Consider the following 110,307-nt stretch of genomic DNA (forward strand, 5'->3'; position numbering starts at 1 on the left):
ACAGATTGTCTGATAAATTGTTAAAGAGCAGTGCAACGCGGCTTTCGCTCACCGTTGCGAGGTGGCGTATATTACGCTTTCCTCTTTCAGAGTCAACCCGTTATTTCAGGATTTTTTCTCTTCAACCGACCGGGTTGTTTGTGAAGTGATTCACATCCGCCGTGTCGATGGAGGCGCATTATAGGGAGTTCCCGAGCGACCGCAACAGAAAAGTTGCAAAAAAATGACTGACTGCTGTATTCCCCAGCAAAACCCCGCCTTATACCCTTTTACGCACAGAGTTATCCACAATTCATCGACGATCCCTGTGCGATCCAACGAATTGAAAGCGAAGATCCACTATACTAGCGGCAAATAATTCCCTCGCAGGTCAACCTTATGACGACACAACGTCTTCATCGTGACTGGCGCATCCCTGCAGCCGGACTCACCGTGCTGGTGTTACTCATTGCAGGTTTTGCCCTTCACGCGCACTGGAATGCTTTTCTCCAGTGGTGCCTGGCTGCCCAGATCGCCCTGCACCGTTATCTGGTGATGTATCTGTTGCAGCTTAATAACCACCAGTACAGCGGTGGGCTATGGCTGGTAACCGGCGCTTTCTTTTATGGCGTACTCCATGCCATTGGGCCAGGGCACGGCAAATTTATCGTCGCTACGTATCTCACCACCAATAAAGAGAGCCAGCTCGCGGCGCGCGTCGTACCGTTTATCGGTAGCCTGATGCAGGGCGTCAGCGCGATCTTCTTTGTCTTTATCCTGGCGGTGGGCTTAAACCTCGCATCCGGGGATATCAGCACCAGCCGGTGGTACGTCGAGAAAATCAGCGCCGTACTGATTGCCGCCTTCGGGGCGTTTATCATTTATCAGGCCTTCAAAAGCCTGCGCCCGCGCAAATTGACGATTAACACGCTCACGCCGCTTCACCAGCACGATGAGCATTGCGGCTGCGGCCATCACGGCGTGGGGGTAGATCTCGCAAAAAGCGACTGGAAAACCCGTCTGGGAGTAGTGCTGGCAATTGGCGCGCGCCCGTGCAGTGGCGCAATCATGATTCTGATGTTTTCGAATGCGCTTGGCATCATCAGCTGGGGCATTGCTGCGGTAATGACGATGTCGCTGGGCACGGCGCTGTCGATTATGGGCCTGTCGCTGGCGGTACGTTACGCCCGTGAACGCACAGTGGCCTGGTTTGGCGGCGGATCTTCCCTGAGCGGGATGGTTCCGCTGGTCAAAATTGCCGGCGGGATTGTTCTTATCCTCTTCGCGACCGTCCTGTTCCTGACGGTAATCCCCGTCAGCGCCGGCGGCGACTACATTGCCGCAGGATGCTAATAAAAGAAAACCCGCCAGCGGCGGGTTTTTTTATTACTCGTTGATTCGCGGATGCTGGTCAACAAGGCGAGAGCGTTTTTTCTGAAGCTCTTCAATCTCTGCGTCAATATCTTCAATCTTCTGCTCTACATTATCGTAGTGCTCACGCAGGATCTCTTTCGCTTCCTGAATATCGGACGCCGCGGGCGTTGCCCCTTTCAGCGGACGGTTCGCCGTCTCCTTCATGGTAATACCGGTAATCAGGCCGACCACCGCAATGACCATCAGGTAATAGGCAGGCATCATCAAATTCTGCGTGCTCTCCACCAGTGAAGCGGCAAGCGTCGGCGTCAGGCCCGCAATCAGAACGGAGATGTTAAAGGCTGCCGCCAGCGCACTGTAGCGAATATGCGTCGGGAACATTGCCGGCAACGTAGAAGCCATCACCCCGATAAAGCAGTTCAGGATCACCGCCAGCATCAGCAGACCGGCGAAAATCAGCCCCAGCACATTACTGTTAATCAGGATAAACGCCGGAATAGCCAGCGCGAACAGCGCGACGCTGCCGAGAATGATGAATGGTTTACGGCCAAAGCGGTCGCTCAGCAGACCCATAATCGGCTGCACAAACAGCATACCCACCATGATGGCGATAATAATCAGCACACCGTGGTCTTCCGAGTAGTGCAGGTTATGCGACAGGTAGCTCGGCATGTAGGTCAGCAGCATGTAATAGGTGACGTTGGTGGAGATCACCAGGCCAATACAGGTCAGCAGGCTGCGCCAGTGTTTGGTTGCAATCTCCTTGAACGACACTTTCGGGCCATCCTGCAACCCTTCGCGGTCGCCCTGCTCCAGTTTTTCTACGTGCTGCTGGAATGCAGGCGTCTCTTCCAGCGCGTGGCGCAGGTAAAGACCGATGATGCCCAGCGGCAGCGCCAGGAAGAACGGGATACGCCAGCCCCAGCTGAGGAAATTCTCTTCCCCGACCACGGTTGAGATCAGCACCACGACCCCCGCGCCCATGACGAACCCGGCAATCGAGCCAAAGTCCAGCCAGCTGCCCATAAAGCCGCGTTTACGGTCCGGAGAATACTCGGCGACAAAAATCGACGCGCCGGTATATTCGCCGCCAACGGAGAAGCCCTGTGCCATCTTACAGATCAACAGCAGAATCGGCGCCCATATGCCAATCGTGGCGTAGGAGGGAATAAGGCCGATACAGAATGTACTTATCGACATAATGACGATGGTAATAGCCAGGATCTTCTGGCGACCATATTTATCACCCAGCATGCCGAAGAAAAGGCCACCGAGAGGGCGAATAAGGAAGGGAACAGAGAACGTACCCAGCGCGGCAATCATCTGCAGGCTGGGATCGGCACCAGGGAAGAACACTTTACCAAGCGCGTAGGCAACAAAGCCGTAGACGCCAAAATCGAACCACTCCATCGCATTACCGAGCGAGGCCGCCGTAATCGCTTTGCGCAGCTTAGCGTCATCAATAATGGTGACATCGCGCAGCGTGATGGGTTTAACCTTTTTCCTTCTAAGCATAGCTTTCCTCGTAGACTCAGCCCCGTCCGTTTCACAGCGTATTTAGCACTCTGTGAACCAGGGATCCGCTCCATGCGAATCTCCTTATTCAAGCGTAGCAGGTTTACTTACATTGACGTTTTACGTCGATACAACCGAACCTGTTGACGCCTGTCTGGGCAGTTAATGACCTTTTTACCCTACCAGCGTTTATATATGTGATCAACTTCACATATATTTTTCGCGTTCGTAAACTGGCTTCAGCTTTTGTCAATTCCCGAGAATTAAGGTCATTCGCAATCTCCTTCCCGAAGAGATCTTCACGGGCGTTATTATTCCTTTCAAAACCAAAAGCAATCACATTTCTTCACATCGAATTTACACAAAATTTAATAATTAACAGCGGGAAACGCGGTTTACATTGAATATGTGACGAAGATAACTAAAACACTGTTTTATTTTCATTGAATCGCAATTCCAAAGATCGCATCATAAATCCGAACACGATTTCTCAACGGCTTTCAAGCGAAGTCTGCATAAAAGCCAGTATTTCGCTTTACAGCATAAGTGACCAATTAACTGGCCTGTCCATAAGCCAATTAGTTGAATTTATTGAGCTATTTTTTTAAAGCTTTCCGCCAGCCAAGCGGGCGAGATGTGAGGGTTAATGATGAAGATTAAAGCAACAATAGAACGCATCCCTGGTGGGATGATGCTGGTCCCGCTGGTACTTGGTGCGATATTAAATACGCTGGCTCCGAACACCGGCGCTTATTTTGGTGGTTTTACAAAAGGAATGATTACCGGAACGGTACCGATTCTGGCCGTCTGGTTCTTTTGCATCGGCGCGTCTATTAACTTACGTGCAACAGGTACGGTATTACGTAAATCGGGGACGCTGGTTATTACTAAAATAGCGGTCGCCTGGGTTGTTGCCATGGTCTGCGCGATGTTCATTCCGGAGAATGGGATCCAGACCGGATTCTTCGCCGGGTTATCCGTTCTGGCGATTGTCTCAGCGATGGATATGACCAACGGCGGTCTGTATGCCAGCCTGATGAATCAATACGGCACCAAAGAAGAGTCCGGCGCGTTCGTGCTGATGTCCCTGGAGTCGGGTCCGTTGATGACCATGCTGATCCTGGGCTCTGCGGGCCTCGCCTCCTTTGAACCTCACCACTTTGTCGGCGCAATTCTGCCATTCCTGATCGGCTTCGCGCTGGGTAACCTCGATCACGATCTGCGCGATTTCTTCAGCAAAGCTACGCCGGTGCTGATCCCATTCTTCGGTTTCGCGCTGGGCAATACCATCAACCTGAACGTGATCCTGGAAACCGGCCTGCTGGGCATTGTGCTGGGCGTGGCAGTTATCATCATCACGGGTATTCCGCTGATTATTGCAGACCGCGTAATCGGGGGAGGCAACGGAACGGCAGGCGTGGCCGCCTCGTCAGCAGCGGGCGCAGCGGTAGCCAACCCGGTGATTATTGCCCAGATTAACCCGGCCTTCGAACCGGTTGCGGCCTCCGCCACAGCTCTGGTTGCCGCCAGCGTGATTGTGACCGCAATTCTGGTGCCTATCATCACGGCGCTGTACGCCAGACGCTTTGGACAGGTTCCGGAGACTCAGGCTGAGCCAAAAGCGGTAGAAATGCACCACTGATCCTGTCGCCCCCTCTTCCCAACGAGGGGGCATCTCACGCGCCAAAAATCTCCTCCACCATGCCATCTACCAGCCGTTTTGCCGAACAGAGCCTCGGCATACCCAACGCAACCGTCTGCCAGCTCTGCGTCACCGACCAGCACAGCGGGTGGTTATCCGCCTGACACCAGTCCCCCAGCCAGCCCAGCATGTCTTTATAATCCGTCAGATCGGGAGAAGCGGGCGTCGTCAGCCATTGATGATAAAAATGGCGGGTCGTGGGAGAGGCATTAATCCCCTGCGCCAGATAGTTAGCCGCCATGCTGCGCAGGTTATCCTTAAGCATTGCCGCCACATCGTGATTTGCCAGGCGGCAGGCATCGCCAAAGGCGCCCCAGCGCAGCTCCTCCAGGACAATATAGCAGCGGCCAGCCAGCGACCAGCCGTCATACTGCCCGGCCCGCCAGCGGGTAAAGATTTGCTCGCTGTGCTCCCCTGCCTGAACCATCAGGCCGCGCTGGGCAAGCGCTTTCTCTTTATAGGCGGCACGCTGGCTGAAATGAGCGGAGAGCGCCTCGTACTGCTGTAACACTCCGGGAGACTGAGGAAGGCGTGGATTAGCCTGCTGGCGCAGGGCTACCAGCCTGTCGGTCATACGGGTCAGCGCCAGGTGCCCGGGATCGAGCATACCGGCCAGCTTCTCCGCCAGCCCCATCCGTAATGCTGCATTTTCGTTGAGCATTCCCGCCATGGCCCACGCCCGCAGCCGGGCGTGCATAATGATTTCCTGCGTCAAACGCTCACGAAACTGCAGCTGCTGTGGCCCGGAGAGGGAATGACGCGCAGCATCCACCCCCTGCACCAGATCGACCATAAATTTGGGATGAATACACTCCAGCGTCCGCCCGGGACCGTCCAGTAGCCGTGTTGTCATGGTTGCTCTGCCGCGAATAAGGTTTGAATATCATCGCGTAACAGTCGGGTATCTTCCTGAATCCACGCCGCTGTGGTCATACTTTGCTTCAGCTGCTGGCTAAGCGCCCGGGTTGAACGCTCATTTTGCTGCCGCACGGCAAGGCTATCACGCAAGCTTTCCTGTAAACCGGTCAGGCATAACGAAAATTCCGCAAAGAACGTTGCCATACCCGCCGTAACAGAAACATCGACCTGCGCAGCCAAAGCTTTACGGATTTGATCGCAAAAGCGATCGGTATGCTGCGTAAAGTTGTCACGAAGCTGAGCGATGTTGATGACGTATCGTGTGCGGGTCACCACATATTCCTCCCAGCCCCAGGACGGATTATTGAGCCAGCGCGAGACGGTCTCCCGCATGCTGCCCGTCCCTGAAGGCCGATCGGCTGGAGGGGTGTCCCGCACAATGGCATCATTAAACAGCCCGCGCGTATTGAAATTAAGCTGGTTCGCCTGAAACGCCGGAAAGCTGATCCGCGCCCGAAAACCGGCATGGCTGAGCTGTTCTTTAATTCGCGTCTCGATGGGGCGTATGGCCTCGTTCAGCGAGCGGGCCAGCGTGGACTCCAGCTGATCGAAGCGTAGCGCCAGCTCCCGGCTAATCCTGCTCTGCGCATCCAGCACGATCGGTTCGCATGACGATCTGATCTTATTCAGCAAAATCTGCGCCTGTCCTTCATCTTCAAGCACCAGCTGCTGGATCCCGTCCGCGTCGTCTGCATGCGTGCAGGCTGACTCTCGTCCTGCTAAATCAAGAAGATAAGGACGGCTAAAAATGTCGCCTAGCGCCTGCCGAAGCTCTTCTTTCTGGCGAAGCAGGAACGCATCCGCTGCGTTGAGGGCTTCTTCGACTTCATGCTGCACCTCATCGCTTACCGCGCTCTGCCGCTGCCTGAGCATCGCCATATCCTCTTCCAGACGGGCAATATTCAGCTCCAGTTCGTCAAAGGCAACGGTCAGCCCCTGATGGCGAAAGTCCAGGTACTCTCGGGCGTTTTGCGCGTAATTGAGCAGCTTATGCGAAGCCGAACGCAGCGCGAACAGCGAGGCGTTGGCGTAAGCCGCGTAAATCAGCCTGCGGATCGGTTGCTCAAACAGCGAATCTTCCCACAGCAGATCTGCCGCGTGGCGAATATGATCGATATCGTCCAGATCCGCCGTTCGCCAGCGTCGGCCCAGCGCGGCCTCGGCAAAATCCTGTACCCAGCGCTGATCCTGATGATCGGGAAGCCGCCCGTGGGCGTTTATCTCATAGCGGGCGCGGTTCGCCAGATAGGCCCACATGGATGAAACGGGGTAAATCTGCCCAGGCGAAATATTCCCCTTCATCAGCGTGCCGGAGATCATCGCCCGCACCTGCTCAGCATCATCGCTGTTACGATCTTTCTGATCGAACTTATTAACCAGGGCATAAAGCGGCACGGATTTTCCCGCCGCCGAAACCGCCTGACGAACCTCTGCATCCGAAATGGATTTGAGCTGGGTATAGTCCATTACCGCCAGCACGGCGGAGGCGCGCGCCAGCTGCTCACTGAGCATTTTTTGCAGATGCGGCTGACCGGCCTCGTTCGGCCCCGGCGTGTCGAGCAGCGTCAGCTGGCCAAGGTGCGCATCCAGTCCGGCGAGGTGCACAAACTCCACCTCAATCACCGGAATATTTTCAATCGCCGCATACTCGGAAAACGGAAACTCCACGCCCAGCGCCTGGGAAAGGCGCACCAGATCGTTCAGGCTTTTCAGGCAGTGAAAGATAGGCTCTGCGCCCAGATGATGTTTTTCAAACGCCTCGCCTTTTTCGATGCGCGCCAGCAGCGTGTTCATGTCCTTGTCTATTTCCAGACGCCGCGCCAGCTTGCCGCGATCTTTATCGGACAATTTTTTCTGCAGCTGAGAAATCAGGATATCAATGGGCGAAACGTGCAAAAAATGGAGAACCGGCTCCTTCTGGCCCGGCGTATGGCGGATTAGCGTGGGAAGCGCCGTCATCGGACGATTGCGATTGGGCAGCACCTCGGTGCCCACAATGGCATTGATGGTGGTCGATTTCCCCGCTTTCATGGTGCCAACAATCGCCAGCACCATTTCGAGGCGGGTTATTTTGCGTAATTCATTATTCAGCATCGCCTGCTGTGCATCGACGCCACGCGCGCTGAAATGTAATGGCAAAACGTTGTTATTAATGCCGCTCATCGCAGCGGCTGTACTATCCAGCTTAGCTATCGGTATTGATTTTAATGAAGCAAGATTGTTCAGCGCGAGCTGCAACAAACGTTCGGCTTCCTGGCTTAATTCAAATATGGTCTGTGTGTGCATGATAAAAGCCTTTCCTTAACGCAAATTTATTACTTTTATTAAGCCACTTTTTTTAATTATGCTTTTCAGGCTTATATGACCACGTATGGAAAACATGTTCATTTAATACAACGTACTGAAGGCAATGGAAATTTAATTCCCATTGTTGTAACGCGTGTAAAGCATCCCCTGGCCAGAAAGCCAAAAGCGAATAGACAGAGCTCATTTTCAGAAAACTTCAGGATATATCACCGTTATTTACCCACCAAAAAAGAGAGGTATTCCCCGTCACCAAAAGGTGTATAGGTTAAGAGAAGATGGATAAATAACGGCTTGTGGCTTCACCTTATCCGAAATGACACAGCGTAGCAATTTGCTGTAATAAAATATTCGATATCGTTAGCATCATTACCATCGCTGCCGTTAGGGGCTTAAGCTTCCCTTAAATGACTGACGATACCTCTCACCCGGCAGCATTGATACGCTATTTTTATAAGATAATATCACCGACAAAAGTGGGGATTTGCGCTATACTCGCTGCCTTTTTCGGCATCCTGCCGTCATTTGCTGGCATTTTCCAGCGTGTTAACACTTTTGAGGATACCAACATGCAACTTCCACACTGCCCGAAATGCAATTCTGAATACACCTATGAAGACAATGGCATGTTCATTTGCCCGGAATGCGCCCATGAATGGAATGATGCGGAGCCTGCACCGGACAGCGATACGCTGATTGCGAAAGACGCAAACGGCAACCTGCTGGCAGACGGCGACAGCGTTACCGTAGTAAAAGATCTGAAGGTTAAAGGCAGTTCTTCCATGCTGAAGATTGGTACCAAGGTGAAAAACATCCGTCTGGTGGAAGGCGATCATAATATCGACTGCAAAATTGACGGCTTTGGTCCTATGAAGCTGAAATCTGAATTTGTGAAAAAGAACTGATTTACCCGCCCGGTCGCGCTTCGCTCACCGGGCTGACGGGTACTACACTTAACGGGCTTCTCTTACCTGAGGTAATGATTATGCCCTTAAGTCCCTACGTCTCCTTCGCCGGCAACTGTGCAGAAGCCACCGCCTTCTATCAGCAGGCCGTCGGCGCAGAACTTCTCTATAAAATCACCTTCGGTGAAATGCCAAAAGACGAAAACAGCGATGAAGGCTGTCCGTCGGGCATGAACTTCCCGGACTCCGCCATCGCCCACTCTAACGTTCGCATTGCCGGCAGCGATATCATGATGAGCGACGGGCTGCCGCCGGGCAGCAGCGCGCAGTATGCCGGATTCACGCTGGTGCTCGACACCCAGGACGTGTCGGAAGGCAAACGCTGGTTCGACAACCTCGCCGATGGCGGCACTATCGAAATGGCCTGGCAGGAAACCTTCTGGGCGCACGGATTCGGCACAGTGACCGACAAATACGGCGTACCGTGGATGATTAACGTCGTTAAGCAACAGCAACCGTCCCAGGCCGGATAAGCGCTGCGCATCCGGCAACCGCGCCCGGTGACGCCTGGCTCACCGGGCCTGGCGTGGCTGTCATCAAACTCCGCACAACTCTTCAAATTCCCGCAACCAACACTTAACCCAAATGTCACATTGATGCGCCAGCATGAGGCCACATTTATCGTGAGGCCCAGCACATGCAAACTGTCATCCGCGTCGAGAAACTGAGCAAGACCTTCAATCACAACAGGGCGCTGCATGCCGTTGATCTGACCGTCCAGCAGGGCGAAATGGTAGCGCTGCTGGGGCCGTCTGGTTCAGGTAAATCCACCCTTCTGCGCCACTTAAGCGGCCTCATCACCGGTGATAAAACGCCGGAAAGCCACGTTGAGCTGCTGGGTAACACCGTACAGCGCGCGGGCCGCCTGGCGAGCGATATCCGTAAAAGCCGCGCCCGCACGGGCTGCATCTTCCAGCAGTTCAACCTGGTATACCGCCTGACGGTGCTGGAGAACGTGCTGATTGGCGCGCTCGGCAGCACCCCGTTCTGGCGCACCTGCCTGCGCTGGTTCTCCCCGTCCCAGAAGCAAGACGCCTTACGGGCGCTGACCCGCGTCGGCATGGCCCATTTCGCCCACCAGCGTGTTTCTACCCTGTCCGGTGGGCAACAGCAGCGCGTGGCCATTGCCCGCGCCCTGATGCAGAAAGCGAAAATCATTCTGGCCGATGAGCCTATCGCCTCGCTGGATCCGGAATCGGCCCGCATCGTGATGGAAACCCTGAGCGACATCAACAAGCACGACGGCATCACCGTGGTGGTAACGCTGCATCAGGTGGATTACGCCCTGCGCTACTGCGAGCGGATCGTTGCCCTGCGTCAGGGGCATGTCTTCTTCGATGGCGCCAGCCACCAGTTTGATAACGAACGTTTTGATCGTCTCTACCGCAGCGTAAACCGCGTCGAAGAGCGCGCGCAGGCTGCTTAACGTCCGCATAACGAGGAATGGAAATGAACTACAAAGCCGTTGCCGCGCTGGCCTTTACCAGCATGTTCAGCATCAGCACCCTGCTAAGCCCGGCGTACGCCGAGGAACAGGAAAAAGCGCTGAACTTCGGCATCATTTCGACGGAATCACAGCAAAACCTGAAGCCGCAGTGGGAACCGTTCCTGAAGGACATGGAAACCAAACTGGGGATCAAAGTGAATGCCTTCTTCGCCCCGGACTACGCGGGCATTATCCAGGGGATGCGCTTCAATAAAGTGGATATCGCCTGGTACGGCAACCTCTCCGCCATGGAAGCGGTGGACCGCGCCAACGGTCAGGTTTTTGCCCAGACCGTTGCGGCAGATGGCTCCCCGGGCTACTGGAGCGTGCTGATCGTTAACAAAGACAGCCCGATCAACAACCTCAGCGACATGATCGCCAAACGCAAAGCGCTGACGTTTGGTAACGGCGACCCGAACTCGACGTCTGGCTTCCTCGTGCCTGGCTACTATGTCTTCGCGAAAAACAACATCTCCGCCAGCGATTTCAAACGCACGGTGAACGCCGGGCACGAAACCAACGCGCTGGCCGTGGCGAACGGGCAGGTGGACGTCGCCACCAACAACACCGAAAACCTCGACAAGCTGAAGACCTCCGCGCCGGACAAGCTGAAGGCGCTGAAGGTCATCTGGAAATCACCGCTGATCCCCGGCGACCCGATCGTGTGGCGCAAAAATCTCTCCGAAGGCACCAAGGACAAGGTCTACGACTTCTTCATGAACTACGGCAAAACGCCGGAAGAGAAAGGGGTTCTGGAGCGTCTGGGCTGGGCACCGTTCCGTGCCTCAAGCGATCTGCAGCTGGTCCCGATTCGCCAGCTGGCGCTGTTTAAACAGATGCAGGGCGTGAAGGATAACGCGGGTCTGAAGGAAGAGGAGAAGACCAGCAAAGTGTCGGAAATTAAGGCGCAGCTGGAAGATCTCGACCGTCTGACCGCCGCGCTGAGCGCCATGACCAGCGTGAATAAAGCGGTGCAGTAACGTTTTTCTACCCCTCACCCTAACCCTCTCCCCATAGGGGAGAGGGGACTGCCCGGTGCGGTCTTTTCCCCCTCGCCCCTTTGGGGAGAGGGTCGGGGTGAGGGGACATAAACCAACGGAGTTATCATGCAAACCATCACTCTCCCACCGCCAAAACGCAGCTGGTTCTCGCTCATAAGCTGGGCCATTCTGCTGGCGGTGCTCGTTATCTCCTGGAAGGGGGCGGAGATGGATCCGCTGCTGCTCTTCAAGGATTCCGGCAACATGGCCACCTTCGCCGCCGACTTCTTCCCGCCGGACTTCAGCCAGTGGCAGGACTACCTCGGTGAAATGGCGATCACGCTGCAAATCGCCGTCTGGGGCACCGCCCTCGCCGTGATCCTCTCCATTCCGTTTGGCCTGATGAGCGCCGAAAACATCGTGCCGTGGTGGGTATACCAGCCCATGCGCCGCCTGATGGACGCCTGCCGCGCCATCAACGAAATGGTCTTTGCGATGCTGTTCGTGGTGGCCGTCGGCCTCGGTCCGTTCGCGGGCGTGATGGCGCTGTTCATCCACACCACCGGCGTGCTTTCCAAGCTGCTCTCGGAAGCGGTCGAAGCCATCGAGCCTGGCCCGGTGGAAGGCATCCGCGCGACCGGAGCGAACAAAATCGAAGAGATCCTCTACGGCGTGCTGCCGCAGGTCATGCCGCTGCTCATCTCATACTCTCTGTACCGCTTTGAGTCCAACGTCCGCTCCGCCACCGTTGTCGGCATGGTCGGCGCAGGCGGGATTGGCGTCACCCTGTGGGAAGCGATTCGCGGTTTCCAGTTCCAGCAAACCTGTGCGCTGATGGTGCTTATCATCGTCACCGTCAGCCTGCTGGATTTCCTTTCTCAACGTTTGCGTAAGCACTTCATCTGAGAAGCGAGGCTTTGTTTTATATGCACTTATCCAGACATCCGACCAGTTACCCCACCCGCTGGCAAGAGATTGCGGCAAAGCTCGAAGTGGAGCTGCGCACGCACTACCGCTGCGGTGACTACCTGCCCGCCGAGCAGCAGCTTGCCGACCGCTACGAGGTCAATCGTCATACCCTGCGCCGCGCCATCGACCAGCTGGTGGAGCGCGGCTGGGTGCAGCGTCGCCAGGGCGTGGGCGTGCTGGTGCTGATGCGCCCGTTCGACTATCCGCTCAATGCGCAGGCGCGCTTTAGCCAGAACCTGCTGGACCAGGGCAGCCATCCCACCAGCGAAAAGCTGCTCTCGGTACTGCGCCCGGCCTCCAGCCACGTAGCCGACGCGCTGGGGATCCAGGAGGGCGACAACGTCGTTCATCTGCGCACGTTGCGCCGGGTAAACGGCGTGGCGGTGTGCCAGATCGACCACTACTTCGCCGATCTCACCCTCTGGCCGGTGCTGCAACATTTTGCCAGCGGTTCCCTGCACGACTTCCTTCAGGACGCCACCGGCATTGCCCTCAAACGCACCCAGACGCGCATCAGCGCCCGCCGCGCGCAGGCGAAAGAGAGCAAGGTGCTGGAAATTCCCAACATGGCCCCGCTGCTCTGCGTGCGCACCCTCAACCACCGTGACGGCGACATCAACGCAACGGAATACTCCGTCAGCCTGACCCGCGCCGACATGATCGAATTTACCATGGAGCACTGAATGCACTTCGACACCGCCACCCGTCAGCGCTGGATGCGCGTGCTGGCCCACAGCCAGCCTGCCGCGCTGCACAGCCGCATGAAAGCGCTCGGCCTGACGCCGGACTACGACACCATTCGCGCGCCGGAAATTGGCCTGGTACAAATTCAGGCGCGCATGGGCGGCACCGGCGAGCGCTTCTTCGCCGGTGACGCCACCCTTACCCGCGCGGCAATCCGCCTGCACAGCGGCACGCTGGGTTACAGCTATGTGCTCGGCCGCGATAAACCGCACGCCGAGCGCTGCGCGGTAATCGACGCGCTTTTACAGGAACAGCCGCATTTTCAGACGTTAATGGAAACCCTTATTGCCCCGCTGGAAGCCGACCGCGCCGCACGCATTGCCGCGCGTCAGGCCGAGGTGAACACCAGCCGGGTCGACTTCTTTACGCTCGTTCGCGGAGATAACGCATGACGCTTCAACCTGCTTTTACCCTTGCCGTTCAGGATGCCCAACAGAGTTTCCGTCGTCTGCTGAAGGCCATGAGCGAGCCCGGGGTGATCGTTTCGCTGCACCAGCTTTCGCAGGGCTGGCTGCCGCTGAACCTCGCCTCCACCAGCGTGCTGCTGACCCTGGCCGACAACGACACCCCGGTGTGGCTGTCGGGCGCGTTACTGAACGATATCGCCAGCCAGAACCTGCGTTTTCACACCAGCGCACCGCTGGTCGATCGGCCCCAGCAGGCGGTCTTTGCCGTGGCCGACGAGCAAATCAGCCATGAGCAGCTGAATGCCCTGAGCGAAGGCAGTGCCGTCGCCCCTGAAACCAGCGCCACGCTGATTTTGCAGGTCTCCAGCCTGAGCGGCGGGCGCATGCTGCGCCTGACCGGTGCAGGTATTGCCGACGAACGCATGGTCGCGCCACGTCTGCCGGAGTGCATTATTCACGAGCTGACCGAGCGCCCGCATCCGTTCCCGCTGGGCATTGACCTGATCCTGACCTGCGGCGAGCGCCTGCTGGCGATCCCGCGGACCACTCACGTGGAGGTGTGCTGATGTACGTAGCCGTCAAAGGAGGCGAGAAGGCGATCGCCGCCGCCCATGCGTTGCAGGAGCACAGACGACGGGGTGATGAACAGCTTCCCGAGCTCAGCGTCGCCCAGATTGAGCAGCAGCTAAACCTGGCCGTCGACCGGGTGATGACCGAAGGCGGCGTGGCCGACCGCGAGCTTGCAGCGCTGGCGCTGAAGCAGGCCAGCGGCGATAACGTCGAAGCCATCTTTCTGCTGCGCGCCTGGCGCACCACCGTTCCCCGCCTTGCGGTCAGCGAGCCGGTGAACACGGCGGAGATGCGCCTGGAGCGCCGCATTTCTGCCGTTTATAAAGATATTCCCGGCGGCCAGCTGCTTGGCCCGACTTATGACTATACCCATCGCCTGCTGGACTTCACCCTGCTGGCGAACGGCGAAGCCCCAACGCTCAGCACGTCAGACGCCGGGCAGGAACCATCTCCGCACGTCTTCAGCCTGCTGGCAAACCAGGGGCTGGCGAAGGCGGAAGAAGATACGGGCGCACAGCCCGACGACATCACCCGCACGCCGCCGGTTTACCCCTGCTCGCGCTCGTCCCGCCTGCAGCAGCTGATGCGCGGCGACGAAGGCTACCTGCTGGCGCTCGCCTACTCTACCCAGCGCGGCTACGGGCGCAACCACCCGTTCGCGGCGGAGATCCGCAGCGGCTATATCGACGTTGAAATCGTGCCGGAAGAGCTGGGTTTTGCGGTGAACGTCGGCGAACTGCTGATGACCGAGTGCGAAATGGTCAACGGCTTTGTCGCGCCAGAAAATGAAGATCCGCATTTTACCCGCGGCTACGGCCTGGTGTTTGGCTTCGGCGAACGCAAGGCGATGGCAATGGCGCTGGTTGACCGCGCCCTGCAGGCGCCGGACTACGGCGAACCTGTCTCCGGCCCGGCGCAGGACGAGGAGTTCGTGCTGGCCCACGCGGATAACGTCGAGGCCGCGGGCTTTGTCTCGCACCTCAAGCTGCCGCACTACGTCGATTTCCAGGCCGAACTGGAACTGCTGAAACGCCTGCAACGGGAGCGCGCCAATGGCTAACTTAAGCGGCTACAACTTTGCCTATCTGGATGAGCAAACCAAACGCATGATCCGCCGCGCCATCTTAAAAGCGGTCGCGATCCCCGGCTACCAGGTGCCGTTCGGCGGCCGTGAAATGCCGATGCCCTACGGCTGGGGGACGGGCGGCATCCAGCTTACCGCCAGCGTCATTGGCGAGGCGGACGTGCTGAAGGTCATCGACCAGGGCGCGGACGACACCACCAACGCCGTATCGATTCGCAACTTCTTTAAGCGCGTAACGGGGGTGAACACCACCGAAAAAACCGAAGACGCGACGCTGATCCAGACCCGGCACCGCATCCCGGAGACCCCGCTGACGGAAGATCAGATTTTGATTTACCAGGTGCCGATCCCGGAGCCGCTGCGCTTTATCGAGCCGCGCGAAACCGAAACCCGCACCATGCACGCGCTGGAGGAGTACGGGATCATGCAGGTCAAGCTCTATGAAGATATCGCCCGCTTCGGCCACATCGCCACCACCTACGCCTATCCGGTGAAGGTGAACGGTCGCTACGTGATGGACCCGTCGCCGATCCCGAAATTCGATAACCCGAAGATGGACATGATGCCCGCCCTGCAGCTCTTTGGCGCCGGGCGCGAAAAACGCATCTACGCCGTCCCGCCCTGGACGCGCGTCGAAAGCCTGGATTTTGACGATCACCCGTTTACGGTGCAGGAGTGGGACGAGCCGTGCGCCATCTGCGGCTCGACGCACAGCTATCTGGATGAAGTGGTGCTGGACGACACGGGCAAACGGATGTTTGTCTGCTCCGACACCGATTACTGCCGCCAACAGAGCGAGGCGAACGCCCAATGAAACCGCTGCTTTCGGTTAATAACCTGACCCATCTTTATGCGCCGGGAAAAGGCTTCAGCGACGTGTCGTTTGAGCTGTGGCCGGGCGAAGTGCTGGGCATTGTCGGCGAGTCCGGCTCCGGCAAAACCACCCTGCTGAAGTCTGTCTCCGCGCGCCTGACGCCGCAGAACGGCGACATTTTGTATGAAGGCAGGTCGCTGTACGGCATGAGCGAAGCCGAGCGCCGCCGCCTGCTGCGCACCGAGTGGGGCGTGGTGCACCAGCACCCGATGGACGGCCTGCGCCGCCAGGTATCGGCGGGAGGCAACATCGGCGAACGGCTGATGGCCACCGGCGCGCGCCACTACGGCAGCATCCGCGCTACGGCGCAGCGCTGGCTTGAAGAGGTTGAGATCCCCGCCTCGCGCATCGACGACCTGCCCACCACCTTCTCCGGCGGCATGCAGCAGCGTTTACAGATCGCCCGCAACCTGGTCACTCATCCGAAGCTGGTGTTTATGGATGAGCCCACCGGTGGGCTGGACGTCTCGGTGCAGGCGCGCCTGCTCGACCTGCTGCGCGGTCTGGTGGTGGAGCTGAACCTTGCCGTGGTGATTGTCACCCACGATCTGGGCGTTGCGCGCCTGCTGGCGGACCGCCTGCTGGTGATGAAGCAGGGCCAGGTGGTGGAAAGTGGTCTAACCGACCGCGTGCTCGACGATCCACATCATCCGTATACCCAACTGCTGGTGTCATCTGTTTTGCAGAACTGATGCTCATTCGCCGGGTGGCGCTGCGCTTACCCGGCAAGTCGATTCGCGAGGCCAAAATGATTCACGTTGAAAATGTCAGTAAGACCTTTGTGCTCCATCAGCAAAACGGCGTGCGCCTGCCGGTGCTGCAAAACGCCTCCCTGGACGTCAGCAAGGGCGAATGCGTGGTGCTGCACGGCCACTCCGGCAGCGGCAAATCCACCCTGCTGCGCTCCCTGTACGCCAACTATCTGCCGGACGAAGGCCATATCCGCATACGCCATAACGAAGAGTGGGTCGATCTGGTGCAGGCCCCGGCGCGCAAGGTGCTGGAAGTGCGCCGCTCGACGATCGGCTGGGTCAGCCAGTTTCTGCGGGTGATCCCGCGGATCTCCGCCCTGGACGTAGTGATGCAGCCCCTGCTTGACCTCGGCGTGCCGCGGGAAACCTGCGTCGCCAAAGCGTCCAGCCTGCTCGCGCGCCTCAACGTGCCGGAGCGCCTGTGGCACCTCGCCCCGTCAACCTTTTCCGGCGGCGAGCAGCAGCGCGTGAACATCGCGCGCGGCTTTGTCGTCGACTACCCAATTTTACTGCTGGATGAACCTACCGCCTCACTCGACGGTAAAAACAGCGCAGCGGTGATGGAGCTGATCGAACAGGCCAAAGCGCGCGGGGCGGCGATCGTCGGGATCTTCCACGACGACGCCGTACGCAACCGCGTGGCGGACAGGCTGCATCCGATGGGGGCAAACGCATGATTATCAATAACGTCAGGCTGGTGCTGGAAAACGAGGTTGTGGAGGGTTCGGTCGACGTCCGGGACGGCGTCATCCGCTCGTTTGCCGAAACCCAGAGCCGCTCCCCCGAGGCGATGAACGGCGAAGGCGGCTGGCTGCTGCCGGGGCTGATCGAACTGCATACCGATAATCTCGATAAATTCTTCACACCACGCCCGAAGGTGGACTGGCCCGCCCATTCGGCGATGAGCAGCCACGACGCGCTGATGGTCGCCAGCGGCATCACTACCGTACTGGATGCGGTAGCGATTGGCGACGTGCGCGACGGCGGCGATCGCCTGGAAAATCTGGAGAAGATGATTAACGCCGTGGAAGAGACGCAAAAACGCGGCCTCAACCGCGCCGAGCACCGTCTGCACCTGCGCTGCGAATTGCCGCACCACACCACCCTGCCGCTGTTTGAAAAACTGGTTGGCCGCGATCCGGTCTCGCTGGTCTCCCTGATGGATCACTCGCCGGGGCAGCGCCAGTTCGCCAACATAGAGAAATATCGGGAATACTATCAGGGCAAATACGCCCTCAGCGATGCGGAGATGGCGCGCTACGAAGAGGAGCAGCTTCAGCTTGCGGCGCGGTGGTCGCAGCCGAACCGACTTTCGATTGCCGCAATGTGCCGTGACCGCAATATCGCGCTGGCCAGCCATGACGACGCCACGCACGACCACGTGCGTGAATCCCACCAGCTTGGCAGCGTCATAGCCGAATTTCCCACCACCTTCGAGGCGGCAGAAGCCTCGCGTAAGCACGGTATGAACGTGCTGATGGGCGCGCCGAACGTCGTGCGCGGCGGTTCGCACTCCGGCAACGTGGCGGCAAGTTCGCTCGCCTCCCTCGGCCTGCTGGATATCCTCTCTTCCGATTACTACCCCGCCAGCCTGCTGGATGCGGCCTTCCGCGTGGCGGACGACGAGGAGAACAGCTTCACCCTGCCGCAGGCGATTCGCCTGGTGACGAAAAACCCGGCCACCGCGCTTCACCTTCACGATCGCGGGGAAATCGCCGAAGGCAAGCGGGCCGATCTGGTGCTGGCCCACCGTAAGGGCGAACACGTACATATCGACCACGTCTGGCGTCAGGGAAAAAGGGTGTTTTGATGGGGAGATTAATCTGGCTAATGGGCCCGTCCGGCTCCGGTAAAGACAGCCTGCTGTCGGCGTTACGGCAGCGGGAACATTCACAGCTGCTGGTGGCGCACCGCTACATTACGCGCGCCGCCAACGCCGGAAGCGAGAACCATATCGCCCTGAGCGAGCAGGAGTTTTTTACCCGCGCCGGGCAAAACCTGCTGGCGCTCAGCTGGCACGCCAACGGCTTTTACTATGGCGTGGGCATTGAGATCGATCTCTGGCTGCACGCGGGGTTCGACGTGCTGGTTAACGGCTCGCGGGCGCATCTCCCGCAGGCTCGCGCCCGTTACGAAACGGCGCTGCTGCCGATCTGTTTACAGGTTTCTCCGGGCGTTCTGCGCAGCAGGCTGCAAAACCGGGGACGCGAGAACGCGCGCGAGATAGATGAGCGGCTGGCGCGCGCGGCGCGCTACGCCCCGTCCGGGTGTCACGTCCTCAATAACGACGGAAGTTTGCTACAGTCAGTCGAGACCTTTCTATCCCTTATCCGCCAGAAGGAGAGACAGCATGCCTGACTGCCAGCTTCGCCCCGCCTCGGCCGAGGATGCACAGAGCGTTTACGCCCTTATCTGCGAGCTTAAGCAGTGTGAATTCGATCGCCAGGCGTTTCACGCCGGATTTCTTGCCAACCTTCAGGATCACAATATGCGCTACCAGCTTGCCGAGCTGGACGGGCAGGTCATCGGCATGATCGGCCTGCACATGCAGTTTCACCTGCACCACGCCCGCTGGATCGGCGAGATCCAGGAGCTGGTCGTGATGCCGCAGGCGCGCGGGCTGAAGGTGGGCAGTCAGCTGCTCGCCTGGGCAGAAGATTTCGCGCGACAGGCCGGCGCCGAGCTGACCGAGCTCTCCACCAGCGTGAAGCGCGTGGACGCACATCGTTTTTACGTTCGTGAAGGATACACGCAAAGCCATTTCCGATTCACCAAACCGCTGTAGAGGTGCGCCATGAGTCTGACGATCGCGTTAACGGGTACCGGAGGCGCGCAGCTGGTGCCGGTTTTTGGCTGCGACTGCGCGGCGTGCCGCCGGGCGCGTTTGCAGGAGAATTATCGTCGTCGCCCCTGCAGCGCGGCCGTTAAGTTCAACGATGCGGTCACCTTGCTTGACGCGGGGATCCCGCACCTGATGGACGACTGGCCTGCGGGCAGCTTCCAGCAGTTTTTGCTTACCCATTATCATATGGATCACGTTCAGGGGCTGTTCCCCCTGCGCTGGGGCGTGGGCGCGACGATTCCGGTCTACGGGCCGCCTGACGACGCAGGCTGCGACGACCTGTTTAAACATCCTGGCCTACTGGATTTCAGCCACACGGTCGAGCCGTTTGTGACGTTTGAGCTACAGGGTCTGCGGGTCACGCCGCTGCCGCTCAACCATTCAAAGCTTACCTTTGGTTATCTGCTGGAGTCTGCCCACAGCCGGGTGGCGTGGCTTTCGGATACCGCCGGCCTGCCGGATAAAACGGTGAAGTTCCTGCTCAACAACCAGCCGCAGGCGATGATTATCGACTGTAGCCATGAACCGCGCCCACAGACGCCGCCCAACCATTGCGATTTAAACACCGTGATTGCGCTGAACGAGGTGATTGGCTGTCCGCAGGTGATCCTGACGCATATCAGCCATCAGTTTGACGTGTGGATGATGGATAACCCGCTGCCGGACGGCATCGAAGCGGGATATGACGGGATGGTACTGGTGCTGGATTAGGTTATCTCCCTCTCCCGCGGGAGAGGGCAACAGGCTGTCCTTACCACCGTTCGTAATCCTCTTCCAGCCTGCGTTCATCCTCTTCTAGCCGACGTCGGTCATCATCCAGCTGGCGCTGGCGTTCGTCCAGGCGGCGGCGCCTGTCTTCGAGCTGTCGGCGGCGATCGTCGTACTGCCGGCTGTCGGTTTGACGGCTGCGATCGTAACGATCGTCATCATCGTCATTACGGCTGCTGCCGGGGTTATAGGCGTCGTTGATCGCCTGCTGAATATTGCCAATGGCATCATCAATCACATCGGCATGCGCCAGCTGGCTGGTTAAAGTCAGCAGACCCCATAGCAGGGCGGTAGAGTAACGTTTCATAAGGCCAGACTCGCAGGTGAACTGGCCTTAAGGTAATGACTGGCTACTGGCCGGTGTAGCGGAGGAATCTCAAATTCTGTTGTTAACAGTACTCATCAGGCCTCAGGCATCTCCATTGAGCGGATCACAAAAAAGTCCTGCGAAATACCTGCGCCTTTGTCTACCGTTTGCAGGTCGTGTACAAACCATGCGTACATTTCCGGCGGTGCCGTATCTATGGGAAACGGCTGGGGTTTACCGAGGTTCGCCGCATGGAAATAGTCCAGAAATCGCTTCGCACGCCACAGCGCGGGTCCATACACGTTCGGAACGATATCCCGGCGTCTGTCCATAGGGTTCTGTTCCATACTGTTTCGCATTCTTATAGCCGCATTCTTTACGTCATCAAGCCATCCCCAGTTTTGCTGTAGTACAGCAAGTTCATTCGCGTACTGCCCGGCGGTGTCTTTCGCTTCCTGCGTAATGCCTGCAAACCCTGCCGATGCGCCAGCTGAGGCCAGCGTATCGCCGCGCTGCTTTTCGTATTTCAGGCATTCCGTGCGGTACTGATAGTACTGACGACCCAGCCAGTCGATATAGCTGTCCAGATGTCGGTTCTGGCAAGCGGTATTTAATGAGGTAAAGGGCAGCGCGCTCTGGTACGCCTTCGCCCATTGCAGGACGGACTGGTTTTTAACGTTGTCCTGGACGATGAAATAAGCAGCCACATCAGTATCTGTTTTATCAAGCGACTGAAAATCAGGGAAAGGCACACCCGCCATGGTCGCCTCGCGGTACATCCTGTGCAGCGCCACGCGGCAGAGTTCCGCACTGGGTTTCTGTTCGTCCGGTTTCAGACCTCCGCCAACATCCTCCGCGCAGCCGGGACTGAGCTCTTCCTTGTGCGCCGGGTTATTGCCGGTACGGTACAGGCAGCGCCAGACGCGGGTTTCATGGGCGGCAACGAGATGCAGGCTTTTCTTTACCGCCTTAGGCAGTGGGGTGTCCTGGTCGATGGACTTATCCCCCAGCAATACGCTGATGCCTTTTATCGGCCCGCCAAACGCAGAGATAAAGTAATCCACACCGTTGTTGTTGCTGGCCGATGTGCGTCGCGAGCAGTCAAACAGGCCTGTGAAGACGATATCAACGGGTATGCCCTGATAGATGTATTTATCCCCCTCTTTCTTACAGATGTCTTTTAGCAGACTGTCGAGAAATTTACGTGCCAGGGTAGCACCGAGATCGAAGCCGAACAGTGAAACAGAGATAAGCTTGATGGGAACCGGGCTTTTTTTAACGGCTTCTTTGTATCCTTCTTCAAACGATATTTTTGTCGATGCAATACGGGTATCAGCCCCCGTTACCAGCATATCGGCTATCACAGGGTTATCACGGAGCCAGGGAGTTGCTTCGATGACACTTTTTTTGGCAGCCTTTTTTGCCGTATCGGAGGCCAGTTTTTTCCATTCCGTAGGGTTAAGAAGTTTCTTTCCCTGGTTTTTTAAAACCTCGTACCAGTTGTTGCCTTTTATAAAATCCATGCCCGCGTCTTTGGCCATTTCACCGGGCTGTCCTTTTAACTCATCCTTTATGCTGCCCAGGCCACTGTCCATGATGGTGTGAAGCTTTTCAACGACAGTTTCATTAAAAGGAGTGCCCAGGCCAGAAATGTAAAAAGAATTATAAGTCACATTTGGCATGCTTTCTTTTTCATCCGGAAAGGCTCTGAACATTCTGGCAATATTGCTGAGACGATGCTCCGGTGCATCCTGTTCAATATTTCGATGAATTCCATCAAAAAAGAACCCCACATGCCATACCCGTGAACAGTTCCCTAAACCAGCATCTTCCGCCTGCTGGGCCCGGTTTGCTGCCGCAATAAGACTTTCAATATCCATATATTATTTTCCTTATTTTAATTCTGCGGTTTGGTCTTTGATATCGTGAGAATCAGGATGATTAAATCCGGTACTCCACCATAACCGGACATTGTCTTCAGGCAGGAAATAGACATGGAGATAGTTTTCACCCCACTGGCGGACAGGCATAGGCATTACCGTGCGGCGTGTTTCTAATCTCATACCTTTAAGGTATTGCTCGTGAGTTATATCTAGTGTCCAGATCACCTCGGCCTTATCCCCGCTGATGCTGCCGCAGCAGGTGGCCTTTCCCCCGCCATGAGCAAATGCATTCGCTCCTGCCACCCCGTTTACGCTAAATCCCAGAACAGGCCTGTCAATTTCGCTGTGAATAATCAGCGTCACCGGCCCCGATGGCGGTCCCCAGACCGCTGCCCATACCAACCAGCCAGAATAAATCACTACCGGCAGTAACAATGCCCCCCAGAGCCATTTTCCCCAGCGGGCATAACCCCGGTTAACCGCACCGTCTATTTTCTCGAACGCGTTAAAAAATCCCATTTTAATCCCTTAAAATCAGTGCATATTCTGGCGCTGCTTTTCTGCCGCCTGTGCGGCAATATTTTCAGCGGACGGGCTGTTAAAACCAGTGCTCCACCATAAATAGACGTTGTCATCGGGCAGGAAATAGGCATGAAGATAGTTTTCACCCCACTCACGTTTTGGCAAAGGAAGTGTTAACCTGCGGGTCTCTTTACGTAGCCCTGCATCGTATTGGGCTCTTGTGGTACTGAGTGTCCAGATCACCTCAGCCTTATCCCCGCTGATGCTGCCGCAGCAGGTGGCCTTTCCCCCGCCATGAGCAAATGCATTCGCTCCTGCCACCCCGTTTACGCTAAACCCCAGAACAGGTCTGTCGAGCTCACTGTGAATAATCAGCGTAACCGGCCCCGATGGAGGTCCCCAGACAGCCGCCCATACCGACCAGCCAAGATAAATCACCACCGGCAGTAACAATGCCCCCCAGAGCCATTTTCCCCAGCGGGCATAACCCCGGTTAACCGCACCGTCTATTTTCTCGAACGCGTTAAAAAATCCCATTTTAATCCCTTAAAATCAGTGCATATTCTGGCGCTGCTTTTCTGCCGCCTGTGCGGCAATATTTTCAGCGGACGGGCTGTTAAAACCTGTGCTCCACCATAACCGGACATTGTCTTCAGGCAGAAAATAGACATGAAGATAGTTTTCACCCCACTGGCGATCAGGCATAGGCATTACCGTGCGGCGTGTTTCTAATCTCATACCTTTAAGATATTGCTCGTGAGTTATATCTAGTGTCCAGATCACTTCAGCCCAATCCCCGCTAATAGTTCCGCAGCAGGTTGCACCGCCCCCGCCATGAGCAAATGCATTCGAACCTGCCACCCCGTTTACGCTAAACCCCAGAACAGGTCTGTCGAGCTCACTGTGAATAATCAGCGTAACCGGCCCCGATGGCGGTCCCCAGACCGCTGCCCATACCAACCAGCCAGAATAAATCACCACCGGCAGTAACAGTGCTCCCCAGAGCCATTTTCCCCAGCGGGCATAACCTCGGTTAACCGCACCGTCTATTTTTTTATACGCACGGAAAAGTCCCATAGATTATTTTCATCCCTGATGTTGAATACCATTTTCCAGGACTTGCTCCAGCGAGACTTTATCCTGAACTACATTGTCTAATGCAGATTGTATAGTTACTGATTCCAGTATTTTTTTGCCGCCATTGAGATAAAAAAGGGCATACAATTTTTGCTCTGTGCCTGATTTCATTTTCGCTTCGCATGCTTTATTCAGTGCTTTTTTGACCATGTCGCGTTGTACACAAGGGGGAATATGCTGGCTGGAGGGCAATTTTTGCCATGCAGTTAAAATACTGGTGACAACCGGTTCATCCGCGATGTATTGCCATTCTTCTTTATTCAGCCTTATGGCGCTATCTTTGGCATTTATTACCAGTGAAGAGGGAATATCTATCGGATGCCATCCTTTTTCTTCAGGTGACCACCACTGTGTAACACCTCTAAATAACATACTATGCCATTCCCGGTCGTTACGACTCGCCAGCAGCCTCATAACATCCCGGACATAAAAGCGCACTAATGCTGCCCCATCGGGCGAAATAAGGGTGCATGCAGCAGAAAGCTGAACGGCCAGAGCCCCTCCTGAACATGAAGAGGCAATAACAGCTGTTATACCCGGTATGGATTCAATATAACGTTGTAACGCCTCCCTATTTTTTAATGCGAATAACCAAGGGCCATAGTTTTTGAATTCAGCAAGCCGTGGATGAAGATACAACGAATACAGAGCCGATGCGTTTTCGTTATAAAAAGCCTGAAAAGCATCCGGTGTTTGCGCCCCACCTTCCAGTAACAGAAATAAATGTGCATTTTCCGATTCCGGTAACGCCTGGAGCATATTTGTGGCATTCATTTTCTACGCTCCCTGAACAATAGCGTCATTGGCTTTGATGGCATTAAGGAGGCACTCAATGCAGAACGTTCCGTTAAGCGGTGGATACTGACCGGGAAGCAATGGAATGGGTAATGGCATTGTTGCTGGGGCCGCCGCCATCGTCCGCTTCGTCCGCCGCAGGTACGTCCCCAGGGTGCCGTATTCGATTTTCCCCGCCTCCAGCCGCAAGTAGCTCCCGCCCCCGATGAGCGTGATGCGCTTTTTCCCGGTAAACGAGATGTCACTCGCCGAGCTCATCGTCAGCTTTTTCTCTGCAAACAGCGCCATTTTCCCGTTCTGCGCCTGTACCTCCACCTCGCCTTCGCTGGCCTTCAGGCTCAGCTGTCCCGTTCTGGCAAACAGTCCGATTTTTTCCCCCGCCAGCGCCGTCATGTTGCCCGTGACGCCAGCGCTGATATCGCCTCCGGCGTTAATGGCGACGTTCTTCACGGCCGTTATCTGCATATGCTCCCCGCTGGTGAATGCCATTCCTTCCGGCGCGGAGAGCAGCAGGGTTTCGTTCAGCGGCTTCAGGCGCTTTTCAAACATCCGTATCTGGCTGTCAATGTCGGCCTTCAGCGCCTGCGCCTGCTCCGCCGCCTTCTCCAGTTGCCGGAGCTGCTGCAGGCAGACGTCAATTTCTTTCAGGGCGGTCTCCATATCCACTACCTCACCCGCAGCCTTCTGCTGCCCGTCCGCGGTGATAAACAGCCCTTTTGCGACGCGAATTACGCCGTACTCATCGGTTCTGAGTTCAAACCCCTTGCCACGGGGTTTCGCCTGCGCGTCCACCAGATGCCCGGTGTTCAGCTGGGTTTTGCCGTACTCCGTGGCGAGTTTGATATGCTCCTCTCCGCGCCGGTCTTCCATCCTCAGCTTATTGTTCGCGGGGGTGCGCAGCACGTTGCGGGTGTGGTTGTCGCGGGTGACGTGGTCCGGGCGTTCAGAATCGTGCAGGGCGTGGGAGATATACGGCAGGTCGATGTCGCCATTGCTGTACGCGATGGCCACTTCGGTGCCGTCGGTCAGTGGCATATGCCAGCCGTACGTCCCACCGCTGTACGGCTTCGCCATCCGCAGCCACAGATACGCGAATCCCTGCTCCGCCTCGTCCCGGTCGAAATCGAGCCTGACGCGGTAGCGCCCCTGCTCATCCAGATGCGCGCAGATGTCGTGCTTCTCCCGGCTCTCGATGCGGGCTGGCAGGGTGCCGTGTACTTCCGGGCGTTCGGTTTCTGCCGGGCGGAAGCAGTAACGTTCGGTATAGGGCATCCCGTCAACGGAGACGTGCAGGCGGGTGTCGCGGGCGGCGTGATACTCCACGGAGGTGATGACCACCCCCTCCTTAAGCGCACGAATCACCTCGCCCTGCGGCTCCAGTACCTGACCCGGCAGCAGGCAGGCGGCGTTACTCTCCAGATGAACACGCGCCGAGGCGTTCAGCTCCCGCTCATGGTGAATGCGGGCATAAAAGGCGCCGGATTCGGTCTCCGGCTCCGGGTCAGCATCGTCGCCCGCCTCCCGGTAAGGCTCTGCGTAGCGGTAGTGCTCTCCGGTGGTCACCGCCCCGCTGCGCACGCTCACCGTGGCGTCCATCGGTGTTCCGGCAATACGGTAGTTGTAATCCCGTACGCTGACCATGCCCGGCACCACCTTATACCGGGTGCGCACGTCCCACACCGACTCCTGTGCCCCGTCATACAGCCCGGACGGCTCGCGGTACGGCAGGCATACGTCAAACCGGTAGTTCAGCTGGCTGTCGGCAAAAATATAACTGTCCAGCCCGCGCGCCTCGTCCATTTCCGTGCGCCAGAAAATCCCGACCTCTGACAGTATGCGCTGGATAAATTCGAGGTCCGTCTCCCGCCACTGGGTAATCAGCTCCCGCGCCGGGTACACCCGCTCCAGACGGAAATCGAAATCCGCGCCTTCCAGACCATGCTGGCGCAAGACCTGCTCCACCACCTCCGGCACGGACTGGTTCTGGAAAATGCGGCACTGGCGGGTGCGGCTGAGCAGCGCCAGACGGGAGCCCAGCTCCGCCTGATAATGCGACTGGTCGGCGGTGGTGGAAATCCACTCCAGGCGGGTGATGATGCCGTGCACCGCCTTGCCGCTGCGCATGCGCAGGGTGGCGTGTTTCATCAGCGCGTCTCCCGGGGCGAGGCTGTTTTGCGGAGTGGTGAAGTCGATGGTCCAGCGGAAGGGCTCGCTGAGGGCTTCCCGCCCCCGAAAGCGCAGCACGTCGGGCGTGACGGGAGAGCCGTTTATTTCCAGCGTGTAGCGGGTCTGTCCGTCGAAGAGTACCAGCCAGTCGTCCATAACAAAAACCTGATCAAGATTGTGGTTAAATCAGGATAGTTGCATGTCGAAACAGTACTGTAAATAGCTGAAACAGGAGTTAAATTCTGAAAATAGAAGGATGTTTGCAGTAATGCGATATTCGATAGCTGCGGATAATAGCTACGTACATGATTAATCACCTCTGCACCGCTCAGGCTTCACTGCAACACCGGGCCGCTGATAAACATGCCAGTGTCTGGCGACTCCTGACGCCTGCCCGCCGTTTTCCGATCGAGCAGAATGGGTTTTACGTGACGGAAATAAAATCCATGTCGCCCCTGCCCTTTCGACACGTCAATTTTGACGATTGCCTGTTTTTCGTCAGGGTTTTGCCCGACAAAGGGTCGTAAAGTCAGGAAATACCCACAATAAAAACATGGCATAGAAGCTGCATAATGGGCAGGTAAGAACTGTTTAACTGGAGCAAAGTGATGAAAAAAGTCGTCACGGTTTGCCCTTATTGTGCCTCAGGTTGCAAGATCCACCTGGTGGTAGATAACGGCAAAATCGTCCGGGCGGAAGCGGCGCAGGGTAAAACCAATCAGGGCACGCTGTGCCTGAAAGGATACTACGGCTGGGATTTTATTAACGATACCCAAATCCTCACGCCACGCCTGAAAACCCCTATGATCCGCCGCGAGCGCGGCGGCAAGCTGGAAGCCGTCTCCTGGGATGAGGCGCTGGATTACGTCGCCTCGCGCCTCAGCGCTATTAAGGCCAAGTATGGTCCGGATGCGATTCAGACTACCGGCTCCTCCCGCGGAACCGGGAATGAAACCAACTATGTAATGCAAAAATTCGCGCGCGCCGTTATTGGTACCAATAACGTTGACTGCTGCGCTCGCGTCTGACACGGCCCATCGGTTGCAGGTCTGCACCAGTCGGTCGGTAACGGCGCAATGAGTAATGCCATTAATGAGATTGATAACACCGATCTGGTGTTTATCTTCGGCTATAACCCGGCGGATTCTCACCCTATCGTTGCGAACCACGTGATTCGCGCCAAACAGAACGGGGCGAAAATTATCGTCTGCGATCCGCGCAAAATCGAAACCGCGCGCATTGCCGATATGCACATCGCACTGAAAAACGGCTCGAATATCGCGCTGCTGAATGCGATGGGGCACGTCATTATTGAGGAGAGCCTGTACGACCAGGCGTTTGTTGCAAGCCGTACGGAAGGGTTTGAGGAGTACCGGAAAATCGTCGAAGGCTATACGCCGGAGTCGGTGGAAGCGATAACCGGCGTGAGCGCGCAGGAGATCCGCCAGGCGGCACGTATGTATGCCGGGGCCAAAACCGCCGCCATCCTCTGGGGTATGGGCGTGACCCAGTTCTATCAGGGCGTGGAAACCGTGCGCTCGCTGACCAGCCTCGCCATGCTGACCGGCAATCTGGGTAAAGCGCATACGGGCGTGAACCCGGTGCGTGGCCAGAATAACGTGCAGGGTGCGTGCGATATGGGTGCGCTGCCGGATACTTATCCAGGCTATCAGTACGTAAAATTCCCGGAAAACCGCGAGAAGTTTGCGAAGGCCTGGGGCGTGGAGAGCCTGCCGGAACATACCGGATATCGCATCAGCGAGCTGCCGCACCGCGCGGCGCATGGTGAAGTGCGTGCGGCGTACATTATGGGTGAAGATCCGCTCCAGACCGACGCCGAGCTGTCCGCGGTGCGCAAAGGCTTTGAGGACCTGGAGCTGGTCATCGTCCAGGATATCTTTATGACCAAAACCGCGGCGGCGGCGGATGTGATTTTACCGTCGACCTCCTGGGGCGAGCATGAAGGTGTCTATACGGCGGCAGACCGCGGCTTCCAGCGCTTCTTTAAGGCGGTTGAGCCGAAATGGGATCTGAAAACCGACTGGCAAATCATCAGCGAAATCGCCACCCGCATGGGCTACCCGATGCACTACAACAATACCCAGGAGATCTGGGACGAGCTGCGTCATCTGTGCCCGGACTTCTACGGTGCTACCTATGAAAAAATGGGTGAGCTGGGCTACATCCAGTGGCCGTGCCGGGACGAGTCGGAGGACGATCGGGGAACGTCTTATCTCTTTGAGGAGAAATTCGATACCCCGAACGGGCTGGCGCAGTTCTTCACATGCGACTGGGTCGCGCCGATCGATAAACTCACCGATGAGTATCCGATGGTGCTCTCCACCGTGCGCGAAGTGGGCCACTACTCCTGTCGTTCGATGACCGGTAACTGTGCCGCGCTGGCGGCGCTGGCGGACGAACCGGGCTACGCGCAAATCAACACCGCCGACGCCGAGCGGCTCGGTATTGAGGATGAAGCGCTGGTGTGGGTGAACTCCCGTAAGGGCCGCATCATTACCCGCGCGCAGGTTAGCGACCGTCCGAACAAAGGCGCGGTGTATATGACCTACCAGTGGTGGATTGGCGCCTGTAACGAACTGGTGACGGAGAACTTAAGCCCGATAACCAAAACGCCGGAGTATAAGTACTGCGCCGTAAACGTGGAACCCATAGCGGATCAGCGCGCTGCGGAACAGTATGTGATCGACGAATATAACAAGCTGAAAGCCCGCCTGCGTGAAAGCGCAATGGGATGACGCTGTTAATTATTCAATAAATAAATGGGGTGAAATATTCACCCCATTATTATTTCTGGCATTGCTATTAATAATATCTATAAATATCTCTGAAGGCGTCTCGCAGAAAAATGTAATTCACAAGAAAATGAATTACATCTTTGCATTTTAATTCAGGCAGATAAGATATGCGGCGGGTGCTTAAGGCTTTCTGTCTTGAGCATGGTTGAGGGACAGAAGGTGGAAAGCCCCGGGAAATCGTCATTTACCCGAGGCTACCCCTCAACTACCAACAGGTTGAGAGTAGCCTCTTATTCTATTTTTCACAAGGAGTAAAAGGCATGACGCCATTAAAAACTGCGTTAGGCATCGTCTTTATTATTTGCCTGACGATAGTGGTATTTACCTTTATTACTCGCGGCAAACTATGCGAGTTTTCAATTAAGGGTGAACATCGGGAGGTGGCGGCGAAATTAGCCTGCAACGCAGGCTAACCTCTTCGGGCGGAGCGACGGTTCCGCCCGGCTTGTAGGATGCTGAGGTCTTAACGCACCCGTTTTTTTCTTCTGTCACCGCGACTATACTGCGCGGCATGTACCCAGATGATAAGAATCCATGAAATCCATTTTTTTGTTGTTGTTATTTTTTACCGCTTTTGCCCACGCCGACGAGATTGGCAGCCAGTATAAAAAGCAGGCTGAAGCCGGCGATGCGCGCGCGCAGTATTATCTCGCTGACACCTGGTTCAGCTCCGGCGATAGCGCGCAGGCGGCACGGTGGGCAGAAAAAGCGGCAAAGGGCGGCGACGTCGACGCCATGGCGCTGCTGTCGCAAATCCTCTTTACGCAGGGCGACTATGCGCAGGCTAAAGCCCTGGCCCAGCAGGCGAACATTGCCGGCAGCAAACGCGGCGCAATCATGCTGGCGCGGTTGCTGGTGAACACGCAGGCGGGCAGTACCGATTACCCACAGGCCATCAGGCTGCTGCAAACGGCTACCGAAGACATCGATAGCGACTCGGCGGTAGACGCGCAGCTGCTGCTGGGGCTGATTTATGCCAACGGTGTAGAAGTGGCGCAGGATGACGTGCAGGCCGCGTCGTGGTTCAAGCGGAGTTCAGCCCTGTCACGCACGGGCTATGCGGAGTACTGGGCAGGAATGCTGTTCAGGCAGGGCGAGAAAGGCTTTATCACGCCGAATAAACAGAAAGCGCTCTACTGGTTGAACCTGAGCTGTACCGAGGGGTTTGATACGGGGTGCGAGGAGTTTGATGCGCTGAGCGGGGAGTAGAACCCCCTCACCCTGACCCTCTCCCCACAGGGGAGAGGGAAGGATACGTTATATTACTGGTCAGCCGTCTTATCAAAACGGCCCAGCACGTCGCGTTCATACGCGAGCGCTTTTTTACGGTCGAACTTGTGTTCCCACTTGGAGATAACCAACACCGCGAGCGCATTGCCCACCACGTTCAGCGCGGTACGCGCCATATCGAGGATACGGTCCACACCGGCGATAAACGCCAGGCCTTCCAGCGGAATACCGACGCTGCCCAGCGTTGCCAGCAGCACCACGAACGAGACGCCCGGCACGCCTGCGATACCCTTTGAGGTCACCATCAGGGTCAACACCAGCACGATTTCCTGCCACAGCGAGAGGTCAATGCCGTACAGCTGAGCGATAAAGATTGCCGCAATACTCTGATACAGCGTTGAACCATCCAGGTTGAAGGAGTAACCGGTCGGTACAACGAAGCTGGTAATGGAGGCCGGCGCACCGTAGGCCTCCATCTTCTCAATGATACGCGGCAGCACGCTCTCGGAGCTTGCCGTGGAGTACGCCAGAATCAGCTCATCTTTCAGAATGCGGATCAGGATCCAGATACTGAGCCCGCACAGACGCGCCACAATCCCCAGCACCACCAGCGCGAAGAACAGGATCGCGAAGTGCACCAGAATCACCAGCTTCGCCAGCGGCCACAGGGAAGCAAAGCCGAAGTTCGCCACGGTCACGGCGATCAGCGCAAAGACCCCGACCGGAGCATAGCGCATCACCATGTGGGTCACTTTGAACATGGTTTCAGAGATAGAGCGGAACACGGTTACCAGCGGTTCACGGTGCGTCGCCGGGAGTGAAGAGAGTCCCAGACCGAAGAGAACCGAGAAGAAGATGATCGGCAGCATCTCGCCCTTCGCCATCGATGCCACGATGTTGGTCGGAACCAGCGACAGGATCGTGCCCATCAGACCGTGCGCATGGCTCTGCACGTCGGCGGTGGTGCTTTGATATTTCGAAATATCCACCGTCGCCAGCTGCGACATATCGATCCCGGAACCTGGCTGGAACACGTTCGCCAGGGTAATGCCGAGAATGATGGCAACCGTAGTGATCACTTCGAAATAGATAATTGTTTTTGCACCGATGCGGCCCAGCTGTTTCGCATCACCCACTCCGGCGATACCGACCACCAGCGTCGAGATCACAATCGGTACAACGATCATCTTGATCAGATGAATAAAGATATCGCCCGCCGGCGAGAGAAGGTTCGCAATCAGCCACTCGCGGCTGTCGCTATGATAATGGAGATAACTGCCCAGCAAGATGCCCAGCACAAGGGCCAGCAGGATCTGCCAGGCCAGGCTGACTTTCAAATTTTTCATAGAAACTGACTTCCTCAATGAAATCTCCGCACCATCAAAACTGCATGAATATGGAGACATACTGAAAGGGTATGAATTGTGTTGCGTTGGTTTATGGGATTTTTTAACGCGGCGTATGAGTATCATTTGCACGGCATGCTGCGCAAGCCTTAAAGAACAAGGCATTTCACTGCAAAAAGGGTCAATGATGGTAATTTATAACAATACGCATAAATAACCGTTTGTTATGCAAACTATTTTTACTTCAAAAAAGTGAATAATTCTTCAGTTGAATTATTTCCCTTCAAAGTTTCATTCGCTCAATTTTCATACTATTCAAACATTGCGTGATCTGTCGCCCAAATACTAAACAAAGCTTGTAAAGCCCCTACTATTAACGTTTTTGCGACATATTATTAACATCTTACAAGGAGAAAAAAAGCCATGAGCCAAATACACAAACACGACATTCCCGCAAACATTGCGGACCGTTGCCTGATCAACCCGGAGCAGTACCACGAGAAATATCAGCAATCCGTATCCAGCCCTGACGCATTCTGGGGTGAGCAGGGCCATATCCTCGACTGGATCAAACCTTATCAGAAGGTAAAGAACACCTCCTTCGCGCCGGGCAACGTCTCCATTAAATGGTATGAAGACGGCACGCTGAACCTGGCGGCGAACTGCCTGGACCGCCACCTGGCGGAACGCGGCAACGAAACGGCTATTATCTGGGAAGGCGACGATGCCTCTCAGAGCAAACATATCTCGTATAAAGAACTGCACCGCGACGTGTGCCGCTTCGCCAACGTCCTGCTGGCCCAGGGCATTAAAAAGGGCGACGTGGTGGCTATCTATATGCCAATGGTGCCGGAAGCCGCAGTGGCGATGCTGGCCTGCGCGCGCATTGGCGCCATCCACTCCGTTATCTTCGGCGGCTTTTCACCGGAAGCGGTTGCCGGACGCATCGTTGACTCGAACTCGAAGCTGGTGATCACCGCTGACGAGGGCGTGCGCGCCGGACGCGGTATTCCGCTGAAGAAAAACGTCGACGACGCGCTAAAAAACCCGAGCGTAAAATCCGTCACGAACGTCATTGTGCTTAAGCGCACCGGCGGCAAAATCGACTGGAACGAGGGGCGCGACCTGTGGTGGAGCGACCTGATTGAAAACGCCAGCGACCAGCACCAGCCGGAAGAGATGAACGCGGAAGATCCGCTGTTTATCCTTTATACCTCCGGCTCCACCGGCAAGCCAAAAGGCGTCCTCCATACCACCGGCGGCTATCTGGTTTACGCGGCCACGACCTTTAAATACGTTTTCGACTACCATCCGGGCGACATCTACTGGTGCACCGCCGACGTGGGCTGGGTCACCGGTCACAGCTACCTGCTGTACGGTCCGCTGGCCTGCGGCGCAACGACGCTGATGTTTGAAGGCGTACCGAACTGGCCGACCCCGGCGCGTATGTGCCAGGTGGTGGATAAGCACCAGGTCAACATTCTCTACACCGCGCCGACGGCCATCCGCGCGCTGATGGCGGAAGGCGACAAGGCCATCGAAGGCACCGATCGCTCATCCCTGCGTATTCTCGGATCCGTAGGCGAGCCTATCAACCCGGAGGCCTGGGAGTGGTACTGGAAGAAAATCGGCAACGAGAAGTGCCCGGTGATGGACACCTGGTGGCAGACCGAAACCGGCGGCTTTATGATCGCCCCAATGCCCGGCGCTACGCGGCTGAAAGCCGGCTCCGCAACTCAGCCGTTTTTTGGCGTGCAGCCTGCGCTGGTGGATAACGAAGGCAACCCGCAGGAAGGCGCTACCGAAGGCAACCTGGTGATCGTCGACTCCTGGCCGGGACAGGCGCGTACCCTGTTCGGCGATCATGAGCGCTTCGAACAGACCTACTTCTCCACCTTTAAAAACATGTACTTCAGCGGCGACGGCGCGCGCCGTGATGAAGACGGATATTACTGGATTACCGGACGCGTGGACGACGTGCTTAACGTCTCCGGCCACCGTCTCGGCACGGCAGAGATTGAATCGGCGCTGGTGTCGCATCCAAAAATCGCCGAAGCGGCGGTTGTTGGCATTCCGCACAACATTAAGGGCCAGGCGATTTACGCCTACGTTACCCTGAACCACGGCGAAGAGCCGTCGCCAGAGCTGTATACCGAGGTGCGTAACTGGGTGCGTAAGGAGATCGGCCCGCTTGCCACGCCGGACGTACTGCACTGGACGGACTCCTTACCAAAAACCCGTTCCGGCAAAATTATGCGCCGAATCCTGCGCAAAATCGCGGCAGGTGACACCAGTAACCTCGGCGACACCTCGACGCTTGCCGACCCTGGCGTGGTGGACAAACTGCTCGAAGAGAAGCAGGCCATCGCAATGCCATCATAATCTTTTCTCCCTCTCCCTGTGGGAGAGGGCCGGGGTGAGGGCATCAGACCGCACCTTCCTCCCCTCACCCTAACCCTCTCCCCAAAGGGGAGAGGGGACTAAAAACAAACCAACCTTACTTCTGGAGATTTCTGTGATGAATAACGATATTTGTCAGCAGATAGAGAATAGTGCGCACTACAGGGAGCTGGTCGAAAAACGGCAACGGTTTGCCTTCTTGCTTTCCATCATCATGCTGATCATCTACGTCGGCTTTATTCTGCTGATCGCCTTTGCCCCCCAGTGGCTCGGCACGCCGCTGCACTCCGGAACCAGCGTCACGCGCGGTATCCCGATTGGCATTGGCGTTATTGTGATTTCATTCCTGCTGACCGGCGTCTACGTCTGGCGCGCGAACGGCGAATTCGATCGCCTTAATAAAGCGGTACTGCAAGAGGTAAAAGCATCATGAAGCGAGTCCTGACGGCGCTTGCCGCCACACTTCCCTTTGCCGCCCACGCGGCAGATGCCCTTACCGGCGAGGTCCAGCGCCAGCCTACCAACTGGCAGGCGATTGTTATGTTCCTGATTTTCGTCGTGCTGACGCTGTACATCACCTACTGGGCGTCAAAGCGCGTGCGCTCCCGTAACGATTACTATACCGCGGGCGGCAATATTACCGGCTTCCAGAACGGGCTGGCGATTGCGGGCGATTTTATGTCTGCCGCCTCCTTCCTCGGGATTTCCGCGCTGGTCTATACCTCCGGCTATGACGGCCTGATCTACTCCCTCGGATTCCTCGTCGGCTGGCCGATCATTCTGTTCCTGATTGCCGAGCGCCTGCGTAACCTTGGCCGCTATACCTTTGCGGACGTGGCCTCCTATCGTCTGAAGCAAGGCCCTATCCGCATGCTCTCCGCCTGCGGTTCGCTGGTGGTGGTGGCCCTGTATCTGATCGCTCAGATGGTGGGTGCAGGCAAGCTGATCGAGCTGCTGTTTGGCCTGAACTACCACGTCGCGGTGGTGCTGGTTGGCGTGCTGATGGTGATGTACGTCCTGTTCGGCGGCATGCTCGCCACCACCTGGGTGCAGATCATCAAAGCCGTGCTGCTGCTATTCGGCGCGAGCTTCATGGCCTTTATGGTGATGAAGCACGTGGGCTTCAGCTTCAATAATCTGTTTACCGAAGCGATGGCGGTGCACCCGAAAGGGGAAGCGATCATGAGCCCGGGCGGGCTGGTGAAAGATCCGATATCCGCGCTCTCTCTCGGTCTCGGCCTGATGTTCGGTACCGCAGGCCTGCCGCATATCCTGATGCGCTTCTTCACGGTATCAGACGCGCGTGAGGCGCGTAAGAGCGTGTTCTACGCCACCGGCTTTATGGGTTATTTCTACATCCTGACCTTTATCATCGGCTTCGGCGCGATCATGCTGGTGGGTGCAAACCCGGCGTTTAAGGACGCGGCGGGTGCGCTGATCGGCGGTAACAACATGGCGGCGGTGCATCTGGCCGACGCGGTGGGCGGTAACCTGTTCCTCGGCTTTATCTCTGCCGTGGCCTTCGCCACCATCCTCGCGGTGGTTGCAGGGCTGACGCTGGCTGGCGCGTCTGCGGTATCCCACGACCTTTACGCCAACGTCTTCCGTAAAGGCGCAAGCGAGCGCGATGAGCTGAAGGTCTCCAAAATCACCGTGCTGGTGCTGGGCGTGGTGGCGATCCTGCTGGGCATTCTGTTTGAGAAGCAGAACATCGCCTTTATGGTGGGGCTGGCCTTCTCGATTGCCGCAAGCTGTAACTTCCCGATCATTCTGCTCTCCATGTACTGGTCAAAACTGACCACCCGAGGGGCAATGATTGGCGGCTGGCTGGGGCTGCTGACGGCGGTGATTTTGATGATCCTCGGCCCGACCATCTGGGTGCAGATCCTCGGTCACGAAAGCGCGATCTTCCCGTATGAATACCCGGCGCTGTTCTCCATTGCCGTGGCGTTTATCGGGATCTGGTTCTTCTCGGCTACCGATAATTCACCGGAGGGTAACCTGGAGCGTGAGAAATTCCGCGCCCAGTTTATCCGCTCGCAAACCGGCCTGGGCGTTGAGCAGGGCCGCGCGCACTAAGCCTTACTCCCCGGCCGCTCCGGCCGGGGTTTTAAAACATCACCCACGCCACCAGCGGTGCAATCAGCACCATCAGTACGCCCGAAAGCATCATCACCAGGCTTGCCACGACCCCTTCCTGCTGGCCGAGCTCGTACGAACGCGCCGTCCCCGCACCGTGCGACGCCGCGCCAAACCCCGCCCCTTTCGCCATCCCTTCGCGGATAGAAAGCCGCAGGAACAGCACATCCCCCACCGCCATACCAAAGACGCCCGTGACCACCACAAACAGCGCCACCAGATCCGGCTGTCCGCCGAGCGGCTTCGCGGCCGCCAGCGCAAACGGCGTGGTCACCGAACGCACGGCCAGGCTGCGCTGAATTTCATCGGACAGGGTAAACAGCCGCGCCAGCCAGACGGAACTGCACACCGCCACCACCGTCGCGGTGATAACGCCCGCGCAGAGGGACATCCAGTGACGTTTGATAACGCGCAGATTGTCATACACCGGCACCGCAAAGGCGACGGTAGCCGGGCCGAGCAGCCACAGTAGCCAGTGGGATTCGCCGATGTAGTTCTGCCAGGAGATATGGCCGAAGACCAGCATCAGCACCAGCAGGATCGGCGTAAAAACCAGCGGCATCAGCGGCAGCGCGCGAAAGCGGCGATACAGGCGCTTGTTGGCATAGTAGATCGCCACCGTCGCAATCAGGCACAGTACGCTTATCTGAAAGTTAGTCATGCTTGTGCCTGCTGATTTCAAACCGATACACCTTATCCACCACCCAGGCGGTAGTGCCCAGCACCATCAGCGTGCTCAGGGCGATAACCGCGAAGATGCGCCAGCCGTCGACCATCAGCAGCTGCGCATAGTTCACTACCGCCACCACGGCCGGCACGAAGAACAGCAGCATCTCCGCCAGCAGCCAGCGCGCGCCGGCCCGCACCCAGCTAAGGGGCAAGACGCGCGAGAGGATCAGCGTCAGCATCAGCACCATCCCCACCAGGTTGGCGGGTAAAGGCAGATGCAGCCAGTCGACAAGATATTCCGCAAAAACAAACAGTCCCGCGTAGAGCAGTACCTGAACCGGTACCTGGAGTCGTTGCACAACGGCAGGCGTAACACGGCTTAACGCCACGGCCATGGGGGTTTTCCTCAGAAATGAGACGAGGCGCCAGTATAGTGAGCGTACGTAATCGACTGAAATGAATTAAAATCATCGAAGGTATAGTTTCGAGGAATAATCATGGACATAAGAACGCTGCGCTATTTTGTCGAGGTGGTTCGCCAGCAAAGTTTTACCCGCGCAGCGGAGAAGTTGTTCGTTACCCAGCCCACCATCAGCAAGATGCTGAAAAACCTTGAGGATGAGCTGAACTGTACCCTGCTGATCCGCGACGGACGCAAGCTGCTGCTGACCGATACCGGACGCGTGGTGTTCGAACGCGGGCTGGCGATCCTCGCAGAGTTCCGCCAGCTGGAGGCCGAGCTTGGCGATATCAACCACCTGACGAAGGGGCTGCTGCGGCTCGGCATTCCGCCGATGGTCGGCATGATGATGGCCGGACCGATAAGCCTGTTCCGCCAGCGCTACCCCGGCGTTGAGCTAAAAATTTCCGAGTTTGGCGGCCTGACCGTGCAGCAGGCGGTGATGAACGGCGAGCTCGACGTTGCCATGACGGCCCTTCCCGTGGAGGAAGAGAGCGGCCTGGCGACGCTGCCGCTGTTCAGCCATCCGCTGTGCGTTCTGGTGCCGCGTTCCGGCGACTGGCTGAAAACTGACTCGGTGAAGCCCGAGCTGCTCGGCGAACACCCTTTGCTGATCTATAACGAAGATTTCGCCTTAAGCCGCCAGCTGATGGCGCTGTTTAATCACCACAGCGTGAAGCCGCGCATTGCGGTGCGCAGCGGCCAGTGGGATTTTCTGGCTGCCATGGTGCAGGCGGGCGTGGGGATTGCCATTCTGCCGCAGCCCATCTGCGAGCGTCTGGATAAAAGCACGCTGCGCTGGATCCCACTCGAAAGCGATCTGCACTGGCAGCTGGGGATGATCTGGCGGGAAGGGGTGTATCTGTCGCACAGCGCGCAGGCGTGGCTGGAGTGTTGCGAGGGGTTTTGGGTTTCCCCCTCACCCCAACCCCTCTCCCCATAGGGGCGAGGGGCTCGATCGGTTCCCTCTCCCCTATGGGGAGAGGGTCAGGGTGAGGGGCAACAGCGCTACTGATTCTCTATCAGCAGCGCTTCCAGCAGATCCAGATCGTGCAGCAGCTTTTGCAGCGTCTCGTTGCTGATCTGACGCGTCGCGCGCAGGTGATACAGCTCGGCACGCTCGGAGCGCAGCGCCGCAAGGCGGAAACGCCGCTCCAGGTTCTCTTCCTGCAACGAGCTTTCCACGTCGTTACGTCCGTCAGCACGGCGACGCAAATTACCTATCACGCGTGAGCTGACTTCCTTCAGCAGCTGGTTATCAATATTCTCTTCGGCATCGGCTGCCAGACGCTCCTCCATCTTCTCGATGGCCACAATCGCCACCTCTGCCGTCGCCGCACGGGCAATCCGCTCCTCTTTGTGCTGCTGCGAAGAGTCACCCGCGTCAATATGTTGCAGCAGAATCGGCAGCATAATCACGCCGACAAACAGCGAGAAGAGGATCACGCCCGCCGCCAGGAACACCAGTTCGTAACGCGCCGGGAAGACGTCGCCCGTCGGCAGCAGCAGCGGAATAGAGAGCACACCGGCAAGGGTAATCGCCCCGCGAACGCCAGCGAAAGAGGCAATCAGCAGCTCGCGCGTGGTCCAGGAGCCGAACTCCATCGGCTTTTTCGTCAGGAAGCGAACGCTGAACTTTTTCATCGTCCACAGCCAGCCGAAACGCACCAGCATCAGCGCGATGTAGATCAGCACGATATCGGTAAACAGCATCCAGACTTCAACGTTGGGATCCGCTTCTGCCGCGATAAGCGAGGATTCCATGATGCCCGGCAGCTGCAGGCCCAACAGCAGGAAGACCATGCCGTTAAAGACAAACTCCAGCATCGCCCAGGTGCTGTTTGCGCGCAGGCGCATCGCCAGCGGCGCGCGGCGCATCACGCCGGAACGGGTGATGGTCATCCCCGCCGCTACCGCCGCCAGAATGCCCGATACGCCGATATGTTCGGCAATCAGGTAGGAGGCAAACGGCAGCAGGAACAGCAGAACGATCTGCGTCGCCGGCTCATCGCCGCCCCAGCGGCTGAGGAAGCGCAGCGAGCGGCCGTACAGCCAGCTCACCACAAAGCCTGCGAGGATGCCGCCAATCGCCACCTTGAAGAACTCCAGGGTCGCGCCGCCCACGGTAAAGACCATGGTTCCCATGGCAACCGCCACGGCAAACTTCAGGGCCACCAGGCCGGAGGCGTCGTTCATCAGCGCCTCGCCCTGCAATATGCCCATGATTTTCTTTGGAATACGGCCTTCGCCCACGATGCCGGACAGCGCCACGGCGTCGGTAGGCGACAGCACGGCGGCCAGCGCAAAGGCGGGAATTAACGGGATACCCGGTACGGCCCAGTAGATCAGGAAGCCAATCCCAACCACGGTAACGACCACCAGCGCCAGCGCCAGCCCGAAGATCTCTCGCCCGTGCTCAAGAAATTCGCGCGTCGGCGTTTTCCAGCCATCGGCAAACAGCAGCGGCGGGATAAACAGCACGAGGAACAGTTCCGGATCGAACTCCACGTGCAGACCGAACGTCGGCCACGCCAGCAGCGCGCCGATAGCTATTTGCATTAAAGGCAGGGGGACCTGGAAGGGCAGTACGCGTGTAACCACCCCGGATAATGAGACCACAAGGGTCATGATGAGTATTGTGAAGAAAATTTCCATGCGTTCCCTGTTTGCTGTGTTACTTATGTACTACGGAAGGCGTCGTGCCTTTTATTCTATCCTCACCAGAGTAACGCAAAAGACAACGGGATGAGTCCTGAAAATAAAAAAACGGGCGGCCTTAGCCACCCGTTTTCGCATCAAAGGTTAACTCAGATTGCCCAGCCGCCCGCGTAGAACGCGACCAGCGCAACGGCGATAACCACGGTACCAACGTTCAGCTTGCGCCACTCGCCGGATACCAGACGGCCAATCACCAGCGAGGCGAAACCGATCATAATGCCGGTCACGATGTTACAGGTCAGCACGATAAACACCGCGGTGATCAGGCCGGACATGGCATCCACGAAATCCGCAAAGTCGATTTTCGCCACGTTGCTCAGCATCAGCAGGCCGACGTACATCAGCGCAGGCGCGGTCGCGTAAGCCGGCACCAGATAGGAGAGCGGCGAGAGGAACAGGATCAGCAGGAACAGCACGCCGACGGTAATTGCCGTCAGGCCGGTTTTACCGCCTGCCGCCGTACCCGCCGCGGACTCAATGTACACTGCCGCAGGCGCGGCCCCTACCAGCCCAGAGAAGACGCTGCTCAGGGAGTCGGTGGTCAGCGCTTTGCCGCCGTCGATAATCTGACCGTCTTTATCCAGCAGGTTTGCCTGACCGGCCACGGCACGAATGGTACCGGTCGCGTCAAACACGGCGGTCATCACCAGCGCCAGCACGCTTGGCAGAATAACCGGGTTCAGCGCGCCCACGATGTCCAGGCTGCCGATCAGAGAGTTGCCGTTGTCGTCGCTCAGCGACGGCATGGCGAAGATACCGGAGAAATGAACGGCTGGATCGAAGATCAGGCCGACGATGGAAACGCCGATAATGGTCAGCAGAATGCCGCCCGGCACCTTCAGCTTTTCAAGACCGATAATTACCGCCAGCCCCACCAGCGACATGATCACCGGGAAGCTCGCGAAGTTACCCAGCGCAACCGGCAGGCCGTCCAGCGGGTTCTTGATGACCAGGCCCACGCCGTTCGCGGCAATCAGCAGCAGGAACAGGCCGATACCGATACCGGTACCGTGCGCCACGCCCTGCGGCAGGTTGCGCAAAATCCAGCTACGGATGCCGGTGGCAGAGATTACGGTGAACAGTACCCCCATCAGGAATACCGCGCCGAGCGCTACCGGCACGCTGATCTGCTGGCCCAGCACCAGGCTGAAGGCGGTAAACGCGGTCAGGGAGATGGCGCAACCGATCGCCAGCGGCAGGTTCGCCCACAGGCCCATCACAATAGAGCCAACACCCGCAACCAGACAGGTAGCAACAAAAACCGCCGCTGGCGGGAAGCCGGCCTTGCCGAGCATGCCCGGCACGACGATAACGGAGTACACCATCGCCAGGAACGTCGTCAGACCGGCAACGACTTCCTGACGCACGGTGCTGCCGCGTGCAGAAATTTTAAACATGGCGTCAAGTGAACCGCCGGTACGCGCGGATGGCGTAGACATAGAAAACATCCCCTGAGAGTTTTTATAGAAAGTCCGTAAGCGTGGTGGAGACTCCACTGCCAGCGAAACGTCAAATCCTTGTGCTGCGTTTGCGACGAAAGGGGCGTCACAAAAAAAGCAAACGTTTAGCTCCGCGCTTACAAAACGGGTGGTCAAATTTAGGCAAACGATTATCCAGCCTAATACCCGCCCTTTTCAACTGAACTTTCTCGTTTTTCGCTAAAATTCCCTTATGACGATGAAGAAGTAAACAGAGGATGCGCAAACGTTATCGTCCATGCGCAATTTCGTTACAGGTCATCCCTCGCCGGGAATGGTCAGCGGGCCGCCTTTCTCCAGCGTGGTCTGCCAGCCGGGACGCGCTTCCACTCTCTGCTTCCACGCCTGAATATGGTCCAGATTGTCGATGCCGCCTCGCGCCAGCAGGGCAAAAAGCGGAAAACTCATCTGTATATCGGCCATGGTCAGCGCGTCGCCCGCAAACCAGGGGCGCTTAGCCAGATAATCGTTGATAAAACGCGCGTGCGTTTCCAGCTGGCGGTTGAGATATGCCTTTTGCACCCCCTGCCCCAGCGCCTTACCCAGCGTGCGCAGGCCAAACGGTACGGGAGGTTTACCCAGGCTGCTAAAGACCAGCTTCATTAACAGCAGCGGCATCAGCGAACCTTCGGCGTAGTGGAGCCAGAATCGATACTGCACTTTATTGGCGGGATCTAACGGCTTGAATCGTGATTCCGGATCGTACGTTTCCTGAAGATATTCCAGGATCGCCCCCGATTCGGCCAGAACCAGTCCGTTATCTTCCAGCACCGGGGATTTACCCAGCGGATGCACTTTTTTGAGCGAGTCAGGCGCCAGCATGGATTTTTCGCGCTGGTAGCGCACAATCTCATACGTCAGCCCCAGCTCCTCCAGCGCCCAGAGGACGCGATGTGAACGAGACTGGTTAAGGTGGTGGACCGTTAGCATGATGTTCTCCTGTGAGTCATACTTATTAACTATAGAAAACTGAACAACTTCACGAAAAAAATTCGGCTAAAATCCGACCGTCCCCGCTGGAAAAAACGACCACCACGCTTAAAATTAAAGTGTCAGCACAAACCGGAACCTCCTCCACAAGCTCGACACGAGGGGTGCTGATGTCGGGGGAAACCCTCCCGTGAACCAGCGGGATAGAGCGAAAGACAAAGACCGGAAATAAACTAAAGCGCCCTTGTGGCGCTTTAGTTTTTGATGCTTTTACACGACAACAGGCGGCGCAGGCTCAATCTTCCTCCAGCAGGCGCGCCCCCGTCCCCTGCTCGCCCAGCCTGTCGCCCGGGTTACGCAGCGGGCAATCGCTACGGGATAAGCACCCGCAGCCAATGCAACCGTCCAGCTCATCGCGCAGCGCTACCAGGGTATGAATACGCCGGTCAAGTTCCTCTCGCCACTGGGACGACAGCTCCTTCCACTCTTTTGCGCTCAGGGAGTGCCCTTCCGGCAACACGCCGAACGCGTCCCCAATCGTGGCCAGGGGGATGCCGATACGTTGCGCAATTTTAATGATGGCCACGTAGCGGAGCACGTCACGGGTGTAGCGCCGCTGGTTTCCGGCGTTACGGATACTTTTTATTAACCCTTTGCTTTCATAGAAGTGAAGCGCCGACACCGCCACGCCGCTTCGCTTAGCCACTTCACCGGGGGTTAACAGCGCTTTGATGCGCGGCAATCTCTTTTCCATAAAACCTCTTTACCTCAAGTTAACTTGAGGAATTATACTCCCCCGCAGAGAAAACGACGAATCAACCAGGACAGATGTCTCCACAGAGGGGTAACCTTATGTCGCATCAGCAAATTATTCAGACGCTTATTGAATGGATTGATGAACACATCGACCAGCCGTTAAGCATTGATGTGGTCGCTAAGAAGTCGGGCTATTCGAAATGGTATCTTCAGAGAATGTTCCGCACCGTGATGCACCAGACGCTCGGGGACTATATCCGCCAGCGCAGGCTGCTGCTGGCGGCACAGGCGTTACGCTCTACGCAGCGGCCCATTTTTGATATCGCGATGGATTTGGGTTATGTGTCGCAACAAACGTTTTCCCGCGTGTTCCGCCGCGAGTTTGACCGTACGCCGAGCGACTACCGCCATCAGCTTAATTAATGCGTGTTAACGCGATGGCTGCTGCTGCCAGGCCATAAACGCCTGGGGCGGCATCGCTTTCGCGAAGTGCCATCCCTGACAGTACTGCACGCCGCGTTTCAGCAGCCAGCTCACCTGATCCCCCGTCTCGACCCCTTCCGCAATGGTCTTCAGCCGCAGGCTTTGCGCCATCTCTATGATGTGCTCGGCAATCAGGTGGCTGGTGCTGTTGGTGGTTAAGGTATCGATAAAGGATTTGTCGATTTTCAGAATATCGACGTTCAGCGAATAGAGGTTATGCAGGTTAGAGTAGCCGGTTCCGAAATCATCAATTGCCACTTCATAGCCCGCCTGGCGGAACGCCTGAATCACCGGCGTGGTTTTGGGCACATCAATAAAGCCACGCTCCGTCACCTCAATTTTGATCTGCTGCGCGCGAACCGCGTAGTAGCGGGCTTTGTCTGAGATCAGCGCGATAAGACGCGAGGAGTGGAAGTCCGAGGCCGACAGGTTAATCGAGATATAGAGATGAGGATGAGCGGCAAGAAAATGCCCCAAATCGCTGAACACCTCCTCCACGACGTAATCCGTTATGCGCTCAATCATCCCCTCTTTTTCGGCCAGGGGAATAAACTCCGCCGGGCTCATGACCTGTCCGTTAAAGCCGGGCCAGCGCAGCAGCGCCTCTGCACCCACGCACTGGTTATTTTTAATATCAATAATGGGCTGATAATGTACGCAAAGCTGCCGCTTATTCAGCGCCCGGTGCAGAAGGCGGCCAGGGGAATTAAATTCACGGTGCGTGCGGGACCACACCAGCAGAATAATAATGCTGCAAATCATCCCCAGCGGGAGAGTCAGGGTAGCCTGATGATAAAGCGTTTGATAAAAGCGGGCGCTGGAGGTTGAAACGATGGCGGCAATGGGCCGCGTATCCGATTTCACGATCGTATAAAACCGGTCATCCTTTTGAAACGCCGCGTCCTTATGTCCAATCATCGAGCTTAATAAGGAAATATTGGCTTTCTGGCTAACGGAAAAAAAAGCATTGCTGACGGTGTCATACACGCCCCACGCCAGGGCACGATCGTCTGACATCACTTCGCTATATGAAAGCGGATTAACCACCACCACATTATGTCCGCGCTGCACATATATCATTTTATAGCCGTTAAAAAATGGCGTATCGCGAAAATAATAGATGGCAACGTCGGGCTTACGATTGTAATTAGCAGTGGAGATCGTATAAGGATGTGCCGGTGTAGAAATGGTCGAACAAAGAAAACTCTGACCTTCAGCATAAATTAAATCAGCAACAAACAGGCGGCCGCGGACAACGTTCAACATATATTGGCGATGCTCCGGCGTACAAACTTTACCCTGATATTTTTCCGCCTCGTCCTGCGCCAGACCAATCTGTTGAATAACCAGTTCAGTTTTGTCTAAAGCAAGTTCAGCAAACGTGCGAAGCTGGGAACTGGTTTCCGACACGGCTCTCAGCTGGGCAAACCATAGCGCAAGCATCACCGGCAGCATGACTACCATGATAATCCCTACCGCTCTGAGCACCTTGCGCCGCGCGCTACGATTCATTTCCCGCTCTATATCCCTGCATGTTGTACGCCTGCGGCAATCAAGGCCGGCTGCTTTGAAAAACAGGTGATTACGTTGCATGAATCATGCGAAGTTAGCAACTGACTTTTGGTATTAAAAATCTGAAATTTCATGATGACGATAATATTTTCCCGTAAGCCAAACTAAAAGTATTCGTTTCGTTTAAGGTAAGGAAAATAATTACCCGCGGCAGGAGTGAAAAGTCCGCCAACATGAAATAGGGTGCTATTTGTTCCCGTGCTGATTTATAAATAATCAGATGCCAGGACCGTTTTCCGTTTTTCCGTACGCCTGGCGTCATATAAGGCATTATCGGCACGGGTCAGTATTGCTGAGTTTCCCGCTGCCGCTCACGCTTCAACCACGCCTGCGCTGAAGGAGAGCACCGGCGCCGCCCCAGGAGAGATTCGCCCCATGCCGCCGGCTGGTGCAGCTTTTTCAGCGAACGCCGGGCGTTGAGCGACGCCAGCGCCTGCATGCCGTCGTTAATAAGCGCCCGTTTTTCTTACATTATCTGTTCTCTGCACCGCAGAGATGCTGATTTACGCGACGGAGATATATTTTCCTGAGCTATAAATCCCCTTTTTTCGACGCGCAGAGACTGGCGAATAAAACAGCAAGTGTGATATAGTTCACACATCTTATGTAACGAGAAACATTGTTTCATTCCAGTTCGTCTGCTCTGTCGAGGATGGGTTTTATGGCAACCATTACCACCAGCATGGTACTCCTGCGCTGGCCGTTGTTAAGCGCGGTTTTGATGTTCCTGGCCAGCACGTTAAACATTCAGTTTCGAAAATCGGATTACGCGGGTCTTGCCGTCATTAGCACCCTGCTGGGACTAGGCGCCGCGTGCTGGTTCGCGACAGGTCTGCTCGGCATTACGCTGATGGATATGGCCGCCGTCTGGGAAAACATTAAAGTGGTAATGGTGGAAGCCATGAGCCATACGCCACCAGACTGGCCGATGGTCATTACCTGATTATCTATTGATAACAAGCTGTTGAAAGCCTCCTGCGGGAGGCTTTTTTATTTCCAATTGTAATGATAACCATTCTCATATTAATATAGCGGCGTGATGATTAACTTTTGATGCATTCCGCATGTCTGACCGCGCCGCCAACACAGCTTCCCTGACCCTTGAATCGCTTTACGGCGCGCATCACGGCTGGCTGAAAAACTGGCTTACCCGCAAACTGCAGTCCACCTTTGATGCCGATGATATCGCGCAGGACACCTTCCTGCGGGTGATGGGCAGTGACGCCCTGACCACAATCCGCGATCCGCGCGCCTTCCTGTGCACGGTTGCTAAACGGGTGATGGTCGATCTCTTTCGCCGAAACGCGCTGGAAAAAGCCTACCTGGAGATGCTGGCGCTTATGCCAGAGGCGCTGGCACCGTCACCGGAAGCGCGCGAAAGCCAGCTGGAAACCCTACAGCTTATCGACGCCATGCTTGACGGGCTCAGCGGCAAAACGCGCGAGGCTTTTTTGCTGTCACAGCTCGAGGGTCTTTCCTACAGCGAGATTGCCCAAAGGCAGTCCGTCTCCGTCAGCTCGGTGAAAAAATACGTGGCAAAGGCCGTTGAGCACTGCCTGCTGTTTCGCCTGGAGCACGGCCTGTGAATCCTTCCGTATCCGACTCCCGCCGCCGGGCACTGCGCTCGGCATCGCACTGGTATGCGGTATTAAGCGGCGAACGCGTCAGCCCGCAGCAGGAAGCGCGCTGGCAGCAGTGGTATGAAGAGGACCAGGATAATCAGTGGGCCTGGCAGCAGGTCGAAAACCTGCACAGCCAGCTCGGCCGCGTGCCGGGTAAGGTTGCCTGCCGGGCGCTGCAGGACACCCATCTTACCCGTCGCCACGTCATGAAAGGTCTGCTGCTGTTGCTCGGCGTCGGCGGCGGCTGGCAGCTCTGGCACTCTGAAGCCGGGGAAGGCCTGCGTGCCGACTACCGTACCGCCAGAGGCGCGGTCAGCCATCAGCGGCTGGAGGATGGTTCACTGCTCGCGCTCAACACGCAGAGCGCAGCGGATGTTCGTTTTGACGAGCATCAGCGTACCGTCCGGCTCTGGTACGGCGAAATTGCCGTCGCTACCGCTAAAGATGAGCGCCAGCGGCCTTTCCGCGTTCTGACCCGCCAGGGCCAGCTCACCGCGTTAGGCACGCGGTTCTCCGTGCTGCATGAGGACAACAGCACGCTGCTCACGGTCCAGCAGCATGCCGTTGAGGTTTCACTGGCACGCCATCCTCAGGAAAAACGCATCGTAAATGCTGGCGAAAGCCTGCGGTTCAGCAACGCTGAGTTCGGCGAGACGACGCCGGCGGAGGAGGAAAGCGCCAGCTGGACGCAGGGGGTGCTGAGCTTTAGCGATAAACCGCTGGGTGAGGTTATTGCCACGCTGAGCCGCTACCGCAGCGGCGTACTGCGCTGCGATCCGGCGGTGGCGCAATTACGGCTGAGCGGCACCTTCCCGCTGAAAGATACCGATGCGGTTCTGAACGTTATAGCACAGACGCTGCCGGTGAAAATTCAGTCAGTTACGCGCTACTGGATCACCCTCTCCCCAGTGTAAGAAAAATAATTCTCATTTCGATTGTCCTTTTTACCCTTCTCGTTCGACTCATAGCTGAATACAACAAAAATGATGATGGAGAAGGTATGACGCCTTTACGCGTTTTTCACTCAGCAACACCTTTGGTTAACGCCATTCGCCTGAGCCTGCTGCCGCTGGCCGGGCTTTCGCTATCCGCCTTCGCCGTACAGGTTGATATCGCACCGGGCACGCTCGATAAAGCGCTTAACCAGTATGCCGCACGCAGCGGAATTACCCTGTCGGTTGACGCCAGCCTGACGCGCGGCAGGCAAAGTAACGGTCTGCACGGCGACTACAGCGTCGAAAGCGGCCTGCAGCAGCTGCTGAACGGCAGTGGCCTGCAGGTTAAAGCGCTGGGTAACAACAGCTGGACGCTGGAGCCTGCTCCCGCCCCACAGGAAGATGCCCTGATCGTATCAGGAGACTGGCTGGGCGAAGCGCGTGAAAACGACGTATTCGAACATGCCGGCGCGCGCGATGCGATCCGCCGTGAGGATTTCGCCAAAACCGGCGCAACCACCACGCGCGAAGTGCTCAACCGCATTCCCGGCGTTAACGCCCCGGACAATAACGGAACCGGCAGCCACGATCTGGCGATGAACTTTGGTATTCGCGGCCTCAACCCGCGTCTGGCCAGCCGCTCGACCGTGCTGATGGACGGTATTCCTGTGCCGTTTGCCCCTTACGGCCAGCCGCAGCTCTCGCTTGCACCCGTCTCGCTCGGCAACATGGATGCGATTGACGTGGTGCGCGGCGGCGGAGCGGTTCGCTACGGGCCGCAAAGCGTGGGCGGCGTGGTGAACTTTGTTACCCGCGCGATCCCACAGGATTTCGGCATCGAAGCGGGGGTGGAAGGCCAGCTCAGCCCCACCTCTTCACAAAACAACCCGAAAGAGACCCACAACCTGATGGTGGGCGGCACGGCGGATAGCGGATTCGGCACTGCCCTGCTCTACTCCGGCACCCGCGGCAGCGACTGGCGCGAGCACAGCGCAACCCGTATCGACGACCTGATGCTGAAAAGCAAATATGCGCCGAACGACGTGCACAGCTTTACCAGCCTGCTGCAATACTACGACGGCGAAGCAGATATGCCCGGCGGCCTGTCCCGCGCGGATTACAACGCCGACCGCTGGCAATCCACCCGTCCGTACGATCGTTTCTGGGGCCGTCGCAAGCTGGCAAGCCTGGGCTATCAGTACCAGCCTGACGGTCAGCATAAGTTTACCGTTCAGGGCTTTTATACCCAAACCCTGCGCAGCGGCTATCTGGAGCAGGGGAAACGTATCACGCTCTCCCCGCGAAACTACTGGGTACGCGGCATCGAGCCACGTTACAGCCAGAGCTTTACGATCGGCCCGACCGCGCACGAAGTGGGCGTAGGTTATCGCTACGTGAATGAATCCACCCACGAAATGCGCTACTACACCGCCACCCGTAGCGGCCAGCTGCCGTCCGGTTCAAGCCCTTACGACCGTGACACCCGCTCCGGTACCGAGGCGCACGCCTGGTATCTGGATGACAAAATTGACGTCGGCAACTGGACCATCACGCCGGGCATGCGTTTTGAACATATCGAGTCATACCAGAACAACGGCATCAAAGGCACGCACCAGGAAGTGAGCTACAACGCCCCGCTTCCGGCACTAAACGTGCTCTATCACCTGACTGACAGCTGGAATCTTTATGCAAACACCGAAGGCTCGTTCGGCACCGTACAGTACAGCCAGATTGGCAAGGCTGTGCAAAGCGGCAATGTGGAACCGGAAAAAGCGCGAACCTGGGAGCTCGGCACCCGATACGACGATGGGGCGCTGACGGCGGAAATGGGGCTGTTCCTGATTAACTTTAACAATCAGTACGACTCTAACCAGACTAACGACACCGTTACCGCGCGCGGCAAAACGCGCCACACCGGGCTGGAAACCCAGGCTCGTTACGATCTCGGTACCCTGACCCCGACGCTGGATAACGTCTCTGTTTACGCAAGCTACGCCTACGTTAATGCGGAGATCCGCGAGAAAGGCGACACCTATGGCAATCAGGTGCCGTTCTCCCCGAAACACAAAGGTACTCTGGGCGTGGACTACAGGCCGGGCAGCTGGACGTTCAACCTGAACGGCGATTTCCAGTCCAGCCAGTTTGCGGATAACGCCAACACCGTTAAAGAGAGCGCCGACGGCAGCACCGGACGCATTCCTGGCTTTATGCTCTGGGGCGCGCGCGTGGCGTACGACTTTGGCCCACGGATGGCCGATCTCAACCTGGCGTTCGGGGTGAAAAACATCTTCGACCAGGCGTACTTCACCCGCTCTTACGACGACAACAACAAAGGCATCTACGCTGGCCAGCCGCGCACGCTGTATATGCAGGGGTCGTTGAAGTTTTAACTCCCGCCAGCCCGACCTGCACGCGGGTTTGGCAGGTCGGGTCAGCGAAGCGCTACAGGACACAGGCTACTCACATGTTCACACCATTACGCACCCTCTTCGCCGCTCTGCTGCTGATCGCCGGCCACGCCTTTGCCGTCACGGTTCAGGACGAACGCGGCACGTTTACGCTGGATAAAACGCCGCAACGGATCGTGGTACTGGAGCTGTCGTTCGCGGACGCGCTGGCCGCCGTAGACGTCAGCCCGGTCGGTATTGCCGACGATAACGATATCAACCGCATCCTCCCCGAGGTGCGCGCGCGCCTGAAACCCTGGCAGTCCGTCGGCACGCGTGCGCAGCCGAGCCTGGAGGCGATCGGCGCCCTGAAGCCGGACCTGATTATAGCCGACAGCAGCCGTCATTCAGGCATCTATGGCGCGTTGCAGAATATTGCTCCGGTAATATTGCTCAAGTCACGGAACGAAACGTATGCGGAAAACCTGCAGTCTGCCGCCCTCATCGGCGACGTTGTGGGGAGATCAGCGCAGATGAAGGCCAGGCTGGCGCGTCATAAACAGCTGATGGCGCAGTGGGCCAGACAGCTGCCAAAGGGAACGCTGGCGATCTTCGGTACCTCCCGGGAACAGCAGTTCAACCTGCACACCCGGGAAACCTATACCGGCAGCGTCCTGACCGCCCTGGGGCTAAAGGTGCCGACGGCGATGGCCGGGGCATCCATGCCGTCTGTTGGGCTGGAGCAGCTGCTGGCGCTCAATCCGGCCTGGCTGCTGGTTGCGCATTATCGCGAAGAGAGCATCGTTAAGCGCTGGCAGCAGGATCCGCTCTGGCAGATGTTAACCGCGGCGCAAAAACAGCAGGTTGTTTCGGTCGACAGCAACGCCTGGGCGCGGATGCGCGGTATTTTCGCCGCCGAACGCATCGCCAGCGATACGGTAAAAATCGTTCATCACCAGCCTTTATCCGATGTGAAATAATGCCTATCAGACATCCGGCGCTACGGTGGGGCCTCCCCGCTGTCGCGCTCTTGCTTCTTTTCTGGCTGAGCCTGTTTTGCTACTCGGCCATTCCCGTTTCCGGGGCTGACGCTTTTCGCGCCCTGCTGCCTGGCCACGCGCCGACGCTCCCCGAGGCGCTGGTGCAAAACCTCAGGCTACCGCGCAGCCTGGTCGCGATCCTGACCGGTGCAAGCCTGGCCCTTGCAGGCTCGCTCCTGCAAACCCTGACGCATAACCCCATGGCCTCTCCTTCCCTGCTCGGCATTAACAGCGGGGCAGCGCTGGCCATGGCGCTCACCAGCGCGCTGAGCCCGACGCCGGTGGCCGGTTTTTCCCTCTCCTTCATCGCCGCATGCGGCGGCGGCGCGAGCTGGCTGCTGGTGATGACCGCAGGCGGCGGATTTCGCCATACGCAGGACAGAAACAGGCTGATCCTCGCGGGTATCGCCCTGTCGGCCTTTTGCATGGCCCTGACCCGCATTACGCTGCTGCTGGCGGAAGATCACGCTTACGGCATTTTCTACTGGCTCGCAGGGGGCGTTTCACACGCCCGCTGGCAGGAGTTCTGGCAGCTCCTGCCGGTGGTGGCCATTGCCGCGCCGGTCGTGCTGCTGGCGAAGCAGCTGAATCTGCTTAACGTCAGCGACAGCACCGCCCATACGCTGGGGGTGGATCTGCCGAGGCTGCGCCTCATCATCAACGTACTGGTGCTACTTCTGGTGGGAGCCTGCGTCAGCGTGGCGGGGCCGGTGGCCTTTATCGGGCTGCTGATGCCGCATCTGGCACGCTACTGGACAGGATTCGATCAGCGCAGCGTTTTGCCGATGAGCATGCTGCTGGGCGCGATGTTTATGCTGCTGGCTGATGTACTCGCCCGCGCGCTGGCTTTCCCCGGCGATCTTCCCGCCGGCGCGGTGCTGGCGCTGGCCGGTGCCCCCTGCTTTGTCTGGCTGGTCAGGAGGCGGGGATGAAAAAGGTGCTGGCCATCGTGCTTGCCCTGGCAGGGTGTTCCCTGCTGTCGCTCCATCTGGGCGTAATCCTCGTTCCGTGGCGTTCGCTGCTGACCGACTGGCAGCCCGGACGCGAGCACTATTACGTATTGATGGATTACCGCCTGCCGCGCCTGCTGCTGGCGCTGTTTGTCGGGGCGGCCCTCGCGGTGGCGGGCGTGCTGGTGCAGGGGATCGTACGTAATCCCCTGGCCTCGCCGGATATTCTCGGCATCAACCATGCCGCCAGCCTTGCCTCGGTGGGCGCTTTGCTGCTTATCCCGTCGCTGCCGGTGATGGTCCTGCCGCTGCTGGCGTTTGCCGGAGGCATGGCGGGTCTTTTCCTGCTGAAAATGCTGGCAAATACCCGACAGGCGATGAAGCTGGCGCTGACGGGGGTCGCCCTTTCAGCCTGCTGGGCAAGCCTGACGGATTACCTCATGCTCCTGCACCCGCAGGATGTGAACAGTGCCCTGACGTGGCTGACCGGCAGCCTGTGGGGACGCGACTGGACCTTTGTGAAAATTGCCGTGCCGCTGCTGATGGTATTTCTGCCCCTGAGCCTGCGTTTTTGCCGCGATCTTGACCTGCTGGCCCTGGGCGATGCCCGGGCAGCCACGCTCGGCGTATCGGTATCCCGCACCCGGTTTCGGGGCCTCCTGCTGGCGGTTGCCATGACCGCAACCGGCGTGGCCGTCTGCGGTCCCGTCAGCTTTATCGGCCTCGTGGTGCCGCATATGGTGCGAAAAATTACCGGCGGAAGACACCGCAGGCTGCTGCCCGTTTCTGCCCTGACGGGCGCGCTGTTACTGGTTATCGCCGACCTGCTGGCGCGGGTGATTCATCCGCCGCTGGAGCTTCCGGCAGGCGTTATGACCGCGATTATCGGCGCGCCGTGGTTCGTCTGGCTGCTTGTGAGAATGCGATAAATGACGTTACGAACTGAAAATCTGTCCCTCCGCTACGGCACGCAAACGGTGCTCGACGGGCTATCTCTTACGCTGCCTGCGGGAAAGGTCACCGCGCTGCTCGGCCCTAACGGCTGTGGAAAATCGACGCTCCTGAACTGCTTTTCCCGGCTGTTAACCCCAGAGTCCGGGACGATACTGCTTGATGAACAGCCTGTCGCAGGCATGACGGCCCGCCAGCTGGCTCGTCGTCTGGCCTTGCTGCCGCAACACCATTTAACGCCCGAGGGTATCACCGTTCGGGAACTGGTCTCTTATGGCCGCAGCCCGTGGCTACCGCTATGGGGGCGTTTATCCGTTGAAGACAACGCCCGCGTTAACGTGGCCATGAGCCAGACCCAAACCCACGCTCTGGCTGACCGGCGGTTAACCGAACTGTCTGGCGGCCAGCGCCAGCGCGCGTTCCTGGCAATGGTGCTGGCGCAGGATACCCCCGTCGTGCTGCTTGATGAGCCAACGACGTATCTGGACATTAATCATCAGGTTGAGCTGATGCGTCTGATGGGTGACCTCAGGACGCAGGGAAAAACGGTGGTTGCAGTGCTGCACGATTTAAATCAGGCAAGCCGCTACTGCGATTATCTGGTGGTGCTGGCAAGCGGACGCGTGATGGCGCAGGGTACGCCAGAGGAGGTGATGACCCCCGCGTTGCTGAAAGCCGTGTTTAACGTGGAGGCGGAAATCCATCCGGAGCCGGTATCGGGCAGGCCGATGTGCGTGGTGGTGTAGTTTTTTACCGCCCGTAGCCGCGTTGACCATCGCGTACTAACATACCTACGCGCTAATCGGCAGCGGAAATTTACTGATAATCGCCAGTCGGTTCTGGTGGTGCTCTTCATCGCCCCAAAGCCAGTTCACCTGATCGCCTATATCACTGTCTTTCACAATCGGCCTCATTTCACAGGTGATCATGTCGTACGCATACAAATGATGCCCACTGGCGATGGCATCATATAGACGCGACTGCCAGAAGCTCATGCCATCTCGTGTCTGATGGCGGTCTGTAACAATGACGTTGTATTTTTCCAGTAAATAGTGAGAAAACACTTTTCCTGGCAAATCGCGCAACACGCCACGGTGCGACGGTTTAGGCGAGCGCCATATCAGAATTTGCGTCACTGGCATGTAATTTAAAAATGCATCTTTCTGATAAATCACGCGATTGTAGTAAACAATCTCCTGCGTAATTTCATTGACCAGCGCCAGTTCAAAGTGCTCATTAGGAATATCAGCAATTCGATTTTCAGCTCTGACAAAATGATATCCCGGCGGGAATGGGCCAAAGCACAGTTCTTCATCCACTGACGCGCAAGGGGAAATTTCGTTCAGCAACGCAGCGTTGTGGTTATCCACCGTGAGCATTGCGAATGTCTTCTGAACGTCTGCGGGATCAAAGAGTTGTTGTGGCATAGCTCCTCGCGGATGATATGGGTCAGGTACCCAATATAACGTGATGAGTATTAAACAAGAAGCCCTGCAACAGCAGGGCTTTTTTTAGTGCTGAAGACAATCAGAACGGGATGTCGTCGTCAAAATCCATTGGCGGTTCGTTAGACGGTGCCGGAGCAGACTGCTGCTGCGGACGAGACTGCGCGCCGCCGCTGAACTGGTTGCCGCCCTGTGGCTGCTGAGGCTGGCCCCAGCCGCCCTGCTGCTGACCGCCACCCGCTGGTGCGCCGCCGCCCTGACGGCCACCCAGCATCTGCATGGTGCCGCCAACGTTGACCACCACTTCCGTGGTGTATTTTTCCTGACCGGATTGATCGGTCCATTTGCGGGTGCGCAGCTGGCCCTCAATGTAAACCTGAGAGCCTTTACGCAGATATTCACCGGCCACTTCTGCCAGCTTGCCAAACAGCACTACGCGGTGCCATTCGGTCTGCTCTTTCATTTCACCGGTCGCTTTATCACGCCAGGATTCGGAAGTAGCCAGCGTAATGTTGGCAACTGCGCCACCACTCGGCATGTAGCGTACTTCCGGGTCCTGGCCCAGATTACCGACGAGAATCACCTTGTTTACGCCTCTGCTGGCCATGTTCGTGTCTCCTGAATACGTTTCTTAATAGTGTAAACGCGCGAGTGTACCATTTCCATGCGACACTTTGATAGTTGCGTAGCATGTTCCAGAGTTCTCTCGCGGACTCGACATTGTTACACAGACAATCAGAAAATGCATTCCAATACTGTATATTCAAACAGGTCATTTTGTGTCATAATTAGCCGTTTCTGACAGCCGTTTGTCCTTCAAACAAATCAGGCAATCCGTGTTCCAACCGGGAAAGGTGAATGGATAAGATCGAAGTTCGGGGCGCCCGCACCCATAATCTCAAGAATATCAACCTCATAATCCCTCGCGACAAACTTATCGTCGTGACCGGGCTTTCGGGGTCTGGCAAATCCTCACTGGCTTTCGACACCTTGTATGCCGAAGGACAGCGTCGTTACGTTGAATCACTCTCGGCGTACGCGCGTCAGTTCCTGTCGCTGATGGAAAAACCGGATGTAGACCATATTGAAGGGTTATCGCCTGCTATCTCCATTGAGCAGAAATCCACGTCGCATAACCCGCGCTCCACGGTCGGTACGATTACCGAAATCCATGACTACCTGCGTCTGCTGTATGCGCGCGTGGGCGAGCCGCGCTGTCCGGACCACGACGTCCCGCTGGCGGCGCAGACCGTAAGCCAGATGGTGGATAACGTGCTGTCGCAGCCGGAAGGCAAACGCCTGATGCTGCTTGCGCCAATCATTAAAGAACGCAAGGGCGAGCACACCAAAACGCTGGAAAACCTGGCAAGCCAGGGCTATATCCGCGCCCGTATCGATGGCGAAGTGTGTGACCTGTCGGATCCGCCAAAGCTGGAGCTGCAAAAGAAACACACCATCGAAGTGGTGATTGACCGCTTTAAGGTGCGTGACGATCTGGCAACCCGTCTGGCGGAATCCTTTGAAACGGCGCTGGAGCTCTCCGGCGGCACGGCGGTGGTTTCCGACATGGACGACGCAAAAGCGGAAGAGCTGCTGTTCTCCGCTAACTTCGCCTGCCCGATTTGCGGCTACAGCATGCGCGAGCTGGAACCGCGCCTGTTCTCGTTCAACAACCCGGCGGGCGCATGCCCAACCTGCGACGGCCTGGGCGTGCAGCAGTACTTCGACCCGGACCGCGTGATCCAGAACCCGGAGCTGTCGCTGGCGGGCGGGGCCATTCGCGGCTGGGATAAGCGTAACTTCTACTACTTCCAGATGCTGAAATCGCTGGCGGAGCACTATAAGTTCGACGTCGAAGCCCCGTGGGCAAGCCTGAGCGCAACCGTGCACAAAGTGATCCTGTTCGGCTCCGGTAAAGAGAACATCGAGTTCAAATACATGAACGATCGCGGCGATACCTCCGTGCGCCGTCACCCGTTTGAAGGGGTGCTGCACAACATGGAGCGCCGCTACAAAGAGACCGAATCCAGCGCGGTGCGCGAGGAGCTGGCGAAGTTCATCAGCAACCGCTCCTGCGCCACCTGCGAGGGCACGCGCCTGCGTCGCGAAGCGCGCCACGTGTTTGTGGAAAACACGGCGCTGCCGACCATCTCAGACATGAGCATCGGCCACGCGATGGACTTCTTCAACAACCTGAAGCTCTCCGGCCAGCGGGCGAAAATCGCCGAAAAAGTGCTGAAAGAGATCGGCGACCGTCTGAAGTTCCTCGTTAACGTCGGCCTGAACTACCTGACGCTTTCCCGCTCCGCGGAGACCCTGTCCGGCGGTGAAGCCCAGCGTATTCGTCTGGCGAGCCAGATTGGCGCGGGCCTGGTCGGCGTGATGTACGTGCTGGATGAGCCGTCTATCGGCCTGCACCAGCGCGATAACGAACGTCTGCTCGGCACGCTGGTTCACCTGCGCAACCTTGGCAACACGGTGATCGTGGTTGAGCACGACGAAGACGCAATTCGCGCCGCAGACCACGTGATTGACATCGGCCCGGGCGCTGGCGTGCACGGCGGCCAGGTGGTTGCGGAAGGAACGCTGAAAGACATTATGGCGGTGCCGGAGTCGCTGACCGGCCAGTACATGAGCGGAAAGCGCAAGATTGAAGTGCCGAAACAGCGCGTGGCAGCGAACCCGGAAAAAGTGCTGAAGCTAACCGGGGCGCGCGGCAACAACCTGAAAGACGTGACCCTGACGCTGCCCGTCGGGCTGTTCACCTGTATTACCGGCGTGTCCGGTTCCGGTAAATCGACGCTGATCAACGATACGCTGTTCCCGATTGCGCAGACGGCGCTGAACGGCGCGACGCTGGCCGAACCTGCGCCGTACCGCGACATTCAGGGGCTGGAGCATTTCGATAAGGTTATCGATATCGACCAGAGCCCGATTGGCCGCACGCCGCGCTCCAACCCGGCGACCTATACCGGCGTCTTTACGCCCGTACGTGAACTGTTTGCCGGCGTGCCGGAAGCGCGCTCGCGCGGGTATACGCCAGGACGCTTCAGCTTTAACGTGCGCGGCGGCCGCTGTGAAGCGTGCCAGGGCGACGGCGTGATCAAGGTTGAAATGCACTTCCTGCCGGATATCTACGTGCCGTGCGACCAGTGCAAAGGCAAGCGCTATAACCGCGAAACGCTGGAGATTAAGTACAAAGGCAAGACCATTCACGAAGTGCTGGATATGACCATCGAAGAGGCGCGCGAGTTCTTTGACGCTGTCCCTGCGCTGGCACGCAAGCTGCAAACGCTGATGGACGTGGGTCTGACCTATATTCGTCTGGGACAGTCAGCGACGACGCTGTCCGGCGGGGAAGCGCAGCGCGTGAAGCTGGCGCGTGAGCTGTCCAAACGCGGTACCGGTCAGACGCTGTATATTCTGGACGAGCCGACCACCGGCCTGCACTTTGCGGATATCCAGCAGTTGCTGGACGTGCTGCACCAGCTGCGCGATCAGGGCAACACTATCGTGGTCATTGAGCACAACCTGGACGTGATTAAAACCGCGGACTGGATTGTCGATCTCGGCCCGGAAGGCGGCAGCGGCGGCGGTGAAATCCTCGTCTCCGGTACGCCAGAGACCGTTGCAGAGTGCGAAGCCTCGCACACCGCGCGCTTCCTCAAACCACTGCTGTAATCGTCACACGGAGAGCTGCTGTCGAATTGTTTCCGGCAGCAGCTCAACCGCCTGTTGATACGACGCGTCTACCAGATAGTAAATCTGCGATCCCGGCAGCGAGCCGTCGAGAAACACCGTACTCCAGTGCGCTTTGTTCAGATGCTTGCTTGGCCTGACGTCATCGTGCTGCTGGCGCAGTAAATCGGCCAGTTCCGGGCTGGTTTTCAGCGACGCCGCAGGACGTCCCTCCACCTCTTTCACCATCGCGAACAGCACGTCACCCACTTTGATCTGCGTGGCTTTCCAGTCGCTGTGAACGCTTTGTTCCGCGCCAGGCTTGCTCATGCAGTACTGAAGTATCTCCGAAATTGTCATCATTATTCCCCTTGTAGCGTTGCGATAATTTTACGCGAACCACCGTGAATGCGATGCTCTCCCAGCCAGATCCCCTGCCAGGTACCCAAAAGCAGGCGTCCATTGTGGACCGGCAGCATCAGCGAGACGCCCAGCAAAGAGGATTTGATATGCGAAGGCATATCGTCCGCCCCCTCATAATCATGCTCATACGGAGCGTTATCCGGAACGCTTTTCAGGAAATGTCTTTCCATATCGGACCGGACGGTGGGATCGCAATTTTCATTAAGCGTGAGAGAAGCTGAGGTGTGCTGAAGCAGGAGATGCAGTAAACCCTTTTTAACGCGCGACAGGTCGCGGATTTGACCGATGACTTCGTCCGTCACAAGGTGAAATCCGCGTGGTTTTGCGCTTAGGGTCAGGATCTGTTGATACCACATGTGCTGCTCCGTGTTGAAAGATGAATCTTTCTAAGTGTGCAGCAAGAAAGCGAAAGGTAAAACCCGCGCGGCGAGATTTGCTTAAAAAAGAATCAACCCGCCGCTAACGCATCAATATTCGGAGTTAACGATCACCTCTTCGCCAAATTTTCCGGCCATTGGCAGCGGCCGGTAGGTCGAGTTCGAGGCGCGTAACACCCGGATGCCTCTGGCTCCCACGTCGTGCGCCGCAGTGATGTCGTTATCCGAATCGCCGTAGAACACCCTGATGTTTTTCTTTTCCAGCCACTGGGTTTTGGTGTTTTGCCCTTCATGGTCACCGGCAAAGATGACCGGGTTCATGCTGGCAGCCGGGATCAGGAAATCATCCTGCAGCGTTTTCGATACGGTTTCGGTTTTGGTCTGGCTGCGCCCGGTTACAAAGTAGATGCTGTCGCCGCGCTTTACGTGCATGGCGATAAGCGCGCGGGCAACCTCTTTCGGGATACTGAACTCATCCCAGCCGTTGTTCATCTTTTCCCAGAATTCCGGGTTTTTCAGATAGGCTTCGCTGCCCGGCGAATAAGTTTTTTTGCCGCGCCAGAAGCCGGGGCTGGAGAAGAGAACGGTGTCGTCAATGTCGAAACCCACGGCCATCGGCGGCCGACCCGTCAGGCTGTTTTCAATTTGTGCCACAGAGACCCAGTGAATGGGCGCCTGTTCGGCAAGAATGGCGGCGGTGGTTCCGGTGTAAAGCGGCGTCGGTGCGGAGGCTCGCGCCACTACGGCGCTATTAAGCGAGAACAATAAGCAGGCGGCGCTGAGCGCCAGTGTGATCTTGCGCATATTTTCCCCTGAATATTCAGCTTGTTATCGTTTTAATTTGAGTGGATGGTCAAAAAACTATCCGACCATAACCCCGACGGGAGGGGATGGAAAGGAGTTTTTACTTATGAAGCTGAATAAAAAGAAGAAGATCACAAAGCGGGACATCGACCTGAGCAGCCTGATGCCCTCACCCCGACCCTCTCCCACAGGGAGAGGGAGAGGGATAGTTAGTGAGTGCTTACATGACGGCAGCAAAGGCCTGCGCCACGCGCTGAACGTTGCTGGCGTTCAGCCCCGCCACGCACATGCGGCCGCTGGCGATCAGGTAGACGCCGAACTCTTCGCGCAGGCGATCGACCTGCGCAGCGCTTAGCCCGGTGTAGCTGAACATCCCGCGCTGCTTGAGCAGATAGTCGAAGTTATGCCCCGGCACCGCCTCTTTCAGCACGTTAACCAGCTCCTGGCGCATCGACAGAATACGCTTACGCATCGCTTCCACTTCCGCAAGCCAGCTGGCTTTCAGCTGGTCATCGCCCAGTACGGTCGCCACCACCTGCGCGCCAAAATTCGGCGGGCTGGAGTAGATGCGGCGGACCGTCGCTTTAAGCTGGCCGAGCACGCGGCCTGCCGCCTCAGCATCGTTACACACCACGGAAAGGCCGCCAACGCGCTCGCCGTACAGTGAGAAGATTTTCGAGAAGGAGTTGCTGACCAGAGCAGGCAGACCCGCGCTGGCGATAGCGCGAATGGCGTACGCGTCCTCCTCCATGCCCGCGCCAAAGCCCTGGTAGGCAATGTCGAGGAACGGGATCAGGTTTCGCGCCTTCAGCACTTCGATTACCGCATCCCACTGCGTATTCGTGAGATCGGCACCGGTCGGGTTATGGCAGCACGGGTGCAGCAGCACGATGCTGCGCTCCGGCAGGGTATTGAGTTTTTCAAGCAGCGCGTCAACGCGCACGCCGTTGGTTTCGCTGTCAAACCACGGATAGGTCGCGACCTTAAAGCCCGCGCCTTCAAAAATGGCCACGTGGTTTTCCCACGTCGGGTCGCTGACCCATACGCCGGAATCCGGGAAATATTTTTTCAGGAAATCGGCGCCCACCTTCAGCGCACCCGAGCCACCCAGCGTCTGGATAGTGGCCACGCGCTTTTGCGCTAGCACCGCGTGGTCCGCACCAAACAGCAGCGGCGCGATGGTATTGCGGTAAGCGTTTAACCCTTCCATCGGCAGATAAAGCGAAGCACCGTGCGGCGTGGCGTTAAGACGCGCTTCAGCCTCGGCAACGGCCTTTAGCTGAGGAATAATGCCGTCCTCGTTGTAATAAAGACCGATGCTGAGGTTCACTTTATCGCTGCGAGGATCTTCTTTGAAACGCTCCATCAAGGAGAGGATAGGGTCGCCGGCGTAGGCGTCTACTTTCTGAAACACGCGATGTTCTCCGGATTTTTTTTTGCGGCAGGGAATTCAACAATAAACCGGAAGCAGGAGAAGATCGAGAAGGTTATGAAAACCGTTTCTGTATATGCCGACGAATTTGTTCGATACGCTCAGACGTCGACCCTGTGACGTGTAAATACGGGATGTTTCGGCGCGCCAGTTCAGCGACATACCACGCCTGCTGCCTGTGGCGAAACGCCGCACCTTGCCGGGTACCATCCTGTACAAATGGAAATTCATCGCCGCACAGTATAACCAGCGAATAGTCCCGCCCGGCTAAGTCGTGCAGCGCCTGAGGCGCCGAGCCATACTGGTCGAGCGTATAAAACAGCGTGGTTAAGGGCGACGTATCGCAGATCAGATAAGGCGCCGTGCTGGCTGCTTCCTCACGCCTCACCTGCTCACGCGCAATATGCAGTAGATCGTCGCATTCCAGTACTCCGTTCTTTTCCTCCCAGTATTCGCGCCCGAACTCAGCGACGCAGGGCGCGTTAAGCGCTGCTGCCAACGCCCGGGAAAGCGTGCTTTTGCCCGTCGATTCGCCGCCTAACAAGCAAATTCGAAAGACAAAACTCCGGTAAACCTCCGCCGGGAGCATCTCACGGTAGCGATGAACATCGGAGCGAATAAGCGTGCCTGAGGGCGCATCAGGACCCTTCGGGCGCTGAAGCCGCACGTGCGTAACCGGGGATCCGAAACGCTGGCTTAACACACCCGCAAAACCGTCCCCATAGTCTTCTGCGGTGAATACCGCCTGCGGCTGACAGTGCAAAACGTCTTCACACAGCGTGGCAACGTAATGACGATGGAGATCGTCGCCAGCGTCATTCGGTGGCGGTGGCGCAATATCGTGGGTCGCCACCACCTGCTCAGACAGCACAAGGTGGCGGCACTGAGGGAAACGCGTCTGTAACCAGTGAAGCCGCTTTTCTGGCTCGTAGCCCGGTATTTCAGGCGACGAATAGCTGATGATAACGACCGTCCCGCACTGCGCGAGCGCTGCATGGATAAGCGCTTCATGGCCTAAATGTAAAGGTGCAAATTTGCCCACGACCAGGCCGGTTGGGTAACGCTTCATTGCGTACGGAGTTCCTTACGCCATTGATACAGTCCGTGCCAGGCATTACACCAGAACACCAGGTATAAACCGGCCGTCAGATACAGCTCTCTCGTCGCATACAGCGGAACTGCCAGCGTGTTTACTGCCAGCCACACGTACCAGTTTTCCAGGCGCCGTCCCATCAACATAAACTGAGCAAGGACGCTGAATGTTAAAATAAGGGAGTCCAGCCAGGGGGCCCAGGCATTGGTGTAGAGATGCAATATCAGTCCATACCCCGCCGCCACAATCGTGGCGCAGGCTAGCAAAATAGCAATATGCCCAGGCCTGGTTCGCCGTACAGGTAATACATCTCCACGGTGCCCTTTAAGCCAGTGTATCCACCCCGTTATGCTCGTGATGATGAAGAAGAGCTGTAGGGTGACATCGGCATAAAGCTGCACCGAATAGAAGACCCAGGCGTATAGCCCGCTGCCGAGAATGCCGATCCACCACGTATTGATATTGTTTCTGGCCGCCAGCCAGACGGAGAGCGCATAGGCCAGACAAGCAGCCATTTCAGATGGTGACATATCCCTTCCCGGACAATGTGTTAGTCGATGTATTTCATCGCCACCCGCGACGTCAGCCGCGTGATAAGTTCGTAAGCACTCACTTTTGTGATTTCAGCAATGCGCTCAACGGGCAGGCCTTCACCCCACATTACCGCTTCATCACCCGCCTTGTCCTGCGCGTCTGGCCCCAGATCGACACAAATCATATCCATCGCCACGCGGCCGACAATCTTCACTTCCCGGCCGTTGACCAGCACCGGCGTACCCGTTGGGGCAGCGCGCGGGTAACCGTCGCCGTAGCCCATCGCCACCACGCCGAGGCGCGTATCGCGCTCGCTGGTCCAGGTTCCGCCGTAGCCCACCGGCTCCCCCGCTTTGTGCTCGCGCACGGCAATCAGCTTTGAAACCAGCGACATAACCGGCCTGAAGCCAAAGTCCGGCCCCCAGGGTTTGTGCTCCAGAGGCGAAACGCCATAAAGAATAATGCCCGGGCGCGCCCAGTCGAAGTGCGACTGCGGCCACAGCAGAATACCGCCGGACGCCGCAATCGAGCGCATCCCCGGCTTGCCTTCGCAGAAGGTGTTGAAGATATCAAGCTGCTGCTCGGTCGCACCGCATTCAGGCTCATCGGCACGGGCAAAGTGGCTGACAATATTCACCGGCTGGCGCACATTTTTGCACCGGCACAGGCGCTGATAAAAGGCCTCTGCGTTTTCCGGGCGCACGCCCAGACGGTGCATGCCCGTGTCGAGCTTCATCCACACGGTAACCGGCTCGCTCAGCCCGGCCGTTTCCAGCGCGGCCAGCTGTTCTTCATTGTGTACCGCGGTGTGCAGATGCTGGTCGGCAATGGTCGGCAGATCGGCGGCGTCAAAAAAGCCTTCGAGGAGCAGAATCGGTTGCGTTATGCCGCCCGCGCGCAGGCGCAGAGCTTCTTCGAGACGGGCGACGCCAAAGGCGTCGGCATCGGGGAGCGTTCGCGCGGTCTCAAGAAGACCGTGACCGTAAGCGTTCGCTTTCACGACTGCAACGAGCCTGCTGGCGGGTGCCAGCTCACGCAGTCGTTGCAGGTTGTGTCGCAGAGCGCGGCGGTTAATAACAACAGTTGCCGCTTGCATGTAAAAAATCCTTATTCGTCGTCGTACTGCGGGCCCGCATAGTTATCAAAGCGTGACCACTGGCCGTTAAAGGTAAGACGTACCGTACCGATAGGACCGTTACGTTGCTTACCGATAATAATTTCGGCGATCCCTTTCAGGTCGCTGTTCTCGTGATAAACCTCATCACGGTAGATGAACATGATTAAGTCGGCATCCTGCTCGATGGAGCCGGATTCACGCAGGTCGGAGTTGACCGGACGTTTGTCAGCACGCTGTTCCAGGGAGCGGTTAAGCTGGGAGAGCGCCACCACCGGGACGTGCAGCTCTTTGGCTAACGCCTTGAGCGAGCGGGAGATCTCGGCGATTTCCAGCGTACGGTTGTCGGAGAGCGACGGGACGCGCATCAGCTGAAGGTAGTCGATCATGATGAGGCCGATGCCGCCGTGTTCGCGGGCGATGCGGCGCGCGCGGGAGCGCACTTCCGTCGGGGTCAGGCCGGAGGAGTCATCGATGTAGATGTTTCGCTTTTCCAGCAAAATGCCCATGGTGCCCGAGATGCGCGCCCAGTCCTCATCGTCGAGCTGGCCGGTACGGATACGGGTCTGATCCACGCGCGACAGGGATGCCAGAGAACGCATCATGATCTGCTCGGAGGGCATTTCAAGACTGAAGATGAGTACCGGCTTGTCCTGCAACATCGCCGCATTTTCGACGAGGTTCATCGCAAATGTCGTCTTACCCATAGACGGACGCGCCGCGACGATAATCAGATCCGAAGGCTGTAGGCCCGCGGTTTTCTTGTTGAGATCGTCATAGCCGGTGTTAACGCCGGTGACGCCGTCGTGCGGCTGCTGGAAAAGCTGTTCGATACGCGCAACGGTGGCATCGAGCACGTCGGCGATGTTTTTCGGCCCTTCGTCTTTGTTCGCGCGGCTTTCAGCGATTTTAAAGACCCGGGATTCCGCCAGGTCGAGCAGATCTTCGCTGGTGCGCCCCTGCGGATCGAAACCGGCCTCGGCGATTTCGTTCGCCACCGAGATCATCTCGCGAACAACGGCGCGCTCGCGAACGATGTCCGCATAGGCGCTGATGTTCGCGGCACTTGGGGTGTTTTTTGACAGCTCCGCCAGATAGGCAAACCCGCCGACGCTGTCCAGCTGCCCCAGGCGCTCCAGCGATTCTGCGAGCGTGATCAGGTCAATCGGGCTGCCCGACTCCTGCAAACGCGCCATCTCAGTGAAGATATGGCGGTGCGGGCGGGTATAGAAATCTTCCGCGACAACGCGCTCGGCGACGTCGTCCCAGCGTTCGTTATCCAGCATTAAACCGCCCAACACGGACTGTTCCGCTTCAATCGAGTGCGGCGGGACTTTTAACCCGGCGACCTGATAATCACGCTCACGAGGTTCAGTCTGTTTGTTGAAGGGTTTGTTTCCTGCCATAGTGAATGGAGTTACCGAGATAAAGAGTGGGTCGAAAGGTTACCATATTTTTCTTACGGAGGGAGCATGGCAACGCGCATTGAGTTCCAGAAACACGGCGGTCCGGAAGTGCTGAAGGCGGTTGAATTTACCCCCGCTGCGCCTGGCGAGAACGAAATCCAGGTTGAAAACAAAGCGATTGGCATTAACTACATCGATACCTATATTCGCGGCGGTCTCTACCCGCCCCCATCAATGCCGAGCGGGCTGGGCACCGAGGCGGCCGGTATCGTCAGCAAAGTAGGCAGCGCGGTTAAGCACGTTAAAGAAGGCGATCGCGTGGTGTACGCGCAGTCCGCGCTGGGTGCTTACAGCTCCGTTCATAACGTACCGGCCGAGAAGGCGGCGCTTCTGCCAAACGCTATCTCCTTCGAGCAGGCTGCCGCCTCATTCCTGAAAGGGCTGACGGTCTTTTACCTGCTGCGCAAAACCTACGAAATTAAGCCGGATGAGCAGTTTCTGTTCCACGCTGCCGCAGGTGGCGTGGGGTTGATTGCCTGCCAGTGGGCGAAGGCCCTGGGTGCGAAGCTGATCGGCACCGTCGGCAGCGCGCAGAAAGCCCAGCGTGCGCTGGACGCGGGCGCATGGCAGGTGATCAACTACCGGGAAGAGAGCATCGTTGAACGGCTGAAAGAGATCACCAGCGGCAAAAAAGTGCGCGTAGTGTATGACTCGGTGGGGAAAGATACCTGGGAGTCCTCGCTCGACTGCCTGCAACGTCGCGGGCTGATGGTGAGCTTCGGTAACGCCTCGGGCGCTGTCACCGGCGTGAATCTGGGCATTCTGAATCAGAAAGGGTCGCTGTACGTCACGCGCCCCTCTTTGCAGGGTTACATCACCAGCCGGGAAGAACTTGAGGAAGCCAGCAACGAGCTGTTCTCGCTGATCGCCAGCGGCGTAATCAAAGTGGACGTGGCCGACGCGCAGAAGTACGCGCTAACCGATGCGCAGCGGGCGCACGAGGTGCTGGAGAGCCGGGCGACGCAGGGGTCGAGCCTGCTCATCCCCTGAGTGCTGAAAAGAAATTGGGCTTCCCGTGGGAAGCCCTTTCTTTTTTTTAGTTCGGCTGTATGTAGGGTACAGCTCGATGAATTCTTTAGCGGCAGCCATAGTGACAGATTCGATAAGTAAATCCTATTCTGTTCTAAACATTGCTGCCGGAAAAGTTGCAGGTATGTGACGTACCCCTCAATACCTTAGTAACGAAAGCGGTTATTACGCTGATAAGTGGGCAGTTTTGGCGATTTAATCGCCCGTATCGCCCATACCACCGCAACCGCCAGCAGCAGCCACGGCAACAGCTTGATCGTCAGGGCAAACAGTCCGCCGACAAACATCACCACCGTAGCGACAACGAGCGCGGCCAGAATACCGAGCAGCGATACGCCCGTGACCATCAGCATGATAAAGAAGCCAATCACAAAAAGTAGTTCCAGCATGGTGCTCTCCCACGAATTCCCGAATGATGCTGGGATCGTTACAAGAATCATGCCAAAAATAACCCTTTGTTTTGAAAACAAAACGCCCCGCAACGTGTTGCAGGGCGTGGTGTTTTTGACCATCTTTTAGCGAATTTTATCGCTTATCCGCGACCAGGCGCAGCGCGTGTTCCAGCACGTTAATATCCGCACCGGCCTTATGCGCGTTCTCGCTGAGGTAGCGACGCCACTGGCGCGCGCCAGGAATGCCCAGGAACAGGCCGAGCATGTGGCGGGTAATGTGGCCCAGATAGGTACCGTTGCTCAGCTCGCGCTCAATGTACGGATACATGGCGCGCACCACGGCTACCGGATCGGCGTCGGCACCTTCAGTGCCGAAGATTTCACGGTCAACCGTCGCCAGGATGCCCGGGTTTTGATACGCCTCGCGCCCGACCATCACGCCATCCATATGTTCGAGGTGCGCTTTGGCCTCGTCCAGCGACTTAATTCCGCCGTTGATCGACATGGTCAGGTGCGGGAAATCGCGCTTCAGCTGGTACACGCGCGGGTAGTCCAGCGGCGGGATCTCGCGGTTCTCTTTCGGGCTGAGGCCCGAGAGCCAGGCTTTACGGGCGTGGATGATAAACATCCCGCACTCGCCCTTCCCTGACACCGTGTCGATGAAGTCACACAGGAATTCGTAGCTGTCCTGGTCGTCAATGCCGATACGGGTTTTGACCGTAACCGGAATGGACACGACATCGCGCATCGCTTTGACGCAGTCTGCGACCAGCTGTGCGTTACCCATCAGACAGGCGCCGAACATGCCGTTCTGCACGCGGTCGGAGGGGCAGCCGACGTTGAGGTTAATCTCGTCATAGCCGCGCGCTTCAGCCAGCTTTGCGCACTGCGCCAGCGCGGCCGGATCGCTGCCACCCAGCTGTAGCGCAACCGGATGCTCTTCTTCGCTGTACGCCAGATAGTCGCCCTTGCCGTGGATAATTGCGCCGGTGGTGACCATTTCGGTGTACAGCAGCGTATGGCGGGAGAGCTGGCGCAGGAAATAGCGGCAGTGTCTGTCCGTCCAGTCGAGCATCGGCGCAATGGAGAAACGGTGTGCTGGGAAGGTGGTCTGGCGTTCTGACAACATGGCGAAGTTTTAAGCATCTGGTGGAAAAGGGGCGCTACTATAGCACAAAGAAAAGCCGGAGGCGCAGCGCCTCCGGTGTACTTTAGAACGTCATGCTCAGCTGAGCGCCGGCGCCCCAGGTTTCGTCTTCGCCATAAAGCCCCATCAGATCGACATGAACGGTGCTGAACGGCGCAAACCCGACGCCGCCGGTAAAGACGTTGCTGTCATTACCTTTCATGTCCGCACGGTAACCGGCGCGCACCGCCAGCCAGCTAAGCGGCGTGACTTCAGCACCAATGCCGGCGTACTGGGAGGTATCTTCGCTTTTGAAGCCTTTGGTTTCGGTCAGATCCCCGTCCGCGGTCAGCGTCACCAGATCGTTGTGCCAGGCGGCCCCGGCTGTCACCAGCGGACGGATCTGATAGGTGTCTTTATAACTCACCACCTCTCCCGTACGCCCGTTGCGGATGCGGATATCTTTGGTATCGATATCGCGCGACATCAGGTTTTGCCCGCTCACGCCAACCGTCCAGTTTTCACCGAAATCAGCAGCAATACCGGCATCGACGTTGAAGCCGGTGTCGTCGGTACGGTAGCGGCTGTCGTTCCACTTATTACTGTCGTAATCGTAGATTGAGGTGGTGTAGTTATAAAGCCAGGTTTGTTGCAGCTTTGGCGTGACGCCAACGGAAACCGGAACGCCGCCAAGATCGAACTGGCGGGCCACCGCAATACCGTAGTCGGACACAATTGCCGCCCGGCCGGACGCCGTAGAGTTCAGGTTTTTGGTGATTTGATCGGTACCGTTTAGCGCGGCGTCCAGCGCCACGCCGGCAGCCACCGCATCGCTTCCCTGAATACCGCGCAGATAATCAATGTCCTGCTGATCGATAGAGGAGCTGACCCGGCCATGGGCGTAGCCTTTCGCCATAAAGGCCACCGAGAGCACATCGTTAGGGATACTGACGGCAATTCCGGCGCCCGCGTTAGCGCGTGCGGTTTTGCCCTTCAGGTAGTCCAGCTCATCAGCGAGATCTTTCGCGGCGCCCTGGAACTGATTGATCGAACCTAATGGATTGGTGATGATATCAATGGGCGTCAGGCTATCAACCACATCCTTGTAACGATTGATTTTGTCGTTAATGGTGTCGATTTCGTCCTGAAGATTGTCTTCATCGGTCACCTGCACGCCAACGGACGGCAAAATGACCGTCACGTCATCCTCAGGTTTAGACTTTGCCAGCAGCGCGGGGTTGATTAACGCCCCGCTGCCATAACTGCCTGCTGCCACTCCCGTGCCGCCCATTGCGTCACTACGCGCTTCCGTCCAGGTATTGGCTGCTCCCGCCTGATTTGCCATAAAAAAGGAGACAGCGATGCTAACCATCGAAAATTTAAAATGTTTTTTCACAGTGTGCTCGTAAATAGTTTGTTATTAGTTAACCCTGTCTGTTATCACCCAAACAGGAACGAACTATTGCTGTGAATAAGTGCAAAAAGACCCGCTATTTCCCTAAGTTAAATTCCATCCCGGCCTGTTGTAATATGTGACGACCATCAATATTTATAGAAGAGGAAATTATTTTCGCCCAGGTTTTCCATCGTGCGGACCAAAAAATTGAGGCGGATGATCCACCCAGCGGTCTTCGCGGGTCGCGGCATATACCGGATTGAGCGGATAGTAGATGCGGTTATTTTTTTTATTGGCCTCCCCCACTACCAGCAAGCGTACCTCTTCATCGGTGTTGTTGATAAAGGTATGGCAGATTCCCGTCCCGGCAGGGAACCCCACGCTGTCTCCGGGTTCGAGCTTCCACAGATAGCCATTGATCCAGGCCTCCGGGTAACCCTCCAGAACGTACACAAACTCTTCTTCGTCGCTTTCAGCATGGGGATAAGACGTGCGGCGTCCGGGCGGCAGCCGTTCATGGTGAATACCGATGCGGCCCAGCCCCAGCTTGCGGGACAGCGGCGCGCCAATTGAAAAACGTTCGTTGCTGTCAGGATAGGTGGCGTTATCGGCACCTTCTACGTCCCGCCAGTGCCGAATACAGTCAGGTCTTTTCATTATGCATTCTCCCCATTTGCGATGCGTCAGGTATAGCACAGCCCGGCGGATCTCGGTGTTTTTATCAGAACATGATAAAGTGAGGGTTTTCTACCCTTTCCACATCCGAGGTGCCCGATGGACAAGTCCACAAAAGAGCTGTTAGCGCAAGCTGAAAAGCTGTGCGCGCAACGCAATGTGCGCCTGACCCCGCAGCGCCTTGAGGTACTGCGTCTGATGAGCCTGCAGCAGGGCGCCATCAGCGCGTACGATTTGCTCGACCTGCTGCGCGAAAGCGAGCCGCAGGCAAAACCGCCAACCGTCTACCGGGCGCTCGATTTCCTGCTCGAACAAGGGTTTGTGCATAAGGTGGAATCAACAAACAGCTACGTGCTTTGCCACCTTTTCGACCAGCCGACCCACACGTCCGCTATGTTTATCTGCGATCGTTGCGGCGTGGTAAAGGAGGAAGGTGCAGAAGGCGTGGAAGATATTATGCATACGCTGGCAGCCAGAATGGGCTTTGCGCTGCGCCATAACGTGATAGAAGCACACGGCTTATGCTCTGCCTGCGTGGAGGTGGAATCATGCCGCCATCAGGATGCCTGCCAGCACGATCACTCCATTCTGGTGAAGAAAAAGCCGCGCTGACGGCAAAGAAAAAGGCGGCTCATGGCCGCCCTTTGGGGTACTGTCCGGTTACCAGCGGTAGTCGTTACGGGTTTCCCAGTCTTTGACTTCGTTTTCCGCCTGATCTTTTTCGTAACCGTAGCGCTCCTGGATTTTACCTACCAGCTGATCGCGCTTGCCTTCAATGACGGTCATATCGTCATCTGTCAGCTTACCCCACTGTTCTTTCGCTTTACCTTTGAATTGCTTCCAGTTGCCGCCGATTTCATCTTTATTCATAATCGTGTCCTCGTGTTAAGCGTCTAAGAGTATCGTCCGCTTCGTTCTTTTCTGCTGGACGTGATTATTATTGTAGTTAAGGATTCGGCAGCTGGTTTTATATTCGGAATCTTTAACCGTTACGATATATCGCTTCGGGCAGGAAACCAGGTATTGTTTCGCCAGTGGCGACGCCAGATAACAGCCAGCGAAAGGCCGCGCAGTGAGAGAAAGACCGCCAGCGCCAGCCACAGACCGTGGTTGCCGAGATATGGCAGCGTCAGCAGCGTCAGGCCGAATCCCGCAGCAGCGACGGCCATGCTGTTACGCATCTCCGCCCCTCGCGTCGCACCGATAAACATGCCGTCCAGCAGATAGCACCACACACCCACCACCGGTAAAACCACCTGCCAGAGGATATAGCGATCTGCCAGCTCGCGCAGCGTGGGCAACGAGGTGAGTAGCGCGACAATATGCCCGCCAAAGCAGGCGTAAACCAGCGCAAAAATCAGCGCCACCAGGCACGCCTGCCGGCAGGCTGCACGCCATACTTCGCGCAGCTGGCCGCTTTCACGCGCGCCATAGGCCTGACCTGAGTGCGCTTCTACGGCGTAAGCAAAGCCATCCAGCGCGTATGCGGTAAAGGTCAGGAGCGTCATCAGAACGGCGTTGACCGCAACTATTTCTGGCCCAAGGCGCGCGCCAAAAACCGTCAGTGCGCCAAAGCACAGCTGCAACAGGAGCGAACGCAGCATGATGTCGCGATTGAGCGCCAGCAGCTTACGCATATTGCCGCGCCAGGCCGTTTTCAGCAGCGCAAGCGTAATACCGCGCATCGCCAGCACGCGCCAGACCATCCACAAACCGATAAGCAGCGTGCCGTATTCGGCGATTGCCGTGGCCAGCGCCGCGCCGCGGACGTTCATGTGCAGCCCCATTACCAGCCAGAGATCGAGGACAATATTGAGAAGGTTACCCACCACCAGCAGGATCACCGGCGCGCGGGCATACTGCACGCCCAGCAGCCAGCCCAGCAGGACCAGGTTTGCCAGTGAAGCAGGCGCGCTCAGCCAGCGAATTTCAAGGAACCGCCGGGCCTGCTCCAGTACAGCATCACTGCCGCCCACAATATGAAGCGCCAGATCGATAAGCGGCGTACGCAACAGAACGATTAACGCGCCGGCACCAAAAGCCAGGATAAGCGGCTGAACCAGCGCGCGAGCAAGACGCAGGGGATCTTTTGCACCGTACGCCTGGGCCGTCAGGCCTGTCGTACTCATGCGCAAAAAGAGCAGCAGCATAAAGAGGAAGCTGGTCGCCGTTGCGCCAATCGCGACGCCGCCCAGATAAATCGGCGAATCCAGATGCCCGATTACCGCCGTATCAACCAGCCCCAGGAGAGGAACGGTGATATTGGAAAAAATCATCGGTAGCGCAAGACGCCACAACGCCTTATCGGCAGAAGTTAGCAAGGCCATTGAAATTACCGGAATCAGAAAATAAGCCAGGCCGCAGAGGAACTGCGGCCTGTCAGGAAGAGATTACAGCCATTCGCCGTTGCGGATAACACCTACCGCCAGGCCTTCAACAGAGAAGTTCTGCTCGCGGAGATCCACTACAATGGGGGAAAACTCGCTGTTTTCTGGCAGAAGCTGTACGGTGTTACCCTGTTTCTTCAGGCGCTTAACCGTCACTTCATCATCGATGCGCGCCACGACCACTTGTCCGTTACGCACGTCCTGGGTTTTGTGTACCGCCAGCAGATCGCCATCAAGAATACCGATATCTTTCATGGACATTCCGCTAACGCGCAGCAGGAAATCAGCGCTCGGCTTGAACATGCCCGGGTCAACCTGATAGTGCCCTTCGATATGCTGCTGTGCCAGCAGGGGTTCACCTGCGGCGACGCGCCCCACCAGCGGAATACCGGTCTCTTCTTCCACCAGCAGACGAATACCGCGTGACGCGCCGGAAACTATCTCAATGACGCCTTTACGCGCCAGCGCCTTAAGGTGCTCTTCGGCAGCATTAGGAGAACGGAAGCCCAGACGCTGCGCGATTTCTGCACGCGTGGGTGGCATACCCGTCTGGCCGATATGATCCCGAATGAGATCAAACACCTCTTGCTGCCTGGTCGTTAACGCTTTCATTCCGCCCCCTGGGTGTATATACAGTTATGCTGTGAGTATATACAGTCAAAGGCGATTTTGGAACCAAAAACTGCACAAAAAACCAGGGACTTAATTATTCCTCGAGGCTCATCGGAAATGTGACCAAAGCAGCGTGACCCAGGTTATTACCGCAGTGATAATCGACAGCAGCACGGCGGCAGAGCCCATGTCTTTCGCCCGGCCAGAAAGCTCATGGAATTCTGACCCAATACGGTCAACGACGGCCTCAATAGCGCTATTAAGAATTTCCACTATCATCACCAACAGTACGGAGCCAATTAAAAGCACGCGGGTAATCGCGTCAACATCAAGGAAACAGGCGATAATCACCGCAACAATAGCTGCGATACCCTCCTGGCGAAATGCGGCTTCATTGATCCACGCGGCACGGAAACCTTTCCAGGAATAGCCGGCGGCTTTAATGATTCGGGTTAACCCAGTGGTATTATTGGCCATTTAAAGAACCTTTTAGGAAAAAGAGCGTCTGTAACAGGGGGCGCAGCGCGTTGCGCTACAGCCTCAAGTATGACGGGTAACAACAGAAATTTTGCGCGCTTTCTGTTATCCTTGCGCCGCAATTGCATTATTAACCAGAGGCTTTACATCGTTTATGTCCGGCTGGCCACGAATTTACTACAAATTACTTAATTTACCATTAAGCGTACTGGTAAAAAGTAAGTCTATTCCAGCAGAACCCGCGCTGGAATTAGGGCTCGATACGTCGCGCCCTATTATGTACGTTTTGCCTTATAACTCGAAGGCAGACCTGCTGACGCTTCGCGCTCAATGTCTGGCGCACGATTTACCCGACCCGCTTGAACCGCTGGAAGTCGACGGCACCCTGCTGCCGCGCTACGTGTTCATTCATGGCGGGCCACGCGTGTTTACCTATTACACGCCGAAAGAAGAGTCCATCAAGCTGTTCCATGACTACCTCGATCTGCACCGCAGCAACCCGGATCTGGACGTACAGATGGTGCCGGTGTCGGTGATGTTTGGACGTCGTCCGGGACGCGAAAAAGGGGAAGAGAACCCGCCGCTGCGCATGCTCAACGGCATTCAGAAGTTCTTCGCCGTCTCATGGCTGGGACGCGACAGCTTTGTCCGCTTCTCTCCTTCCGTTTCATTGCGCCGCATGGCGGACGAACACGGCACCGATAAGATCATTGCGCAAAAGCTGGCGCGCGTTGCCCGAATGCACTTTGCACGCCAGCGTCTGGCGGCAGTGGGGCCACGCCTCCCGGCGCGACAGGATCTGTTCAACAAGCTGCTGGCATCCAAAGCGATTGCCCGTGCCGTAGAAGACGAAGCGCGCAGCAAGAAAATTTCACACGAGAAAGCGCAGCAGAACGCGATTGCGCTGATGGAAGAGATCGCCGCGAACTTCTCCTACGAGATGATTCGTCTGTCCGACCGTATTCTCGGCTTCACGTGGAACCGCCTTTATCAGGGCATTAACGTCCACAACGCCGAGCGCGTGCGTCAGTTAGCGCACGACGGCCATGAGATTGTCTATGTGCCCTGCCACCGCAGCCACATGGACTACCTGCTGCTCTCTTACGTGCTTTATCACCAGGGTCTGGTACCGCCGCACATCGCTGCCGGCATCAACCTGAACTTCTGGCCAGCGGGCCCGATTTTCCGCCGTCTGGGCGCATTCTTTATTCGTCGTACCTTTAAGGGCAACAAGCTCTACTCCACCGTCTTCCGTGAGTATCTGGGCGAGCTGTTCAGCCGCGGCTATTCCGTTGAATACTTCGTGGAAGGGGGACGCTCCCGTACCGGTCGTCTGCTCGATCCGAAAACCGGCACGCTGTCGATGACCATCCAGGCGATGCTGCGCGGCGGTACGCGCCCTATCACGCTGGTGCCGATTTACATTGGTTATGAGCACGTGATGGAAGTGGGAACCTACGCAAAAGAGCTGCGTGGTGCGACCAAAGAGAAAGAGAGCCTGCCGCAGATGCTGCGTGGGCTGAGCAAGCTGCGCAACCTCGGTCAGGGCTACGTAAACTTTGGCGAGCCAATGCCGCTGATGACCTGGCTGAACAACCATGTTCCGGAGTGGCGCGAGTCTATCGATCCTATCGAAGCGGTACGTCCGGCCTGGCTGACGCCAACGGTTAACGGCATTGCTTCCGAGCTCATGGTGCGCATCAACAACGCCGGTGCGGCGAACGCCATGAACCTGTGCTGTACCGCGCTTCTGGCCTCTCGCCAGCGTTCACTCACCCGCGAACAGCTGACCGAGCAGATCGATTGCTACCTGGACATCATGCGCAACGTGCCGTATTCCGCGGATTCGACCGTGCCGTCTGCCACCGCCAGCGAGCTAATCGACCACGCGCTGCAGATGAACAAGTTCGAAGTCGAGAAAGATACGATCGGTGACATCATCATTCTGCCGCGCGAGCAGGCCGTGCTGATGACCTACTACCGCAATAACATCACGCATATGCTGATGCTGCCGTCGCTGATGGCGGCCATTATTACCCAGCATCGCCGTATTTCACGTGAGGAGCTGCTGCGCCATATTCAGACCATCTACCCGATGCTGAAAGCGGAGCTGTTCCTGCGCTGGAGTAAAGATGAGCTGGCGGTAGAGCTCGATAAAATGTCGGCAGAGATGCATCGTCAGGGGCTCATTACCATCAATAGTGACGAACTGCATATCAATCCGTCACGTTCTCGCACCCTGCAGCTCCTCGCTTCCGGCGCGCGCGAAACATTGCAGCGCTATGCCATCACCTTCTGGCTGTTGAGTGCAAACCCTTCAATCAACCGCGGTACGCTGGAAAAAGAGAGCCGGACCCTGGCACAGCGCCTGTCCGTACTGCACGGCATTAACGCACCGGAATTCTTCGACAAAGCGGTATTCAGCTCGCTGGTACTGACGCTGCGCGATGAAGGGTTTATCAGCGATACGGGCGACGCCGAGCCTGCTGAGACGCTAAAAGTTTATCAGATGCTGGCGGAGCTGATTACCTCGGATGTGCGTTTGACGATTGAGAGTTCGACGCAGGGGGAGTGATGTTTCAGCGGTTTGATGCCCTATCCCAGGTGCGTATGTGAAAACATGAAAAACGGCAGTCAGAGACTGCCGTTTTTTTTACCTCATCACCGGGCTTTCAGGAGAAGTAACTCATCGCCAGCCCCAGAAACAGCACCAGCCCGACGTAGTTATTATTCAGGAACGCCTTAAAGCAGGCTTCACGCTCGCGCTTTGCGATCAGCTTCTGCTGGTACGCAAACAGCAGCCCCGCCACCAGCACGGACCAGTAAAACTCCCAGTTCAGCCCGTTCAGGCGACCAATCGCCACCATCAGCGCCAGCACCGCCACCTGCAAAATGCCGATGATTAGCCTGTCGTGACGACCAAACAGGATCGCCGTCGACTTAATGCCGATCTTCAGATCGTCATCGCGATCGACCATCGCATATTGCGTATCGTACGCGACGGCCCAGAGAATATTCGCCAGGAACATCAGCCAGCAGCTAAGCGGAACGGACTCGCTGACCGCGGCAAACGCCATCGGAATCGACCAGCCAAATGCCGCACCCAGCACCACCTGCGGCAGATGGGTGTATCGCTTCATAAACGGGTAAACCCAGGCCAGCGCCAGCGCGGCGACGGACAGCAGGATAGTCATGGTGTTGAGCGTTAACACCAGCAGGAAAGAGAGCAGCACCAGCACCACAAACAGGATGCGCGCCTCTTTTCCGGTTACCTGACCGCTCGGCAGAGGACGATTGGCGGTGCGCTTAACGTGTCCATCAAATTTTCGGTCGGCATAGTCGTTGACCACGCAGCCCGCGGCGCGCATCAGCCAGACGCCCGCCACGAACACCGCCAGGATCCACAGCGGCGGCACGCCCGGCGTTGCAACCCACAGCGCCCATAAGGTCGGCCACAGCAGCAGCAGCGCGCCGATGGGTTTATCGGTACGCATTAAGCGGTGATAGGCCAGCAGCTTATTCTGCGTCAGACTCCACTCCATTTTTTCTCCCTCTTAGTACAACGGCGATGCGGGCAAAAATAGTTCCGTCAGTATTAACGGCTTGCCGCTCAAACGAAGGCGGGAACGGCGCCCCCACAGGTCGGCATCGCGTCCAATTTCAATAAAATCACGGGTCAGTTCAGACGAGGTGAACAGATATCGCCCCAGCGGCGTTTTGCCGAGGCGTTGCAGTGCCAGCTCCGGCCCGGAAAGTGTAGACTCAGGAACGACCGTCCGCCCGGCAAGCCACGGCTCGCCATCCGCACAGAGTAAAATTTCACGCAGCCAGTAGCGTTCTTCCTGCGGCAACAGCGGCAACTCGCTGGCAATCGCCTCAGCCGAGACAAACCCTTCCTGAATCATCGTCACCGTGACCGTTTTGCCCTGCTGCTCAAAACGTTTTGTCATGGAATCTTCCAGCAGCAGCCAGTCCAGCTGTTCCGGGTCAAGCGCAGGGATGTGGTCGAAATAGCGTAGCGCACGCAGCTGCGTTAGCGCGGGGTGTGACATGCCAGACTCTCCGATACATAACGTAAAAGCATTGTATCGCAGATTGGCAAAATGAGGACGGACAAACAAAATTTAACGATCACTATCGCAACAATGGCGCAACGAAGCCAAAAAAAGTGCGCCCGTTAAGGCGCACTAAACTACTAACAAAATCAGCACTGTGGGGAGACGGTTACCCCTTGCCTTTTACACTGCTGATAAAGGTGGAACGGGCAGTGGTTGAACCTAAACGTTCGGCTTCATCAAGCAGCTTCAGCGCTTTATCGACGTCGCCGCGCTTCACCGCCTGCTTAATGGCGTTGTTGAAGTATTCTTCGGTGTCGTTCAGTACCGGCTCAGCTTTCTTGGCCGGGGCTGGCGCTGCGGCTGGTGCAGCGGCAGGGGCGGCATAAGCAGGCGCGGCGGTATTACCTACCGTTACCGGGCCAGGACCCGACGAGCCAAACAGCGGGCCTACGAGCACGCTGGAGGCGCTGTTGGTGGACACTTTCAGTTTGATCAGGCCGTCGGTAGTATGGCGAGCATGCGGGTCCGGGATGTCCGGGACAGCGTTACCGGTGCCTTTCGCGTAGGCTTTTGCCGGATCGACAAGCTTCGTTGTCTGTTGCAGATCTTTCTCTGTGGTGAACACCAGAACATAAATTTTCTGCTGACCCAGGGCCGGCGTCAGGCGCATAACGCCTTCCAGACGGTCTGCACTCATCACGCCAGGCTCCTGATAGCTAAAATAGGAGCTTGGGAAGAATGCGGATGGCGTCATGTTCTGATCGAGGATCAGCACGTTAGGCGCGAAGACGCTGGTCTGTTTATTGACTTCACTGGTCAACGTCAGGGTCAGCTCGCCGATATTCGCGGGCACGCTGAACGCCGCGACAGGACCGCTGATACCCGGAACGTTCAGCGACTGACCGCCAGCGGCAAGCTGGGTGGTTTGCGTTTTCGACTGGTCAACTGGCGTCCACACCAGCTGCTGAAGTGCCGCCGCCGGAATAGCTGGCGCAGCACTGGTATTTTGAGGAACGAAATTTACATCTGCAAAGGTGACCGCAGGCGCGCAGGCCAGCAGCCCCGCAGAGAGGCACAGCGCGACGAGACTTTTCTTCATTTTCATTGTTATTACCTCTGATAGCGTGAGCGCTGCGGTGGCCAGGCAATAGCGCGCAGCGCCTAAGGAGAGAGGGGCTTACGCCCCTCTTTTCAGGTCATTACGTCAGGTTTGACGAATTACCACCAGATTTCCATCTGGGCGCCGAAGGTCCACTCATCGTTGTCGCCACGGCTGAAGGTTTTCGCGGACGTGTCGCTATACGCTACGCCAGAGGTGTAACCTGCACCTGAGTCGTTGTTCGCGTAGCCCCATTTCTCATCCCACTTCGCGTAGGTTGCGAAGACGCGGATAGCCGGACGAGACCAGATGCTGTCGCCTGCCTGCCACTGCTGGGCCAGGGTGATTTTGTACTGGCTGTTTTTGTCGTCAGTTTTCTGAGACTTAACGTTGTCGTAGCCCACTTCCAGCAGGGTGCTCATGATCGGCGTCCATTTGAACATTGGACGAACGCCCACGGTCCACCACTCGGTACCGTTGTTGTTATCACGATCGATGTTCTGGTACATACCGACGTACATCAGGTCCCAACGGTCAGCCAGGGTGATTGCACCGTGGTCCAGCACGCGCCACATGGAGCCGTCGTTATCGATGCTGCCACCCTGCGGAATGCCTTTACCGTTAGAGGTCATGGAGTCCGTACCGTACTGGAGCACGAACTTGTTGAAGCCCTTCATCATGCTCTGGGTGTGTTCAGCGGTGAACAGCCAGCCATCTTTAGAGGCGCCAGGTTGCAGGTAGTAGTCGTCAGGAATGTTGGTGTGACCGTAGTCAACGCCCAGCTCCAGCGTACCGCCCGGGTTAGTTTCCAGACCGGCTAAGCGAACGTCGAAGACGTCGTTTGGTACAATATTGTCATAAATACGGTCGCCGTTAGGATCACGATCGGCGAAGGTTGCAGAGCCGCCGGATTCAGAAGAACGGGTAGCGGCCAGAGACAGTTTACCGAAGCCCAGATCGATGTTTTCGATACCCGCACCAGGACCAGAGATATCCCAGTAGTAGAAGTCGATCATGTGGACGTCATGACGCTGATAGAAGCGCTTACCGGCCCAGATGGTGGAGCCTGGCAGCCATTCAATCAGGTTTTTACCCTGCACGTTAGCTTCACGGAAAGCCGGGCTGGTAGATTCCCAGTCGTTCTGCTGAGAAACGGAGTAGGCTACGTTGGTGTCGAAGTAGAAGCTCTTGTCGCCCTCTTTCCACACTTCCTGGCCCAGCTTCAGCTCGGCGTAGGTTTCACATTCGTTACCGAGACGGTACTTACTTTGTGCCCCGGTTGCCTGGAAACATTGTTGTTCACCGCCACTACCGGTCCAGCCGATGCCGGAACGAGCATAACCTTTAAAGTCTACGGCGCCCGCCTGGGCAGACAGGATGCCTGCCGCAATGGCGACAGCCAGAGGGACCTTGCGCAGAGTAATCATTATTCTATCTCCTGAGATCATTGCTTTTCTTTGTAATTGGAATGCTTAAACGCCTGGCTCTTTGTGCAGCCGACGACATGCTGTGCCATCCTCACGGAACAGATGGCAACGCTCTGGCGGCAAACCGATAGCGAATGTGGCACCCTCTTCTACCAACACCACGTCATTCTGGCGGTAGACCAGGTTCTGACGGATGGCGGGGATCTGGATATGAATCTGTGTTTCGTGACCAAGCTGTTCGACCACCTGAACTTCACCTTCCAGCGTCACATCGGCGATATGGCTCGGCAGTAAATGCTCAGGACGGATACCGAGGGACATATTGGCCCCCACCTGTACGTTGGCGCTGTCGACCGGCAGCCAGACTTGCTGACGGTTAGGCAGTTCCACCTGTACCTGTTCAATCGCCGTCGCGGTCACTTTAACGGGCAGGAAGTTCATTTTTGGCGAGCCAATGAAGCCCGCAACAAAGCGGTCTGCCGGATAGTGATAGAGCTCAAGCGGTTTGCCCACCTGCGCCACGCGGCCAGCATCCAGCACCACGATCTTATCGGCCAGCGTCATCGCTTCGACCTGATCGTGGGTGACGTAAATCATCGTGCGGCCAAGACGCTTGTGCAGACGGGAGATTTCGATACGCATCTGGACGCGCAGGGCGGCATCCAGGTTAGAGAGAGGTTCATCGAGCAGGAATACGCGCGGCTCGGCCACCAGCGTGCGGCCAATCGCCACGCGCTGACGCTGACCACCGGAGAGCGCTTTCGGCTTACGCTCCAGCAGGTGTGCCAGCTGGAGCACTTCCGCCACCTGAGTGACGCGCTGGTTAATGGTCTCTTTTTTCGCCCCGGCCAGCTTCAGGCCAAAGGACATATTCTCGGCAACGGAAAGATGCGGATACAGCGCGTAGGACTGGAACACCATGCCCACGCCGCGTTCAGCGGGCGGGACGTCGTTCATTCGGGTATCACCAATAAACAGATCGCCGCTGGTGATGGTTTCAAGACCGGCAATCATACGCAGCAGAGTCGATTTACCACAGCCTGATGGACCAACAAACACCACGAACTCGCCGTCGTGGATGTCCAGATTGATGTCTTTTGACACCACTACGTCGCCCCAGGCTTTCGTTACATTACGCAGCTGTACGCTCGCCATGCCCTTCTCCCTTCGTTACAACCTGTCACCGACAGAAACATTCAAGATAAGTTCACTATGCGTGTTTCATTACTTTCGTGAATCCTCCACCCCCCGGCTTTTTTATGGGGGAGGAGGCGGGAGGATGAGAGAGCAGGCTCTGCGACCGCAGCTGAGGGGCTGAGGCAAAAATCGTGAAGCGGCCTGCAAATTTCGGTGGGTTTTTATGTGCGCCAGCACTCATAACTTAAATTTATGTTACAGCGATCACACAAACGGGGGGTGGGGCGTAGGGCCTAGGAGGATGGAAAGAGGATGTCAAATAAGGAGACTGAGTCACGTTGAACCACCTTATGTATCCACGAGCACATCACCAAAAAGGATGGCAGATATGAAGATCAAGACTGGCGCACGCGTTTTCGCATTGTCCGCCCTCGCAGCAATGATGATTTCCGCACCGGCTCTCGCCAAAATTGAAGAAGGTAAGCTGGTTATCTGGATTAACGGCGACAAGGGCTATAACGGCCTGGCCGAAGTGGGCAAAAAATTCGAGAAAGACACCGGTATCAAAGTTACCGTAGAACACCCGGACAAGCTGGAAGAGAAGTTCCCGCAGGTTGCCGCAACGGGCGACGGCCCGGACATCATCTTCTGGGCGCACGACCGTTTTGGCGGCTACGCGCAGTCTGGCCTGCTGGCGGAAGTCACGCCAGACAAAGCCTTCCAGGACAAGCTGTTCCCGTTCACCTGGGACGCCGTTCGCTATAACGGCAAGCTGATTGCTTACCCAATCGCGGTTGAAGCCCTGTCGCTGATTTACAACAAAGACCTGGTGCCAAACCCGCCTAAAACCTGGGAAGAGATCCCTGCTCTGGATAAAGAGCTGAAGGCGAAAGGAAAATCCGCCCTGATGTTCAACCTGCAGGAGCCGTACTTCACCTGGCCACTGATTGCTGCCGACGGCGGCTACGCGTTCAAGTTTGAAAACGGCAAATATGACGTGAAGGACGTGGGCGTGGACAACGCGGGCGCGAAAGCGGGCCTGACCTTCCTGGTTGACCTCATCAAGAACAAACACATGAACGCCGATACCGACTACTCCATCGCGGAAGCGGCGTTCAACAAAGGCGAAACCGCGATGACCATCAACGGTCCGTGGGCCTGGACCAACATCGACAAGAGCAAAATCAACTACGGCGTTACCCTGCTGCCAACCTTCAACGGCAAGCCGTCTAAACCGTTTGTTGGCGTGCTGAGCGCGGGCATCAACGCCGCCAGCCCGAACAAAGAGCTGGCGAAAGAGTTCCTTGAAAACTACCTGCTGACCGATGAAGGTCTGGGTAACGTGAACAAGGACAAACCGCTGGGCGCCGTTGCGCTGAAATCCTTCCAGGATCAGCTGGCGAAAGATCCGCGCATTGCGGCCACCATGGATAACGCCCAGAAAGGCGAAATCATGCCGAACATCCCACAGATGGCAGCGTTCTGGTACGCCACCCGTACCGCGGTTATCAACGCCGCCAGCGGTCGTCAGACTGTCGATGCCGCGCTGAAGGATGCTCAGGGCCGTATCACTAAGTAATGCCGTAGTCTCCTCTCCCTCTGGGAGAGGGTTAGGGTGAGGGTTGTCGCTATCCGCACGCCCTCACCCCGGCCCTCTCCCCCAGGAGAGGGAGAAAAGATCAAATGTTGTAGAGGAAGAACCCCATGGATGTCATTAAAAAGAAACACTGGTGGCAAAACGACGCGCTGAAGTGGTCAGTGATTGGTCTGCTGTGTCTGCTGGTGGGTTACCTTGTTGTTTTAATGTACGTGCAAGGGGAATACCTTTTCGCCATCATGACGCTGATTTTAAGCTCGGTTGGCCTGTATATTTTCGCCAACCGCAAGGCGTATGCCTGGCGCTATGTCTACCCTGGCGTTGCCGGAATGGGGCTTTTTGTCCTCTTTCCGCTGATCTGCACTATTGCGATTGCCTTTACCAACTACAGCAGCACCAACCAGCTCGCGCAAGAGCGCGCCACTCAGGTGCTTCTGGACCGTTCCTATCAGGCCGGTAAGACCTTCAACTTCGGTTTGTATCCTGAGGGCGACGAATGGAAGTTAGCGCTTACTGACGGCGAGAGCGGCAAACATTATATTTCCGACGCGTTCAGGTTTGGCGGCGAGCAGAAGCTGGCCTTAAAAGAGGCGGCGGCCCTGCCGGAAGGTGAACGTGCCAACCTGCGTATCATTACCCAGAATCGTCAGGCGCTGACCCAGCTCACCGCCGTGCTGCCCGATGACAGCAAAGTGACCATGAGCTCGCTGCGCCAGTTCTCCGGCACGCAGCCGCTTTACACCCTGGCGGATGACGGCACGCTGACGAATAACCAGAGCGGCGTGAAGTACCGCCCGAATAACGATATCGGTTTTTATCAGTCCGTGAACGCCGACGGCACCTGGGGTGATGACAAACTCAGCCCGGGCTATACCGTCACCATCGGCTGGGATAACTTTACCCGCGTATTTACCGACGAAGGCATTCAGAAACCGTTCTTCGCCATCTTCGTCTGGACGGTGGTATTCTCCGTACTGACCGTGATCCTGACCGTAGCCGTGGGCATGGTGCTGGCCTGTCTCGTTCAGTGGGAGTCACTGAAAGGTAAAGCGATTTACCGCGTGCTGTTGATTCTGCCCTACGCCGTACCGTCGTTTATCTCGATTCTGATTTTCAAAGGGCTGTTTAACCAGAGCTTCGGTGAAATCAACATGATGCTGAGCGCGCTGTTCGGCATCAAACCGGCCTGGTTCAGCGACCCGACCACCGCCCGCTCGATGATTATCATCGTGAATACCTGGCTGGGTTATCCGTACATGATGATCCTGTGCATGGGGCTGCTGAAGGCCATCCCGGATGACCTGTATGAAGCCTCGGCGATGGACGGCGCAGGCCCGTTCCAGAACTTCTTCAAAATTACGCTGCCGCTGCTCATTAAGCCGCTGACGCCGCTGATGATCGCCAGCTTCGCCTTTAACTTTAACAACTTCGTGCTGATTCAGCTGTTGACCAACGGCGGCCCGGACCGTCTCGGCACGACCACGCCGGCAGGCTATACCGACCTGCTCGTGAGCTACACCTACCGTATCGCCTTCGAAGGCGGCGGCGGCCAGGACTTCGGTCTGGCGGCAGCGATTGCCACCCTGATCTTCCTGCTGGTTGGCGCGCTGGCGATTGTGAACCTGAAAGCCACACGTATGAAATTTGACTAAGGAGGGCACTGAATATGTCTATGGTACAACCCAAATCTCAGAAGCTGCGCCTCCTCGCGACGCACTTAGGCCTGCTGATTTTCATCGCGGCAATCATGTTCCCGCTGCTGATGGTTATCGCCATCTCCCTGCGTTCGGGTAACTTCGCAACCGGAAGCCTGATCCCGGACGAAATCTCCTGGGAGCACTGGAAGCTCGCGCTGGGCTTCAGCGTTGAGCACGCCGACGGCCGCGTTACTCCGCCGCCGTTCCCGGTGCTGCTGTGGCTGTGGAACTCGGTGAAGGTGGCGACCATCACCGCAATCGGCATCGTAACGCTCTCCACCACCTGCGCTTACGCTTTCGCCCGTATGCGTTTCCCTGGCAAAGCGACGCTGCTGAAAGGGATGCTGATTTTCCAGATGTTCCCGGCGGTGCTCTCTCTGGTGGCGCTGTATGCCCTGTTTGACCGTCTCGGCCAGTACGTGCCGTTTATCGGCCTGAACACCCACGGCGGCGTGATCTTCGCCTATCTTGGCGGTATCGCCCTGCACGTGTGGACCATCAAAGGCTATTTCGAAACCATCGACGGCTCGCTGGAAGAAGCCGCCGCGCTGGATGGCGCGACCCCGTGGCAGGCATTCCGTCTGGTACTGCTGCCGCTGTCGGTCCCGATTCTGGCGGTGGTGTTTATCCTGTCGTTTATCGCCGCCATCACCGAAGTGCCGGTCGCCTCGCTGCTGCTGCGTGATGTGAACAGCTACACCCTGGCCGTGGGCATGCAGCAATACCTCAACCCGCAAAACTACCTGTGGGGCGACTTTGCCGCTGCGGCCGTACTTTCCGCCATCCCGATTACCGTGGTGTTCCTGCTGGCGCAGCGCTGGCTGGTTAACGGCCTGACGGCGGGCGGTGTGAAAGGTTAAGTTTCATCTGTTATGCCACTGCAACCCTCAACTTTAGACGTATTGTATTAATCCAACTTGTGACTGTTGTTAGGCGCTCTCCGGAGCGCCATTTTTTTATTCGCGCTTAAGCCGCTTCGAGTTGCACAGCCAGAGGGTGATCACCAGCAGCAGGATCGCCGCCGAGTAGATCAGCACGTCGAGCGGGGATTTGTGATCGACGATGATCAGCCGCACAATCGCGGTGATGCCAATGTAGATGAAATAGCGCAGCGGGAAGTGAAAGCCGGACTGGAAATACTTCACAATCAGGGCAATAAATTCGAAGTAGAGAAAATAGACCACCAGGCCTTCCACCAGCGCGTATTTGCTGGTTTGTTCGGGAGCAAACAGCACATCCGCCAGATGCACTGTCTCTTTGCCGAGAAAGACGACCAGGATCAGGCCAAGGCTTAGCAGACCGAGGTTGAGCACGGTCTGGAGGATGGTTGAGATGAACTCAACGCGCGGACGAGTCAGGGATGTCATACAGCACCTCATTCTCCGGGGCGAGGTTCCTGTATAACGCAAAAATGTGACGGGGATCTATATTTTTTGTTTATGTTTGACGCAGTGGAGGGGGGACTGTTCGGTGCGGTTTTCACCCTCGCCCCTCTGGGGAGAGGGACGGGGTGAGGGGAACAAGCGTCAGCGGAAGTTAATGTTCTTATCGCTGGTCATGTTATACAGCTGGAACTTACGCCCAAGCTGCTGACCACCGTCACGCGTCAGCGGCGTCCAGCCCACCGCCGCGCGGCTGCGGGTTGGGCCTGACGAGAAGAGATCCAGCGGAATCGACACATACACCCCTTTGGTGAAGTCCCCTTCACCGTACTCGTCCGGCGAAACGTTGGTGATGGTGGCATAACCGCCCACCACTACGCCGCTGTCGAAGTGTTTAGAGATATCCAGCGTGCCGCCCTTATCGCCGGCAAGATACTGCCCGACGCTGGCTTTCACCAGCACGTCCTGCGCGAATGACGGCGTCCAGTAGGCGGTCAGGTGGCCGGTTTTGACGCTGTAGTCGGTGAACTTCATCATGTCCTGCGCGCTGCGCCAGTCACGCTGCTTCACGTAGTTGGCATCAATCCCAAACGCCCAGTTGCTGTCGACGGGACGGTAAAGCACCTCAGCGCCCGCACCGCCAAACATGGTTTCCAGATAGCCACCGTAAACCTGGCCGTAGAAGCCGTTGCCGAAGTACTGGAAGTAGTTGGCCTGCAGGTTGTTCACGTAAGCGTTGTTCTGTACGTATTCACGCACCTGGGTACGCACGCGCGGCAGTTTTGAATCGTTCGGCGGGTTGGTGTAGTTAAATTTATCGTAGTTGTTCGCAATGTTGCCGAACAGGCTGCCCGTCGTCAGCAGGTGATCGGTGACCCACAGATCCGCCGTTGCCATGACGCCCAGCTGATACATGTAGAAGTTTTCCGGCCCGCCGACGGACTGGTTCAGCACCGGATCGATATGGAAATCGAAGCGGGATTTATCGATATACCAGCCCTGCTCGGTGGTTTCTGGCACTACCGGCTCAACGCGTTTTTGCACCAGCTCGGTTTCATGCCCCAGCGGTTCGCCTTCCAGATGGCGCTTAAGGCTGGCAACATCGGTTTCGGTGGTCACCTGCGGCAGGTTAAGACGGTTCTCCGTAATGCGGATCGTGCGGATCCCCTCCGGCAGATCGTTCATGACGATCCGGTTGGCGCGCTCGATCCCTTCGCGGGAGTCACGGTATTTCACCTGCTCGCCGGTGACGTACAGCGTATCGCCTTTGGTCTGGATCTTCGGATCCGCCAGCCCCGCGTTATACTTCAGCAGCGTCAGCTGGTTCGCCACCACGGAGTGCTGAATGATCGCATCCTGCGGCTCCGGCTGGTATTTCGGCCGCGGATTGTCGTTATAGCGCGGGCGCATGTCGTTAAAGTTGGTGCGCAGCGTAAAGCCAAACATCAGGGTATTGCCGCGCTCGTAGCTGAGGTTAACGTCGGCCCAGTCGGTCACGCGATAAATGGCCCCGACGTTAAACTTGCTCTTTTGCTCAATTTTGCCGGCGAAATCTTCGCTGTAGTTATTGCCTTCGTATTCCAGCTTCAGGCGCAGGGGCTGCCATGGGGTTTGATACTCGACGCCGCCAAACAGCGAGGCCGGGCCGTGGAACATCTGGTCGCCGTTGATGGACCCCGCTTTTTTGTAGCTGTTATCGCGGTAGCAGTATTTGTCGCTGTAGGTACAGAACGGGTTGGTTACGTTGCCGCTGGTACCGAGGTAGCCCCAGCCAAGGCCTAGCGAGAAATCAAACGGTCCCCAGGCTTTGCTGGCAACGATGTATTCCGCATCAAACAGGCCGGTCCCGCCAATGTCTTTCGCCCCAACGGAGACCTGCGGCATCCAGTAGCTCTCTTCCCACAGGCGCAGCTTCACGTCGAAGGCTTTGTCTTTATAGGTCTGATCGCCGGAGAAGGCGTCGACGCTGCTGTACTGTTTTGTACGCACGTCGGTGTAGCGCAGCGTGGTCTCCAGCCAGGGGAACAGCTGCACGGACGCAGAGTAATAGCGGTACTGATCGTTATCGCGATAGTTAAGGCTAATTTCCCCCTCGCGCGCCATACGCGCGGTTGGGGTTTGCAGTAAGCCCACGCCGCCAAAGTCGGACTGCGACGGGCCAATCGGTGCCGGATACGTTTCTGCATGACAGGCGGCACTCACGCACAGTGCAAGCATGCTGTAGAGATAGGTTTTTTTCATTATTCCGGTATCCGCTGTATCAGGGAGCGAAGGATATCGGCATTAAGCCCGTCATACGCTTTCGTCCAGAAATGGTCGGCAAATCCGACAAAAATGAAGCTGCCCGGCATGGGTTCGATATGGCGTTTATTCCAGTAAGCAACCGGCGCTTTTTGCGTGCGCCCGTCAGGGTAAACGACCCAGGCGTAGCTGTTATCGGCACCGCTCAGCAGGCTTTGCTCGTCAAGGTAGCTCGCAACATCGCGGCCCGGCGTAAACGGCTTATCGCCAGGGCTGCTGATAAGCCCCATCACGGTGACGGTGGACGGCTGAGCCGGAAGCCACAGGGTATATTCCCCTTCCAGCGACGGGTTACCGTTTTCCGCCACCCGCACTTCGTCGGGATCGAGGTTCACCTTCTGGCGTCCCGTCACCTTCAGCGCCTGAAGCTGCTGGCGCAGGCTGTTGATGGCGCCCGCATCGTCGGCATCTTCCTGTTGCGTCAGCCCGGTCAGTCGGGCGAGCAGCGCCTGATGCCTTTGTTCCGCGCGAATCGTCGCCTGACGCTCGCTTATTACCGCCCCGGCCCACCAGCTTTTCGCCAGCCTCGGCTGTCCAACCAAATCAAGCAGGTGTCCGGCATTGGTTAAGGTTTTGGGTTTTTCGCTGTCGGGGGTATAGACCTGCACCGTTCCGGCAGACCATGCCAGCGGTGAGGCAAGAGAGGCGATCAGCGCCGCGTGAAGAAGTGCTTTCATGATTTCGCCGCCTTGATCAGGGTGGTTTTCACCGGGAAGAAACCGGCACCAAGATACTGTAAGGACTGGCGAATCTGCCCCTCGTCGTCCACCCAGAAGCGGTTATGCCAGGTGGCCCGATCGGTTGTCACCTCTTCATCAAGCACGCGAACCTGCGTTTCGTCGCTGCCGACCTTCACGGTGTCCGTACCGTCCCAGCGGAATGTCGAGCGAGCCGTGGCATAGCGCACCTGCTTGTGCTCGGTCCAGCCCATCGTACGCGTCCAGCCTGCGCCGTCGACGATCTGATTGGGCCTCACGAGCGGATCCGCAGCCAGGTTGTTCACCTCAAGCAGGTTGTCGCCGCCGAGCAGGGTTTTCACGATGCGGGCGTGCTGCGTTACGATGGTGGCCTGATCCTGCGTCACCCATTTCTGCTGCCCGTTTTCGTCGAAAGCGAGCACCACAAACAGTTGCGGACCATCGTTTAGCTGCATGTACTGGCTGGCATACGGCATGTTCTGAAGTTCGTCATCGGTCAGATGCACGCCCGGTGTGCCGAACATGCTGTCCCACAGTGAGTTGCCCAGCCCTTTGGTGGTGGCTGAGCACGCCTGCAACAGCAGGCAAATCAGGATGATTGCAGGTCGCTTCACGACTCTTCTCCGAAGGGGCGAAATAACCACACCGAAGTGTGGTTATGATTAAAACACCCGGAATTACTGGGTGCTGGTCGTCGTAGTGGTCGTGGTTCCGGTATTGGAGCCATCACCGCCACCGGTTGCCGCCAGCGCGACACCCACGGCTGAACTTACGGCGCTGGTGCTGGCTGCGGTAGAACTCCCCGCAGACGCAGACGTCGCTGCCGACCCTGCTGCTTCCCCGACCTGGACCGGAGCTGCATAGACAGACGTCGCCGCAAGTGCAGATATGGCAAAAATGCCATACAGTACTTTCTTCATAACAATTTCCCTTCAATGAATGAATGGAGATTTGCCCGAAAAGAAATTCAGGCGGATTCGAGTATACACAACTAAAGCAGCGGGTTTACCGTGGGGGGAAATAGGGATGAAGTTTTCGGACTAATGGTTAAAATCGAATGAGGATAAAAATAAAGAAAATATATAAACCATATAAATCAGTTATTTATAATATAACCTCAATATAAGTCTGCTCCGTATTTTCTTAAAATAAACCGCAGTAATTAACGGGTTGCCCGTCTTTTTCGGATTAAACTCAGATTCAGAATTTGAGTTAACTAACAGACATCAGGAATTATCCGATAAAAAAATGCCGGCATATCGCCGGCATGCTTCATGACATATTTATTACGCGCGCCATGCTTTATAACGGTTAATCAAACCATTGGTGGAGCTGTCGTGGCTGTCAATCGCTTTATCGTCACCCAGCTCTGGCAGAATACGGTTTGCCAGCTGTTTGCCCAGCTCTACGCCCCACTGGTCAAAGGTGAAGATGTTCAGGATGGCGCCCTGAGTAAAGATCTTGTGCTCATACAGCGCAATCAGTGCGCCCAGGCTGAACGGGGTGATTTCGCGCAGCAGGATGGAGTTGGTTGGGCGGTTGCCTTCGAACACTTTGAACGGCACAACGTGTTCCAGGGTTGCCGGATCTTTACCCTGGTCACGGTATTCCTGCTCAACCACCTCGCGGGATTTACCAAACGCCAGCGCTTCGGTCTGCGCGAAGAAGTTAGACAGCAGCTTCGGATGGTGGTCGGACAGCGGGTTGTGCGTGATAGCCGGGGCGATGAAATCGCACGGTACCATTTTGGTGCCCTGGTGGATCAGCTGGTAAAACGCGTGCTGGCCGTTGGTGCCCGGCTCACCCCAGATGATTGGGCCAGTCTGGTAGTCCACGGCGTTGCCGTTACGGTCAACGTATTTACCGTTGGACTCCATGTTGCCCTGCTGGAAGTAAGCCGCAAAGCGGTGCATGTACTGGTCGTACGGCAGAATTGCTTCGGTTTCAGCGCCGAAGAAGTTGTTGTACCAGATACCGATCAGCGCCAGCAGCACCGGCAGGTTTTTCTCTGGTGCGGTGGTGGAGAAGTGTTTATCCATCGCGTGCGCGCCGGAGAGCAGCTCAACGAAGTTGTCGAAGCCCACGGACAGGATGATGGACAGGCCAATCGCAGACCACAGAGAGTAGCGGCCGCCAACCCAGTCCCAGAACTCGAACATGTTCGCGGTATCAATACCGAACTCGCCCACCGCTTTACCGTTGGTAGACAGGGCCGCGAAGTGTTTCGCTACGTGCTTTTCGTCACCCGCGGTTTTCAGGAACCAGTCGCGCGCGCTGTGGGCGTTGGTCATGGTTTCCTGGGTGGTGAAGGTTTTAGACGCTACCAGAAACAGCGTGGTTTCCGGGTTCACGTTCTTCAGCACTTCGGCGATGTGGGTACCATCGACGTTAGACACGAAATGCATGTTGAGGTGGTTTTTGTACGGACGCAGCGCTTCGGTCACCATGAACGGGCCGAGGTCAGAGCCGCCGATACCAATGTTCACCACGTCGGTAATCGCTTTGCCGGTGTAGCCTTTCCAGCTACCGGAGATGATTGCTTCTGAGAAGGTTTTCATCTTTTCCAGCACCGCGTTCACTTCAGGCATCACATCTTTGCCATCAACGATGATTGGCGTATTGCTACGGTTACGCAGCGCCACGTGCAGCACGGCACGGTCTTCGGTGCGGTTGATCTTCTCACCGGAGAACATGGATTTGATGGCGTCTGCCAGCTCGGTCTCTTTCGCCAGATCCTGCAGCTTTGCCAGCGTCTCTTCGGTGATACGGTTTTTGGAGAAATCCACCAGCATCAGGTCATCGAACGTTGCGGAGAATTTGCTGAAACGATCGGCATCCTGCGCGAACAGATCCGCGATGGTGACGTCTTTCATTTCATCAAAATGTTTCTGTAGTGCCTGCCATGCAGCGGTCTGCGTTGGGTTGATGTTTTTCATAGCAATACTCTTCTGATTTGAGAATTGTGACTGCGGTCGATTGTAGCGCCTGCAAATAAAAATTGTGATGGTTTTTATGCCATTGCCCTGGCCTGCATCAAACGCAGGTGAAAAGACCCGAAAAGTATAGCTGCTGACGCCCCCTCCCGGAGGGGCGAAATGTCGGTCAAAATGGGGTAAAAAGGAGCATAAAATATGGGCCTGTTATAAGTCCTGTTTCTGAGGGGTACCCCCCCATGAAAAATCCGCATAATCCCAGCATTGACAGGACCTCCCCCGCATTTTATTTATAGGGCCGTATTTTGCGCCTGCACCTGTTCTCGCTCCACTCTTGTGCCAAGGTCGCTCTATTCATTCCCTGACACGAGGTTGTTATGACGAGTTTTGTGGTCGCCAAGTTTGGCGGCACCAGTGTGGCAGACTACGCTGCCATGAACCGCAGCGCCGATGTGGTGCTGGCCGATCCGAATACCCGCCTGGTGGTGCTCTCTGCATCCGCCGGCGTGACGAACCTGCTGGTTTCGCTGTCTGAAGGGCTGGAAGCGACTGAACGTTTCGTGAAGCTGGATGCACTGCGCAAAATTCAGTTCGATATTCTTGAGCGTCTGCAAAATCCGAACGTCATACGTGAGGAAGTGGAACGCCTGCTGGAAAATATCACCACCCTGGCAGAGGCCGCGTCACTGGCAACCTCCACTGCCCTGACCGACGAGCTGGTCAGCCACGGCGAACTGATGTCCACCCTGCTGTTCGTTGAGATCATGCGCGAGCGTAATATTCAGGCGCAGTGGTTTGACGTGAGAAAAGTGATGCGCACCAGCGATCGCTTTGGTCGCGCCGAGCCGGACGTGGAAGCGCTGGCCGAGCTGACCAACCAGCAGCTTGCCCCGCGCCTGGAAGAAGGCATTGTGATCACCCAGGGCTTTATCGGTAGCGAAGCCAAAGGGCGTACAACGACGCTGGGCCGTGGCGGCAGCGACTATACCGCCGCCCTGCTGGGCGAGGCCCTGCACGCCACCCGCGTGGATATCTGGACGGACGTGCCGGGCATCTACACGACCGACCCGCGCGTGGTGTCTGCGGCAAAACGTATTGATGTGATTGCGTTTGAAGAAGCGGCTGAAATGGCCACCTTCGGCGCGAAAGTGCTGCACCCGGCAACGCTGCTGCCAGCCGTGCGCAGTGACATTCCGGTCTTCGTTGGCTCCAGTAAAGATCCAAAGGCGGGCGGTACGCTGGTCTGCAAGAAGACGGAGAACCCGCCGCTGTTCCGCGCGCTGGCCCTGCGCCGTAAGCAGACGCTGGTCACGCTGCACAGCCATAATATGCTGCACTCACGCGGCTTCCTGGCAGAAGTGTTTGGTATTCTGGCGCGCCACAATATCTCCGTGGATCTGATCACCACCTCGGAAGTCAGCATTGCGCTGACGCTCGACACTACCGGCTCCACCTCAACCGGTGACACCCTGCTGACGCAGTCGCTGCTGATCGAGCTATCCGAACTGTGCCGCGTGGAAGTAGAAGAAGATCTGGCGCTGGTTGCCATTATTGGCAACAAGCTCTCACGCGCCTGCGGCGTAGGCAAAGAGGTCTTTGGCGTACTCGACCCGTTTAGTATTCGCATGATTTGCTACGGCGCATCCAGCTATAACCTCTGCTTCCTGGTGCCCGCCGATCAGGCCGAGCAGGTCGTGCAGAAACTTCATCAGAATTTGTTTGAATAAAATTCGTTAGCACGATAAACAATACCAATAAGCCGGGCACAGACCCGGCTTTTTTATAACAAAACAACACGACAATACTGCAAGGAATCCACTATGTTATCCGCCATCACCCGGCTGTTCCCGTTATGGGCGCTGCTGCTCTCCGTACTCGCGTACTACACCCCCACCACGTTCACCGGCATTGGTCCGTGGGTAACCACGCTACTGATGCTGATTATGTTCGGCATGGGCGTACATCTTAAAATCGACGACTTTAAGCGCGTGCTTGCGCGTCCGGCCCCGGTTGCCGCAGGGATTTTCCTGCACTATCTGGTGATGCCGCTTGCGGCGTGGCTGCTGGCGATGGCCTTCAGGATGCCGCCGGACCTCTCCGCCGGGATGGTGCTGGTGGGCAGCGTAGCCAGCGGTACGGCCTCTAACGTGATGATCTATCTGGCGAAAGGGGATGTCGCGCTCTCCGTCACCATCTCATCCGTTTCGACGCTGGTGGGCGTGATTGCCACACCGCTGTTAACCCGCCTGTACGTGGATGCGCATATCCAGGTGGACGTGATGGGCATGCTGCTGAGCATTCTGCAAATCGTGGTGATCCCGATCGCGCTGGGGCTTATCATTCACCACCTCTTCCCGCGGGTAGTGAAAGCGGTTGAGCCGTATCTGCCCGCGTTTTCGATGGTCTGCATTCTGGCCATCATCAGCGCCGTGGTGGCAGGTTCAGCATCGCACATCGCATCCGTGGGCTTTGTGGTGATTATCGCGGTGGTGCTGCACAACACCATCGGCCTGCTGGGCGGCTACTGGGGCGGGAGGCTGTTTGGCTTTGACGAATCCACCTGCCGCACGCTGGCGATCGAAGTGGGAATGCAAAACTCTGGCCTGGCGGCGGCGCTTGGCAAAATTTACTTCTCGCCGCTGGCGGCTCTGCCGGGGGCGCTATTCTCCGTCTGGCACAACCTGTCCGGTTCGCTGCTGGCGGGCTACTGGTCCGGCAAACCGATTGACGAACAAGCGAAAAAAGATGCGGTGAAGCAGGGTTAATTTACGCGGCTTGCTTTACACTGAAGCCTCCCCATCAGGAGGCTTCAGCAATGGCAACACCACGATTGACCCAGAAAGACATGACGGAAGCCGAGCAGCGCGAACTAAAAACGCTTCTCGACCGCGCCCGCATCGCGCATGGCCGCACGCTGACCAACGCCGAAACCAACCAGGTTAAAAAAGAGTACATCGATAAACTGATGGCACAACGTGAGGCCGCGGCGAAAAAGGCCCGCAAGCTGAAAAAAGAGCAGGCTTACAAGCCGGACGCAGAGGCGACCTTCTCCTGGTCCGCCAGCACATCAACCCGTGGAAGGCGCTAATCAGCGCCCTTTCTTTTTACGCCCCGGCTGGGTAAAGCGTTTTCCGTTACCCGGCTTTCCTCGTCCTTTCTCTTCCGCCTGCGGCGCCTTAACCACCGGACGCTTAACCGCCTGCGTTTTCGGTTTGGCTTTGGCTTTCGGCTTCGCTTCTGATGAGGAGTTCTCGATAAGTTTGAACAGCTCAATCAGCTCGTCGTCCGTTAAGTCACGCCACTCGCCCAGCGGGATCCCGGACAGGCTGACGTTCATGATGCGCGTGCGTTCCAGCTTCGTTACTTCATAACCGAAGTATTCGCACATGCGGCGGATCTGTCGGTTTAAGCCCTGCACCAGAGTAATGCGAAACGCGAACGGCGCTTCTTTCCTCACCTTACACTTCTTCGTCACGGTGCCCAGAATCGGCACGCCTGCGCCCATTCCGCGAATGAATTCGTCCGTGACCGGCTTGTTCACCGTAACGATGTACTCTTTTTCATGATCGTTACCGGCACGCAGGATTTTGTTCACCAGGTCGCCGTGGTTGGTGAGAAAAATCAGCCCCTGAGAGTCTTTATCCAGGCGGCCAATCGGGAAAATACGGCTGCTGTGGTTCACGAAGTCAACAATGTTGTCCCGCTCGCCATCTTCCGTGGTGCTGACGATACCAACCGGTTTATTCAACGCGATAAACACCAGGTCTTCGGCATCACGCGGTTCGATGACCTGACCATTCACTTTGACCACGTCGCCAGGCACCACCTGATCGCCGATGGTGGCGCGTTTGCCGTTCAGAAACACGTTACCCTGTTCAATGTAACGGTCAGCCTCGCGACGTGAGCAGATCCCGCTCTCGCTAATGTATTTGTTTAATCGGGTTGATTGAGTTGGCAGCATAGTTTCTCCTGTGAAGGGCGAAATATACCTTAGGTTCAGGCAGGAAAAAAAGATTAGCCGACGGTAACTGAGACGGGTTTTTTAATTTGCGAGACGCTTTCAGATCTTAGCGTCCTGTCATTTACCGGTGTCCTCGCTCCTTTTAGTTTTTACTCTCCAGGAACAATCGATTGTTGTTTATAAACTACAGGGAGTAATATGAAGGAGATCGTTCAAACAGAATCCTTCCGACGCTGGGAGCAAAACTTAAAGGATCGGCGTGCAAGGACGATTATTGCTTCCCGGCTCTTCAGGCTGGCGAATGGCTTACAGGGAGACAGCAGACCTGTAGGTGAAGGAATAAGTGAACTGAGGATCCATTTTGGTCCGGGTTACAGGATCTATTTTAAGTCTCAGGGTAACTGCATCATCGTGCTGTTATGTGGTGGTGACAAAAGCAGCCAGCAAAAAGACATACTGATGGCAAAAATGCTGAGCAACATGGTCGAACTGCAGGAGTGAGTGAGCATGCATAAATTAACACCCTACGATCCCGCAGCTGCGCTGGTGGATGACGAGGAAATCGCCGTATTTATGGCTGATGCATTAGAAACCGGTGATTCAGCGTATATTGCTAAAGCGCTGGGCGTTGTCGCGCGAGCGAAAGGAATGTCGACCATTTCGCAGCAGACTGGCTTATCACGAGAGCAGCTTTATCGTTCATTCAGTGATAAGGGAAACCCAACGCTCAAAACCACGCTGGCGGTCATGAAAGCATTGGGCCTTGGGCTAACAATTAAGCCGGCCCGGGATTAATACTCATCCCGCTGGTCATCTTCATCCGGCTGTTCCATCACGCTGTACGCCACGGCGCAGAACAGCGAGTTGAGGCGCTTCATATCCCCCAGCAGCCCCAGGTGCAGGGAGCTGGTCTCGATACTCTGCACGTTTTGCTGATGCAGGCGCTCAACGTGGGCGTGCGAGTAGCGACGGTTAAGGATGCGGAAACGATGCTTGTTGCGGCGCAGGCGCCGCGCGCTCGGCACGTCGCTGGAGAAGAAGACCGACATCGCCAGCTTCAGGTTGCTCACCAGCTGTTCGTGCAGCGCTTCCAGCTCCTTCAGCCCTTCAACGGAAAAGGCCCGGCGCGCGGCCAGGGATTTGTCCGCGATTTCGCTGCCCATACGCTCGACGATATCCGAGGCCTGTTCCAGGTTCAGCGACATCTCGATGATTTCCGCCCAGCGGCGGGACTCTTCTTCCGCCAGCTCGTCCTGCGGAATGCGCGCCAGATAAAGCTTGATGGCGGTGTACAGCACGTTGATATCGTCCGCCAGCCTGCGCAGCTCTTTCTCCTGCCGCGGCTCGCCGTGCATCACCTTTTGCAGGCCTTCAAGCATGGTTTCCATCGCATCGCCCATGCGCAGCGTTTCGCGGGCGGCATTGGCGATGGCCAGCGCGGGGGTATCCAGCACCGAGGTGTCCAGATGCTTCGGCTTAAGGCGCGCGTCCAGCTCCGGTTCATCACGAATTAGCCGCTCGCAGAAGCGGGCCATCGGCGCGGCAAACGGCACCATCGCCAGGCAGCGCACCAGGTTGTAGAAGACGTGGAAGTAGATCACCAGCTCCGACTTTGGCAGAGAGAGGTTATCCATCAGGTTCGCCAGCGGGTGTACAAACGGCAGAATAACCAGGCTGCCCACCAGCTTAAACAGCAAACTTCCCAGCGCCACGCGGCGGGCAGCGGCATTGGCAGCGCTGTTGTTGAGCATCGCCAGCAGGCCCGAGCCGAGGTTGGCGCCGATCACCAGACACAGCGCGACGGGGAAAGAGATGGCCCCTGCGGCGGTGAGCGTGGCCGTCAGCAGCACTGCCGCCAGGCTGGAGTAGCTGACGATGGCAAACACCGCGCCGATGAGCGCATCCAGCATAATATCGCCGGTTAACGAGGCGAAAATAACCTGCACGCCGTTGGCCTGGGTGATAGGCGTGACCGCCTGCACAATCAGCTCCAGCGCCAGCAGAATCAGCCCGAGGCCAATACCGACGCGACCGAGCTGCCCGGCGCGGCTTTGCTTACGGCTGAGGAAGAAGATGACGCCGATAAAAATCAGCAGCGGCGACAGCCAGGAGAGATCGAAGGTGAGGACACGCGCCATCAGCGCGGTACCGACGTCGGCACCCAGAACAATGACCAGCGCCGGGGCGAGCGCCACCAGATCCTGCGCCACGAAAGAGGTGACGAGCATGGTGGTGGCATTGCTGCTCTGCACCAGCGCCGTCACGCCAATGCCCGCGCAGAAGGCGAGCGGCTTCTTCTCAACGCTGCCGCTAAGAACGGTACGTAAGCGCGCGCCGAACACGCGCATCACGCCGGTACGGACAATATGGGTGCCCCATACCAGCAGTGCGACTGCCGAGAGCAGGTGTAACAACGTCAACACGGAAGGTGTTCCTCCTTATCGTTATTCGTTTTTATGATTCAGTATAAGGGTTTAAACGTAAGAAAGAGACAAGGCACCCTAGCGGTGCCCTGTTTGTTGTAAGGAAAAGTGACGTTAGTCCGCGTCGTAGCCTAAATTTGGCGCGAGCCAGCGCTCTACCTCTGACACGCTCATGCCTTTGCGCCGGGCATAATCTTCAACCTGATCGCGCTGAAGCTGCGCCACGGCGAAATACTTGCTGTCCGGATGGCTGAAATACCAGCCCGAAACGGACGCCCCCGGCCACATGGCGAATGACTCGGTGAGCTTCATGCCGGTATGCGCTTCTACGTCGAGCAGTTCCCAGATGGTGCCCTTCTCCGTATGTTCCGGGCAGGCCGGATAGCCCGGCGCCGGGCGGATGCCCTGGTAGTTTTCGCGGATCAGATCCTCGTTGCTGAGATTCTCGTTCGCCGCATAGCCCCAGTACACCTTGCGCACGCGCTCGTGCAGATACTCGGCGAAGGCTTCCGCCAGGCGGTCGGCAATCGCTTTAACCATGATTTTGTTGTAATCATCGTGCTGCGCGTCGAACGCGTCCGCCAGCGCGTCTTCTTCCAGACCGCCGGTTACCGCAAACGCGCCAATGTAGTCGGCTTTACCACTCAGCTTCGGCGCGACAAAATCCGCCAGGCAGTAGTTGGCAAAGCCTGTTTTCTCCGTTTGCTGGCGCAGGTGATGGCTCACTGCCAGCACGTGGGTACGGGTCTCATCGCGATAAATTTCCACGTCGTCGCCCACGCGGTTCGCCGGGAACAGGCCCACCACGCCGCGCGGATTAAGGGCTTTTTCTGCGCTCAGTTTGTCGAGCATGTCGTTGGCGTCTCTGAACAGGCGCTTCGCCTCTTCGCCTACCACTTCATCTTCAAGGATGCGCGGATATTTGCCCGCCAGCGACCAGGTCATAAAGAACGGCGTCCAGTCGATGTAGTTACGCAGCGTCTCGATGCTGGCGGTGACGTCCTGTACGCCAGGACGGTGCGCAACCGGCGGCGTATAGCTGGACCAGTCGAACGCCAGATCGTTATCCCGCGCCGCCTGAAGTGAAACAGGCGGCGTGCGCGGTTTTTTACGGCCGTGCTGAATGCGGACGGTTTCATACTCTTTGCGGGTGCGCGCCACGAAGTCATCGCGCTGGGTGTCAGAGAGCAGCGCAGAGACCACGCCAACGGTGCGCGAAGCGTTCTGCACGTAAACCGTCGGGCCGCTGTAGTTCTGTTCGATTTTTACCGCCGTATGCGCTTTCGAGGTGGTCGCCCCGCCAATCAGCAGCGGAATGGTGAAGCCCTGACGCTCCATTTCTTTTGCAACGTTGACCATCTCGTCCAGCGACGGGGTGATTAGCCCGGAGAGGCCAATCAGATCGGCGTTCACCTCGCGCGCGGTCTTGAGGATTTTATCCGCCGGAACCATCACGCCTAGATCGATAATCTCGTAGTTATTGCACTGCAGCACCACGCCGACGATGTTCTTGCCGATGTCGTGCACGTCGCCCTTCACGGTGGCGATGACCATCTTGCCGTTGCTGGAGCCTTTCTCTTTGCTGGCTTCGATAAACGGCTCCAGATAAGCCACGGCCTGCTTCATGACGCGGGCGGATTTCACCACCTGCGGCAGGAACATTTTGCCCTCGCCAAACAGATCGCCGACCACGTTCATGCCGTCCATCAGCGGCCCCTCGATCACCTCAATCGGGCGGGCTGCCTGCTGACGCGCCTCCTCGGTATCCTGCTCGATGAATTCGGTAATGCCTTTCACCAGCGAGTATTCCAGACGCTTTTTCACGTCCCAGGCGCGCCATTCGGCCTGCTGAACGTTGGCTGATTCGTCAGATTTACTGCCGCGGTATTTTTCCGCCAGCTCCAGCATGCGTTCGGTTGCGTCGTCACGACGGTTGAGGATCACATCTTCCACCGCATCGCGCAGCTCCGCTGGCAGATCGTCGTAAATCGCCAGCTGCCCGGCGTTAACAATCCCCATGTCCATCCCGTTGCGGATGGCATAGTAGAGGAACACGGCGTGGATTGCTTCACGCACCGGGTCGTTACCGCGGAACGAGAACGAGACGTTCGACACGCCGCCGGAGATCAGCGCATGCGGCAGCTCGCGCTTAATATCTTCACACGCCCCGATAAAGTCCTGGGCGTAGTTATTGTGCTCCTCGATGCCGGTCGCGACGGCGAAAATATTCGGGTCGAAGATAATGTCTTCCGGCGGGAAGCCCACCTCTTCGGTCAAAATCTTGTACGCGCGGCGGCATATCTCGATTTTGCGCTCGCGGGTATCCGCCTGGCCCACTTCGTCGAAGGCCATCACCACCACGGCGGCACCGTAGCGGCGCACCATCTTCGCGTGGTGTATAAAGATATCAACACCCTCCTTCATGGAGATGGAGTTAACGATGCCTTTACCCTGAATGCACTTCAGCCCCTTTTCGATCACTTCCCATTTGGAGGAGTCAATCATGATCGGCACGCGGGCGATGTCCGGCTCGCCGGCAATCAGGTTGAGGAAGCGCACCATCGCCGCTTCGGCGTCGAGCATCCCCTCGTCCATGTTGATATCGATGATCTGCGCGCCGCTTTCCACCTGCTGGCGGGCAACGTCCAGCGCTTCGCTGTACTTCTCTTCTTTGATCAGGCGCTTGAATTTAGCAGAACCGGTCACGTTGGTACGTTCACCCACGTTCACAAACAGGCTGTCGTCGCCGATGGTCAACGGCTCCAGGCCGGAAAGGCGACAGGCAACGGGAAGCTCCGGCAGCTTGCGCGGCGGCAGCCCGGCCACCGCATTGCTCATGGCGGCGATGTGCTCCGGCGTAGTACCGCAGCAGCCGCCAACGATGTTCAGGAAGCCGGACTCGGCCCACTCGCGGATTTGCGCCGCCATGGTGTCGGCATCCAGATCGTACTCGCCAAACGCGTTCGGCAGGCCGGCGTTCGGGTGCGCCGTGACGTAGCACTCCGCAATGCGCGACAGCTCCTGCACGTACTGGCGCAGTTCGTCTGGCCCCAGGGCGCAGTTCAGGCCAAAGGAGAGCGCCTCCGCGTGACGCAGCGAGTTGTAGAAAGCTTCCGTTGTCTGGCCGGACAGGGTACGGCCGGAGGCGTCGGTAATGGTGCCGGAAATCATGATCGGCAGGTCAACGCCCAGCGCCTCGAACTCCTCCTTCACCGCGTAAATCGCGGCTTTGGCGTTGAGGGTGTCGAAGACGGTTTCAATCAGGATCAGGTCGGAGCCGCCCTCCACCAGCGCTCTGGTCGATTCACGATAGGCCGCGACCAGCTGGTCAAAGGTGATGTTACGGAATGCCGGGTCATTGACGTCCGGTGAAATCGACGCGGTGCGGTTGGTGGGGCCAAGCACCCCGGCAACGTAGCGCGGCTTGTCCGGCGTGCGCGCCGTCCACTCATCGGCACAGGCGCGGGCGAGTCTGGCCGCTTCAAGGTTGATCTCCGCCGACAGGGATTCCATCCGGTAATCCGCCATGGCGATGGTTGTCGAGTTAAAGGTGTTGGTCTCAACGATATCCGCCCCCGCTTCGAAGTAGGCGTTGTGGATATCCTTAATCACGGACGGCTTGCTGAGCACCAGCAGGTCGTTGTTGCCTTTCAGGTCACAGGGCCAGTCGGCAAAGCGTTCGCCGCGGAAATCGTCTTCGCTCAGACGATAGCCCTGGATCATGGTGCCCATGCCGCCGTCCAGCACCAGAATTCGTTCATTTAACTGCGCACGCAGTTGCTCTACTTTGCTGCTCACACTTGCTCCCGACAACGCTCAACATGGCCAATAGGCTGCGTTCCATACTGGCATAATCTCGCAGGGCCGAAAAGCCACACGGCGGGAACATGAGACATGTTCACCATCACTCCTCCGATCAGTCAGGATAACGGTTGCAAAACCACCAAATAAAACGAAAATGATTTCCACGATACAGAAAAAGGAGTTCATCATGGTTACGACCGTTCCCGCCAAACGCGGCAGAAAACCTGCCGCCAACCCTGCCGCACAGCCCGGCGGACAGGTTCAATCCCTGACCCGCGGCCTGAAGCTGCTGGAATGGATAGCCGAATCGCACGGCAGCGTGGCCCTGACGGAGCTGGCGCAGCAGGCGGGACTGCCGAACTCCACCACTCACCGCCTGTTGACCACCATGCAGCAGCTGGGCTTCGTACGTCAGGTGGGCGAGCTGGGTCACTGGGCGGTTGGCGCGCACGCCTTTATCGTTGGCAGCAGCTTCCTGCAGAGCCGCAACCTGCTGGCCATTGTCCACCCGATTCTGCGCAAGCTGATGGAGGAGTCCGGCGAGACGGTAAATCTCGCGGTGCTGGACCAGAGCGACCATCAGGCGATTATCATCGACCAGGTGCAGTGCACGCAGCTGATGCGTATGTCCGCGCCGATAGGCGGCAAGCTGCCGATGCACGCCTCCGGGGCGGGAAAAGCGTTTCTCTCGCAGCTGAGCGAAGAGCAGGTGACGGGGCTGCTGCACCGCAAAGGGCTGCACGCCTACACCCACGCCACGCTGGTGTCGCCGGTTCATCTGAAGGAAGATTTGGCCCTGACCCGCAAGCGCGGCTATTCCTTTGATGACGAAGAACATGCCCTCGGGCTGCGCTGCCTCGCGTCCTGTATCTTCGACGAGCACCGCGAGCCGTTTGCCGCCATTTCTATCTCCGGCCCCATTTCACGTATGACCGATGACCGGGTAACCGAGCTAGGCGCGCTGGTCATTAAGGCGGCGAAAGAGGTCACGCTGGCGTACGGCGGGATTCGCTAGGATTGAGGGCGGTCTGATGTCCTCACCCGGGTCCTCTCCCACAGGGAGAGGGAGAAAACATGATGCCCTTACCCTGCGGGAGAGGGAGAAAACCGTACGCAAAACCGCTGCTTGCGGCGGTAAGCGTAGACGTCTTCCACATGTCCGTTTTTAATCCGCGTTTGCAGCCCGCGCCAGTAGCTGGCCCGAAACAGGTCGGCATGCATCTCTTCAAATAACGGTGCAATGCGCGGGTCCGCACATAGCCAGTGGCGAAACTCTTCGGGAAACACATCACCCGGCGAAACGCTGTACCACGGCTCGGCGGAAAGCTCGTCATCCGGATACCGGGGCGGCGGTATGTCGCGGAAATTCACCTCGGTCATATAGCAAATTTCATCGTAATCGTAGAACACAACCCGCCCGTGGCGGGTGACGCCGAAGTTTTTAAACAGCATATCGCCCGGAAAAATATTGGCGGCGGCAAGCTGGCGAATCGCGTTGCCGTACTCCTCAATGGCATCACGCAGTGCCTGGCCTTTGGACTGCTCCAGCCAGATATTCAGCGGCACCATGCGGCGCTCTATATAGAGATGGCTTATCACGATTTTGTCACCAAGATCGGTGATTTTGCCGGAGGCTTCCTGCATTAACAGCGACATGAGCGCCGGGTCGATTTGCTGCTTGTCCAGCACAAAGTTTTCAAACTCCTGGGTATCGGCCATGCGCCCGACGCGATCGTGCTCTTTAACCAGCTGGTAGCAGGCGCGAACGTGGGCTGCGGTCATCTCTTTCTGCGGGGCGAATGTATCCTTAATCACCTTAAACACCCGGTCAAAGCCCGGGAGCGTGAAGACCAGCATCACCATGCCGCGGATTCCCGGCGCTTCGATAAACTGCTCATCGGCCGTCGTGACGTACCGCAGATACTCCCGGTAGCTTTCCGTTTTGGCGTGCTTCTGGCAGCCAATCGCCATATACAGCTCGGCGGTGGTTTTGCCCGGCAGGATCTCCCGCAGCCACTCCACCAGCGCGGCGGGCAGCGGGGCGTAAACCATAAAGTAGGAGCGGGCGAAGCCAAATACGATACTGGCCTCGGCGCTGGTGGTCAGGCAGGCATCGACAAACAGTTCGCCCTCGTCGGTACGGTGGATGGGTAACAGAAACGGCACGATGGCTGTTGGCGTAACCAGTTTGCCGACCAGCCAGGCGGCTTTATTGCGGTAGAATAGCTCGTTGGCCACCTGCAAATGGCTGCGGCTGAGCACCTGCCCGCCGAAGGTTTCGCTGAGATGCGCATGGATATAGCCGACATCACGGGATTTATTCTCCCAGGGCAGACGCAGCGGCAAATCCGTTAAGATGCGGTGCAGCAGCTTTTCCCATCCGCGGTCGGGGAAAAAATCTTTCGCCAGCGGGCGCGGAATGGTACGAAAGCGTCGCTCGGGCTGGGAGCTGAAGATAAATAACCGCTCAGGAGATAACGAGCGGTGGTCAAATAACCGGCAATAGACGGAGTTAAAAAAGCTCTCCGCAATTTCGAAGCGAGGGTAGTCGGGTAACAAATGGGTATAGTGCTCTTTGACGCGCAGTAGAAATTCCGCATCAGGACTTTTACCGTCGGTAATACAGCGCAGCTGCTCCACCACCAGACCCACGTGGTGGTCGTAAAGATGGATACGCTGCTTCATGGCCTGCTGAACCGCATGCCAGTCGGCGTGCTCAAAGCGCTGCTGCGCGCCGGATGTCACTTCAAGAAAACGACCATACTGGGCATCAAAGCCCTGCAAAATGGTTTGGGCAATCAGCAATTCCAGGCCACGCGACATAGATTCCTCCTCACCCTAGCCCTCTCCCCAAAGGGGAGAGGGAACGGTCTGGTGCGAATCTGTTTTCCCCCCTCGCCCCTTCGGGGAGAGGGCCGGGGTGAGGGGGGAAAATCAGAACTGCGCTTCTTCAGTTGACCCCGTTAAGGCGGTGACGGAGGAGGTGCCACCCTGAATGATAGTGGTCACGTTATCGAAATAGCCCGTCCCGACTTCCTGTTGGTGCGAGACGAAGGTATAGCCCTCTTTACCCGCGGCGAATTCCGGCTGCTGCACCTTCTCAACATAGTGCTTCATGCCTTCGCCCTGCGCGTAGGCGTGCGCCAGATCGAACATGTTGAACCACATGCTGTGGATACCCGCCAGGGTGATGAACTGGTACTTGTAACCCATATCCGACAGCTGCTGCTGGAAGCTGGCGATGGTAGTATCGTCCAGATTCTTTTGCCAGTTGAAGGATGGCGAGCAGTTATAGGCCAGCAGCTTGCCCGGATATTTCGCATGAATGGCGTCGGCAAAGCGCTTCGCCAGCGCCAGATCCGGCGTGGAGGTTTCACACCAGACCAGATCGGCATACGGCGCATACGCCAGGCCGCGGCTGATCGCCTGTTCGATACCGGCATGGGTGCGGTAGAACCCTTCGCTGGTGCGCTCGCCGGTGATGAACTCGCTGTCGTACGGGTCACAGTCAGAAGTGATTAGATCCGCCGCGTCCGCATCGGTACGGGCAATGACCAGCGTTGGCACGCCGAGCACGTCCGCGGCCAGACGCGCGGCAACCAGCTTCTGAATCGCTTCCTGGGTCGGCACCAGCACTTTCCCGCCCATGTGGCCGCACTTCTTCACCGACGCCAGCTGATCCTCGAAGTGAACGGCCGCTGCACCAGCCTCAATCATCGATTTCATCAGCTCGAAGGCGTTCAGCACGCCGCCGAAACCGGCTTCCGCATCCGCGACGATCGGCAGGAAGTAGTCAATAAAGCGCGGATCGTTAGGTTCGATACCCGCGGCCCACTGGATCTGATCCGCACGGCGGAAGGTATTGTTGATCCGATCCACCACCGACGGTACGGAGTTAGCCGGGTAGAGGGACTGATCCGGGTACATGCTGGAGGCCAGGTTGGCGTCAGCCGCAACCTGCCAGCCGGAGAGATAGATAGCCTCAATACCGGCCTTCGCCTGCTGCAACGCCTGGCCGCCGGTCAGCGCACCGAGGCTGTTGATATAGCCCTTTCTGGCGCCCCCGTGCAGCAGATCCCACATTTTCGCCGCGCCGTTCTGCGCCAGCGTGCATTCCGGGTTAACCGAGCCGCGTAACTTCACCACTTCCTCTGCGCTATAGGGACGGCGGATGCCTTCCCAGCGCGGTTGAGTCCACTCTTTCTGTAATTCTTCGATTTGTTGGGTACGGGTTTTCATGTGCAGATGCTCCATATTGTTATGTGGTGAATTACGCCAGGAAGCGGTAGCCCGGCAGGGTCAGGAAGTCGATTAACTCATCTGACGTGGTGATTTGCTCCATCAGGCGCGCGGCATCGTCAAAGCGACCGCTGCTGAAGCGGTGCTCGCCCAGCTCGTCCTGGATCACCCGCATCTCTTCGGCCAGCATCTGGCGGAACAGTGCTTTCGTTACCGGCTTGCCGTTGCTGAGCGTTTTTTGATGGTGGATCCACTGCCAGATTGAGGTACGTGAAATTTCCGCCGTCGCCGCATCTTCCATCAGGCCGTAGATTGGCACGCAGCCGTTACCGGAAATCCACGCTTCGATGTACTGAACGGCGACGCGAATGTTAGCGCGCATTCCCTCTTCCGTTCGTTCACCCGCACACGGTGCCAGCAGGTGTTCTTCAGCGATGGGGGCATCGTCTTCACGCGTAACAAAAAGCTGGTTTTTATTGTCACCCAGCACGCGGTTGAAAACCTCCATCGCCGTATCGGCCAGGCCCGGGTGAGCGATCCACGTCCCGTCATGGCCGTTGCGGGCTTCCAGCTCTTTATCGGCTTTCACCTTGTTGAGCACCTGATTGTTACGCTCCGCGTCTTTGCTCGGGATAAAGGCCGCCATGCCGCCCATCGCAAATGCGCCGCGTTTGTGACAGGTCTTGATCAGCAGGCGCGAGTAAGCGCTGAGGAACGGCTTATCCATAGTGACGACCTGGCGATCCGGCAGCACCCGATCGGCGTGATTTTTCAGGGTCTTGATATAGCTGAAAATGTAGTCCCAGCGACCGCAGTTCAGGCCCACAATGTGGTCGCGCAGCGCGTGAAGGATCTCGTGCATCTGGAATACGGCAGGCAGGGTTTCAATCAGCAGCGTGGCCTTAATGGTGCCGCGCGGCAGGTTGAAGCGGTCTTCTGCGTAGCTGAACACTTCACTCCACCACGCCGCTTCCTGCCAGGACTGGGTTTTCGGCAGATAGAAATAGGGTCCGCTGCCTTTCGCCAGCAGGTTTTTATGGTTGTGGAAGAAGTAGAGCGCAAAGTCGAACAGGCTGCCCGGAATCGCTTCTCCGCGCCACGTGACGTGTTTTTCAGGCAAATGCAGACCGCGTACGCGGCAGACCAGCACTGCCGGATTAGGTTTGAGCTGGTAAATTTTACCGGCTTCATTGGTATAGCTGATGGTACCGTTTACGGCATCGCGCAGGTTGATCTGCCCTTCGATAACTTTCCGCCAGTCCGGCGCGAGGGAGTCTTCGAAGTCCGCCATAAACACTTTGACGTTCGCATTCATGGCGTTGATCACCATCTTACGCTCTACCGGACCGGTGATCTCGACGCGACGATCCTGTAAATCTTCAGGTATACCGCGGATTTTCCATTCGCCTTGCCTAATGGAAGCGGTTTCCGAAATAAAACCAGGCAACTTGCCGTTATCGATTTCCTGCTGTTGATGAATACGTGCCGCCAGCAGCTTGTTGCGCTGCGGGGTAAAGCGGGTCACCAGCTCAGTCAAAAATTCGACGGCTTCTGTCGTTAAAACGTGTTGTTCCTGCTCGCCGTATGGCTGGGTAAAGGCCAGTTCATCCGCAGTGGTTGCCTGTTGATTCATTACGCTGCTCCTCGTCAAAGATCCAAATTCACGCTCCCGATGCGAGCGAAAGATCGTTGTGTAGTTTTCGCTCAGCAGAATTAAGACTATCTATATTTTTTCCAAAATCAAAAACAATTTCCATTTTAATAAGATATCGTAGATAACCTGTTGATTAACATTGAATTAAAATTTTATTACTTGTTGAGCTGCATTTCGGAAATAAAAAAGGCACCCGAAGGTGCCTGTTTTGAACAGCTGAAACGCTTTAGGATCGTTTAACGCAGAAGATTACTCCAGCGTCGGATTCATGTGGCGCAGATCGTATGGCGTGATTTGGTAGACGTAGTAGTTGAGCCAGTTGGTAAACAGTAAATTGCCATGGCTGCGCCAGGTAGCTCTCGGTTTGTTCTGCGGATCGTTTTTTGGGAAATAGTTGTACGGCACATCAGGATTAAGACCCGCTTCGACATCACGGAAATATTCTGACGCGAGGGTGTCCGGATCGTATTCCGGATGGCCAGTCACAAACGCGATGCGCTTGTCCCGGCTGGCAAACAGGTAAGCATCGCCCTCTTCCGTTTCGGCCAGGATCTCCAGATCGGTGTAATCACGGATCAGCTGCGCCGGGAAATCAGCATAGCGGGAGTGCGGTGCCAGGAAGGAGTCATCGAAACCGCGCGTCAGCAGCGCGTGAGGGTGAAGAATGTGGTGTTCATAAACGCCAGAAAGCTTTTCGGTTCGGGTTTGCTTAGGGATGCCGTAGAGAATATTCAACGCGGCCTGGACTGCCCAGCAGACAAATAGTGTGGACGTGACGTGATCTTTTGCCCACTCCAGCACCTGCCTGATCTGCGGCCAGTAGGCAACGTCATTAAATTCTACCAGCCCCAGCGGAGCGCCGGTGACGATCAACCCGTCGAAGTTTTCCTCGCGAATGTCGTCAAAATTACAGTAGAAGTTATTCAGATGCTCAGCAGGCGTATTGCGCGATTCACGCGCGTCAATGCGCAGCAGCTGGATATCAACCTGAAGCGGAGAGTTCGAAAGCAAACGCAGGAACTGGTTTTCCGTTTCGATCTTCTTTGGCATCAGATTAAGAATCAGTACCTTCAGCGGGCGAATTTCCTGACCTGTAGCACGTGAAGCCGTCATCACAAAGACGTTTTCTTCACGTAAGAAATTGACGGCTGGTAGCTCGTCCTGCACCCGAATCGGCATAACCTTAAATCCTCACAGCATACGTATAAACGTTTAGACATCCAGACAGCTAACGATAACCAGATTTGGCTGGAATGTCGAGTCTGCAAGCGAAAGGTGAGAAAGTTTCAAGGAGGGGATGGTGCGGTCTGAAGGCCTCTTTCACAGGAAGAGAGGAAAGCACAAAGCAAAAAACCCCGCACCTTACGGTGCGGGGTTCTTCTTGATTGATGCCTGGCAGTTCCCTACTCTCACATGGGGAGACCCCACACTACCATCGGCGCTACGGCGTTTCACTTCTGAGTTCGGCATGGGGTCAGGTGGGACCACCGCGCTACAGCCGCCAGGCAAATT

The 110,307-nt window shown here is 57.0% G+C and carries 102 protein-coding genes and 1 rRNA gene; 47 read left to right on the forward strand and 56 right to left on the reverse strand.

What is annotated here, in order from left to right:
• The first annotated feature begins 378 nt into the window (after positions 1–378).
• Positions 379–1,332: a nickel/cobalt transporter gene (locus tag OWK27_RS19665; protein WP_252005136.1), complete on the forward strand. Its 954-nt coding sequence runs from the start codon at positions 379–381 to the stop codon at positions 1,330–1,332.
• Positions 1,333–1,365: 33 nt separating this feature from the next.
• Here the strand turns inward: OWK27_RS19665 and proP are convergent, their stop codons facing one another.
• A complete protein-coding gene (gene proP, locus OWK27_RS19670; RefSeq protein WP_148422140.1) occupies positions 1,366–2,868 on the reverse strand; it encodes a glycine betaine/L-proline transporter ProP in 1,503 nt (500 codons plus the stop codon).
• A 649-nt stretch (positions 2,869–3,517) separates the two neighbouring features.
• Between proP and kdgT the strand changes: the two genes are divergently transcribed.
• Positions 3,518–4,510 (forward strand): 2-keto-3-deoxygluconate transporter, encoded by a 993-nt coding sequence (gene kdgT, locus OWK27_RS19675; RefSeq protein WP_148422285.1) that lies wholly within the window; start codon positions 3,518–3,520, stop codon positions 4,508–4,510.
• Between the two features lie 34 nt (positions 4,511–4,544).
• Here kdgT and OWK27_RS19680 read toward each other — a convergent pair whose 3' ends face one another.
• On the reverse strand, positions 4,545–5,423 hold the full coding sequence (locus tag OWK27_RS19680) for a diguanylate cyclase regulator RdcB family protein (protein ID WP_267591034.1): 879 nt from the start codon (positions 5,421–5,423) through the stop codon (positions 4,545–4,547).
• Positions 5,420–7,774, reverse strand: a complete 2,355-nt coding sequence (crfC, locus tag OWK27_RS19685) for a clamp-binding protein CrfC (protein ID WP_267591035.1) — start codon at positions 7,772–7,774, stop codon at positions 5,420–5,422. Before crfC ends, OWK27_RS19680 begins: the two co-directional genes overlap by 4 nt.
• A 587-nt stretch (positions 7,775–8,361) precedes the next feature.
• Here crfC and OWK27_RS19690 point away from each other — a divergent pair.
• From OWK27_RS19690 to phnP, 16 genes are all read left to right on the forward strand, one after another.
• Positions 8,362–8,697 (forward strand): zinc ribbon domain-containing protein YjdM, encoded by a 336-nt coding sequence (locus OWK27_RS19690; RefSeq protein WP_267591036.1) that lies wholly within the window; start codon positions 8,362–8,364, stop codon positions 8,695–8,697.
• An 80-nt stretch (positions 8,698–8,777) separates the two neighbouring features.
• Positions 8,778–9,230 (forward strand): VOC family metalloprotein YjdN, encoded by a 453-nt coding sequence (yjdN, locus tag OWK27_RS19695; protein WP_148422147.1) that lies wholly within the window; start codon positions 8,778–8,780, stop codon positions 9,228–9,230.
• A gap of 164 nt (positions 9,231–9,394) precedes the next feature.
• Positions 9,395–10,183, forward strand: a complete 789-nt coding sequence (gene phnC, locus OWK27_RS19700) for a phosphonate ABC transporter ATP-binding protein (RefSeq protein WP_267591037.1) — start codon at positions 9,395–9,397, stop codon at positions 10,181–10,183.
• Between the two features lie 23 nt (positions 10,184–10,206).
• Positions 10,207–11,223 carry a phosphonate ABC transporter substrate-binding protein gene (phnD, locus tag OWK27_RS19705; RefSeq protein WP_176678667.1) on the forward strand — a complete coding sequence of 339 codons (1,017 nt, stop codon included), beginning with the start codon at positions 10,207–10,209 and terminating at the stop codon, positions 11,221–11,223.
• 126 nt (positions 11,224–11,349) lie between these two features.
• Positions 11,350–12,129 carry a phosphonate ABC transporter, permease protein PhnE gene (gene phnE / locus OWK27_RS19710; RefSeq protein WP_032646912.1) on the forward strand — a complete coding sequence of 260 codons (780 nt, stop codon included), beginning with the start codon at positions 11,350–11,352 and terminating at the stop codon, positions 12,127–12,129.
• Positions 12,130–12,149: 20 nt separating this feature from the next.
• Entirely contained in the window at positions 12,150–12,875 is a 726-nt protein-coding gene (gene phnF / locus OWK27_RS19715; RefSeq protein WP_176608932.1) for a phosphonate metabolism transcriptional regulator PhnF, read from the forward strand.
• Positions 12,876–13,328, forward strand: a complete 453-nt coding sequence (phnG, locus tag OWK27_RS19720) for a phosphonate C-P lyase system protein PhnG (protein WP_148422152.1) — start codon at positions 12,876–12,878, stop codon at positions 13,326–13,328.
• Positions 13,325–13,909, forward strand: a complete 585-nt coding sequence (gene phnH, locus OWK27_RS19725) for a phosphonate C-P lyase system protein PhnH (protein ID WP_176608934.1) — start codon at positions 13,325–13,327, stop codon at positions 13,907–13,909. Before phnG ends, phnH begins: the two co-directional genes overlap by 4 nt.
• Positions 13,909–14,973 (forward strand): carbon-phosphorus lyase complex subunit PhnI, encoded by a 1,065-nt coding sequence (locus OWK27_RS19730; protein ID WP_267591038.1) that lies wholly within the window; start codon positions 13,909–13,911, stop codon positions 14,971–14,973. The genes phnH and OWK27_RS19730 overlap by 1 nt, the downstream gene beginning before the upstream one ends.
• Positions 14,966–15,811 carry an alpha-D-ribose 1-methylphosphonate 5-phosphate C-P-lyase PhnJ gene (phnJ, locus tag OWK27_RS19735; RefSeq protein ID WP_267591039.1) on the forward strand — a complete coding sequence of 282 codons (846 nt, stop codon included), beginning with the start codon at positions 14,966–14,968 and terminating at the stop codon, positions 15,809–15,811. Before OWK27_RS19730 ends, phnJ begins: the two co-directional genes overlap by 8 nt.
• Entirely contained in the window at positions 15,808–16,563 is a 756-nt protein-coding gene (gene phnK, locus OWK27_RS19740) for a phosphonate C-P lyase system protein PhnK (RefSeq protein ID WP_267591040.1), read from the forward strand. The genes phnJ and phnK overlap by 4 nt, the downstream gene beginning before the upstream one ends.
• Positions 16,564–16,619: 56 nt before the next feature.
• Entirely contained in the window at positions 16,620–17,300 is a 681-nt protein-coding gene (phnL, locus tag OWK27_RS19745) for a phosphonate C-P lyase system protein PhnL (RefSeq protein ID WP_267591069.1), read from the forward strand.
• Positions 17,297–18,433 (forward strand): alpha-D-ribose 1-methylphosphonate 5-triphosphate diphosphatase, encoded by a 1,137-nt coding sequence (gene phnM, locus OWK27_RS19750; RefSeq protein ID WP_148422160.1) that lies wholly within the window; start codon positions 17,297–17,299, stop codon positions 18,431–18,433. The genes phnL and phnM overlap by 4 nt, the downstream gene beginning before the upstream one ends.
• Entirely contained in the window at positions 18,430–18,981 is a 552-nt protein-coding gene (phnN, locus tag OWK27_RS19755; protein WP_267591041.1) for a ribose 1,5-bisphosphokinase, read from the forward strand. Before phnM ends, phnN begins: the two co-directional genes overlap by 4 nt.
• Positions 18,974–19,408, forward strand: coding sequence for an aminoalkylphosphonate N-acetyltransferase (gene phnO / locus OWK27_RS19760; protein WP_148422165.1), 435 nt, complete (start codon positions 18,974–18,976; stop codon positions 19,406–19,408). Before phnN ends, phnO begins: the two co-directional genes overlap by 8 nt.
• A 9-nt stretch (positions 19,409–19,417) precedes the next feature.
• Positions 19,418–20,176 carry a phosphonate metabolism protein PhnP gene (gene phnP, locus OWK27_RS19765; RefSeq protein ID WP_267591042.1) on the forward strand — a complete coding sequence of 253 codons (759 nt, stop codon included), beginning with the start codon at positions 19,418–19,420 and terminating at the stop codon, positions 20,174–20,176.
• Positions 20,177–20,216: 40 nt separating this feature from the next.
• Here the strand turns inward: phnP and yjdP are convergent, their stop codons facing one another.
• The 8 genes from yjdP to OWK27_RS19805 form a co-directional block, all read right to left on the reverse strand.
• The gene (gene yjdP / locus OWK27_RS19770) at positions 20,217–20,540 is read right to left on the reverse strand and encodes a DDRRRQL repeat protein YjdP (RefSeq protein ID WP_148422169.1); all 324 of its coding nucleotides are present in this window, start codon (positions 20,538–20,540) and stop codon (positions 20,217–20,219) included.
• Between the two features lie 95 nt (positions 20,541–20,635).
• Positions 20,636–22,420, reverse strand: a complete 1,785-nt coding sequence (locus tag OWK27_RS19775; RefSeq protein WP_267591043.1) for a DUF2235 domain-containing protein — start codon at positions 22,418–22,420, stop codon at positions 20,636–20,638.
• A 12-nt stretch (positions 22,421–22,432) separates the two neighbouring features.
• Positions 22,433–22,942 (reverse strand): DUF3304 domain-containing protein, encoded by a 510-nt coding sequence (locus OWK27_RS19780; RefSeq protein WP_252005145.1) that lies wholly within the window; start codon positions 22,940–22,942, stop codon positions 22,433–22,435.
• A gap of 15 nt (positions 22,943–22,957) precedes the next feature.
• Positions 22,958–23,482 (reverse strand): hypothetical protein, encoded by a 525-nt coding sequence (locus OWK27_RS19785; protein ID WP_267591044.1) that lies wholly within the window; start codon positions 23,480–23,482, stop codon positions 22,958–22,960.
• Between the two features lie 15 nt (positions 23,483–23,497).
• Positions 23,498–24,022, reverse strand: coding sequence for a DUF3304 domain-containing protein (locus OWK27_RS19790; protein WP_267591045.1), 525 nt, complete (start codon positions 24,020–24,022; stop codon positions 23,498–23,500).
• A gap of 9 nt (positions 24,023–24,031) precedes the next feature.
• Positions 24,032–24,856 (reverse strand): DUF4123 domain-containing protein, encoded by an 825-nt coding sequence (locus OWK27_RS19795; protein WP_267591046.1) that lies wholly within the window; start codon positions 24,854–24,856, stop codon positions 24,032–24,034.
• Between the two features lie 3 nt (positions 24,857–24,859).
• Positions 24,860–27,199, reverse strand: a complete 2,340-nt coding sequence (locus OWK27_RS19800) for a type VI secretion system Vgr family protein (protein ID WP_267591047.1) — start codon at positions 27,197–27,199, stop codon at positions 24,860–24,862.
• Positions 27,200–27,378: 179 nt separating this feature from the next.
• Complete coding sequence (locus tag OWK27_RS19805; RefSeq protein WP_267591048.1) at positions 27,379–27,603, reverse strand: hypothetical protein; 225 nt, start codon at positions 27,601–27,603, stop codon at positions 27,379–27,381.
• A 48-nt stretch (positions 27,604–27,651) separates the two neighbouring features.
• Between OWK27_RS19805 and fdhF the strand changes: the two genes are divergently transcribed.
• From fdhF to OWK27_RS19820, 3 genes are all read left to right on the forward strand, one after another.
• Complete coding sequence (gene fdhF, locus OWK27_RS19810; protein WP_176608937.1) at positions 27,652–29,799, forward strand: formate dehydrogenase subunit alpha; 2,148 nt, start codon at positions 27,652–27,654, stop codon at positions 29,797–29,799.
• A gap of 320 nt (positions 29,800–30,119) precedes the next feature.
• On the forward strand, positions 30,120–30,272 hold the full coding sequence (locus OWK27_RS19815; protein WP_148422173.1) for a Hok/Gef family protein: 153 nt from the start codon (positions 30,120–30,122) through the stop codon (positions 30,270–30,272).
• Between the two features lie 121 nt (positions 30,273–30,393).
• Complete coding sequence (locus OWK27_RS19820; protein ID WP_193356743.1) at positions 30,394–31,068, forward strand: tetratricopeptide repeat protein; 675 nt, start codon at positions 30,394–30,396, stop codon at positions 31,066–31,068.
• Positions 31,069–31,121: 53 nt separating this feature from the next.
• On the opposite strand, the gene gltP is transcribed toward OWK27_RS19820, so the two are convergent.
• Positions 31,122–32,435 (reverse strand): glutamate/aspartate:proton symporter GltP, encoded by a 1,314-nt coding sequence (gene gltP / locus OWK27_RS19825; RefSeq protein WP_148422177.1) that lies wholly within the window; start codon positions 32,433–32,435, stop codon positions 31,122–31,124.
• 423 nt (positions 32,436–32,858) lie between these two features.
• Between gltP and acs the strand changes: the two genes are divergently transcribed.
• The 3 genes from acs (at position 32,859) to actP (ending at position 36,914) form a co-directional block, all read left to right on the forward strand.
• The gene (gene acs / locus OWK27_RS19830) at positions 32,859–34,817 is read left to right on the forward strand and encodes an acetate--CoA ligase (RefSeq protein WP_176678668.1); all 1,959 of its coding nucleotides are present in this window, start codon (positions 32,859–32,861) and stop codon (positions 34,815–34,817) included.
• Between the two features lie 136 nt (positions 34,818–34,953).
• Entirely contained in the window at positions 34,954–35,268 is a 315-nt protein-coding gene (locus OWK27_RS19835) for a DUF485 domain-containing protein (protein WP_267591049.1), read from the forward strand.
• Positions 35,265–36,914, forward strand: a complete 1,650-nt coding sequence (gene actP, locus OWK27_RS19840) for a cation/acetate symporter ActP (protein ID WP_148422179.1) — start codon at positions 35,265–35,267, stop codon at positions 36,912–36,914. Before OWK27_RS19835 ends, actP begins: the two co-directional genes overlap by 4 nt.
• Positions 36,915–36,945: 31 nt before the next feature.
• On the opposite strand, the gene OWK27_RS19845 is transcribed toward actP, so the two are convergent.
• Both OWK27_RS19845 and OWK27_RS19850 read right to left on the reverse strand, forming a co-directional pair.
• A complete protein-coding gene (locus OWK27_RS19845) occupies positions 36,946–37,635 on the reverse strand; it encodes an LrgB family protein (protein ID WP_242169975.1) in 690 nt (229 codons plus the stop codon).
• Positions 37,628–38,038, reverse strand: coding sequence for a CidA/LrgA family protein (locus OWK27_RS19850; RefSeq protein ID WP_267591050.1), 411 nt, complete (start codon positions 38,036–38,038; stop codon positions 37,628–37,630). Before OWK27_RS19850 ends, OWK27_RS19845 begins: the two co-directional genes overlap by 8 nt.
• Before the next feature lie 102 nt (positions 38,039–38,140).
• On the opposite strand from OWK27_RS19850, the gene OWK27_RS19855 reads away from it, so the two are divergent.
• Positions 38,141–39,046: a LysR family transcriptional regulator gene (locus tag OWK27_RS19855; RefSeq protein WP_148422185.1), complete on the forward strand. Its 906-nt coding sequence runs from the start codon at positions 38,141–38,143 to the stop codon at positions 39,044–39,046.
• Positions 39,047–39,111: 65 nt separating this feature from the next.
• On the opposite strand, the gene OWK27_RS19860 is transcribed toward OWK27_RS19855, so the two are convergent.
• The 4 genes from OWK27_RS19860 to soxR all read right to left on the reverse strand — a co-directional run bounded on the left by OWK27_RS19860 (position 39,112) and on the right by soxR (position 43,983).
• Positions 39,112–40,758, reverse strand: a complete 1,647-nt coding sequence (locus OWK27_RS19860; protein ID WP_148422186.1) for a Na+/H+ antiporter — start codon at positions 40,756–40,758, stop codon at positions 39,112–39,114.
• 152 nt (positions 40,759–40,910) lie between these two features.
• Entirely contained in the window at positions 40,911–42,260 is a 1,350-nt protein-coding gene (gene ghxP / locus OWK27_RS19865) for a guanine/hypoxanthine transporter GhxP (RefSeq protein ID WP_148422188.1), read from the reverse strand.
• A 297-nt stretch (positions 42,261–42,557) separates the two neighbouring features.
• Entirely contained in the window at positions 42,558–43,229 is a 672-nt protein-coding gene (locus tag OWK27_RS19870; protein WP_148422190.1) for a glutathione S-transferase family protein, read from the reverse strand.
• A gap of 295 nt (positions 43,230–43,524) precedes the next feature.
• On the reverse strand, positions 43,525–43,983 hold the full coding sequence (soxR, locus tag OWK27_RS19875; protein ID WP_176608944.1) for a redox-sensitive transcriptional activator SoxR: 459 nt from the start codon (positions 43,981–43,983) through the stop codon (positions 43,525–43,527).
• 98 nt (positions 43,984–44,081) lie between these two features.
• On the opposite strand from soxR, the gene soxS reads away from it, so the two are divergent.
• Complete coding sequence (gene soxS, locus OWK27_RS19880) at positions 44,082–44,408, forward strand: superoxide response transcriptional regulator SoxS (protein ID WP_148422194.1); 327 nt, start codon at positions 44,082–44,084, stop codon at positions 44,406–44,408.
• A gap of 6 nt (positions 44,409–44,414) precedes the next feature.
• Here the strand turns inward: soxS and OWK27_RS19885 are convergent, their stop codons facing one another.
• Entirely contained in the window at positions 44,415–45,980 is a 1,566-nt protein-coding gene (locus tag OWK27_RS19885; RefSeq protein WP_176608946.1) for an EAL domain-containing protein, read from the reverse strand.
• Between the two features lie 721 nt (positions 45,981–46,701).
• On the opposite strand from OWK27_RS19885, the gene OWK27_RS19890 reads away from it, so the two are divergent.
• The 8 genes from OWK27_RS19890 (at position 46,702) to fecE (ending at position 54,671) form a co-directional block, all read left to right on the forward strand.
• On the forward strand, positions 46,702–46,983 hold the full coding sequence (locus OWK27_RS19890) for a YjcB family protein (RefSeq protein WP_148422198.1): 282 nt from the start codon (positions 46,702–46,704) through the stop codon (positions 46,981–46,983).
• Between the two features lie 121 nt (positions 46,984–47,104).
• Positions 47,105–47,626 (forward strand): ferric citrate uptake sigma factor FecI, encoded by a 522-nt coding sequence (gene fecI / locus OWK27_RS19895; RefSeq protein ID WP_020686643.1) that lies wholly within the window; start codon positions 47,105–47,107, stop codon positions 47,624–47,626.
• Positions 47,623–48,576 carry a ferric citrate uptake sigma factor regulator FecR gene (fecR, locus tag OWK27_RS19900; protein ID WP_267591051.1) on the forward strand — a complete coding sequence of 318 codons (954 nt, stop codon included), beginning with the start codon at positions 47,623–47,625 and terminating at the stop codon, positions 48,574–48,576. The genes fecI and fecR overlap by 4 nt, the downstream gene beginning before the upstream one ends.
• Before the next feature lie 86 nt (positions 48,577–48,662).
• Complete coding sequence (gene fecA, locus OWK27_RS19905) at positions 48,663–50,987, forward strand: TonB-dependent Fe(3+) dicitrate receptor FecA (protein WP_193356426.1); 2,325 nt, start codon at positions 48,663–48,665, stop codon at positions 50,985–50,987.
• Between the two features lie 74 nt (positions 50,988–51,061).
• Complete coding sequence (locus OWK27_RS19910; RefSeq protein WP_267591052.1) at positions 51,062–51,964, forward strand: Fe(3+) dicitrate ABC transporter substrate-binding protein FecB; 903 nt, start codon at positions 51,062–51,064, stop codon at positions 51,962–51,964.
• Positions 51,961–52,956 carry an iron-dicitrate ABC transporter permease FecC gene (gene fecC / locus OWK27_RS19915; protein ID WP_267591070.1) on the forward strand — a complete coding sequence of 332 codons (996 nt, stop codon included), beginning with the start codon at positions 51,961–51,963 and terminating at the stop codon, positions 52,954–52,956. Before OWK27_RS19910 ends, fecC begins: the two co-directional genes overlap by 4 nt.
• Complete coding sequence (fecD, locus tag OWK27_RS19920) at positions 52,953–53,903, forward strand: Fe(3+) dicitrate ABC transporter permease subunit FecD (protein WP_193356424.1); 951 nt, start codon at positions 52,953–52,955, stop codon at positions 53,901–53,903. Before fecC ends, fecD begins: the two co-directional genes overlap by 4 nt.
• The gene (gene fecE / locus OWK27_RS19925) at positions 53,904–54,671 is read left to right on the forward strand and encodes a Fe(3+) dicitrate ABC transporter ATP-binding protein FecE (RefSeq protein ID WP_267591053.1); all 768 of its coding nucleotides are present in this window, start codon (positions 53,904–53,906) and stop codon (positions 54,669–54,671) included. It abuts the gene before it with no gap.
• A gap of 45 nt (positions 54,672–54,716) precedes the next feature.
• Here the strand turns inward: fecE and OWK27_RS19930 are convergent, their stop codons facing one another.
• A complete protein-coding gene (locus OWK27_RS19930) occupies positions 54,717–55,352 on the reverse strand; it encodes a hypothetical protein (protein ID WP_267591054.1) in 636 nt (211 codons plus the stop codon).
• Between the two features lie 100 nt (positions 55,353–55,452).
• Positions 55,453–55,977 (reverse strand): single-stranded DNA-binding protein SSB1, encoded by a 525-nt coding sequence (gene ssb1, locus OWK27_RS19935; RefSeq protein ID WP_003860284.1) that lies wholly within the window; start codon positions 55,975–55,977, stop codon positions 55,453–55,455.
• Positions 55,978–56,228: 251 nt separating this feature from the next.
• Here ssb1 and uvrA point away from each other — a divergent pair, with 251 nt between their 5' ends.
• Positions 56,229–59,051 carry an excinuclease ABC subunit UvrA gene (gene uvrA, locus OWK27_RS19940; protein ID WP_176608951.1) on the forward strand — a complete coding sequence of 941 codons (2,823 nt, stop codon included), beginning with the start codon at positions 56,229–56,231 and terminating at the stop codon, positions 59,049–59,051.
• A gap of 3 nt (positions 59,052–59,054) precedes the next feature.
• Here the strand turns inward: uvrA and OWK27_RS19945 are convergent, their stop codons facing one another.
• The 8 genes from OWK27_RS19945 to dnaB form a co-directional block, all read right to left on the reverse strand.
• Positions 59,055–59,408, reverse strand: a complete 354-nt coding sequence (locus OWK27_RS19945) for an MmcQ/YjbR family DNA-binding protein (protein ID WP_148422293.1) — start codon at positions 59,406–59,408, stop codon at positions 59,055–59,057.
• Positions 59,409–59,410: 2 nt separating this feature from the next.
• A complete protein-coding gene (locus OWK27_RS19950; RefSeq protein WP_267591055.1) occupies positions 59,411–59,827 on the reverse strand; it encodes a secondary thiamine-phosphate synthase enzyme YjbQ in 417 nt (138 codons plus the stop codon).
• Between the two features lie 111 nt (positions 59,828–59,938).
• Positions 59,939–60,652: an acid phosphatase AphA gene (gene aphA, locus OWK27_RS19955; protein ID WP_148422216.1), complete on the reverse strand. Its 714-nt coding sequence runs from the start codon at positions 60,650–60,652 to the stop codon at positions 59,939–59,941.
• A gap of 220 nt (positions 60,653–60,872) precedes the next feature.
• Positions 60,873–62,066 (reverse strand): aromatic amino acid transaminase, encoded by a 1,194-nt coding sequence (gene tyrB, locus OWK27_RS19960; RefSeq protein ID WP_267591056.1) that lies wholly within the window; start codon positions 62,064–62,066, stop codon positions 60,873–60,875.
• Between the two features lie 73 nt (positions 62,067–62,139).
• The gene (locus tag OWK27_RS19965) at positions 62,140–63,153 is read right to left on the reverse strand and encodes an AAA family ATPase (RefSeq protein ID WP_267591057.1); all 1,014 of its coding nucleotides are present in this window, start codon (positions 63,151–63,153) and stop codon (positions 62,140–62,142) included.
• Positions 63,150–63,707: a nicotinamide riboside transporter PnuC gene (pnuC, locus tag OWK27_RS19970; protein ID WP_267591058.1), complete on the reverse strand. Its 558-nt coding sequence runs from the start codon at positions 63,705–63,707 to the stop codon at positions 63,150–63,152. Before pnuC ends, OWK27_RS19965 begins: the two co-directional genes overlap by 4 nt.
• Positions 63,708–63,727: 20 nt before the next feature.
• Entirely contained in the window at positions 63,728–64,807 is a 1,080-nt protein-coding gene (gene alr / locus OWK27_RS19975; RefSeq protein WP_176608954.1) for an alanine racemase, read from the reverse strand.
• A gap of 11 nt (positions 64,808–64,818) precedes the next feature.
• The gene (dnaB, locus tag OWK27_RS19980) at positions 64,819–66,231 is read right to left on the reverse strand and encodes a replicative DNA helicase (protein WP_003860298.1); all 1,413 of its coding nucleotides are present in this window, start codon (positions 66,229–66,231) and stop codon (positions 64,819–64,821) included.
• Positions 66,232–66,297: 66 nt separating this feature from the next.
• On the opposite strand from dnaB, the gene OWK27_RS19985 reads away from it, so the two are divergent.
• Entirely contained in the window at positions 66,298–67,281 is a 984-nt protein-coding gene (locus OWK27_RS19985; protein WP_148422224.1) for a quinone oxidoreductase, read from the forward strand.
• Positions 67,282–67,466: 185 nt separating this feature from the next.
• Here the strand turns inward: OWK27_RS19985 and pspG are convergent, their stop codons facing one another.
• The 4 genes from pspG to OWK27_RS20005 form a co-directional block, all read right to left on the reverse strand.
• Complete coding sequence (gene pspG / locus OWK27_RS19990) at positions 67,467–67,709, reverse strand: envelope stress response protein PspG (protein ID WP_242169946.1); 243 nt, start codon at positions 67,707–67,709, stop codon at positions 67,467–67,469.
• A gap of 136 nt (positions 67,710–67,845) precedes the next feature.
• A complete protein-coding gene (dusA, locus tag OWK27_RS19995) occupies positions 67,846–68,841 on the reverse strand; it encodes a tRNA dihydrouridine(20/20a) synthase DusA (protein ID WP_267591059.1) in 996 nt (331 codons plus the stop codon).
• 82 nt (positions 68,842–68,923) lie between these two features.
• A complete protein-coding gene (gene traF / locus OWK27_RS20000; protein WP_420713005.1) occupies positions 68,924–70,210 on the reverse strand; it encodes a conjugal transfer protein TraF in 1,287 nt (428 codons plus the stop codon).
• A gap of 192 nt (positions 70,211–70,402) precedes the next feature.
• Positions 70,403–70,891 carry a cupin domain-containing protein gene (locus tag OWK27_RS20005; protein WP_252005161.1) on the reverse strand — a complete coding sequence of 163 codons (489 nt, stop codon included), beginning with the start codon at positions 70,889–70,891 and terminating at the stop codon, positions 70,403–70,405.
• Between the two features lie 117 nt (positions 70,892–71,008).
• On the opposite strand from OWK27_RS20005, the gene zur reads away from it, so the two are divergent.
• Positions 71,009–71,521: a zinc uptake transcriptional repressor Zur gene (zur, locus tag OWK27_RS20010; RefSeq protein ID WP_047052067.1), complete on the forward strand. Its 513-nt coding sequence runs from the start codon at positions 71,009–71,011 to the stop codon at positions 71,519–71,521.
• Between the two features lie 48 nt (positions 71,522–71,569).
• On the opposite strand, the gene OWK27_RS20015 is transcribed toward zur, so the two are convergent.
• From OWK27_RS20015 to OWK27_RS20030, 4 genes are all read right to left on the reverse strand, one after another.
• A complete protein-coding gene (locus OWK27_RS20015; RefSeq protein WP_003860314.1) occupies positions 71,570–71,779 on the reverse strand; it encodes a CsbD family protein in 210 nt (69 codons plus the stop codon).
• A gap of 119 nt (positions 71,780–71,898) precedes the next feature.
• On the reverse strand, positions 71,899–73,236 hold the full coding sequence (gene dinF, locus OWK27_RS20020) for an MATE family efflux transporter DinF (protein ID WP_267591061.1): 1,338 nt from the start codon (positions 73,234–73,236) through the stop codon (positions 71,899–71,901).
• A gap of 63 nt (positions 73,237–73,299) precedes the next feature.
• Positions 73,300–73,908 carry a transcriptional repressor LexA gene (gene lexA / locus OWK27_RS20025; protein WP_148422235.1) on the reverse strand — a complete coding sequence of 203 codons (609 nt, stop codon included), beginning with the start codon at positions 73,906–73,908 and terminating at the stop codon, positions 73,300–73,302.
• Positions 73,909–74,016: 108 nt separating this feature from the next.
• Positions 74,017–74,385, reverse strand: coding sequence for a diacylglycerol kinase (locus OWK27_RS20030; protein ID WP_148422237.1), 369 nt, complete (start codon positions 74,383–74,385; stop codon positions 74,017–74,019).
• A gap of 154 nt (positions 74,386–74,539) precedes the next feature.
• Between OWK27_RS20030 and plsB the strand changes: the two genes are divergently transcribed.
• Positions 74,540–76,960 (forward strand): glycerol-3-phosphate 1-O-acyltransferase PlsB, encoded by a 2,421-nt coding sequence (gene plsB, locus OWK27_RS20035; protein ID WP_176608960.1) that lies wholly within the window; start codon positions 74,540–74,542, stop codon positions 76,958–76,960.
• Between the two features lie 97 nt (positions 76,961–77,057).
• Here plsB and ubiA read toward each other — a convergent pair whose 3' ends face one another.
• The 5 genes from ubiA to malK form a co-directional block, all read right to left on the reverse strand.
• Complete coding sequence (ubiA, locus tag OWK27_RS20040) at positions 77,058–77,927, reverse strand: 4-hydroxybenzoate octaprenyltransferase (RefSeq protein WP_148422241.1); 870 nt, start codon at positions 77,925–77,927, stop codon at positions 77,058–77,060.
• Between the two features lie 12 nt (positions 77,928–77,939).
• Positions 77,940–78,437, reverse strand: a complete 498-nt coding sequence (ubiC, locus tag OWK27_RS20045) for a chorismate lyase (protein ID WP_193356414.1) — start codon at positions 78,435–78,437, stop codon at positions 77,940–77,942.
• Between the two features lie 172 nt (positions 78,438–78,609).
• Positions 78,610–79,548 carry a maltose operon protein MalM gene (gene malM / locus OWK27_RS20050; RefSeq protein ID WP_148422248.1) on the reverse strand — a complete coding sequence of 313 codons (939 nt, stop codon included), beginning with the start codon at positions 79,546–79,548 and terminating at the stop codon, positions 78,610–78,612.
• A 113-nt stretch (positions 79,549–79,661) separates the two neighbouring features.
• Positions 79,662–80,972: a maltoporin gene (locus OWK27_RS20055; protein ID WP_267591071.1), complete on the reverse strand. Its 1,311-nt coding sequence runs from the start codon at positions 80,970–80,972 to the stop codon at positions 79,662–79,664.
• Between the two features lie 42 nt (positions 80,973–81,014).
• Positions 81,015–82,124: a maltose/maltodextrin ABC transporter ATP-binding protein MalK gene (gene malK / locus OWK27_RS20060; protein ID WP_148422249.1), complete on the reverse strand. Its 1,110-nt coding sequence runs from the start codon at positions 82,122–82,124 to the stop codon at positions 81,015–81,017.
• A gap of 370 nt (positions 82,125–82,494) precedes the next feature.
• On the opposite strand from malK, the gene malE reads away from it, so the two are divergent.
• From malE to malG, 3 genes are all read left to right on the forward strand, one after another.
• Complete coding sequence (gene malE, locus OWK27_RS20065; RefSeq protein WP_176608966.1) at positions 82,495–83,685, forward strand: maltose/maltodextrin ABC transporter substrate-binding protein MalE; 1,191 nt, start codon at positions 82,495–82,497, stop codon at positions 83,683–83,685.
• Positions 83,686–83,810: 125 nt separating this feature from the next.
• Positions 83,811–85,355 (forward strand): maltose ABC transporter permease MalF, encoded by a 1,545-nt coding sequence (gene malF, locus OWK27_RS20070; RefSeq protein WP_267591062.1) that lies wholly within the window; start codon positions 83,811–83,813, stop codon positions 85,353–85,355.
• 14 nt (positions 85,356–85,369) lie between these two features.
• On the forward strand, positions 85,370–86,260 hold the full coding sequence (gene malG, locus OWK27_RS20075) for a maltose ABC transporter permease MalG (RefSeq protein WP_042716434.1): 891 nt from the start codon (positions 85,370–85,372) through the stop codon (positions 86,258–86,260).
• Positions 86,261–86,356: 96 nt separating this feature from the next.
• Here malG and psiE read toward each other — a convergent pair whose 3' ends face one another.
• The 6 genes from psiE to pgi all read right to left on the reverse strand — a co-directional run bounded on the left by psiE (position 86,357) and on the right by pgi (position 92,717).
• Positions 86,357–86,767: a phosphate-starvation-inducible protein PsiE gene (gene psiE / locus OWK27_RS20080; RefSeq protein ID WP_063449873.1), complete on the reverse strand. Its 411-nt coding sequence runs from the start codon at positions 86,765–86,767 to the stop codon at positions 86,357–86,359.
• A 159-nt stretch (positions 86,768–86,926) separates the two neighbouring features.
• On the reverse strand, positions 86,927–89,023 hold the full coding sequence (locus OWK27_RS20085) for a YjbH domain-containing protein (protein ID WP_148422255.1): 2,097 nt from the start codon (positions 89,021–89,023) through the stop codon (positions 86,927–86,929).
• On the reverse strand, positions 89,023–89,760 hold the full coding sequence (locus OWK27_RS20090; protein ID WP_267591063.1) for a capsule biosynthesis GfcC D2 domain-containing protein: 738 nt from the start codon (positions 89,758–89,760) through the stop codon (positions 89,023–89,025). Before OWK27_RS20090 ends, OWK27_RS20085 begins: the two co-directional genes overlap by 1 nt.
• On the reverse strand, positions 89,757–90,395 hold the full coding sequence (locus OWK27_RS20095; RefSeq protein WP_148422259.1) for a YjbF family lipoprotein: 639 nt from the start codon (positions 90,393–90,395) through the stop codon (positions 89,757–89,759). Before OWK27_RS20095 ends, OWK27_RS20090 begins: the two co-directional genes overlap by 4 nt.
• 63 nt (positions 90,396–90,458) lie before the next feature.
• Positions 90,459–90,701 carry an exopolysaccharide production protein YjbE gene (gene yjbE / locus OWK27_RS20100; RefSeq protein ID WP_003860341.1) on the reverse strand — a complete coding sequence of 81 codons (243 nt, stop codon included), beginning with the start codon at positions 90,699–90,701 and terminating at the stop codon, positions 90,459–90,461.
• A 366-nt stretch (positions 90,702–91,067) separates the two neighbouring features.
• Positions 91,068–92,717: a glucose-6-phosphate isomerase gene (pgi, locus tag OWK27_RS20105; protein WP_148422261.1), complete on the reverse strand. Its 1,650-nt coding sequence runs from the start codon at positions 92,715–92,717 to the stop codon at positions 91,068–91,070.
• A gap of 374 nt (positions 92,718–93,091) precedes the next feature.
• Here pgi and lysC point away from each other — a divergent pair, with 374 nt between their 5' ends.
• The 3 genes from lysC (at position 93,092) to OWK27_RS20120 (ending at position 95,802) form a co-directional block, all read left to right on the forward strand.
• Positions 93,092–94,441 (forward strand): lysine-sensitive aspartokinase 3, encoded by a 1,350-nt coding sequence (lysC, locus tag OWK27_RS20110; RefSeq protein ID WP_148422263.1) that lies wholly within the window; start codon positions 93,092–93,094, stop codon positions 94,439–94,441.
• Between the two features lie 93 nt (positions 94,442–94,534).
• Positions 94,535–95,479 carry a ketopantoate/pantoate/pantothenate transporter PanS gene (panS, locus tag OWK27_RS20115; RefSeq protein ID WP_267591064.1) on the forward strand — a complete coding sequence of 315 codons (945 nt, stop codon included), beginning with the start codon at positions 94,535–94,537 and terminating at the stop codon, positions 95,477–95,479.
• Between the two features lie 50 nt (positions 95,480–95,529).
• Complete coding sequence (locus tag OWK27_RS20120) at positions 95,530–95,802, forward strand: DUF3811 domain-containing protein (RefSeq protein WP_047354151.1); 273 nt, start codon at positions 95,530–95,532, stop codon at positions 95,800–95,802.
• On the opposite strand, the gene rluF is transcribed toward OWK27_RS20120, so the two are convergent.
• Positions 95,803–96,675 carry a 23S rRNA pseudouridine(2604) synthase RluF gene (gene rluF / locus OWK27_RS20125; protein WP_193356410.1) on the reverse strand — a complete coding sequence of 291 codons (873 nt, stop codon included), beginning with the start codon at positions 96,673–96,675 and terminating at the stop codon, positions 95,803–95,805.
• Between the two features lie 198 nt (positions 96,676–96,873).
• Between rluF and OWK27_RS20130 the strand changes: the two genes are divergently transcribed.
• Together OWK27_RS20130 and OWK27_RS20135 are read left to right on the forward strand one after the other, a co-directional pair.
• Entirely contained in the window at positions 96,874–97,176 is a 303-nt protein-coding gene (locus OWK27_RS20130; RefSeq protein ID WP_267591065.1) for a type II toxin-antitoxin system RelE/ParE family toxin, read from the forward strand.
• 6 nt (positions 97,177–97,182) lie between these two features.
• Positions 97,183–97,470: an addiction module antidote protein gene (locus OWK27_RS20135; RefSeq protein ID WP_193356408.1), complete on the forward strand. Its 288-nt coding sequence runs from the start codon at positions 97,183–97,185 to the stop codon at positions 97,468–97,470.
• On the opposite strand, the gene OWK27_RS20140 is transcribed toward OWK27_RS20135, so the two are convergent.
• Both OWK27_RS20140 and metH read right to left on the reverse strand, forming a co-directional pair.
• A complete protein-coding gene (locus tag OWK27_RS20140) occupies positions 97,467–99,098 on the reverse strand; it encodes a Na/Pi cotransporter family protein (protein ID WP_267591066.1) in 1,632 nt (543 codons plus the stop codon). The genes OWK27_RS20135 and OWK27_RS20140 overlap by 4 nt on opposite strands.
• 114 nt (positions 99,099–99,212) lie before the next feature.
• Entirely contained in the window at positions 99,213–102,896 is a 3,684-nt protein-coding gene (gene metH, locus OWK27_RS20145) for a methionine synthase (protein WP_267591067.1), read from the reverse strand.
• Between the two features lie 193 nt (positions 102,897–103,089).
• On the opposite strand from metH, the gene iclR reads away from it, so the two are divergent.
• Entirely contained in the window at positions 103,090–103,917 is an 828-nt protein-coding gene (iclR, locus tag OWK27_RS20150; RefSeq protein WP_000258962.1) for a glyoxylate bypass operon transcriptional repressor IclR, read from the forward strand.
• A gap of 68 nt (positions 103,918–103,985) precedes the next feature.
• On the opposite strand, the gene aceK is transcribed toward iclR, so the two are convergent.
• From aceK to rrf, 5 genes are all read right to left on the reverse strand, one after another.
• The gene (gene aceK, locus OWK27_RS20155) at positions 103,986–105,725 is read right to left on the reverse strand and encodes a bifunctional isocitrate dehydrogenase kinase/phosphatase (RefSeq protein WP_267591068.1); all 1,740 of its coding nucleotides are present in this window, start codon (positions 105,723–105,725) and stop codon (positions 103,986–103,988) included.
• 111 nt (positions 105,726–105,836) lie between these two features.
• Positions 105,837–107,141, reverse strand: a complete 1,305-nt coding sequence (gene aceA, locus OWK27_RS20160) for an isocitrate lyase (RefSeq protein WP_148422280.1) — start codon at positions 107,139–107,141, stop codon at positions 105,837–105,839.
• Positions 107,142–107,172: 31 nt separating this feature from the next.
• Positions 107,173–108,774 (reverse strand): malate synthase A, encoded by a 1,602-nt coding sequence (gene aceB, locus OWK27_RS20165; protein WP_176608977.1) that lies wholly within the window; start codon positions 108,772–108,774, stop codon positions 107,173–107,175.
• A 270-nt stretch (positions 108,775–109,044) separates the two neighbouring features.
• Positions 109,045–109,974, reverse strand: coding sequence for a homoserine O-acetyltransferase MetA (metA, locus tag OWK27_RS20170; protein ID WP_148422284.1), 930 nt, complete (start codon positions 109,972–109,974; stop codon positions 109,045–109,047).
• Positions 109,975–110,185: 211 nt separating this feature from the next.
• Positions 110,186–110,301 (reverse strand): 5S ribosomal RNA (gene rrf, locus OWK27_RS20175).
• Positions 110,302–110,307: the final 6 nt, after the last annotated feature.

This window comes from Enterobacter cloacae complex sp. 2022EL-00788 (assembly GCF_026627565.1).
GTDB lineage: Bacteria > Pseudomonadota > Gammaproteobacteria > Enterobacterales > Enterobacteriaceae > Enterobacter > Enterobacter pasteurii.

Excerpts from the sequence above, each read along its gene's own strand:
- OWK27_RS19665 (WP_252005136.1), top strand. The coding sequence starts at position 379 with ATGACGACACAACGTCTTCATCGTGACTGGCGCATCCCTGCAGCCGGA.
- proP (WP_148422140.1), bottom strand. The coding sequence starts at position 2,868 with ATGCTTAGAAGGAAAAAGGTTAAACCCATCACGCTGCGCGATGTCACC.
- kdgT (WP_148422285.1), top strand. The coding sequence starts at position 3,518 with ATGAAGATTAAAGCAACAATAGAACGCATCCCTGGTGGGATGATGCTG.
- OWK27_RS19680 (WP_267591034.1), bottom strand. The coding sequence starts at position 5,423 with ATGACAACACGGCTACTGGACGGTCCCGGGCGGACGCTGGAGTGTATT.
- crfC (WP_267591035.1), bottom strand. The coding sequence starts at position 7,774 with ATGCACACACAGACCATATTTGAATTAAGCCAGGAAGCCGAACGTTTG.
- OWK27_RS19690 (WP_267591036.1), top strand. The coding sequence starts at position 8,362 with ATGCAACTTCCACACTGCCCGAAATGCAATTCTGAATACACCTATGAA.
- yjdN (WP_148422147.1), top strand. The coding sequence starts at position 8,778 with ATGCCCTTAAGTCCCTACGTCTCCTTCGCCGGCAACTGTGCAGAAGCC.
- phnC (WP_267591037.1), top strand. The coding sequence starts at position 9,395 with ATGCAAACTGTCATCCGCGTCGAGAAACTGAGCAAGACCTTCAATCAC.
- phnD (WP_176678667.1), top strand. The coding sequence starts at position 10,207 with ATGAACTACAAAGCCGTTGCCGCGCTGGCCTTTACCAGCATGTTCAGC.
- phnE (WP_032646912.1), top strand. The coding sequence starts at position 11,350 with ATGCAAACCATCACTCTCCCACCGCCAAAACGCAGCTGGTTCTCGCTC.
- phnF (WP_176608932.1), top strand. The coding sequence starts at position 12,150 with ATGCACTTATCCAGACATCCGACCAGTTACCCCACCCGCTGGCAAGAG.
- phnG (WP_148422152.1), top strand. The coding sequence starts at position 12,876 with ATGCACTTCGACACCGCCACCCGTCAGCGCTGGATGCGCGTGCTGGCC.
- phnH (WP_176608934.1), top strand. The coding sequence starts at position 13,325 with ATGACGCTTCAACCTGCTTTTACCCTTGCCGTTCAGGATGCCCAACAG.
- OWK27_RS19730 (WP_267591038.1), top strand. The coding sequence starts at position 13,909 with ATGTACGTAGCCGTCAAAGGAGGCGAGAAGGCGATCGCCGCCGCCCAT.
- phnJ (WP_267591039.1), top strand. The coding sequence starts at position 14,966 with ATGGCTAACTTAAGCGGCTACAACTTTGCCTATCTGGATGAGCAAACC.
- phnK (WP_267591040.1), top strand. The coding sequence starts at position 15,808 with ATGAAACCGCTGCTTTCGGTTAATAACCTGACCCATCTTTATGCGCCG.
- phnL (WP_267591069.1), top strand. The coding sequence starts at position 16,620 with ATGATTCACGTTGAAAATGTCAGTAAGACCTTTGTGCTCCATCAGCAA.
- phnM (WP_148422160.1), top strand. The coding sequence starts at position 17,297 with ATGATTATCAATAACGTCAGGCTGGTGCTGGAAAACGAGGTTGTGGAG.
- phnO (WP_148422165.1), top strand. The coding sequence starts at position 18,974 with ATGCCTGACTGCCAGCTTCGCCCCGCCTCGGCCGAGGATGCACAGAGC.
- phnP (WP_267591042.1), top strand. The coding sequence starts at position 19,418 with ATGAGTCTGACGATCGCGTTAACGGGTACCGGAGGCGCGCAGCTGGTG.
- yjdP (WP_148422169.1), bottom strand. The coding sequence starts at position 20,540 with ATGAAACGTTACTCTACCGCCCTGCTATGGGGTCTGCTGACTTTAACC.
- OWK27_RS19775 (WP_267591043.1), bottom strand. The coding sequence starts at position 22,420 with ATGGATATTGAAAGTCTTATTGCGGCAGCAAACCGGGCCCAGCAGGCG.
- OWK27_RS19780 (WP_252005145.1), bottom strand. The coding sequence starts at position 22,942 with ATGGGATTTTTTAACGCGTTCGAGAAAATAGACGGTGCGGTTAACCGG.
- OWK27_RS19785 (WP_267591044.1), bottom strand. The coding sequence starts at position 23,482 with ATGGGATTTTTTAACGCGTTCGAGAAAATAGACGGTGCGGTTAACCGG.
- OWK27_RS19790 (WP_267591045.1), bottom strand. The coding sequence starts at position 24,022 with ATGGGACTTTTCCGTGCGTATAAAAAAATAGACGGTGCGGTTAACCGA.
- OWK27_RS19795 (WP_267591046.1), bottom strand. The coding sequence starts at position 24,856 with ATGAATGCCACAAATATGCTCCAGGCGTTACCGGAATCGGAAAATGCA.
- OWK27_RS19800 (WP_267591047.1), bottom strand. The coding sequence starts at position 27,199 with ATGGACGACTGGCTGGTACTCTTCGACGGACAGACCCGCTACACGCTG.
- OWK27_RS19805 (WP_267591048.1), bottom strand. The coding sequence starts at position 27,603 with ATGCCATGTTTTTATTGTGGGTATTTCCTGACTTTACGACCCTTTGTC.
- OWK27_RS19815 (WP_148422173.1), top strand. The coding sequence starts at position 30,120 with ATGACGCCATTAAAAACTGCGTTAGGCATCGTCTTTATTATTTGCCTG.
- OWK27_RS19820 (WP_193356743.1), top strand. The coding sequence starts at position 30,394 with ATGAAATCCATTTTTTTGTTGTTGTTATTTTTTACCGCTTTTGCCCAC.
- gltP (WP_148422177.1), bottom strand. The coding sequence starts at position 32,435 with ATGAAAAATTTGAAAGTCAGCCTGGCCTGGCAGATCCTGCTGGCCCTT.
- acs (WP_176678668.1), top strand. The coding sequence starts at position 32,859 with ATGAGCCAAATACACAAACACGACATTCCCGCAAACATTGCGGACCGT.
- OWK27_RS19835 (WP_267591049.1), top strand. The coding sequence starts at position 34,954 with ATGAATAACGATATTTGTCAGCAGATAGAGAATAGTGCGCACTACAGG.
- actP (WP_148422179.1), top strand. The coding sequence starts at position 35,265 with ATGAAGCGAGTCCTGACGGCGCTTGCCGCCACACTTCCCTTTGCCGCC.
- OWK27_RS19845 (WP_242169975.1), bottom strand. The coding sequence starts at position 37,635 with ATGACTAACTTTCAGATAAGCGTACTGTGCCTGATTGCGACGGTGGCG.
- OWK27_RS19850 (WP_267591050.1), bottom strand. The coding sequence starts at position 38,038 with ATGGCCGTGGCGTTAAGCCGTGTTACGCCTGCCGTTGTGCAACGACTC.
- OWK27_RS19855 (WP_148422185.1), top strand. The coding sequence starts at position 38,141 with ATGGACATAAGAACGCTGCGCTATTTTGTCGAGGTGGTTCGCCAGCAA.
- OWK27_RS19860 (WP_148422186.1), bottom strand. The coding sequence starts at position 40,758 with ATGGAAATTTTCTTCACAATACTCATCATGACCCTTGTGGTCTCATTA.
- ghxP (WP_148422188.1), bottom strand. The coding sequence starts at position 42,260 with ATGTCTACGCCATCCGCGCGTACCGGCGGTTCACTTGACGCCATGTTT.
- OWK27_RS19870 (WP_148422190.1), bottom strand. The coding sequence starts at position 43,229 with ATGCTAACGGTCCACCACCTTAACCAGTCTCGTTCACATCGCGTCCTC.
- soxR (WP_176608944.1), bottom strand. The coding sequence starts at position 43,983 with ATGGAAAAGAGATTGCCGCGCATCAAAGCGCTGTTAACCCCCGGTGAA.
- soxS (WP_148422194.1), top strand. The coding sequence starts at position 44,082 with ATGTCGCATCAGCAAATTATTCAGACGCTTATTGAATGGATTGATGAA.
- OWK27_RS19885 (WP_176608946.1), bottom strand. The coding sequence starts at position 45,980 with ATGAATCGTAGCGCGCGGCGCAAGGTGCTCAGAGCGGTAGGGATTATC.
- OWK27_RS19890 (WP_148422198.1), top strand. The coding sequence starts at position 46,702 with ATGGCAACCATTACCACCAGCATGGTACTCCTGCGCTGGCCGTTGTTA.
- fecI (WP_020686643.1), top strand. The coding sequence starts at position 47,105 with ATGTCTGACCGCGCCGCCAACACAGCTTCCCTGACCCTTGAATCGCTT.
- fecA (WP_193356426.1), top strand. The coding sequence starts at position 48,663 with ATGACGCCTTTACGCGTTTTTCACTCAGCAACACCTTTGGTTAACGCC.
- OWK27_RS19910 (WP_267591052.1), top strand. The coding sequence starts at position 51,062 with ATGTTCACACCATTACGCACCCTCTTCGCCGCTCTGCTGCTGATCGCC.
- fecD (WP_193356424.1), top strand. The coding sequence starts at position 52,953 with ATGAAAAAGGTGCTGGCCATCGTGCTTGCCCTGGCAGGGTGTTCCCTG.
- fecE (WP_267591053.1), top strand. The coding sequence starts at position 53,904 with ATGACGTTACGAACTGAAAATCTGTCCCTCCGCTACGGCACGCAAACG.
- OWK27_RS19930 (WP_267591054.1), bottom strand. The coding sequence starts at position 55,352 with ATGCCACAACAACTCTTTGATCCCGCAGACGTTCAGAAGACATTCGCA.
- ssb1 (WP_003860284.1), bottom strand. The coding sequence starts at position 55,977 with ATGGCCAGCAGAGGCGTAAACAAGGTGATTCTCGTCGGTAATCTGGGC.
- uvrA (WP_176608951.1), top strand. The coding sequence starts at position 56,229 with ATGGATAAGATCGAAGTTCGGGGCGCCCGCACCCATAATCTCAAGAAT.
- OWK27_RS19945 (WP_148422293.1), bottom strand. The coding sequence starts at position 59,408 with ATGACAATTTCGGAGATACTTCAGTACTGCATGAGCAAGCCTGGCGCG.
- OWK27_RS19950 (WP_267591055.1), bottom strand. The coding sequence starts at position 59,827 with ATGTGGTATCAACAGATCCTGACCCTAAGCGCAAAACCACGCGGATTT.
- aphA (WP_148422216.1), bottom strand. The coding sequence starts at position 60,652 with ATGCGCAAGATCACACTGGCGCTCAGCGCCGCCTGCTTATTGTTCTCG.
- OWK27_RS19965 (WP_267591057.1), bottom strand. The coding sequence starts at position 63,153 with ATGAAGCGTTACCCAACCGGCCTGGTCGTGGGCAAATTTGCACCTTTA.
- pnuC (WP_267591058.1), bottom strand. The coding sequence starts at position 63,707 with ATGTCACCATCTGAAATGGCTGCTTGTCTGGCCTATGCGCTCTCCGTC.
- alr (WP_176608954.1), bottom strand. The coding sequence starts at position 64,807 with ATGCAAGCGGCAACTGTTGTTATTAACCGCCGCGCTCTGCGACACAAC.
- dnaB (WP_003860298.1), bottom strand. The coding sequence starts at position 66,231 with ATGGCAGGAAACAAACCCTTCAACAAACAGACTGAACCTCGTGAGCGT.
- OWK27_RS19985 (WP_148422224.1), top strand. The coding sequence starts at position 66,298 with ATGGCAACGCGCATTGAGTTCCAGAAACACGGCGGTCCGGAAGTGCTG.
- pspG (WP_242169946.1), bottom strand. The coding sequence starts at position 67,709 with ATGCTGGAACTACTTTTTGTGATTGGCTTCTTTATCATGCTGATGGTC.
- dusA (WP_267591059.1), bottom strand. The coding sequence starts at position 68,841 with ATGTTGTCAGAACGCCAGACCACCTTCCCAGCACACCGTTTCTCCATT.
- traF (WP_420713005.1), bottom strand. The coding sequence starts at position 70,210 with ATGGTTAGCATCGCTGTCTCCTTTTTTATGGCAAATCAGGCGGGAGCA.
- OWK27_RS20005 (WP_252005161.1), bottom strand. The coding sequence starts at position 70,891 with ATGAAAAGACCTGACTGTATTCGGCACTGGCGGGACGTAGAAGGTGCC.
- zur (WP_047052067.1), top strand. The coding sequence starts at position 71,009 with ATGGACAAGTCCACAAAAGAGCTGTTAGCGCAAGCTGAAAAGCTGTGC.
- OWK27_RS20015 (WP_003860314.1), bottom strand. The coding sequence starts at position 71,779 with ATGAATAAAGATGAAATCGGCGGCAACTGGAAGCAATTCAAAGGTAAA.
- dinF (WP_267591061.1), bottom strand. The coding sequence starts at position 73,236 with ATGGCCTTGCTAACTTCTGCCGATAAGGCGTTGTGGCGTCTTGCGCTA.
- lexA (WP_148422235.1), bottom strand. The coding sequence starts at position 73,908 with ATGAAAGCGTTAACGACCAGGCAGCAAGAGGTGTTTGATCTCATTCGG.
- OWK27_RS20030 (WP_148422237.1), bottom strand. The coding sequence starts at position 74,385 with ATGGCCAATAATACCACTGGGTTAACCCGAATCATTAAAGCCGCCGGC.
- plsB (WP_176608960.1), top strand. The coding sequence starts at position 74,540 with ATGTCCGGCTGGCCACGAATTTACTACAAATTACTTAATTTACCATTA.
- ubiA (WP_148422241.1), bottom strand. The coding sequence starts at position 77,927 with ATGGAGTGGAGTCTGACGCAGAATAAGCTGCTGGCCTATCACCGCTTA.
- ubiC (WP_193356414.1), bottom strand. The coding sequence starts at position 78,437 with ATGTCACACCCCGCGCTAACGCAGCTGCGTGCGCTACGCTATTTCGAC.
- malM (WP_148422248.1), bottom strand. The coding sequence starts at position 79,548 with ATGAAAATGAAGAAAAGTCTCGTCGCGCTGTGCCTCTCTGCGGGGCTG.
- malK (WP_148422249.1), bottom strand. The coding sequence starts at position 82,124 with ATGGCGAGCGTACAGCTGCGTAATGTAACGAAAGCCTGGGGCGACGTA.
- malE (WP_176608966.1), top strand. The coding sequence starts at position 82,495 with ATGAAGATCAAGACTGGCGCACGCGTTTTCGCATTGTCCGCCCTCGCA.
- malF (WP_267591062.1), top strand. The coding sequence starts at position 83,811 with ATGGATGTCATTAAAAAGAAACACTGGTGGCAAAACGACGCGCTGAAG.
- malG (WP_042716434.1), top strand. The coding sequence starts at position 85,370 with ATGTCTATGGTACAACCCAAATCTCAGAAGCTGCGCCTCCTCGCGACG.
- psiE (WP_063449873.1), bottom strand. The coding sequence starts at position 86,767 with ATGACATCCCTGACTCGTCCGCGCGTTGAGTTCATCTCAACCATCCTC.
- OWK27_RS20085 (WP_148422255.1), bottom strand. The coding sequence starts at position 89,023 with ATGAAAAAAACCTATCTCTACAGCATGCTTGCACTGTGCGTGAGTGCC.
- OWK27_RS20090 (WP_267591063.1), bottom strand. The coding sequence starts at position 89,760 with ATGAAAGCACTTCTTCACGCGGCGCTGATCGCCTCTCTTGCCTCACCG.
- yjbE (WP_003860341.1), bottom strand. The coding sequence starts at position 90,701 with ATGAAGAAAGTACTGTATGGCATTTTTGCCATATCTGCACTTGCGGCG.
- pgi (WP_148422261.1), bottom strand. The coding sequence starts at position 92,717 with ATGAAAAACATCAACCCAACGCAGACCGCTGCATGGCAGGCACTACAG.
- lysC (WP_148422263.1), top strand. The coding sequence starts at position 93,092 with ATGACGAGTTTTGTGGTCGCCAAGTTTGGCGGCACCAGTGTGGCAGAC.
- panS (WP_267591064.1), top strand. The coding sequence starts at position 94,535 with ATGTTATCCGCCATCACCCGGCTGTTCCCGTTATGGGCGCTGCTGCTC.
- OWK27_RS20120 (WP_047354151.1), top strand. The coding sequence starts at position 95,530 with ATGGCAACACCACGATTGACCCAGAAAGACATGACGGAAGCCGAGCAG.
- rluF (WP_193356410.1), bottom strand. The coding sequence starts at position 96,675 with ATGCTGCCAACTCAATCAACCCGATTAAACAAATACATTAGCGAGAGC.
- OWK27_RS20130 (WP_267591065.1), top strand. The coding sequence starts at position 96,874 with ATGAAGGAGATCGTTCAAACAGAATCCTTCCGACGCTGGGAGCAAAAC.
- OWK27_RS20135 (WP_193356408.1), top strand. The coding sequence starts at position 97,183 with ATGCATAAATTAACACCCTACGATCCCGCAGCTGCGCTGGTGGATGAC.
- iclR (WP_000258962.1), top strand. The coding sequence starts at position 103,090 with ATGGTTACGACCGTTCCCGCCAAACGCGGCAGAAAACCTGCCGCCAAC.
- aceK (WP_267591068.1), bottom strand. The coding sequence starts at position 105,725 with ATGTCGCGTGGCCTGGAATTGCTGATTGCCCAAACCATTTTGCAGGGC.
- aceA (WP_148422280.1), bottom strand. The coding sequence starts at position 107,141 with ATGAAAACCCGTACCCAACAAATCGAAGAATTACAGAAAGAGTGGACT.
- aceB (WP_176608977.1), bottom strand. The coding sequence starts at position 108,774 with ATGAATCAACAGGCAACCACTGCGGATGAACTGGCCTTTACCCAGCCA.
- metA (WP_148422284.1), bottom strand. The coding sequence starts at position 109,974 with ATGCCGATTCGGGTGCAGGACGAGCTACCAGCCGTCAATTTCTTACGT.